The organism is Pseudomonas sp. RL_15y_Pfl2_60, from assembly GCF_963970595.1.
GTDB lineage: Bacteria > Pseudomonadota > Gammaproteobacteria > Pseudomonadales > Pseudomonadaceae > Aquipseudomonas.
Window position 1 is genome coordinate 573758 of the sequence record NZ_CAXAOE010000001.1, and the last position, 115343, is coordinate 689100.

Here is a 115343-nt window from a genome sequence, read left to right on the forward strand (position 1 = left end):
GCAGCTGGGAGCAACGTGCGCGCTTGCTCATGCAGTGGGGCGAACACCTGGAGCCGCTGAGCGACTCACAGCGCGTGGAGGAAAATCGTGTGCATGGCTGCGAAAGCCAAGTGTGGCTGGTGGCCGAGCAGATCAATCAGCGGTGGCAATTTCGCGCCGCTGGCGAGGCACGGTTGATTCGTGGCTTGCTCGCGTTGCTACTGGTGCGCGTCAACGGGCTTGATAGCCAAGCGCTGGCGCAGCTGGACTTGAGCGACTGGTTCAACCAACTGGGCCTGGCGCGGCAACTGTCGCCGTCTCGCAGCAATGGCTTGAATGCCGTGCTCAAGCGCATGCATGAACTGGCTAGCGCAGCCTGACCCGCTCAGACGGACGTCGCGCGCCCTCGACCAGTTTCTCGATAATCTTGCTCACCGCGACCATGGCGAAGGTCGAGGTGACCATCATTGCCGAACCAAAACCACCGGCGCAATCCAACGCCACGCCCTCGCCAACAAAACTCTTGCTCTGGCAAGTCGTGCCATCAGGCAGCGGATAGCGCAGTTGCTCGGTCGAGAACACACAAGGCACGCTGTAGTTACGCCCCATGGTGCGTGAAAAGCCATAGTCGCGGCGCAGTGTCGAGCGGACTTTCGAGGCCAGCGGGTCATTGAAGGTCTTGTTCAGGTCACCCACGCGAATTTGCGTCGGATCGATCTGGCCACCAGCGCCGCCCGTGGTAACGATCTGGATCTTGCGCCGCTTACACCAGGAAATCAGCGCCGCCTTGGCGTTGACACTGTCGATACAGTCAATCACCGCATCCATCTCTTCGGTGATGTACTCGGCCATGGTGTCGCGAGTCACAAAGTCGGCAACAGCGTGCACTGCGCAAGCGGGGTTGATCGCCCGTAGTCGCTCGGCCATCACCTCGACCTTTGGTTTGCCAACAGCCGTGTTCAACGCATGGATTTGTCGGTTGGTGTTGGTAATGCACACATCATCGAGGTCAAACAGTGAGATTTCGCCGACGCCCGAACGGACCAGCGCCTCGGCAGCCCATGAGCCAACACCGCCAATTCCGACCACTGCAACGTGCGCCGCGCACAGGCGCTGCGCACCTTCACGCCCATATAACCGGGCGATGCCTGAAAAGCGTTGTTCATCAATCTGCATGCCTAACCCCAACACCACAAAATCTGCAATCGAGCATTATATGAAGCTGGCGGGCAACGCCCAAGCCTTTGCTGATCAACACCGCCAAACTTAAAGCGCCCAAGGGCCACACGTTCCCTGAAAAACAATCCCACGGCGTGCAGGCCAGCTTGTAAATGCATTAAATGGCGAACTTCTATAACCATTTACTACTCTAAGTCGAATGACTTTCCTGCGCCTGGAAAAAGGATGTACCAGGCGCTATACAGCTTATCGACGGCGGAGTAGCATGCGCGCCATCCGGTGCTCACCGGCTCCTCCTCGTTCCACGCAGCGGAACCCGAAACAGATATGTCATCAAGAATTTTTGGAATCAACCTGGTCGTTGTGTTGGCGATAGCCGCCTTGTTCTCGGGTTTCTGGGCGCTCTACAACTTGCCTGTTGACGCGCCTGACTGGCCTGACCAGGTTGCAGGCTACTCGTTCTCGCCGTTCCGCCAGGGTCAAACCCCGCAGAACAACATTTACCCAAGCGATGAAGAGATTACCCAAGACCTGGAGTTGCTCTCCAAGCAAACCGACAACATCCGTACCTACTCGGTTGACGAAGCGCTGGCGCACATTCCGCGCCTGGCTGAGGAGTTCGGCCTGCGCGTGACATTAGGGGTCTGGATCAGTAACGATGAAGCGCGTAACGAGCGTGAAATCGCCAAAGCGATTGAACTGGCCAATACCTCACGCAGCGTAGTGCGAGTGCTGGTGGGTAACGAGGCCTTGTTCCGCCGTGAAATCACCACCAAGAAGCTGATCGAATACCTCGACCGCGTCCGCGCTGGGGTCAAAGTCCCGGTTTCGACCTCAGAACAGTGGCACATCTGGGAAGAGCACCCTGAACTGGCCGAGCACGTTGACCTGATCGCTGCTCACGTCTTGCCCTATTGGGAATTTATCCCGATGGAGGACTCGACCCAGTTCGTCCTCGACCGTGCGCGCGACCTGAAAAAGCTGTTTCCGAAAAAGCCGCTGCTGCTCTCCGAGGTTGGCTGGCCGAGCAATGGCCGTATGCGTGGCGGCGCCGATGCCTCCCAAGCAGACCAGGCGATCTACCTACGCACCCTGGTCAACACGCTCAACGCCAAGGGCTACAACTACTTCGTGATTGAAGCCTTCGACCAGACCTGGAAAATCAGTGATGAAGGTTCAGTAGGCGCCTATTGGGGGGTGTACAACCTTGATCGCCAGCCAAAATTCAACTTCACCGGTCCCATAGTCGCAATTCCGCAGTGGCGTTTGCTGGCTATCGGCTCGGTGGTCATGGCCCTGCTTGCACTGGCGTTGCTGTTGATTGATGGCAGCTCGCTGCGTCAACGCGGCCGCACCTTCCTGACTTTCGTCGCCTTCGCTGGCGGCTCGGCACTGGTGTGGATCGGCTACGACTACAGCCAGCAATACAGTACCTGGTTCAGCCTCACCGTTGGCATTTTGCTCGGCATTGGTGCCATCGGCGTGTTTATCGTCTTGCTCACCGAGGCTCACGAACTGGCTGAAGCCGCTTGGGTTCGTGCCCGGCGCAGACCTTTCCAGCCGATGATAGGTGACTCGGAGTATCGTCCCAAGGTGTCGATACACGTGCCGTGCTACAACGAGCCGCCGGAGATGGTAAAGCAGACACTCGATGCGCTGGCCAATCTGGACTATCCGGATTACGAAGTCATCATCATCGACAACAACACCAAGGACCCGGCGGTGTGGGAACCGGTGCAGGCCTATTGCGAGCAGCTCGGGCCACGTTTCCGCTTTTTCCACAAGGCACCAATTGCCGGTTTCAAGGGTGGCGCGCTCAATTACATCCTGCCTTTCACCGCGCCGGATGTTGAAGTCATCGCGGTGATTGACTCCGACTACTGCGTCGACCCCAACTGGCTCAAGCACATGGTGCCGCATTTTGCCGACCCGCAAATCGCGGTGGTGCAATCGCCACAGGACTATCGCGACGGCAACACCAGCACCTTCAAGAAACTGTGTTACGCCGAGTACAAAGGCTTCTTCCACATCGGCATGGTGACCCGTAACGACCGCAACGCGATTATCCAGCATGGCACCATGACCATGATCCGCCGTAGCGTGATGGATGAATTGAAGTGGGCCGACTGGACCATCTGCGAGGATGCAGAACTGGGCCTGCGCGTGTTCAAGAACGGTTACAGCGCAGCCTATGCCCACGACAGTTTCGGCAAAGGGCTGATGCCCGACACCTTTATCGATTACAAGAAGCAGCGCTTCCGCTGGGCTTATGGCGCCATCCAGATAATGAAGGGTCACGCGCGCAGCTTGTTCCTCGGTAAAGACTCGAGCCTCAAGCGCGGCCAGCGCTACCACTTTATTGCCGGTTGGTTGCCCTGGGTTGCAGACGGCTTGAATATCTTCTTCACCGTGGGCGCATTGTTGTGGTCGGCGGCGATGATTATCGTGCCGCAACGCGTCGACCCGCCGCTGCTGATATTTGCGATCCCGCCATTGGCCTTGTTCGTGTTCAAGCTGGGCAAGATCGTGTTCCTGTATCAGCGTGCAGTCGGGGTGAACCTCAAGGATGCATTCTGTGCGGCGGTTGCTGGCCTGGCCTTGTCACACACCATCGCCAAGGCAGTGCTGTACGGTTTGTTTACCACCACGATCCCGTTCTTCCGCACACCGAAAATGCGCAGCAGCCATGGTTTCCTGGTGGCGCTGGCCGAGGCGCGCGAAGAGGTGTTCATCATGCTGCTGTTGTGGGGCGCCGTGGTTGGTATCTCCATCGCCCAAGGCTTGCCGAGCGCCGATGTGAAGTTCTGGATTGCAACGCTGCTGGTGCAATCGCTGCCCTATTTGGCTGCAGTAATCATGGCCATGCTGTCGTCGCTGCCAAAGCCGGCCGAACCACAAGTCGAAATCGACGCTGAGACAGTGAGCTAGACTCACTCCACCGTTTCAGCAAGATTTACAGCCTGACGGCGGCCAATGGCCGTCGTTTTGCTTTAAGATGGCGGCCTTTCCGCTTTATGCCGCTCAGGAGCCGCAATGACTGCCCTCTCCCCGACTCTCGCACTCGCCTGCGATCTGATTAGTCGCCCCTCCGTCACCCCTGTTGACGAAGGCTGCCAGGAACTAATGACGCGCCGACTGAGCGATATTGGTTTCAAGATCGAGCCTATGCGGATCGAGGAAGTCGATAACTTCTGGGCATTGCGCGGTCACACCACCGGCCCCGTGCTGTGCTTCGCTGGCCACACTGACGTAGTGCCAACCGGCCCGTTGCAAGCCTGGCAGCACCAGCCATTCGATGCCTTGGTCGATGAGCAGGGCATGCTCTGCGGTCGCGGCGCGGCGGATATGAAGGGCAGCCTGGCCTCGATGATTATTGCAGTCGAGCGCTTTGTCGCTGACCATCCGCAGCACAAAGGCGCCATTGCCTTTTTGATCACCAGCGATGAAGAAGGTCCAGCCCATCACGGCACGAAGGCAGTGGTTGAGCGCCTGGCTAAACGTGGCGAGCGCATGGACTGGTGTATCGTCGGCGAGCCATCAAGCACCAGCCTGGTCGGCGACGTGGTTAAAAATGGTCGTCGCGGCTCACTCGGCTGCACCCTGACCGTGCGCGGCGTGCAGGGCCATGTTGCCTACCCGCACCTGGCCAAGAACCCGATCCATCTGGCGACGCCTGCATTGGCCGAACTGGCTGGCACCCATTGGGATGACGGCAACGACTTCTTCCCGCCGACCAGCTTTCAAATCTCCAACCTCAACTCAGGCACGGGCGCAACCAATGTGGTGCCGGGCGAGTTGACCAGCATTTTCAACTTCCGCTTCTCGACCGAATCGACAGTTGAACAACTGCAGCAGCGAGTCTGTGACATCCTCGACAAGCACGGCCTCGACTATCACTTGGAGTGGGCATTGTCCGGCTTGCCGTTCCTCACCGAGCCCGGCGTGTTGCTTGATGCCGTCGCCGATAGCATCCGCAGCGTCACCGGTCGCGAAACCAAGCCCAGCACCAGCGGCGGCACCTCTGACGGACGCTTTATTGCGACCATGGGCGCCCAAGTCGTTGAACTCGGCCCGGTCAATGCGACCATTCACCAAGTCAACGAGCGCGTACTGGCCAGCGACCTTGATGTGCTGACCGATATTTACTACCAGACCATGGTCAACCTGCTGACATGACCGAGCGCGCCGCCCCTCAGCCAAGCCCCGAGGCCAAAGACCAGGGGCTCATCTGTCCGATTTGCCAAGGCCCGCTCAGCCAGGTCGATAAAAGCGTGGCTTGCCCTGCAGGCCACCGCTTCGACCGGGCTCGCCAGGGTTACCTGAATCTGCTGGCGGTGCAGCACAAGAACAGCCGTGATCCCGGCGATAATCAGGCCATGGTCGAGGCACGACGTCGGTTTCTCGATGGCGGTCATTACGCACCACTGGCCCATCGTTTGGCCCAGCTTGCAGCAGGTTATGCCCCTGCCCGCTGGCTGGATATCGGTTGTGGCGAAGGTTATTACACCGAGCAAATCGCCAGCATGCTGCCCAAGGCCCAAGGCTACGCCCTGGACATCTCCCGTGAGGCGGTTAAACGCGCCTGCAAGCGTGCGCCACATGTCGAATGGGTCGTGGCCAGCATGGCCCGTCTACCCCTGGCCGATGCAAGTTGTGGGCTTTTGGCCAGTGTATTCAGCCCGCTGGACTGGCAAGAAGCCAAGCGCGTACTGGCGCCCGACGGTGGCTTGTTGCGCATGGGCCCAACCCGCGCCCACCTGATGGAGTTGCGCCAGAAGCTTTATGATGAAGTCCGTGATTACGACGACCAAAAGCACCTGGAACTGATCCCCGACGGCATGCAGCTGGGCCATAGCGAAACCCTGAGCTTTAGCCTCAAGGTCGAAACCGAACAAGCCCGCGCCGACCTGCTGGCCATGACGCCACACGGTTGGCGCGCCAGTGCCGAACGCCGGGCAGCCGTCATCGCACAACCATTAGAAGTGACGGTCGCCATTCGCTACGATTGGATAGTGCGAACATAAGCGTTTCGCAGGCCCGCACATTAACCATGCTCGACAAGGATCAATTGCCATGCGCCAACCGGATATCGAGATTTACCTCAAAGATGCCGACCACAATGCGATCGCCGAGTGGTTGAGCACAGCGCTCGGTCCTTGCACGCCCTGGCAACAAAAAGGCCAGACCTACAAATGCCGCGCAGGCGACGTGCCGGTGACCTGGCTGCCCAAAGCGGTCGGCAAGTGGAACAGCCTCTACCTCGAAAGCGATAGCACGCCCTGGCAGGACGACCTGAGTTGTGCCCAAGCTGCATTTGCCGCGCTCAAGGTCGAAGTACGCTGCGCGCCGGGTGGCTGGGAAGAGGAAGAAAGCGATGAACAAGCTGATCGCTGGATGCGTATCAGTGCAGATGGCGTCGAGGAGATTACCTGGCGCACCAACGGCTAGGTTTCAGGCACCGCTATAAAACAGCCCGCCACAGATGGACGGGCTGCTTCAGGTTCAGCGACTACAGGCCCGCGACATCCTCTGCCTGCAAGCCTTTCTGACCTTCAATTACCGCGTATTCGACCTTCTGGCCTTCTGCCAAAGAGCGGTGTCCCTCACCCCGGATAGCCCGGTAGTGAACAAACACATCGGCGCCGTCTTCGCGCTGAATAAAGCCATAACCCTTGGCGTCATTGAACCACTTGACGGTCCCTACTTCACGATCAGCCATTACCCACACTCTCCAACTACAGTTTTTTATTGTCCCGAAGGGAATTACGCGGCGCACTGATTAACATGCGGCTCTGGTCAGCAACGTCTGCAAAAATGGCAAGATCAATCGCTGGCCAAGGGCTCCTTTGCTGCAAATCCCACCCTGCAACCGCTTCTCGAGTATAGAACAAGGTTTGTGACTGAAAAGCACTTTTTCCGATGCATTCAAGGCCATACCCGACAAGCTCTGCAGCGTTACGTCACGGGCCCTGGCGGCATATTCAGAACTGAAATCCGTCCCCTTGCGTAACGTGACCGATCGCACAAAATCACAACTTGGCTGATAGTTGACTAACCGCCTGGCACCTTTTCATCTGGCTACACCTCGGAAAACGAGCTAAAAAACGACGAACGGTGGCAAAAACGGGATTTTTGCCGCCGTTGCTGCGAAGAATTTTGCCCAGCGGCGACTGATCCGGCACACTAGCGCCCCCGAGCAGATGCTCGTTTTTACAGCCTGCAGACTTCGTATGACCCGCTCCCCGTTTCGCCGCCTTGTGTTCGGCACTGTGCGCCGCCTGCTGTACCTCTGGGTACGCTCGGAAACCATCAATCAATCAGCCTTTACCCTGAAGCTCGATCGCAGCAAGCCTGTGCTGTTCGTCCTGCAAAAGCCCTCGATCAGCGACCTTGCCGTGCTTGACACCGAATGTCGCAAAGCCGGTTTACCGCGCCCGGTGCTGCCTGTTGCCGTCGGCGACCTGATGGAACCCGCCGCCTATTTCTACCTGAACCCGCCTGCAGGCTGGTTTGGACGCTCGGACAAACGCGGCATCTCGCCCACTCTTGACCGGGTTGTCAGTGCCCTCAGTGAAAACGCCGTTGATGACGCTCAAGTGATTCCGGTTAGCGTGTTCTGGGGCCAATCGCCTGACCGCGAGACCAGCCCCTGGAAACTGCTGTTCGCCGACAGCTGGGCCGTCACCGGACGTTTGCGCCGCCTGGTCAGCATTCTGATTCTGGGCCGTAAAACCCGCGTCCAGTTTTCACCGCCAATCCACCTGCGCGAACTGGTGGAACAAAACAAAGGCCACGAACGCACGCTGCGCATGGTGCACCGTATTTTGCGGGTGCATTTCCGCAACCAAAAAACCGCAGCTATCGGCCCCGATGTATCGCACCGGCGCAACCTGGTTAAAGGCTTGATTCACGGCCCGCAAGTACGCCAGGCAATTACCGAGGAAGCTCAGCGCGAAGGGATTTCAGTCGAGAAAGCCGAAGCCCAGGCATTACGCTACGGCAATGAAATCGCCTCTGATTACACCTACACGGTGATCCGTTTTCTGGAGCTGGTACTGAGCTGGTTCTGGAACAAGATCTACGATGGGATCAAGGTCAATCACATCGAAGGCGTGCAAGATGTCGCCCAAGGTCACGAGGTGATTTATGTACCTTGCCACCGCAGCCATATCGATTACCTGTTGCTGTCTTACTTGCTGTTTCGCAACGGCTTGACCCCACCGCACATTGCCGCTGGTATCAACCTCAATATGCCGGTGATTGGCGGCTTGCTGCGCCGTGGTGGTGCGTTTTTCATGCGCCGTACCTTCAAGGGCAACCCGCTTTACACCGCCGTATTCAATGAATACCTGCACACCTTGTTCAGCAAGGGGTTTCCGGTCGAGTACTTCGTCGAAGGCGGTCGCTCACGTACTGGCCGCATGCTCCAGCCGAAGACAGGCATGCTGGCGATTACCCTGCGCAGCTTCTTGCGTGACAACCGCATGCCCGTGGTTTTCGTACCGGTGTACATCGGCTACGAGCGGGTACTTGAAGGCCGCACTTATCTGGGTGAGCTGCGTGGGGCCAGCAAGAAGAAAGAGTCGATCTTCGACATTTTCAAAGTCATTGGCGCGCTCAAGCAACGCTTCGGACAGGTCTGGGTCAACTTTGGTGAACCCATCAAACTGGCCGAGTTTCTCGACAGCGAACAACCTAATTGGCGTGAACAAACCCATGCGCCTCAGTTCCGCCCGGACTGGCTGAGCGCAACTACCAACCGCCTCGGTGACCGGGTCGCGCAGCACCTCAACGAAGCCGCCGCCATCAACCCGGTAAACCTGGTGGCTCTGGCCTTGCTGTCCACCAGCAAACTGGCACTAGATGACCGCGCCCTGACCCGGGTCTTGGATTTATACCTAGAGCTGCTGCGCAGCGTGCCTTACTCGCCACACACAACCTTGCCCGAAGGTGATGGCCAGGCGCTGATTGAATACGTACAAGGCATGGACCTGCTGGCTGAGCAGAAAGATGCACTGGGCAAGATTCTTTACCTCAACGAGCACAATGCGGTGCTGATGACTTATTACCGCAATAACGTGCTGCATATCTTTGCCCTGCCGGCATTGCTCGCCAGTTTTTTCCAGAGCAGCGCACGTATCAGCCGTGAACAGATCCTGCGCTTTACCCGCGCGCTCTATCCGTACTTGCAGTCCGAGTTGTTTATTCGCTGGAGCCTCGACGAGCTCGACGCGGTAATTGACCAGTGGCTCAACGCCTTTGTCGAACAGGGCTTGCTCAAGGTCGAGAACGATGTTTATGTGCGCCCGGCACCAAGTTCACGTCAATTTGTGCTGCTGACCTTGTTGTCGCGAGCAATCGCACAAACCCTGCAACGCTTTTACATGGCCATTGCGCTGCTGCTCAATGCCGGGCAAAACACCATCAGTGCCGAGCAGTTGGAAGACCTGTGCACTGTCATGGCCCAGCGCTTGTCAATTCTTCACGGGCTTAACGCACCGGAGTTCTTCGACAAGAGCCTGTTCCGTCACTTCATCCAGACCCTGCTCGATCAAGGCGTGCTGCGCCAGGATGAAGCGGGTAAGCTGAGCCACCATCCATTGCTCAGTGAGCTGGCGGAAGGTGCGGCAAAGCGCGTGCTGCCTGCGGAGCTGCGCCTGTCGATTCGCCAGGTCACCATGGATCAGACTGAAGAAGCCAGCGACTTGCCTTAACACTTATTTGCAGCACGACACGGACATCAAAAAAGGTCGCCTCGCTGCGACCTTTTTTGTGCCCTGCAACTGCATATCAATTGCCGGTATTGGTTGATTAAATGCGCTATAAAGGTGTCTATCGATCCAGCATCAGAGACGCACTTACATGCTCGGCATACAGAATCTAGAGCTGTTTATCATCACCGGCCTGCTGCTCAATATGGCGCCAGGGCCGGACTCCTTATTGGTGATGTCACGCAGCGCAACCCAAGGCTGGAAAGCGGGCTCGGCTGCGGCGCTGGGTATTGGCAGCGGTACATTTATCCATGTATTCGCCGCTGCATTGGGTTTGTCGGCACTGATCGCCGCTTCAGCCACCGCATTTATGCTGATCAAATACCTGGGCGCCGCCTACTTGTTGTATATCGGCATCAGCATGCTGTTAAGCAAAAGCCAAACGAGCGCAACCCAATCGACTCCGGTGTTAACGCCGCGCAGTTATGGCCGCCTGTACATTCAGGGCTTTTTGACCAACGTACTCAACCCCAAGGTTGCGCTATTTTTTCTGGCCTTTGTGCCGCAGTTCATTGCGGCAGATGCCGAACATAAAGCCCTCGCCTTTGTCGTGCTGGGCTGTATTTTCAACTTCAACGGTATGCTCTGGTGTCACTTGCTGGTCGCCTCGACCGCATTTGCCAGTCGCCATATCAAAGCCAGCCAGCGCATTGCGCGCCTGCTCAACCGCACAATTGGCGCGGTGTTTGTCGCCTTGGGCGTCAAGCTGGCACTGTCCAAATAAAACTAGCCAGGCGGTTTGGCGCATAGGTCGAACTCGGGTTCAAGCCAGCCTCATAGCTCATTGCCATAGCAGACAGCTGAGCTGGGTCGCTCACGTCGATCCAGCTCCTGCTCCAGGAACTCAGCAAGCACACGGGCATTGTTGTGCCGGGTGTCTTTGGCGGCATAGAGCAAGGTCAGGGTTCCACGCTCGGCAATGTCGAGCAGCGCCATCCAGTGTTCAGGGTGATTGTTGAGCTGCTGCCAATACCCGAGCCTGAAGGCGCTAAAGCGCTCCGGATCATGGGCAAAGTCCTTGCGCAACTCGGAACTTGGCGCAAGCGCCTGCAGCCATTGCTCAAGGGCCAGCGCATCCTTGCGCAGGCCGCGCGGCCATAGTCGATCAACCAGAATCCGCTGACCGTCATTTGCCTCTATCTCGTCATACACGCGCTTACACTGAATCATCAAGCCACCCTTGTGGTCGATCGCTGGCATCGGTAACGTGTTGCGACTTGCCCGGAGACTAATGATGCGCCTACGCCGTACCCTATTGTTCACGCTGCTCCCTTTGTTCGCCAGTTGCCAGGTCTATACCGGCAAACCCGTCGATGAACAGGCAGCAATGACTCGCATGCAGGGCCAGCTGAATTTCAGCGCTGGGCAGCTGATCTTTACCCCATGCGGCGAGAAACGCCAGTTCGTCATCAGCAATGACGGTTCCAGCACGCTACTGAGCGACGCCAAGACCCTGAGCGCCGATGGCGCGCCCACCTTGCAGGTTGATATGCGTGGCTTGCTGGGTTCGGGCGACAGCAATGATGGCTCATTCAAGCCAGATACAGTCTATCGCCTGCAATCCGAGGGCAAGCTGTGCGATGACCTGGCCTATCGCTTGACCAAAGTCCGCGCCAGCGGCCATGAGCCTGACTGGAACATAGGCGTCAGCCCAGAGGGCATGATCCTTGAGCGCATGGGGCAAAAAGCCTTGGTCTTGCCCTATCTCGAGGAGCAACTGCCAGAAGGACGCATGAGCATCTCCAGCGAAGCCAATGGTGATCGCGTCGAACTCTGGGTCACGCCACAGCGCTGTGTAGACAGCATGAGCGGCGCAGTCAGCCACCTCAGTGCAGAGCTGCGCGTAAACGGCCAAGTCATGCGCGGCTGTGGTTATTTTGGTGGTGCTCAGCCCTGATAGCGCACCCGGCAACCATTAATCAGCGGTGCTGATCGCAGACCCGGCGTTAGGGCGTATAATCGCCCACCTAAACTAGCTGCCGGGTTACCTCCGGCCCTGATACCGGGTTGTCCGATGTTACGAATCACTGAACTTAAACTCGCGCTTGATCACCCTGATGAAGCGTTGCGCCCCGCGATTGTCGAGCGCTTGCAGATTGCGGATGACGAGCTGCTTGATTTCACCTTGTTCAAGCGCAGCTACGATGCGCGCAAGAAATCCAGCGAAATCCACTTCATCTACACAATCGATTGCACCCTGCGCGATGAAGCGGCTGTGCTGGCCAAGTTCAGTGACGACCGGCACATCGGCGTTGCACCCGACACCCGATACAAGCCCGTTGGCCGCACTGAACAAGCGCTGGAGCAGCGCCCGATAGTCGTCGGTTTCGGCCCCTGCGGGATTTTTGCGGCATTGATCCTAGCCCAAGCCGGCCTGCGTCCGATCGTGCTCGAACGTGGCAAGGAAGTACGCCAGCGCACCAAGGACACTTGGGGCCTGTGGCGCAAAAACGTGCTGAACCCCGAATCCAACGTGCAGTTTGGCGAGGGCGGCGCCGGGACCTTTTCCGACGGCAAGCTCTACAGCCAGATCAAGGATCCGAAGTTTATCGGCCGCAAGGTGCTTGAAGAGTTTGTCAAAGCCGGCGCCCCCGAAGAGATCATGTACGTCAGCAAGCCGCATATTGGTACTTTCCGCCTGACTGGCGTGGTGGCCACCATGCGCGAAGAGATCAAGGCGCTGGGCGGCGAAGTACGCTTTGAACAACGCGTAAGCGATGTGCTGATTGAGAACGGCCAGATGCAAGGCGTTGTACTCGAAAGCGGCGAGCAATTGCTCAGCCAGCATGTGATCCTGGCCCTCGGCCACAGCTCACGCGATACCTTTCGCATGCTGCACAGCCGCGAAGTGTTCATGGAAGCCAAGCCATTCTCCGTTGGTTTTCGCATCGAGCATCCGCAATCCTTGATCGACCGCTCGCGGCTGGGCAAATACGCCGGTCATGAAAAACTGGGCGCGGCTGACTACAAACTGGTGCATCACGCTAAGAATGGCCGTTCGGTGTACAGCTTCTGCATGTGCCCGGGCGGCACCGTTGTGGCGGCCACATCCGAGCCCAATCGAGTCGTCACCAATGGCATGAGCCAATACTCGCGTAACGAGCGTAATGCCAACGCGGGCATTGTCGTGGGCATTACTCCCGAGCAAGATTATCCGGGCGGCCCGTTGGCGGGCATTGAGCTGCAGGAGCGCCTGGAGTCGCACGCCTATGTCCTCGGCGGTAGCACCTACGAAGCGCCAGGCCAGTTGGTTGGCGACTTCATCGCCGGTAAAGCCTCCACCGCCTTGGGCACAGTCGAGCCTTCGTACAAACCAGGGGTCAAGCTGGGTGACCTGGCGCCATCGCTGCCTGACTTTGCCATTGAAGCAATTCGCGAAGCCTTGCCAGCATTTGAGAAGCAGATTCGCGGCTTCTCCATGCATGACGCCGTACTGACCGGAATTGAAACCCGCACGTCATCGCCACTGCGCATCACCCGTAACGCCGAGCTACAGAGCCTCAACGTCAAAGGCTTGTTCCCCGCTGGCGAGGGTGCAGGCTATGCGGGCGGCATTCTCTCTGCAGGTGTGGATGGCGTGCGTGTTGGCGAGGCAGTTGCCCGCGACCTGCTTGGCTTACCGGCCGAATAAAGCCGCCATGTTGCTTCACAAGCGCAGGCAGCAGACAGTGGTGCGCCCGGAACCCTCCGGGCGCCTGCTGTGATCGGCAAAACAATCAACCTCGACAAACCCGGCCTTGCGCATCATTCCCGCGCTGGCGGCATTCTCTTCGTGCCGCTCGATATAGATATCCTTGACCCCTTGCTCTGCAAGCGCCTCGACTGCCACCAACAATAACCGCGCCCCCAGGCCCTGCCCCGCAGCATGACGGGCTGTGACGGCCTCGCAGATATAGGCCTGCTGATTACTGCGCCGCCCGGATGGCTGATAGCGGGCAAAATCACTCGCCAGACGATAGCTGACAAACCCCAGCAACTCGGTTTCAGCATTGGCCAATACCGCATGCACCTCGCCACTGGCGATGGCTTGCAAGTGTGCTGTTACCTCATCGGCCGGCAAGTGATTCCAAGGGTTGGGTCCATGCTCGAAAATCAACGCGCAAAGGGCATCGATATCAGTCGCGTTTGCCTGCCGCAGCCTGATTTTCGGGTTCATAAGCCGATCACGGGCATAGATGGCAACGCCGCACCCTCTTCGGCGCAGGCGCGAATGACGTCTATCAAAGGTTCAAGCTCGTAACCTTGAGCCTTTAGCCAGGCGTCATCGTAATAAGTGGCGCTGTAGCGCTCACCACCATCACATAAAATGGCCACGATCGAACCGCTTTGCTGCTGGGCGAGCATGTTCTGGCCAACCAGCAAGGCGCCGACCAGATTGGTACCGCTGGAGCCGCCCACACGACGACCGAGTTTAGCTGCCAGGTAATGCATGGCAGCGAGCGACAGCGCATCCGGCACCTTGGCCATGGCATCAATCACCGAAGGCAAGAATGAATGCTCGACCCGCGGCCTGCCGATACCTTCGATGCGCGACCCGCAATGCCAGGTCTGGCTGGCGTCGCCATTGCAGTAGTAATCGTAGAATACCGAGCACTCGGTGTCGGCACAGAACACCTTGGTGCAATGCTGGCGATAGCGCACATAGCGGCCCAGCGTCGCCATAGTACCACCGGTACCGGCACTGGAAACCAACCAGCTCGGTTCTGGGTAGTGCTCGAAACGCAATTGCTGGAATATCGACTCGGCAATGTTGTTATTGGCACGCCAATCCGTTGCGCGCTCGGCATAGGTGAACTGGTCCATAAAGTGCCCACCGGTCTCGCGCGCCAGCCGTTCCGACTCAGCCGATATTTGCGCGGGATCATCAACCAAATGGCTCTGACCACCGTAGAAAGCAATCTGCGCAATCTTTTCCTTTGAGGTGCTAGCAGGCATGACCGCTATAAACGGAATGCCCAGCAATCGCGCAAAGTAGGCCTCGGAAACTGCCGTGGAGCCGCTCGACGCCTCGATTACCGGTGCTCCCGGCTTGAGCCAGCCATTACACAGTGCATACAGGAACAGCGAGCGCGCCAGACGATGCTTCAGGCTGCCCGTTGGATGACTCGACTCATCCTTGAAATACAGGTCGATTCCCGGCAGACCGGGCAAGTCGAGCGGGATCAAGTGTGTATCGGCGCTGCGTTGGAAGTCAGCTTCGATAATACGGATCGCTTCCCGACTCCAGTCTCTGATGTCACTCACATCGGCCTCCCAGGTTATTTTTAGGTTGTTGATCTTAGTCGAGCACCCCTGCCGGAAGCGCTGGTGTATTGCGGTACTGGCTCAACCCCACGCCGGCGAACACCAGCGCCGCTGCGCAGGCTTGCATAAGGTTGAGGCTTTCGCCCAAGACGATGATGGCCATGATCAGGGTGAACACCGGGATCAGGTTGATAAACCCTGAAGCTTGGCTCGCGGGCAAGCGGCTTACGCCGAAGTTGTATAGGCCGTAGCCGCCCACCGTCACCACGATCCCCAAATAGCAAAGGACAACAATGCCTTGCAGACTGATAGTTTCCGGGAGTGGCGCCTGCGCGGCGGCAACGGGCAAGAAGAACAACGCGCCAATAAAGGCCTGCATGGCCGTTAACATGAATGCCGAATAGCGCGATGACAGGTGCTTGAGCAGCAAGGTGTAGCCCGTGGCGCAAATCATCGCCAGAAATTCGTAGAAATTGCCCAACAGCGGATTAATTGCATGCTCGTCAGCACTGCCCGCCAAACTCAGCCAAACGGCGCCGACCACCGCGAGGGCAAACCCGGCAAGGGTCGTGCGGGTGGTGCGCTCACGCAGAAACACGAATGCGCCGACCGCCACCAACAATGGCAACAGGGCCGTAATCATTCCGGCTTGCGAAGCGCTGGTGTTCTGTAAGGCCAATGCCTCGAAGATGAAATACAGGCAAGGCTCGCAAGCGGCCAGCCCGACCAGGTACTTCCAATCGCCACGGCGATAGTCAAACCGACCACGCCAGCGCCAGGCCAGCATAAATACCAGGCTGCCCAGCAGCATGCGACCAAAGATCACCCACAAGGGCGGCAACTCGGCAAAAGCCAGTTTCAGGGCAATGAATGAACTGCCCCAGATCGCCATTGCACTTATAAGGCAGATGACTGCCAATCCTCTGCCCTGCTTAGCACTCATAGATAACCTCATCCGAAGAGTGCCACAGTGTAGAACCCACGGGCTTGGGACGATAGGTACAGTCAGTTGCGGAAAGTGTGTGGGTAGCGTTGCCCAGAACGCCCGGCAACGCTAAGCGAGAAGTGTTTACTGATCCCAGGGTTTGCCGCTGGTGTTCTCGTTGATCCGCAGCTTTTGCTGCATGGCCGCCTTGGCCAGCATGTGCGCACTGACAGGTGCAGTGATAAACAGGAACAAGGTGATCAGCAGCTCATGAAAGCTGATGCCCTCACCCTGCGCACCGAAGAAAATCAACGAGGCGATGACCATGCCACCAACACCCAGGGTGGTCGACTTGGTGGGGCCGTGCAGGCGCATAAAAAAATCCGGCAAGCGGTAAAGCCCTAATGCCCCCACAAAGGCGAACAGGCTGCCAGCGAGCAGAAAAAACGAAACCAGGCCTTCAATCCAGATATTCATGGGCTTTCCTATTCAATGATATCGCCACGCAGCAGGTACTTGGTCACTGCCACAGTGCCAATAAAGCCCATCACAGCAATGAGCAACGCCGCCTCGAAATACAGATCCGAACTCAGCCAGATACCGAACAGCACTAGCAAAGCAATCGCGTTGATATACAGGGTATCCAACGCCAGAATCCGATCGGGCATATCCGGGCCTTTGATCAGCCGGGCGACTGTGAGTGACAGCGCCATTCCCATAAACACCAGGCACACCGGAATCACGTAGTCGAGCATGTGAATACCTCCAACAGAGGGGCTTCGTAACGGGTCTTGATCTCAGCGATCAAGTGCGCTTCATCCTTCACATCCAGGGTATGGACCAAAAGCATCTTGCGGTCGTCACTGAGATCGGCTGACACAGTGCCCGGTGTCAGCGAGATGATGCTGGCGAGCATGGTCAGCGCCAAGTCATCCTCCAGTAGCATTGGGATCTCGACAAATGCCGGGCGCAGCTTGCTTTGCGGTCCGAGAATCAACTTAGCCACTTCTAGGTTAGCCAGGATGATGTCACCAATGATGCGCAGGAAAAACCAGCACAACTTGAAAGGTTTGTAGATGCGCGGCGGAGTGATCCAGAACACTTGTGTAAGCAGCGGGATCAGCCAGCCGAGTATGGCGCCCATCACCCAGTTGCCCAGGCTCATCTCATTGGCCAGAAGCACCCAGACCACCATCAAGCACAGGCTTAGCAGTGGATGCGGTAAAAAATGACGGGGCTTCATGCACCACCTCCGGCCTGGATAATCTGGTAATAAAGCGGCAAGTCATGCAACTGGCTAACGGTGGCGTGGATGTAATCGAGCAAAGGCGCAGCCAAGCCAACCAATGCCGGACTCAAGACCAACAAGCCAATGCAGGCCCATAGCCGCCCATAATCAAGCTCGGCACTGTCGAGCTGGCTGAGGCCAACACGCCAAAACAGCGTGCTGCCTGCACGGCTGAATGCAATCACGGTGATCAAGCCTCCGATCAGCACCACCGGCCACATAAAGGCCATTTGCAAGCCTGGCTCTACCGAGCGCAGCAGTAGCAACTTGCCGATAAAGCCTGACAGCGGCGGCAAACCCGCAATAGAGATTGCACCGATAAAGAATAACGAGCCGAGGATGTATGGGTTTTGCAACTCTGGGCCCTGTACCAACTCTGTAGTCTTGACTCCACGCTGGCGCGAGACCAAGTCCGCCAAGAGGAACAAGCCACCAGACACCCATGTGCTGTGCAGCAAGTAGTAAAGCGCTGCCGATACCGACTCAGGCGTGCCGATCGCCAAACCGGCGAGTAATGTGCCAACTGAAACCACGACCAGATAGGCAATCAATCCGTGCAGGCTTTTCGCAGCCAGCGCGCCAATTGCCCCTAAACCGATCGTCAGCAACGCCAACGGCCACAGCCAGTCATTGGCCATATTCGCCAACGTGCCTGCGTCATCACCGAAGATCAGTGTGTAGACCCGCAGAATCGAATACAGCCCGACCTTGGTCATGATCGCAAACAAGGCGGCGACTGGCGCAGTGGCTGAGGCATAGGCCCTTGGCAGCCAGAAGTACAGCGGCAAGAACGCAGCCTTGAGGCCAAACACCACCAGCAACAAGAAGCCAGCTGCGCCAATCAGCGGCGCTTGGTCTGCTGAAGTAGCAGCGACCCTTTGCGCCATGTCGGCCATGTTCAGGGTGCCGGTGATGCCATAAAGCACGCCCACGGCAATCAGGAAAAATGCCGAGCCAACCAGGTTCATCACCACATAGTGCAAGCCCGCCCGAACCCGGTCAGGGCCGCCACCGTGCAGCAACAGTGAATATGAGGCGATCAGCAGAATCTCGAAGAACACGAACAGGTTGAACAGGTCGGCGGTCAAGAATGCGCCGTAAATGCCCATCAACTGGAACTGGAAAAGCGCGTGAAAATTGCGCCCCCGCTCGTCGTCGCCACGGGTTGCGTAGAGCAATGCGAAGAAACTCAAGACGGCGGTCGCAACCAACATCAACGCGCTGAGACGATCGAGCATCAATATAATGCCGAACGGTGGCTGCCAGTTGCCCAAAGCATAGATTTGCAGGTCGCCCTGGCTGGCTTGCGCCATCAACCAGAAGCTGAGCGGCAACATGAACAGCACCACAGAAAACGACATGATGCGCTTAACCGGCATGCTCAGGCGCGCGCCAAACAGCAACAGGCTGCCGACAAACATGGGCAACACAATAGGCAGGATTAACGCGTGATTCATGGCTTGGTCTCCTGGCCATCAACGTGGTCAGTGTCGGTCTCGCCAACGCTGCGCAGAGCCAGTACCACAACGAATGCAGTCATTGCGAAGCCAATCACAATGGCGGTCAGTACCAGGGCCTGTGGCAGTGGATCACCATACTTGCCGTTCTCGCTGATCACCGAGGCCACGCCGGTTTGCAAGCGGCCCATGGCGAACAGGAACAGGTTCACCGCGTAGGAAATCAGGGTCAGCCCCATGACGACGGGAAAGGTACGGGCGCGCAGCAGCAGGTAAACCCCGCTTGCGGTAAGGATGCCCAATACCGTGGCGAATAAAGCTTCCATGTCAGAGAACCTCTTGTCCGGGCTTTTCCTGGGTCAATTTGCCCAGGTTAGCGAGAATCAGCAGCGTCGCACCCACTACAGTCAGGTACACACCCAGATCAAATATCATGGCCGTTGCCAGTTCGATTTCACCGATAAAGGGAATTTCAAAGTGGCCAAATGCCGATGTCAGGAAGGGGCGTTCAAACAACCAACTACCCAGCCCGGTGAGCCCTGCGATCAGGACTCCGGCACCAGCCATGCGGTGGTAGTTAAGCGGCAAGCGCGATTGCGTCCACTGCACTCCGCTGGCGACGTACTGCAGGATCAGCGCGACAGAAGTAACCAGACCAGCGATAAAGCCACCGCCGGGCAGGTTGTGGCCGCGCAGGAAGATGAACACCGAGATCAACAGGGCCATCGGTAATAAAACGCGCGACAGCGTTGCCAGGATCAGCGGATGGCGGTCACGGGCCCAGCTGCGCCCTTCGGCATCCGCGTGCGGTTGAATCAAACGCAGGCCATCAAGCATGGCGTAGATACCCACGCCGGCAATTGCCAACACGGTAATTTCGCCCATGGTGTCAAAACCACGGAAGTCCACCAGAATCACATTGACCACGTTATGACCACCGCCGCCACTGACACTATTGGCCAGGAAGAAGCCGGAAATGCTTTCGTATGGGCGAGTCAACACGGCAAATGCCAGCATGGCGATCATCACCCCGCAACCAATGGCCAGGATAAAGTCGCGCAAGGTCCGCATGCTGCTCGACTCCATGCGCGTCTGCGCTGGCAAGAAGAACAGCGCCAGCATCAACAGCACGATAGTCACCACTTCAACCGATAGCTGGGTCAGCGCAAGGTCCGGGGCGGAGTAACGGGCAAATGCCAGCGCGACCATCAATCCAACCACACTGAGCATCAGCAGTGAAACCAGACGCTGGCGGTGGAATATCACGGTAATAAGCCCAGCCAGCGCCATGATGCCAAGCCCCAGCGCGGTGATGCCATCGATCGGCGACAATGCCACCGAGCCACGCATTTGCGGCAACGGCCCAAGCGCCAGTGTGACCACGGCCAAGGCTGAAGCCAGCAACAGCGCCAGGTAGTGCTGCAACGAACCGGTTTCAAGGCGACGGGTAATCAGTCTGCAAAAATCAACCAGGCTCACCATGCACTGGTCAAACGCCAGTTTGGCATCCACCGCCGGTAAACCTGCATACCAGCGGAACAAGGGTTGGCGGAAGGTGTAGACCAAGACGCCTCCGGCAGTGGCGGCAAAGCTCATCAGCAACGGCAAGTTCAGACCATGCCAGATAGCCAGGCTGTACTGCGGCAGTTCGCCACCCAGGCTTGCAGATGCCGCGGCAGCCAATAAAGGTGCAACGGTATATGCAGGCACGATACCGACAAGCAGGCACAGGAAGACCAGGATTTCCACCGGCACCTTCATATAGCGCGGCGGCTCATGCGGTGGGTACTTTGGCAGGTTTATCGGTTCACCGTTAAAGAACACATCGTGGATAAAGCGCAGCGAGTATGCGACCGAAAACCCGCCCGCCAGGGTTGCGATGGCGGGAATCGCCCAATCGAAACTGCCGAGCATGTGCTGGTTCAGGGTCTCGCTGAAGAACATCTCTTTACTGAGGAAGCCGTTGAGCAGCGGTACACCCGCCATTGCCAAGGCAGCCACCATCGCCAGCATCGCAGTGTGCGGCATGTACTTCCACATACCGTTGATACGCCGCATATCGCGGCTACCGGTTTCGTGGTCGATAATCCCGGCGGCCATGAACAAGGATGCCTTGAACGTGGCGTGGTTGATGATATGGAAAATCGCGGCGACCGCGCCCAGCTCGGTATTCAAGCCAAACAACAAGGTGATCAAGCCCAAGTGGCTGATGGTCGAATAGGCCAGCAATCCTTTGAGGTCATGTTGGAACAGTGCCATGCAAGCACCGAGCAACATAGTCGCAAGGCCGGTCAGGCTAACAATGTAGAACCACAGGTCGGTACCGGCGAGCGCTGGATACAGGCGTGCGAGCAGAAATACCCCGGCCTTGACCATGGTTGCCGAATGCAGATATGCCGAAACAGGGGTCGGTGCCGCCATCGCATGGGGCAACCAGAAATGGAAGGGAAACTGCGCAGACTTGGTAAAGACCCCCAGCAGGATCAGGATCAGGACCACCGGATACAACGCATGGGCACGTATGGCATAACCTGCAGCCAACACCTGCGATAGTTCATAGCTGCCTGCTATATGCCCCAGTAGCAGCACACCCGCGAGCAACGCCAGACCGCCACCACCTGTGACCGCCAAGGCCATGCGCGAACCCTTGCGGGCATCAGTGCGTGAGTTCCAGAAACCGATCAACAGAAATGAAGAGAGGCTGGTGAGTTCCCAGAACATCACCATCAACAACAGGTTTTCCGACAGCACCACGCCGAGCATGGCGCCCATGAACAACAAGAGGAAGGCAAAGAAACGCCCCATGGGCTCTTGTTTTGCAAGGTAGTAACGCGCGTAGAGTATTACCAGCAGGCCAATACCAAGGATCAGCAAGGCGAACAGAAAGCCCAGGCCATCAAGGCGCAGGCTCAGGTTGAGGCCTATCTCAGGCAGCCATTGCACGCGTGCGCGAATCATATCGCCAGCGAACACTGTGCTTTGCTGCGACAACAGCAAGACCAGAGCCGCAAGTGGCGCAAGACCCGCCGCGACGGCACATGCCGAACGCCCCAGGCGTTCAGCCATCAGCGGTAAGATCACCCCGAAAAAAGGCAAGGCGATAATTAACGCAAGCACCATATACAAACCCCTTCTGCAAGCACGCGATTGAAATCACCGCGACTTGTTAGCATCCATTGGGTGACTCGATGGCAAACGCCGTCCAGCACACAGTTGCAACTGCCGACAATCTGCTTAGCGCAAATCATAAGTCCCTGTAGAACCACGACTATTTCCCGATTATCCATATCTATCGGGCCAGCGTCATGAATAGAATTATTACTAAAACTCTAGAACATGGTTAAGCGCCAGCCGCAGATCTTCGCAGCGCAGCATTTTATACACATGATCCGGCCCTACCGAGCAACAATACCTGTGCCAGAAACTGCGCACGCAAGCCCTACCGGCAAAAAGCTGTGTGCATTTGCAGGAGCAAGGCTGAATTGGGCTGGATCAAACTGTGCAAGGCGGCCGACAGCAAAACCAGGTTAGCTATCAATTGCCTGCTGTATCAGGTATGTGCCTTGGCGAGCGAACAGGCCAATATGCATAAAGCAGCGGTGCCAGCCATACCGACACCGCCTTGGGAACCACTAAACCAGCGAAATCCTATGCGCAGTCGAGCGTTCTCGAATGCTTAAGGTGAAACGCGGCTGGTGCCATTGACAGTCATGATACGAACACGCTGGCCAACACGGAACACCTGGTTTTCTTCAACTTCCTGGACATAGGCACGCATGCTGCCATCGTCTTCACGCACGGTGATTTCAACGCCTTGGGTACGGGTCAGGCCTTCTTCGGTCGCAGCCCCCAACAGGCCGCCAGCGACTGCACCAATCACTGCCGCAACCGCGCTACCACGACCGCCACCGACAGTGCTGCCTGCCACCCCGCCAACAACAGCGCCTGCGCCAGCACCGATTGGGGTTTTGGTGCCTTCAATTTTCACGGGACGCAGTGACTCAATGGTGCCCAAGCGAACGGTTTGCACTTGGCGGGCCTCATCGCGGCTGTAGGTGTCGCCGGTCAGGCTTGACTGGCAACCGCCCAGCATCAGGGCCAACGCAGCAAATGAAGCGATGAGCAGATTGGGTTTACGCATAAAAATTCCTCCAGTGAATATCACTGTATTAGACCGCGACTTGCCAAGCGCAGTCACGACCTTAATCAACAATAGCCTAGCTGCCTCGGTAAAAGGTAGTGCTCAGGGGCAATGTAATACATCAGGATATAAAAAATCCAAGCCAGTCTGATGTCGATGAATGCAGCAATGCCCCTGCACAGGATTTGCCCAACCCGGGCTAGCGTGCGGCCTGGGCAACCTGCCAGAGCCGGGCGATGTCGGTTGTCCTCGCTTGCAATTCGGCAGCCGCATCTGCGCACGCTTGCTCCAGGCTCATCGGGCCGGAGGTCAGGCTAAAGGCGGCATCAATTCCGCCAGAGTAGGTGCGTTGATAGCCCTCCCCCAAGCTGCCAGCCAAGACCACTACTGGCACCCCGGCTGCCTTGGCCACGCGGGCGACGCCGATTGGCGTCTTGCCGTGCAAGGTCTGTGCGTCCAGTCGCCCTTCGCCGGTAATTGCCAGATCAGCACCCTGTAATGCAGCAGCCAGGCCAGAAAGCTCTGCAACCAATTCCACCCCCGGACGAAACCTGGCCTTTAGAAATGCCTTGGCGGCAAACCCCAAACCGCCAGCAGCACCAACGCCTGGAATTTCACTGAAATCCTCACCCAGGGTTGAAGCCACCACGCGCGACATGCGCTGCAAGGCTGCATCAAGGGCTTGTACCTGCTCGGGACTGGCGCCTTTTTGCGGACCAAAGACTGCCGACGCGCCGCGTGGCCCCACCAAGGGATTATCGACATCGGCGGCAATGTCGAACTGCACCTCAAGCACCCGCGGGTCAAGATTGGACAAATCTATCTGCTTCAGATTGATCAAGGCAGCACCACCCGGCGCCAACTCACGATCATCTTCGTCGAGAAACCGTACGCCCAACGCCTGCATCAAGCCTGCACCGCAATCATTGGTGGCACTGCCGCCCAAGCCAAGAATAATACGCTCGGCTCCGGCATCCAGCGCGGCTCGAATCAACTCGCCAGTGCCAAAGCTGCTGGTGATGGTAGCGTCACGCTGCTCACGCGCCACCCAATGCAAGCCACTGGCGGCAGCCATTTCAATCACAGCGGTGCGGTCGCTCAGCATTCCCCAGTGAGCTGCTACCGGATGGCCCAGAGGCCCCTGGACCTGCAACTCGTGACGGTCGCCACCTGCTGCTGCAAGTACAGCGTCGACCGTACCTTCGCCGCCGTCTGCCATGGGTTTGAGGGATATTTCAGCCTGCGGATAAACTGCCGACCAGCCCCGCGCAATCGCCTCTGCTACTTCAGCCGCGGTGAGGCTTTCTTTAAAGGAATCCGGCGCAATCACGACTTTCATAAACAGCTCGCTAAAAGAGGAATCTCGCAAAACAGCGCAACAGCGTTGCGCTTATAAATGGCCGTCCCAGCACCTGTGTCTGTAAAGCCCAGGCACTGGATAGCGATTACAGCAGTACCAGGCTCAACAGCCAGACGGTAATCATGCCCACCACACCCTGGACCAGGGTTGCCATGGTCTGGGCGCGATAAGCCGTGGAGACTTTCATGCGGCTGAACTGACTAACCACCCAAAAGAAGCTGTCATTGGCATGGGAAACGGTCATAGCCCCTGCACCAATCGCCATTACGGTCAGCACCCGGCCCATTTCACTGTCCAGACCCAGACTGCTCAGCAGCGGAGCAACCATTGCAGAGGTCGTCACCAGTGCAACAGTAGACGAACCCTGTGCAGTCTTGAGTGCAGCTGCAACCAAGAATGGCATAAACAAGCCAACGCCTAATGCAGACAGGCTAGTGCCCAAATAATTGCCTAATTCAGTGACCTTGAGCATGGCACCAAATGCGCCACCCGCGCCGGTAATCAACAGGATAGGCGCAGCCGCAACCAGGCCTTCAGCCACCTGGTCATGGAACTGTTGGCGTTTGTTCTCGCCCTTGAGCAGGGTACAAGCCAGCGCCAGACCGACCAGCAATGCAGCAACTGGCTGACCAAGGAATGTCAACACGCTGAATACAGCACCTTCGCCCAGTGGTTTGCTTGGAAAGGCTGCAACCGAGCCCAGACAGATCAACGCGATAGGCAGGAAAATTGGCGCAAAGGCTTGCATGGCCGAAGGCAGCTTGCCGTAACGGGCTTTCAGCGCTTCAAAATCAATATTTTCAGCCAGTAATTCGCTTGGCGCTTCTTCCAGTAACTCGGCATCATCTTGCTTGATAAACCGGTTAGCCCAGAACATTCCCGCCAGCGCAGTCACCATCGCGACAAACAGGCCCACGACAATAACCAACCCCAATGACGACTCCAGCCCCAGATTTCCAGCAGCGGCAATCGGTCCCGGCGTTGGAGGCACAAAGGTGTGAGTGGCGTAGAGACCGGTTGCCAGCGCGACGCTCATCGCCACAACCGAGATTTTCATACGTGCAGCCAGGGCATTCTTCAACGAATTGAGAATGACGTAGCCCGAGTCGCAGAACACCGGGATAGAAACCAGGTAGCCAATGATCGACATGGTCAGCGTTGGAAAACGCTCGCCAAGCAGTTTGATAACGGACTCAGCCATGGTGATAGCCGCGCCGCTGCGCTCGAGGATCACACCAATGATGGTGCCGAGCACGATGACAATACCGATATAGCCCAGAATCCCACCGAAACCGGCGGTGATGGTTTTGATGATATCGCCGACCGGAACCTGATAGGCGAAACCGGCGATCAAGGCGGCTGCGAGCAGTGACAGGAATGGATGAAGCTTCAGACGCGTGGTGGACAGAACGATGAATGCAATTAGTGCGATGAGTATCAGGACTAAAACCATGTCACTCTCCAGTTTGTTTTTATAGGAATGCCCGGCAACCTGCCGATTGGCGGCGTATTGTCACCTAGCTGCAGGCTCCATTACCCTGTGCCAGCGCACCACAAACACACGCCATAAGCACAGCCTTACTGTGCACGCGCACAGCGCCAAATTGCGCTTGCACGGTTTATTCCGGCGCCAGTAATTCAAGACCCAGTGTCAACTGTAGACGCTGATCGAGCCGCGTCAGCTCAATACCACTTAATTGCGCAATGCGCTCAAGCCTATAACGCAGGGTATTGCGGTGAATACCTAGCGCATCCGCGCAGACTTGGGCCTGACCTTCGTGCTCGCACCATGCACGCAACGTCTCCAGCAGCGCCCCATTGGCATCCTGCTTGACCATCTGCCTGAGCGGCGCCAGCCAGCCCTGCAACAGCCAACTGTGTCGCTGGGCATAAAGCAGGGTCACCAGCCGATGTTGATCCAGGCGCAACAAGCGTTCCTGGGGATTACGAGCCCGCGCGTAAACCTGAAACTCACGTAAAGCCAGGCTGGCCTGGCGCAATTCATCCAAGGAATGGGCCGCATCGCTGACCAGCAAGCGACGCACCCCCCAATCACGCTCATCGGCAGCGGCCAGCCAAGCACCGTCACCACGCCCGGCACCGGCTGGACGACAATAAAACAGCTCGCGCGCACTGGATAAGGTACACAGGTGCTCACTCTTGCTATTGAGCGCGTCCAGTACACGGGCTTGCCTGAGCGAAGACTCGCTGCCCTCGTCCAGCTCCAGCAAGCAGGCTTGCAGCGGCCAATGCAACTGCAAATCCAGCCGTTGGGCTTCAGCGTCAAGACTGGCCAGCGATTGTTGAGGATCAAGCAGCAGGCGCAACCAGGATTCCAGTTGGTGGCGTTGCCAGTTGCGCTCAGCCTGCAACTGGCGCTGCTCAACCAGCATTTCTGCCGCCATCCGCACCAGCTCAGCGTAGGGCCGAACGATTTCTGGAGATCCGGTAATACCCAGCACGCCAATCAGTTGCTGGGCGTACATCAGTGGCAGGTTGACCCCGGGCCTGACGCCGCGCAAACAGGCCGCTGCCTGTTGATCGATTTCCACTACCCGACGGTTGGCCAGCACCAACTGCGCCCCTTCGTGGCGGGTGTGCATACGCTCAGGGTCACCGCTGCCAATGATCATGCCTTGGGCGTCCATGACATTGATATTGTGCGACAAGATCGCCATTGCGCGATCAACGATATGCTGTGCCAGCGCGGTGTCGAGTATCACTGTATGCGCCCTGTTCAAGCCGCTCTATGAGTCGGCAAAGACATTAAAATTCAAGCAGCTCACAACTGCGCATCAGGGCGCCAGACGCTCGCGTAGCCATTGACCCTCAACCAGACGGTAATTCAAACGATCATGCAAACGACTGGCGCGGCCCTGCCAGAACTCAATGCGTTCGGGCAGCAAGCGATAACCGCCCCAATGCGGCGGGCATTCAGGCGCCTGGTCGGAGAATCGCTGCTGAGCCTGTGCCAATAAGGCTTCTAGCTCGGTGCGATCAGCAATCACCCGACTTTGCGGCGATGCCCAGGCCCCCAAACGACTGCCCATGGGCCTTACTTGAAAATAAGCATCGGATTCTGCAGGTGTAACCCGCTCGACACGTCCTTCAATACGCACTTGGCGCTCAAGCGTAGGCCAAAAGAACGTCATGGCGGCAAAGGGCCGAGCGGCTAATTGCTCGCCTTTGGCACTGTCGTAATTACTGAAGAAAGTGAAGCCGCTGGCATCCAGACCCTTGAGCAGCAACACGCGACAATGGGGTCGACCATCGGCATCCACCGTTGCCAGTGTCATGGCGTTGGGTTCCACTGGAAGCTGCTCGGTGCTCAGTGCCTGCGCGAACCATTGCTCGAAGAGTGCAAAAGGCTCTTGCGGCGCCTGAGCCTCGGTCAAACCATCACGAATGTATTCACGGCGCATATCGGCCAGAGTCTGGGTCATTGGCTAAGCCCTCCTGAAGGATATTGCTTAGCTTACCCGAGCGCCGCGCTGCTGGCTTGATCTGCAACAACCGGCGATAAGCCCGCTGCGCTGCAGCGGGCTTTATGCAAAGGGGCTTACTTGGATTCGGTCTTGGCAACAACCGGCAACGGCTTCTCGTACTGAGCGAGCAGAGCGTTGAGGGTTTTCTGCGAAGTGAGGATCATTTCAACGCGACGATTGAGTTCACGGCCTGCGGCGCTGTCATTAGCGGCACGCGGTGCATCTGGCCCCATGCCTTTAACCAGCAGGCGATCACGCTTGAGACCACTGAGCTGGAAAATCGCGACAAATGCCCGTGCACGCTTCTGGCTCAACTCGCGATTCAATTCCAGGGTGCCCGAAGTATCGGTGTGGCCCAGAATCAAAATACCCATGTCCTTGTCTTTTTCCAGCAGCTTGGCAACCTTGGTGATAGGCGACAAGGTGATTGGCATCAACATGCTTGGACGATCGGGGTTGAAGTTGGATTTAACCGGCGCGGTTACCACCAATACATTTTCACGACGTTCAACCTCGAAATTGCTGCCCTTGACCGCTTCACGGATACGCGGTTCGTACTCATCCAGCCAGGCCTTGGTAACGGCTGGGCTAGGTAATTGCGGCGTGGCTTTGCTGGGGGCTGGCGATAAGAAACTGAGTTGTTCAGGGAGCTTGAAGCCTGAGCAGCCTGAGATCAGTACAGCCAAGCCAATTACTAAGTACTTATGTGAGCGCATTGATTATCCACACCTAATAGAACAGTCAAAATAAGTCCCAGGAATACTCTGAAAAACGACTACGCCAGACATTGCACCGATGCAAAAGGCTTGAAGGGGCTGATTCACCCACACCTTGTGTTTCGCCTTGCTCTGCCTTCGCTCGCTATTTTTCAGAGGCCCCCTAAAGCTTTGATTGCGACACAGTTTAGCTGAGCTTGCTACAAAGATTCAGCCAACTTCACTGCAAGTTTTTGCGCTCTGGGGTCCATTAAGACGAATGGCCCTAGATTATTGACCACAAAACCGAATGCAACCTCATGTTCAGGGTCAGCAAAGCCAATGGAACCGCCGGCCCCAGGGTGACCAAAGGCTCCCCGGTCCATGCCATAGGTTGCATTGGAAACATCTGGCTGATCCAACATGCAGCCTAGTCCAAAGCGGGTCTGAGTCAGCAAGGTTTTGTCTTCACCCTTGCTGTGTTCACGGGTTAACTCACCAAGCAACTCGCTTTCCAGCAAGCTGCCATCGAGTAAACCATTGTAAAATCCGGCAAGACTGCGAGCATTGCCGTGACCATTTGCAGCAGGCTGTTGCATACGCCGCCACTCGGGCTTGTTGGTACTGGTCATGATTGAGGGTGGATTGGTAAAGGAACGCGTGGACATCGCGCTGGCATCCGTCATCATGACTTTGAGCAAGCGCTGCGCCGCAGCATCACCCATATTGCCCTTACCTCGCGACACATGGGCGACGCGGTGGAACTCTGCATCAGCCAGCCCAACGTGGAAATCCAAGCCCAGCGGCTCACAGATCCGTGCGGCGATGGACTCTCCTGGGCCGCGCCCTTCGACTCGACGAATAACCTCACCCGCCAGCCAGCCATAGGTAATCGGGGCATAACCATGCCCTTCGCCAAGCTGCCACCAAGGCTGCTCGGCTGCAAGCGCCGTGGTCATTGCATGCCAATCATAGAGCGCTTCAGCCGGCAGCATTGCGTGCAGTGCTGGCAAACCCGCTTGATGACTCAGCAGGTGACGAAGCGTGATCGCACCCTTTCCTGCCGCCGCAAACTCCGGCCAATAACGCGCCACAGGCGCATCCAGATCCAGCTTGCCCTCACCGACGAGCTGCATGATCGTCACTGCCGCAAAGGGCTTGGTACAGGAAAACAAATTAACAATGGTGTCGCTATGCCAGGCTTGTTCACCTTCTTTATCTGCAGTGCCAGCCCAGATATCAATGACAGTCTCGCCTGCGACTTGAACGCACAGCGCAGCGCCACGCTCCTGGGGGTTCTCAAACAGCTCGGCAAAGGCATCCTTGACGCCTTCAAACTTGAGGTCGAAATACCCCTGAATCTGCATGTTTTGTCCTTATTGCCAGTCGATATCTTTGGTTATGGCTTGGTTTCGGGCTGCGCTTGAGGCGCGGCTGGCGACGCCTGAGCAGCCGGTACATCTTTAAGCGTTTCCAGCAAACGGCTACCCACCTTGAGGTTGGTCTTGCGCACTGCCTCGACAAAACCTGCGAATGGCCGGTCGGTTATTCCCAGAAGCCCCAAATGACCGTTTTCGCCATCGAGCAAGCGCCCTGTGACAGGCTGGTCAAGATACTGGAACCAGTGCGCCCCAACAATCGAAGGCTCAGCCAAGGCTCGCTCGATGAAATGGCTATACGCTGGGCCGCGGTCTTTCTCGGCATAGACCTCGGTCACGCCACCCCAGAACGGCCCACGATCACGCGAGCCAAAGTGAAACTCGGTGATCAAGATTGGCTTGTCGAGGGCGCGCAATGCCGCGAAGTCATAACCATGTTGCGGCTCAAGGGTGTAGAAATTGAAGCTCAGTACATCGCAATACTGCGCACAAGAGGCAACGGCTTCCGGGGTGCTGATCGCAAAACGACCGCCCAGCAGCATCTGATTCGGTGCATGCCATTGCAGCGCATCGTCAATGGTCTTGAAATAGGTGTCGGCAAACAAGCGCTGGAAGGCTTGATAATCCTGCTCGATCGCCGGGTATTTCTCGTTCGGCAGCGGCGCCTCGAAGCCCGGGTCTTCCATCAATTCCCAGGCGGGCAAGTCAATGCCCCAGGCTTTCGACAGGCCTTGCTGATTGCGGTACTTGTCACGCAGCATTTTCAGGAATGCACGCTTGGCTGGCACATCGGTAGTCGAGCGCAAGGTGCCGAAACTCAGTGCATAACGCCCGCGTGGCCCCGGATCGGGATGAGCCCAGGCCAGTTCGTTATCGGCATAGTAGCCAATCAGCCACGGATCATTGCGATGGTCACGCGCAGCAATGGCCACAGCGCGTTCAGTGGCCATGGCAAATCGCGGGTCAAATGGGTCGGGCATTCCACCCCACCAATCGAGCCCGGTGCTGATGGTTTGGTAATCGCCACTGATCGAAAGAGGCAATGTATAGGGCACTCGCTGCGCCTTGCCCAGCGAATCAGAACTCCAGTTGCCAATGGTATTGAAGCCCCAGGCCTGCAGACGGGTCAATGCAAGTTCGGTCCAACGCTTGGCATCGAACTGGGTCTTGCTGCAATCCACAGCCTTTGCCGGTTCAGTGACAGCAGGCGGGTCAGCAGGTTTCCCAGTCAGCGGCTCGACTCCAGCCTTAGGCACTGGCGCCGAAGCATTCGGGGCTTGGTCAACCTGGGAGGGAGTGCCAGGCTGCAAACAGGCTTCATCGGCGTAGGTGCGTTGCAGGTTGGCCTTGTAGAAGTCAAACCACTTGCCCTTGGCAAAACCCCGGCCTTTACCAGAGCCATTATTGCTTTGATTGTCGCCCTGACCGTAATGCGCGGCCAAAGGATCGGATGCATCGGGCAAGCCCTTGAACATCGACTCCCGGCCTTCAATATAGGTCTGGCTCTGGTCAGTATTGACCGCATTCACCCCGAGGGAGAAAAACGGATTTCCTTCCGGCGTGACCATAATCCAGCGGTCACCCAGTTTTTGCGTGCGAAAGAAGCCAGTGGCCTCGAGTTTTGGCCCACCCAGCAAGCCGCCATACTGATCGAACTTGGGTCGTTCGGTCAGCCATTTGGCCAACTGCTCTTGTTCCTTTTGCGCGGCACTTCTCAACTGTTCGTTGCTATTAACTTTTTCCGGCCACTGGCTGCGTGTGAACTGGCCAAACTGATCGACAATCGAATCATAGGCAGCCGCTTCTATGGACGCCCCCTTGTAGACGCCAAAACGCCCCAGCAATACGCTTTGTGCGGAATCCGGGTTACTCAGCGACAGGGTTACACGACTGATCTTGCTCGCATCCAGTTCGCCGGTGACATTCGCCGCCAGCAATACCGGCTGACCTTTAAACGTCCACGGCATCGGCGGTGGCGCACGCATGCCGTGGGCATTGGCCGAGGTGGCGTTTAGCGGCACAACCAGCGTTTGCCCCGGCCCGGCTGGCAGGGCAACGCTGGTGTGCAAGACCTTGCCGTCGGCGCTTTCAATCTGCACATTCAGGGTCAACGCCCAGTCCATGGCGTTTTGCAGGTAAAGGGTCATCTGCGAATCACCCGACCAATCCCACACGCCCTTGTTCGGGGTCAGCTCTAGACGGGGCTGCTGCGCTTGGTTGAACACAAAGCGACGTAGAATCTCACCAGTGGGGGTTTCCTCTGCGGTCACCTCTGGAAAATTCGAGTCTTTGGTTGCGACTTTGACGACATCGGTCGGGCTTACAAAGTTAAGCAATGTTGCTTGCCCTTCAAGCGCAGCAAAGGCTTTTGAGCAGGTGAATAAGGCAACGAGTAATAGCAATTGACAGTGCTTCATTTACAGCCTCTCTAGAACGTCCCACCAGTGGACAACCTGGCAGGCAAATATTCACCCTGTTTTTTTCAACTTAACTTATTTCGCGGCGAAACGGCGGCAACGCATTAAGAATGGCCTTGCCATAGCGCTGCGTGACAACCCGACGATCGAGCAAGGTGATAATGCCTCGATCCGCTTCAGTACGAAGCAAGCGCCCACAAGCCTGGACCAGCCTGAGCGAGGCATCAGGCACGGCGATCTCCATAAAGGGGTTGCCGCCCCGCGCCTCGATCCACTCGGCCAATGCAGCTTCTACAGGATCGTCCGGTACAGCAAAAGGTATTTTTGCGATCACCACATGCTCACAATAGGCGCCGGGCAGATCGACACCTTCTGCGAAGCTGGCCAAACCAAACAAGACACTTTCTTCACCGCTATCGACACGGGCCTTGTGCTTATTCAGGGTTTCCTGCTTGGACAGGTTGCCCTGAATAAATACCCGTTTACGCCAGTCACGCTCAAGCCCATCAAACACCGCCTGCATTTGCTTGCGCGACGAGAACAGTACCAGCGTTCCTTTTGAGCCTTCAACCAGCCCCGGCAGTTCACGGATAATCGCCGCCGTATGCACTGTCGCGTCCCGCGGATCGGCTTTCAGGTCCGGGACTTTGAGCACGCCGGCGTCGGCATGATGGAACGGGCTGGGCACCACCGCAGTCACCGCGACCTTGGGCAGCCCGGCGCGCATGCGATAACGATCGAAAGTACCCAGTGCGGTCAGGGTCGCCGATGTCACCAGCGCGCCATAGGCGACATTCCACAGGTTTCGTCGCAGCATCTCCGCCGCCAGGATTGGGCTGGCGTTGACTTCAATATCAAACATGGCGCCGCTTTCAGCCAGGGTCAGCCAGCGCGCCATTGGCGGGTTGTCTTCCGGGTCCTCGGCGGTAAAGGCCAACCATAATTCCCAATTACCTTGGGCACGGGCAAGCAGGCTGCCAAACAGCGGGTACCATTCCTCGGCCTGGTGACTGGCGATGCCAATAGTGGCTTCACCGTCCATCGCTTCTTTGAGGTGCTCGGTAACGCCCGTGAACAAATCAGTCAGTTTCGAGAAACCTTTTTTCAGCTCAACGCCCAACTCGGTCAGGTGCTCGGGCACCACACCGCCGATAAAACGGTGCCGCGGGCGCTCGCGGCCTTCCATGTCTTCGCCGGGTTTGAAGTCAGCCACCTGCTCGCAGGCATTGAACATGAACTGCTGCTGAGTCTTGATCTCACGGGCAAGCTCGGGCACCTGCTCGATCAAACGCCCAAGATCGCCTGGCAGCGGGTTCTGGGCGAGTAACTTGGTCAGGTTCTTGGCAACCTGCTCCAGCCAGTCGGCGGTTGAGCGCAAACGGGTGAAATGTGCGAAGTGGCCAATTGCTTTATCTGGCAAGTGGTGTCCTTCATCGAACACATACAAGGTTTCACGCGGATCAGGCAGTACAGCGCCACCACCGAGGGCCAAATCGGCCAGCACCATGTCGTGGTTGGTAACGATGACATCGACCTTGCCCATGCCTTCACGCGCTTTGTAGAAGGCGCACTGCTGGAAATTGGGGCAATGACGGCTGGTGCACTGGCTATGATCAGTGGTGAGTCGTGCCCAGTCAGCATCTTCAAGCTCTTGCGGCCAGCTGTCGCGGTCACCGTCCCACTTGTTACCAGCGAGCTTCTCGATCATCGAGGTGAAGAGTTTCTGGCTCTGTTCATCGACATCAATCTTGAAGCCTTCTTCCTCAAACAGCTGCGCGGTGGCAGTCTGCGCGTGCCCCTCTTGCAGCAGCAGGTCGAGCTTGGACAGGCACAGGTAGCGGCCACGGCCCTTGGCCAGCGCAAAGCTGAAGTTCAAGCCACTGTTGCGCATCAGGTCGGGCAGGTCTTTGTAGACAATCTGCTCCTGCAGGGCGACCGTTGCAGTGGCGATCACCAAACGTTTACCAGCAGCCTTGGCAGTCGGGATCGCCGCCAGGCAGTAAGCCACGGTTTTACCGGTACCGGTGCCCGCTTCTACCGCGACCACCGCAGCGTCGCTGCTACGTTTACCTTCGCCATCGGTTTGTATAACACCAAGGACTTTGGCGATCTCGGCGATCATCAAGCGCTGGCCATAACGTGGCTTGAGGCTTTTGGCTTCAAGGAAACGCGTGTAGGCGCCCTGGATTTGTGTCTTGAGTTCGTTACTAAGCATGAGAATAAGGGCGCAAAAGGCTGGATAAATTTTCAGTGTTTGCAAACGGCCGCTATCATAACGCGCTAATCAATCTTGCGCAGAAACCTCTGCATACCAATCAGCCGATTCTCGACCTACACGCTTCGGAGCCTCAGATGACACCTTACGCCCTGTCCTATGCCTTACACGTACTGGCTGCCCTGATTTGGGTGGGCGGCATGTTCTTCGCCTGGATGATCCTGCGCCCGGCAGCAGTCAAAACGCTTGAAGCCCCTATCCGCCTGCAACTCTGGGCCGAGGTCTTTCAGCGGTTCTTTCGCTGGGTGTGGCTGGCGGTGCTGGTCCTGCCGATTAGTGGCATGGGCATGCTGCACATGCGTTTCTCAGGCTTTGAGACTGCGCCCAAATATGTACACGTAATGATGGGGCTTTATATCGTCATGCTCGCGCTGTTCTTGCGCATTCAGGCGTTGCAATTGCCAGAGCTGCGCCGTGCGATTGAAGCGCAACAATGGCCTGCAGGCGGCGCGGTTCTGGGTAAGATTCGCCGCCTGGTCGGTATCAATCTGATCATCGGCCTGGTCGTCGTGGCCCTCGCAGCGCTACGCCCAACCTTTTAATTGCAAGCCGTTCGCAGATAAAACCAGCGGGATTATCTGCGCGACCAAGGCCTCAGAAAGTGATGATATCCGCCGACCCTGGCGTGCCCATGGCGCCAGCTTGGCCGGCCTGACCCGGACGGCCATTGCGCGCACTGTTGGTGTCGTAGATCCAACAATCTTTACTCGCGCCACCTGCACCACCGGCGCCAGCGCTACCCGCCATACCGCCTTCGCCACCCTCAACGCGAATAGTCAGGCGCTCGGTAGGAAACGCTTGCGGCACCTCGACACGCAAATGGCCGCCCGGTGCGCCCGCATGGCCATCACCGCCATCGTAGCCATCCCCTCCCTTGCTCGACTGGCCCCAAGTGCAACCGCCGGTCTTGCCATTGGCCCCCGCGAGCCCGGCATAACCTGGCGTGCCTTTGCCGCCGCGCAGATCAATGATCAACGACTCAGTGGTTACGGCTTCGAGGCGAATGGCCAATGTACGCCCGGCAACGGCTGGACGCTCAAAAGTCCCGGGGGCGCCGCGAGCAGTAATTTGCGCGCCACTGGCAATATCACCCGTTGCTGCTTCAAGACGGAATGAACGCTCGCTCGGCGCGATTGCAATTCGTGCCGCTGGACCAAGATGGATATGGGCTACACGGATTTCACTCAACCCGGCGGGCACCAGCAGCGTGCCGTGCTCCGCGACTTCAAGACGCTCAAGCAACAATACGCTGGTATTTGCAGGCAAGCGCATCATGCTGTTCGGCTCAACTTTAATCAGCGCTTGAGCCGCCAGCGTCAAGGGACTAATGAAGGCAATACCCATCGCTGCAGCTATAAGCACATTACGCATGTTCATGTTTGGTCTCCGCCATTGACTCAAATTGCATCTGTAGCTGTAGATGGCTGTCACCTTCGGGCTCAGCCTTGTCAGCGCTCTGCTCGGCACTCGTTGCGTCTAGGTGAGCGTGCACGGAAGTCAGGCTAACGCTGTTGTCGCGCTTAAGCGTGAATGTGTGGAATACCCCAAGAACCAATACCTTGGCCCGGCTCACCCAGGGACTTGGTGACTGTTGCAGTTGTGACCTGAAATACCACAGCTCGACGATATGTGCCGCGGCGACCAGGGCGCCGGCGATATTGAGCAACAGCGAGAAAGGTTGCGCATAGGGCTCAAGCAGATTGCCAACCACCGCAGCCCAAAACAGCAGTGTGAGCACCGCCCCCACAGCTAAAATCACTTTCATCACCGCCCCCAGCAGTTTTGTTTTGCCGCACATTAACGGCTTTCACCTTTTGATGAAATGCTCGGCGCAAATAAATCCGGGCACAGCACAGCAATTGGCAAACCACCAATGGCAGACAAGCTGGGTTTGATACAAAGGAGAACGCTTGGACGAACGTCCGCAGCGGCGAAACGGTTATAGCGCTTGTGTTACCGGAACATGCCGGTAACACAAGGAACTCTCGTCAAGCCTGCCCCCGGCAAGCCGTGCGGCCTGCCGGGGGAAACTTGAATACAGCGACAGCAGGTTAAGGCTGTGCTTCTACTGCAGCTTCTACGCGACGGTTAATCGCACGACCTTCTGCGGTGGCGTTGTCCGCAACTGGACGACTTTCACCATAACCGACCGAGTTAACACGACCACTTTCCACGCCGTATTGATCGACCAGAACGTTACGTACCGAATTAGCACGACGCTCAGACAGCGACTGGTTATAGGCGTCTGTACCCACGGAGTCAGTGTGACCTTCAACCACGGTGGTGGTTTGCGGGAACTGCTTCATGAAGTCAGCCAGGTTTTGGATGTCGGCGTAGCTGCTTTCTTTGACGTTGTCCTTGTCGAAGTCGAACTTGACGTCCAGTTCAACACGAACAGCTTCGGCAACAGGTTCAGGCTCTTCAACGACGACAACTTCCTCAACGACTGGCTCAGGCGATGCACCATGAACCCAGCAGTAAGCTGCTGCCAGACCAGCACCAATCGCTGCACCACCGCCAGCCCAGGCCGAGCTTTCAATTGCGCCCAAACCAGCACCGCCGATGCCGCCAACTACTGCACAAGTAGGCCAGTCACTTTTCTGAATGCCAGCACAGCCGGTCAGGAAGGTGGATGCCAAAACCAAGGGTACCGCTTTGCTAGTGATGCTCATATATACGTCTCCGGTTAATAATCGGCTCCAAACCGATACTTATGGATTAAAGACGGCACTTCTAAATTCCGCCAGAGTTGATTTACAACGATGTGAAGAACGAACAGTTATAGGCCATCATAGTCATGCAGGTTAGTCTTTATCCACCTGCATGAGGAATATTGATGAGTGAATGCATTTCTTCGCGTACGCCACAGCAAGCTGTAGCTGCGCTTCTAGAGCGCTTTGCGCCTAAACGACTGCTCCTGGTTGGCGCTAGTGAATTACCGGCTTTAGCCGCCTTTAAACTGGCGCATCCAGACTGCCAAGTTGACCATGCCGAGGCAGGATTACTGCCTAATACTTTAGCCGCACAGCGCTATGACCTGGCCTTGATTGTCGATTGCCTGGAACACATGCCTAAAAATGCCGGCCTGCAATTGCTCGGCGGCATTCGTAACCTCAATACCAGCCGGATTGCCGTGCTGGTGGACATGTCGGCCAGCCAGTGGCAAGAAACCGACATGTTTTCGCTGGCCTTGCAAGCCAGCGAACACTTTGTACGGGGTGAACAAAAGCTCAGCCTCTATACCTATGATTTGCTTGAATACAAGCAAGTCCCCGACTGGCTCAACGCCAAGTTCTGGGCCAACCCGGAAAACTTCGGCAAATACTGGTGGTAACTGGCGCAATGAACAGTGCATCAATTGACTCCAGCTGTCCGTGCGGCAGCGCTGACCTGCTGACTGAGTGCTGCGGTCGCTATCACTCAGCAACCCCGGCACCCAGCGCTGAAACGCTGATGCGCTCACGCTACAGCGCCTATGCCCTGGGTTTGGTTGATTACCTGGTGGAAACAACCTTGCCGGCCCAACAACCCTTGCTTGACCGTGAGGCGATCAGGGCCTGGAGCCTGCAAAGCACCTGGCTCGGCCTGGAGGTTGAAAGCGCCGAAGTGCTTGGCGGCAAGCCTGAGCATGCCTTTGTGACCTTCACTGCACGCTGGCATGACGCAAGCGGCGAACATAGCCACCGCGAGCGCTCGGCATTCGTGCAGAACAATGGCCGCTGGCACTTTATTGATCCCACGGTCCAGCTCAAGCTTGGACGCAACGATCCCTGTCCCTGCGCCAGCGGGCAGAAGTTCAAGAAGTGCTGCGCGGTCTTCTTCTAATCGACCTAGGCTAGAGGCTCAGGCTGCTGCACACCGCAACCTGAGCTGATCAGTCTTGCAATTTGAGATGTGATACATCTGGCGCGGGCCCAGCCTCAGCATCTTTGGCCTGCCCCATATCACTGCCGACAGGCGCAAGGGAGAACTGCGACAGATCAAGGCTCGGCGCTTGTGGCTCGGGCTTGCTGTCCTGCAGGTCGTCACCTAGCGGGGCAATGCCAAAGTCGGGCGCTTCAACCTCACTGAATGCAGCCATGTACTCATCACGCGGCAACAATTTTTTTGCTGAGTGCGCACTCACTGGTGCAGTAACGGCCTGAGCAGGGGCAGCGGGAACAGGTTGGGGTGGCGCAGGAGCAGGCGCCAGCTCAATTTCCTCGATTTCTTCAGGCATGGCGACGATTTCAACTAGCGCACCCGCACGTTCAAGTGTGCTCCGATATTTCTCAGCATTGGCCTCATCAAGATTATTCTTGATCACCAGGCGGCGCCCTGAAAACATCATGGCAATACGCTGCGGGTTCGCTTGAAACAAACGCCCGAGGTTAGCCTGGACCAATGCCATATCAGCTCCAGGAACTAATTGCCCTGAGAAAACAACTTCATAACGGCTCATGTTAGGTTCCTAATCCGTGCTCGCTCAATTCGATGGCAAGCGACTAGCTATTTATACTTCTGTGTCGATAGGCTGGGTTGCCTTGCGTGACTGCAAAAATGACTGCGTTTAAACGCAGCGGCAAAGATACTCACCCCATACCTGCCACCTTTATACTTGGCTGCAGCACCCTGAGCTGTCTCTGCTGGCCCATAGCTTTATCCTAGTTGCTTAAACTTGGGATAAATAGCAATGCTGCCGCGACTCATTGCAAATGCGCTGACAGGAGCTTCAAGCTGTGCGCTGTGTCGCGCAATTTGCCGATATCCCAGTATGTCAGTGTCGAACATCTGCGCTTATGCAATGTGCTGCGCACAGGTGCGCCCCTGATTATTGCGGACGTTCAATGTCAATTTATTCAAGGAAAAGAAAATGCCTCATGAAGGCAGCGCATTACAGGTCATCGTAGTCTTCCTGCTAGCAGCCGTACTGGTGGTACCACTGGCTAAGCGCTCGCAACTGGGGGCGGTGCTGGGTTACCTGGCAGCGGGTGTATTGATTGGCCCACCGGTATTGGGACTGATCACCAACCCGGAACAAGTCAGCCATATTTCAGAGCTCGGCGTCGTCCTGCTGCTGTTTATTATTGGCCTCGAGCTCTCTCCGCGCCGACTCTGGGTGATGCGCAAGGCCGTATTCGGCGCAGGTATGGCCCAAGTGGTGTTGACCGGCCTGATCATCGGCCTGGTCGCCTGGCAACTATTCGCTCAACCCCTCAATACCTCGGTGGTACTCGGCCTGGGCCTGGCCCTGTCATCCACGGCGTTTGGCCTGCAGATACTGGCCGAGCGCAAGGAGCTCACCAGTCCCCATGGACGCCTGGCCTTTGCTATTTTGCTGTTCCAGGATATCGCTGCAATCCCCTTGATCGCCATGGTCCCAATACTCAGCGGGGCCGATGCCGCCAGTGGTATCGACCTGATGCAGTTACTCAAGGTGGTCGCCAGTATTGGTTTGGTCGTTATAGGCGGTCGTTATCTGCTGCGACCGATTTTCCGCACCGTGGCCAAAACCGGTTTGCAGGAAGTATCGACTGCAACAGCGCTACTGGTGGTGTTTGGCACAGCTTGGTTGATGGAGCTTGTCGGCATTTCAATGGCACTGGGTGCCTTTCTGGCCGGCCTGCTGCTCGCGGACTCCGAATACCGCCATGAACTCGAATCGCAGATTGAGCCATTCAAGGGCTTGTTACTCGGTTTGTTCTTTATCAGCGTGGGCATGTCCGCAGACATCAGCCTGCTACTGACCCAGCCCATCACCGTTATCGGCCTGACCCTGCTTTTGATTGCGCTGAAAATGCCGATCTTGCTCTTGGTCGGCAAGCTGATTGGCGGGCTCAATAAACAAAGCGCGGTGCGCCTGGCCATCGTATTGGCGGCCGGCGGCGAGTTTGCCTTTGTGGTATTCAGAATGGCCCGTCAACAAGGACTGTTTGAACCGGCGCTGTATGACTTACTGATTTTAACCATCACCTTGTCGATGGCCCTCACGCCGCTGATGATCTTACTCGTGGCGCGCCTGCTGAGGGAAAAACCGGCTGTCAAGGAAGTCCCGGACGAATACAGCAACATGGACATCGACATCGATCAGCCGCGCGTCGTGATCGCCGGTTGCGGGCGCATGGGCCAGATCGTTGCGCGGATCCTGCGGGCGCAGCACATTCCCTTCATCGCCCTGGACACCTCGGTAGAAACCATCGAGCTATCACGCAGCCTGAGCGGGGATATGCCCATTTTCTATGGCGACCCATTGCGCCCCGAGATTTTGCGCGCGGCACAAACCGCGCATGCCGAATACTTCATCGCTGCGATGGATGATCCAGACATCAACTTCAAGGCAGTCGAACTGGTGCACCGGCTTTACCCCAAGGTCAAAGTAATTGCCAGGGCACGCAGCCGAAGTCATGTATACCGCTTGATCGACGCAGGAGCCAAACCGGTTCGTGAAACCTTCTACTCCAGTCTCGAAATGAGCCGCCTGACGCTGCTTGGCCTAGGCATTGAAGACGCACTGGCAGACAAACTCATCAGCCGCTTCCAGCAACATGACGAACAAGTGCTTGAAGCCCAATACCGTGTGCATGGCAACAAGGAAGCCGTGATGCAAACAGCACGCGAAGCCCGAGCGGAACTGGAAACATTGTTTAAAGCTGACAGCGTCGATGAAAAGCCCAAAACGGAATAGGCCTTAGGAGCACGACACTAAAAGCCTGTGGCGCGTCAGTTAAAGATGCTGGAAATTAAGCAGTAACATTTCTGACCTGATTTTGACTCACAATGGCGCAGGTTTTTAAGCTTACACAGCTTGCACCCAAGCGGTTGCTTGTTACACTGGGCGTCTTACGGAGTACAAAATGGCTTATCAGGCATTCATTATAAGAACGTTCAGCCTAGTTTTAATTTTTGGCCTCATCAGCAGTTTGAACGGTTGTTCTACATGGCTGACTGGCAACTTTAAAGACCCCGATGTTCGTCTGGTCAAGGTTGAAGTAATCAAGGCAAAATTGCTTGAGCAGCAATTCCGGCTACGTTTTCATATCAAAAACCCGAATGACGTGAGTTTGCCCGTTCGCGGCATTGATTACGTGGTATTCCTCAATGATATGAAACTCGCTCAAGGCGAATCTGATGTCTGGTTTACCGTTCCTGCCAACGGCCAGCATTATTTTGAAATTCTGGTGCGCACCAACCTGTGGCGACATGTTCGCCAGATCGTAAAAATGCTTGAACATCCCGACGAAGCCATCCGCTACCGGCTCGAAGGTGAAGTTAAAACCGGAATGTTGTTCGGTCGCAGCGTGCACATGATGCGAAATGGCGAGATAATCCCCGGAGATTTCATCCCGGAGTAGTTTTGCATGACCCAACAACCTCACGTCCATGGCCCTGATTGCAATCACGACCACGATCACGACCATCACCATGGCCATGTGCACGGCCCCCATTGCAATCATCAAGAGCCAGTGCGCAACCAGCTCAAAGATATCGGCCGCAATGATCCTTGCCCCTGCGGTAGCCAGAAAAAATTCAAAAAGTGCCACGGCGCGTGATTAATCCATGAATATGCTTTCAGTGGTTCTGATCTGCGTCGCTGTTGCCTTGGTTATTGGCCTTGGGTTTTACGCCTTGTCCCTGTGGCGCAAAGTCTGGTCGATACAATCTCAGCAACGCAGCGCGGCCGCCGAACAGCAACAGCGGCTTGGCGAGGATTTAAAAATTCTCGCCAGCAGCTTGCTTGACGGGCAACTGCCGCTGATTGAAGGGGCCATTCGAATTAAGGTACTACTCGACAACTTCGACATTAGTCTTAGTCAGGACTCGCATTGCCAAGTCTTTCATCAGCTTTATGAAGCCACAGCGCACGTCCCGACTCATGCCGACTGGAAAGCGCTGGATAAAACCAGCCGTCGCCAGCATGAAAAAAACTTCAGTGAGCTGGAACTGCAGCACAAGGCCCAGGCCCGCGAGTCTGCGCGCTGGCTGCTAGACGCAATTGCGTCCTGGCGCACCAGCGTTTGATACCCACAAAACACCCCAACAATCAGCCATCTGAAGATCGGCCGCAACGACCTGCGAACCCGCAGCTGGACTAGGCCAAACCCTGCACAGACCTAAGGTGCGCAAGGGGTTGGCATTTGCCATGTAGTTAGCGTAGAGTTATTTAACTGTGTTTGCATGGGTCGCAGTCGATCGTGGCCTGATGCAGTAGATCCTTACGATCCGCTACATCCCTCCCGAAAGCTAATTCTCCTTGCAACCAGTCTCAGTCCTTCTATTATGAGGAGGCTGTCATCAACTTTAAGTTTCAAGGAATAAAAAATGTCGAATCGTCAGAACGGTACCGTCAAGTGGTTTAACGACGAGAAAGGTTTTGGTTTTATCACTCCAGAAAGCGGTCCGGATCTGTTCGTACATTTCCGCGCTATCGAAGGTAACGGCTTCAAGAGCCTGAAAGAAGGCCAGAAAGTCAGCTTCGTAGCTGTACAAGGTCAAAAAGGCATGCAAGCTGACCAGGTTCAAGTCCAGGAATAATCTTGCCGCTTTGAAGAACCCCTGATGGCAACATCAGGGGTTTTTTTATGGCAGGAACCTCTGAAAAAGGTAGCGAGCGACGGGAGTAACAGCCAAAGGCTGGCCCGAAGGGCAAGCGCCAGCGAGTAAAATGTGCGAAAAAGCGACCGGGGTCGCGCTCGACTTTAGTTGTTCTAAATGAGCATTTGATTCGCTTTGCTCACCCCCTTCGGGGCCGCAGCAAGGGCTGCCCAACTGAAGTTCGTTCAGCCTTAGGGCTGTGAGCAGTTTTTAACACCGTGATACCTAACGCAGTAGTTTTTCTGAAGCTTCCTAAGGTGCTACATACTTGCGGGTTACCATGCAAAAACGTCAACTCAGCCCTCAGGGCGACTTTCCATCAGCAGGGCTGCCTCGCCGCTTTGCCGCCATGTTCTACGACTTTTTACTCTGTGTTGCGCTGCTCATCGTCGTGACATTCATCTACAAGTTGATTCTGATGGGCTTCTACGGAGCCGAACAACTCCAGCAGATGTCTGACTCGGGCGCCCTGGATGGTGATCCACTCCTTTCAACCCTGTTGTTTATCTGCCTGTTTGGTTTCTTCAGTAAGTTCTGGACCTACAATGGGCAGACCCTTGGCATGCAGGTCTGGGGCGTGCGCGCGCAGAACGCCGACGGTACGGCCATTAGCCTGTGGCAAGCACTGCTGCGCTTTATGGTCTCGATCGCATCCTGGCTGTGCCTGGGCCTTGGCTTCTTCTGGGTGCTGATTGATAAACAGCACCGGACCTGGCACGAGATCTACTCGGAAAGCCAAACCGTTCAGTTGCCGAAAAACATCCACAAGAAGTAATCAGGCAGAAAAAAGCCGGCGCTCAGTTCAGTGAGCGCCGGCTTTTTTTCATCTGCTAACCCGCTCGGCGCAACAGCCAGCCGCCAGCGATGGCGCAAATACCCGCGGGCACCAGTACCGCCAACAGCGGCGAGAAGCCAAACACCAGGCTCGAAGGCCCGAGCAGGTCTTGGGCGATCTGGAACACAAAACCGACCAACACGCCAGTAAACACCCGCTGTCCGAGGGTTACCGAGCGCAACGGACCGAAGATGAACGAAATAGCCATCAAGACCAGGGCCGCAGTGACAATAGGTTGTAAAACCTTGGTCCAGAACGCCAACCAGTACTGGCTGTTATTCAACCCCTGATCAGCCAGGTAACCGGCATATTGCCAAAGCCCGGTGATTGACAATGCGCCCGGCTCAAGCACGACAGTGCTGAGCAACTGCGGGTTAAGCTCGACATCCCAACGTTCAGTCGGCGCCTTGACCACCTCGGTGCTGCGCTCCTTGAAATGCGTGGTGGTGACACCTTCAAGCAGCCAATGGTCACCCTTGAACTGCGCCTTGCGAGAAAAACTCGAAGACACCAAGTGACGCTCTTTATCAAACTGATAACGCGTGATCCCGTACAGCAGGCCATTGGGTTGCACGGCGTTGATGTGCACATACTCTTCGCCTTGACGGTGCCACAGGCCTCGCTTGGAGCTTTGCGCATCACCTGCGCCCTGCGCCATGGCTCGGTCAGCCTGGGCCATGTTCTCGCTCCATGGCGCCAAGTACTCACCAATGAGAATGCCAGCGAACATCAGCACCAGCATCGGCTTCATCACCGCCCAGACGATACGCCGGATAGAAACCCCGGCCGCGCGCATGATGGTCAGTTCACTGTTGCTGGCCAGACTGCCAAGACCAATCAGGCAACCAATCAAGGCCGCCATCGGCAGCATTTCGTAGGTGCGCCGTGGCGCAGTCAAAAATACATACCAGGCCGCATCAGCCAGGCCGTACTTTTCATCGACATCACCCAACTCATCGATGAATGCGAACAGCAAGGCCAATGCGACAATAATCCCCAACACACTGAGAATGGCGAGAAATACCTGCTTGCCGATGTAGCGATCCAACTTAACCACGGGCGATCTCCTGCGAACTACGACGAGAGGCCCACTTCAGGCGTATGGGTTCCCAATAGAGCAATAACAAACCAATCGCGATAAACACCCCGTGCACCCACCACAAACCGAGGCCGTAAGGAATACGGCCCTTGTCCAACGCGCCGCGTGCGGCAATCAGGATCGACAGGTAACCCATGTACAGCAAAATGGCCGGAAGCAACTTGAGGAACCGGCCCTGGCGCGGATTCACTCGCGACAGCGGCACAGCCATCAAGGTCACCACAAACACCAGGATTGGCAGCGAAATACGCCATTGCAGCTCTGATTTGTAGCGCTGGTCATCACTGCCAATCAACTCTCGGGTCGGCACTGCTTCCCGCTCGCTCACATCAGCGCTGACCTCGGGTTTGGGTAGCAGTACGCCGTACTCATCATATTTGATCGCCCGGTAATCGGCCTGCCCAGGATTACCGTCGTAGCGGTAACCATTTTCCAGAATCAGGTAGCGACTGCCGTCTTCCTGGATTTCCTGACGGCCAGTTTCAGCGACCAGTACGGTAATACCGCGATCTTTCTCGCCATCGGATGACAGGCGCTTTTCAGAAATAAAGATACCGCCGAGCTCACTGCGGTCATTCGACAAAGTTTCGGTATAGGTAACCCGAGAGCCTTCACCCATCGACTGGAAGCGCCCGGGTACCAGCGTATCGAACTCTGTCAGGGCGTCTTGCTCATTGAGGATGCGCGCCACTTGGGAAACGCCCTGTGGCGCCAACCCCAGGCTCAACCATGCAACCAACAGCGCGACCAGCGTTGCCGGGGCCAACGAATACATCATCAGCCGTTGCTGGCTCATGCCGGTCGCCGAGAGCACCGTCATCTCACTGTCGAGGTACAAGCGCCCATACGCCAGCAGGAAGCCCAAAAACAAACCCAGCGGCAGAATCAGCTGGAGAAATCCGGGCAAGCGAAAGCCCATGATCAAAAACAAAACACTTGGATCCAGCGCACCTTGGGCAGCTTGGGCCAAGTATTTGATGAAGCGACCGCTCATGATGATCACCAAGAGCACAGCACTTACAGCGCTCAATGTAGTCAACACTTCACGGGCTAAATAACGGAAGACGATCAAACCAGACACTCCAGGGTTGTCAGGCTCAGGTAGCTACGCTCAAACTAGCCACACTGTTTGCCAATTCGCCCAACAGGCGAATCACTAAATTAATTGCCGCTATTATCCAGCAATACCGACCCGTTGTCTTGAGGACACCATTCCATGGAATTTATTGTCAAAAGCGCTCGTGCGGAAACACTCAAAACTGCCACATTGGTTATCGCTGTCGGCGAAGGCCGTAAACTCGGTGAAATCGCCAAATCCATTGATACCGCTAGCTCTGGCGCGATCAGCGCATTACTCAAGAGTGGCGATATTACCGGCAAAGTCGGTCAGACACTGCTGGCACGCAACCTTGCCAATATTAAAGCAGAACGCGTTTTGCTGGTCGGTTGCGGTAAAGAAGCCGAACTCTCTGACCGTCAATTGCGCAAATTGATCGGTTCTGCCCAGGCTGTTTTGAAAAATCTTGGCGGCAGCGATGCAGTCTTCGCCCTCGGCGAACTCAGCGTCAAGGGTCGCAACGCTTACGCCAAGGCACGTTTAGTGGTTGAAACCCTGGCTGATGGCGAGTACAGCTTTGACCAGTTCAAGAGCCAGAAAGCCCCGGCAAGCGCCCTGAAGAAAGTCACCCTGATCACTGAAAAGGCTGACCAGGCCGAAACCGAGCTCGCTTGCCTGCACGCCAAAGCCATCACGACAGGCATGGCATTCACCAAAGACCTCGGCAATATGCCGCCAAACATCTGCCACCCGACTTATCTGGCAGAACAAGCCAAGGAACTGGGCAAGGCTTACAAGGGTTTGAAGGTCGAGATCCTCGACGAGAAAAAGCTCAAAACCCTGGGCGCTGGTGCGTTTCTGGCTGTGGGCCAAGGCAGCGACCAACCGCCACGCATGATCGTGATGAATTACCAAGGCGGGAAAAAAACCGACAAGCCATTCGTACTGGTCGGCAAAGGCATCACCTTCGACACCGGCGGCATCAGCATCAAGCCAGCGGCTGGCATGGATGAGATGAAATACGACATGGGCGGCGCCGCCAGCGTATTCGGCACCCTCAAGGCAGTGCTTGAGCTGCAACTGCCGATCAACCTGGTCTGCCTGCTCGCCTGCGCCGAGAACATGCCAAGCGGTGGCGCCGCGCGTCCGGGCGACATAGTCACCACCATGAGCGGGCAAACGGTCGAGATCCTCAATACCGACGCTGAAGGCCGCTTGGTGCTGTGCGACACCCTGACCTATGCGGAACGCTTCAAGCCGCAAGCGGTTATCGATATCGCCACCCTGACCGGCGCCTGCATCGTTGCCTTGGGCGCACACACCTCGGGCCTGCTCGGCAATAACGACGAACTGGTGCAACAAATTCTCAGCGCGGGCCAGCAAGCCGATGACCGCGCATGGCAGCTGCCGCTGTTTGATGAATACCAGGAGCAACTGGACAGCCCATTTGCCGACATTGCCAACATTGGCGGTCCAAAAGCGGGCACCATCACCGCAGCCTGCTTCCTGTCGCGCTTCACCAAGAAATACCACTGGGCTCACTTGGACGTGGCTGGTACCGCTTGGATTAGCGGCGGCAAGGACAAAGGCGCTTCCGGCCGTCCTGTTCCGTTGCTGACCCAGTACCTGTTGGACCGCGCTAAAGCGTAAACTAGGCGCGCAAGGCCCGGGACGCGTCACGCGGCCCGGGCTTTAATCCACCGAACACTCTACTGATGGACCCATGAGCCGAATCGAATTCTACGTACTCGCAACCGACCGCCCCGCAGACCGCTTGCGCGCTGCGTGCCAGTTGGCGATGAAGGCATGGCGTCATGGTTTGCCGGTATTTGTACGCGCGGCAGACACTGCCCAGTGCGCCGAGCTGGATGAACAGATGTGGCTGTTCAAGAAAGACTGCTTCATCCCTCACAACCAACACAGTGACGATCCGCTTGCCCCCGTGGTAATTGGCGTCGATGAGGAACCAAGCGCCCAACAAGGCGTTCTGATCAACCTCAACACCACGATTTCCCCGCATGTTGAACGCTTCAGCCGGATCATCGAAATCGTCAACCAACAGCCTGACTTACTAACCGTTTGCCGGGAAAATTTCCGTAGCTACCGCCAGCGTGGCTATGATCCAAAACGAGTTGAACTGTAGCTAGATTAATGGACACACCTAAACCGCCGCACAAATCAGGACATCTGCTCGACGATCTGGAGTCGATCCGCGAGCTGCTGGGTGATGAAAACAGCGAAGCATCGACGCCTCTCGACCTGGATTCGCTAGACCCGGACTCCATTCCACTGCTCTCGGATATCGTCGAGCACGCACCGCAAGCCAACGCGGCGCCTGCCCAACCGACAAGCATGGCTGAGCAAGACCACACAACAGAGCACGCCCTGCGTGCGACCGTACGCCAGTCGATTGGCCGCGACAGCGAGATCAATCGCCTCGACACCGAGCTGCGCAATGCCGCGCAACTGATCCTGCAGGATGTGATCGACGATTTCGTGCCACAGATAGAAGCCGAGTTGAAATCGCGTCTTGAAGCGCGCTTGAGCCGTCTATTGCCGCCACGCTGCCCTTGATCACCCACCGCGGATAAAGCCGCGTATCTGCAAGCTTCAGCTTGGACTTACGCCACAGCCCCCTTCCCCGCTATACTTGTCGGCTTTTCCGATCAGCCGTCAAAAGGGTCCCGCCGCGCATGGACAAGACCTACCAGCCGCACGCCATTGAAACCAGCCTGTACCAGAACTGGGAAGCGAACAATTACTTCGCCCCGCAGGGTTCGGGCCAGCCGTACACCATCATGATTCCGCCGCCAAATGTCACCGGCAGCCTGCACATGGGCCATGGTTTCAACAACTCGATCATGGATGCGCTGATTCGTTTCCGCCGCATGCAAGGCCGCAACACCTTGTGGCAGCCGGGCACCGACCACGCGGGCATTGCCACGCAGATGGTGGTCGAGCGCCAACTGGCCGCCGACGGGGTAAGCCGTCACGACCTGGGTCGCGACAAGTTCCTGGAGAAAGTCTGGGAATGGAAAGAACAATCCGGCGGCACCATTACCCGCCAGATCCGTCGCCTCGGCTCATCGGTCGACTGGTCGCGTGAGCGCTTCACCATGGACCACGGCCTGTCTGATGCGGTTAAAGAAGCCTTCGTGCGCCTGCATGCAGATGGCTTGATCTATCGTGGCAAGCGCCTGGTCAACTGGGACACCAAGTTCCACACGGCGATTTCCGACCTTGAAGTGGAAAACCACGACGAGAAAGGTCATCTGTGGAATCTGCGTTATCCCCTGGCCGACGGCAAGACCACCGCTGAAGGCGATGCCTTCCTGATCGTCGCCACCACTCGCCCGGAAACCATGCTCGGCGACGCCGCCGTGGCAGTGCATCCCGAAGACGAACGCTACAAATCGCTGATCGGCAGTTTCGTTGAGCTGCCGCTGGTTGGCCGACGCATCCCGATTATCGCCGATGATTACTGCGACCCTGAATTCGGCACCGGTTGTGTGAAAATCACCCCGGCGCATGACTTCAACGACTATGAAGTCGGCAAACGTCACAACCTGACGCTGCTGAACATCTTCGACAAGAACGCAGCGGTGCTGGCCCAGGTCCAAGCGTTCAATGTTGATGGCAGCGTCAACGCGGATGTCGACACCAGTCTGCCCGCTGAATACGCCGGTCTTGATCGTTTCGAGGCGCGCAAGCAAATCGTTGCCGCCTTTGAAGCCGCTGGCTTGCTGGTCAGCATTGATGACCACGCCCTGAAAGTACCGAAAGGCGACCGCTCCGGCACCATCATCGAGCCGTGGCTGACAGACCAATGGTACGTGTCGACCAAATCCCTGGCTGAGCCTGCGATTGCCGCCGTTGAAGATGGCCGCATCCAGTTCGTACCCAAGCAATACGAGAACATGTACTTCAGCTGGATGCGTGACATCCAGGACTGGTGCATCAGCCGCCAGTTGTGGTGGGGCCACCGTATTCCGGCCTGGTATGACGATGCAGGCAATGTCTACGTTGGTCGTAACGAAGCCGAAGTGCGCAGTGAAAATAACCTGGGCGCTGATGTAGCCCTGCGCCAGGACGAAGACGTACTCGACACCTGGTTCAGCTCCGGCCTGTGGACCTTCTCGACGCTCGGCTGGCCGCAGCAGACTGAGTTCCTCAAGACCTTCCACCCGACCGACGTGCTGGTCACGGGTTTTGACATCATCTTCTTCTGGGTTGCCCGGATGATCATGCTCACCATGCATTTGGTGAAGAACGAAGACGGCACCCCGCAGGTTCCGTTCAAGACTGTCTATGTGCACGGTCTGGTGCGCGACGGTCAGGGCCAGAAGATGTCCAAGTCCAAGGGCAACGTCCTTGATCCGCTGGATATCGTTGACGGCATTGACCTCGAAAGCCTGCTGACCAAGCGTACCAGCGGCATGATGCAGCCCAAGCTGGCCGAGAAGATCGCCAAGCAGACCCGTGCTGAATTCCCTGAAGGCATCGCCGCCTATGGCACCGATGCACTGCGCTTCACCAACTTGTCACTGGCCTCCACTGGCCGTGATATCAAGTTCGACATGGGCCGGGTCGAGGGTTATCGCAACTTCTGCAACAAGATCTGGAACGCCGCCAACTTCGTCATCGAAAACACCGACGGCCATGACACCGGCATCAATGGTGAAGCGGTGGAGTTGTCCTCGGTTGACCGCTGGATCATCTCGCAGCTGCAACGCACCGAAGCCGATGTCACCCGTCACCTCGATGCCTTCCGCTTCGACCTCGCGGCATCTGCGCTGTACGAGTTCATCTGGGACGAATACTGCGCCTGGTACCTGGAGCTGGTTAAACCTGTGCTCTGGGACGAGAACGCGCCGATCGAACGTCAGCGCGGCACCCGTCGCACCCTGATTCGCGTACTTGAAGTGGCGCTGCGCCTGGCTCATCCGTTTATGCCCTTTATCACCGAAGAAATCTGGCAGCGGATCAAGGCCCAAGCCGGAGCGACGGGCGACACCATCATGCTGCAAGCCTGGCCTGTGGCCAATGAAGAGCGCATCGACGCGGCGGCTGAAGGTGATATCGAGTGGGTTAAGGCCCTGATGCTTGGCCTGCGCCAGATCCGTGGCGAGATGAACATCTCCATGGCCAAGCGCATCGACATCATCCTCAAGAACGCCAGCAGTGAAGACCAGCGCCGCCTGAAAGACAACGCGCCGCTGCTCAACAAACTGGCCAAGCTGGAATCAGTAAGCATTCTGGCCGCCGGTGACGAGCCGCCACTGTCTGCCACCGCACTGGTGGGCGACATGGAAGTGCTGGTACCAATGGCCGGTCTAATCGACAAAGCCGCTGAGCTGGGCCGCTTGGACAAGGAAATCCAGCGCCTCGAAGGTGAAGTAAAACGTGTCGGCGGTAAGCTCGGCAACGCGGGCTTCGTCGACAAGGCACCGGCCGAGGTAATCGACAAGGAGCGCGCCAAACTGGCCGAAGCCGAACAGGCACTCGGCAAGCTGGCTGAACAACGCACGCGTATCGCCTCGCTATAATCCAACTGCAACAGCCAATGAGGCCCGCGACCGATAAGGCGCGGGCCTCATTGTTTTTAACCGGTACCCAAATGTCTAACACTCGCTCCCCTTCCCTACTCGATGCACTGCTCCCCATCAGTGTGTTGATTGTCTTGCTTGGCCTGTCGGTTTACCTGTTCGGTGACAGCTCCTCCAGCGGCCCCAACCAGATCGCCCTGATGAGCGCGGCCTTTGTCGCAGGTCTGGTCGGCATGAAAAATGGTTTCCGCTGGGCGGATATTGAAGAAGGCATACTCGCCGGTATCCACCTGGCCATGAAAGCCAACCTGATCCTGCTCGCCGTTGGCGCACTGATTGGCACCTGGATTCTCGCAGGCACCGTGCCGACCATGATCTGGCTGGGCCTGAAGCTGATCTCGGCTGAATACTTTTACGTGACCAGTTGCATCATCTGCGCCCTCACCGCCCTGTCGATTGGCAGCTCATGGACGGTTGCGGGCACTCTTGGCATTGGCTTGATGGGCGTGGCTTCGGGGCTGGGGCTTGATCCGGCGATTACCGCCGGGGCGATTATTTCTGGCGCCTATTTTGGCGACAAGCTTTCGCCGCTGTCTGACACCACCAACCTGGCGCCCGCCGCTGCGGGCTCCGACCTGTTCGCCCATATTCGCCTGATGCTGCGCACCACAGTGCCAGCGCTGATCATCGCCCTGGTGATTTTCTTTGTACTGGGCCAGCAAGCTTCGGCAAGCCATGACACCGGGCGCATCGCTCAGGTACTCGATGCACTTGAAAGCCAATTCAGCCTTGGCTGGCATTTGCTGTTACCGGTCGCCTTCCTGTTGTTCCTGGCCGTGCGCCAATGGGCAGCCTTCCCGGCGATCTTTCTCGGCGCCTTGCTGGGCGCAGTGTTTGCGCTGATCTTCCAGCCCGAGGTCATGAGCCGCCTGGCAGACCCAAGCGCAGGCAACCTGGCCAGCCTGAAGACAGTTTGGACAGCGTTGTTTGCCGGTTATGAATCACACAGCGGCAATGAGGCGCTCGACGGCCTGCTCTCCAAAGGCGGCATGGGCAGCATGCTGACCACGGTCTGGTTGATTATCTGTGCCATGTGCTTTGGCGGCGTGCTGGAAAAGCTCGGCCTGTTGCAGCGCCTGCTGGAAAGCACCATTCATCTGGCCAAGAGCACCAGCAGCCTGATCGCCAGCACAGTTGTCACCACCATTGGCACCAACATCATTACCGCCGACCAATACATTGCGCTGGTCTTGCCCGGCCGCATGTACCGCGCCGAGTATGAAAAGCGCGGCATCAAGCCGGTGTATTTGTCCCGCGCGCTGGAAGATGGCGGCACGCTCACCTCGGTTCTGGTGCCGTGGAACACCTGCGGTGCTTACATGGCCGCGACCCTTGGTGTCTCGACGCTGACCTATCTACCCTACTGTTTTTTCAATTTATTGATGCCCTTGCTCGCCATCAGCCTGGCCTTTATCGCCCCTCCGCAAGCGGATACCTCGACCGCACAAGCTCAAGTCGACTGACAGATCAGCGCCCGGCGCAGGCTCCGCACGATGCGAGCCCGCGCCGTTAACTGCAAACACAGGCAAATTTTACCGATAAAACCCTTCCCATACGGGTTGTAAATCAGGCATCTTCTCCCCCGCATCAAGAGCCCTTGGCGTTTTAACGCTGGTAAAAAGCCCAGGTCCAGTACGCGCGTACCCCATGAAGATCAGGCCACAGCGCCCAGCCAACAAGCCTCTGTGTTTGGTGTGCCGTGTCGCGGTAACCGCCTTGATCCATCATAGCCAGCCGCTTGATTGTCAGCTGTCGAGGGTCGCCATACCGGACCGAACTCTGGAATTCTGATCATGTATGTGTTGATGGCGTGTGTTTTTGTACTTGGCTATCTGTGTATTGCTTTCGAGCATCCACTGAAAATCGATAAAGCCGCATCGGCGCTGTTGACCGCTGTGATCTGCTGGACAGTACTGGTACTGGGCGCAGATGCAATTCTGCCAGCCATCACCAACATCAACGTGACCCATGGCGACAACTCGGGCTATGTCGTTCATCAACTGCGTGAGCACCTCGGCGAGATTTCCGAGATATTGTTCTTCTTGCTCGGCGCCATGGTCATAGTCGAGCTTATCGACGCCCACGAAGGCTTTAAAGCCGTGACTGACCGGATCAAGACCAACAGGCGGGTCAACCTGCTATGGCTGGTTGGCTTGCTGACTTTCTTCCTTTCGGCAGCACTGGATAACCTGACCACTACCATTGTCATGGTTTCACTGCTACGCAAATTGATCGATGACCAGAAAGACCGCTGGTTCTTCGCCGGTATCGTGGTCATTGCCGCAAACGCCGGTGGCGCCTGGTCGCCAATTGGTGACGTGACCACCACCATGCTCTGGATTGGCGGCCAGATAAGTGCCAGCAGCATCATCGTCAACCTGTTTATCCCAAGCCTGGTGTGCTTGATGGTGCCGCTGATCTACCTGAGTTTCCGCCTCAAAGGTGAAGTCGAGCGCCCGCCTGAATACGAATCGCTGGAAAGCCATCGCGACCCAACCACTCCTTTCGAACGAAACCTGGTACTGGGTATCGGCCTTGGCTCACTGCTGTTCGTGCCGGTCTTTAAATCCGTGACCCACTTGCCGCCCTACATGGGCATCATGTTCGGTCTGGGCGTCATGTGGGTGGTGACCGAAATCATTCATCGCGGCAAAAACTCGGAAGATAAACATCCCTTGTCAGTGATTGGCGTATTGCGCTGCATCGACACCACCAGCGTATTGTTCTTCCTCGGGATCTTGCTGGCTGTCTCAAGCCTGGCCACTGCCGGCCACCTGGCTCAGGTTGCTGTTGCCTTGAAAGAAAGCCTGGGCAATATCTACGCGATCAACATTGCCATCGGCCTGCTTTCATCTGTAGTCGACAACGTGCCACTGGTTGCCGGCGCAATGAAAATGTATCCGCTGGTAAGCCCTGTAGCGATCGCCAGTGCAGGCGACGACATGAGCTGGCTGCAGAGCTTTGTCATCAATGGCGACTTCTGGGAGTTGCTGGCCTACTGCGCGGGTACTGGCGGCAGCTGCTTGATCATCGGCTCGGCCGCGGGTGTTGCGGCGATGGGCATGGAGCGCATCAACTTTATCTGGTACCTGAAAACCATCAGCGTGCTGGCATTTCTGGGCTACATTGCCGGTGCTGCGACTTATATCGCCATTGCTGCGCTAAGCTGACACCGACGAACTTGAAGGAACCGTGCATGCCCCAGGCGATCAGCAAAACCAAAAGCAGTTTTTACCGGCGCCTGTATGTCGCCTGGCTGATCGACACTGGCAGCGCGGCGAGTATTCCTGCGCTGATGGACGCCACCGGTATGCCCCGGCGCACGGCGCAAGACACGGTTAATGCCCTGGCCGAGCTTGATATCAGCTGTGAATTTGAGCAGCAGCCCGGCACCCGCAACAATGCCGGGCATTACGTGATCCGCGATTGGGGCGCCATCGACAAACGCTGGATCGGCGCTAACCTCAAGGCCATCAAGCAGGCCCTGAACTACCCCTAGTCGGCTTTTAGTAAACGCGGGAACCGCTGAAAAATGAACGGACGCAAACGCATACTCTTGGTTGTGCTGGTTTTAATCGCACTGTTTGCATTGTGCGAAGCCTTGGGCATTCGCCAGCAGTTCAGCCTTGAAGGACTCAAGTCGGTCATTGCGATGCATCAGTTTGCCGGGCTGTTGCTCTTCTCCCTTCTATTCGCCCTGGGTAACTTGATCCAGATTCCTGGCTGGATATTTCTGGCTGCCGCAGTGTTGACACTTGGTCGGCTGTGGGGCGGCGTGGCGACTTATGTAGCGGCGTGCCTCTCCTGCATGCTGACTTACCTGAGCGTTCGCTTTATTGGTGGCGATGCCCTGCGCGAAATCGACAACCGCCTGGCCAAGCGCCTGCTGGCAGGTTTGGATAAGCATCCGCTAACAAGCATCATTGCCTTGCGCATGTTGATGCAAACACTGCCAGCGCTGAACTACACATTGGCACTTTCCGGCGTACGCATGCGCCACTACGTACTCGGCACCCTTCTTGGCTTACCGCTGCCGATTGCGCTCTACTGCATTTTTTTCGACTATCTGGCCAAGGTGCTGCACATCAGTTAAACCGCAAGACTGCTGGCCATTAGCAGCTCAATGTGAATAATGCCCCGCTCGCCACCTTGTTTACGGATTACCATGCCTCGCCCACCTGCACGCCCCGCTGCTAAAAAGCCGGCCACTAAAAAACCAGCCGCCGAAAAAGCTGATCAAGCCAAGGGGCAACTGCATCCGCGTAACCGTCATCAAGGGCGCTATGATTTTCCGGCCCTGATCCAGGCCAGCCCGGAGCTTGCCGCCTTCGTGATCATTAACCCGTACGGCAAGGAAAGTATCGACTTCGCCAATCCCGAGGCGGTGAAGGTGTTTAACCGTGCCTTGCTCAAGCAGTTCTATGGCGTCCAGCACTGGGATATTCCAGCCGATTATCTGTGCCCGCCTATTCCGGGGCGCGCTGATTACCTGCATTACCTGGCTGACTTGCTGGGCAAAAACAACGCCGGAGAAATACCGCGTGGCGCGCACGTCAAAGCGCTGGATATCGGTGTAGGCGCCAACTGTATTTATCCGTTGCTCGGCCACTGCGAATACAACTGGCAATTTGTCGGTTCAGACATCGCCAGCAATGCAATCGACTCGGCACGCGCCATCATCAACGCAAATCCCGGCCTCGACGCGGCCATTGAGTTGCGCCTGCAAACAGACAGCAGCCATATTCTGGACGGTCTGATCAGCAGCGATGATCGCTTCGATCTCACCCTGTGCAATCCACCCTTCCACGCCTCGGCGGACGAAGCAACACGCGGCAGCACCCGCAAATGGCGCAACCTGGGCAAACTCGATCCCAAGCGCAAATTACCGGTACTGAATTTTGGTGGCCAAGCTGCAGAGTTGTGGTGCAAAGGGGGCGAGGCTGCATTTGTCGCGCGCCTGATCAACGAAAGCGTCAACCATGGGCAACAGGTGCTGTGGTTTAGCACGCTGATCTCCAAGGCAGGCAATCTTGGCGGGGTTTACAGCGCACTCAACAAGATTGGCGCGCAAGAAGTCCGTACAGTGGAAATGGCTCAAGGCCAGAAACAAAGCCGGTTTGTTGCCTGGACATTTTTGAGCAAGGAACAGCAAGCCCATTGGGTCAAAAGCCGCTGGCACTGAAATAAGCGCCGAGGCGACGTTTTAACAGCGGCTACAGCTCTCGTGACATCAGCCATTGCTCTTTGCCCCAGCCTTCGAAACGCTCCAGCACATTCCAGCCGCGTTTGGCGTAGTAATCGCTTTTGTCGTGGGTATGCAAATACAGGGTTGTGATTCCTGAGTCTCGCGCATGGTTGCAGATACCCTCAATCAAGCGCCCAGCCAGGCCTTGACCCCGAGCCTCGGGCGCAACCAATACACAAGCAAGCCAGGGGCCAAGGTCAGGACGGCTGGATAAATCATCCTGGGCGAGCGCCGCACCACCAAGCAATTGATCGCCATCGGTGACAATCAGGGACTTCCAACTGCCATCGGCCTGCCCCGCCGCAAACTCCTGCTGCCACTGAGCGAGACTTTGCCCAACGTACTCATAGCTGAACTGTTGATACAGACGCTCGGCCAAGGTGTCGCAGTGATGCATCTGATTTTCCAGCCAATCCATTCGCAGCATAAAAACCCTGTTGTGTGTACGGAGCATGTAGTCCCGACTGACAACCAGCCGAGTTTGGCGCTGCAATGTTAAATGCGTGCTTTAGCGAAGTTGCATCAAACTACAGGTCACCAGTCATGGTGACCACCTCATAAATACCGGCAATCAGCAACTGGATGCCTATCACCGCCAGTATCAACCCCATTAATTGAGTAATGATCTTTAAGCCGTTGCCGCCGATGATCGCCACCACACGCGCACTAAAAATAAAGCAAAAAAACGTGATCAGCCCGAGCAGTGCATACATTGAGATCGCCATGATCGCCCCCATGGAACCTTCGGAGGCCGAATAATTCATCGCGGTTGCAATAGTACCCGGCCCCACCAGAATAGGAACGGCAATGGGGCTTACTGCAATATCCGTATCTCCGTCATCTTCGGAATGAGAGGTCGAGTTATACCCCTGCAGCATTTGATAACCGATGATAAAAACCAAGATGCCGCCAGTAATACGCAAGGCTGGCAACGTAATACCTAGCAGGTGAAACAGCGTTTTACCCAGCAATGAAAAAAACACCACGACACCAAAAGCAATCAGCGTGGATTTAACCGCAATCCGGTAACGCTCAGCGTTGTCTACTTTACGGGTTAAGCCAGCAAACACCGCCGTATTGGGGATCGGGTTAGTGATCGCAAAAAAACCGAGAAAAATCGTAATAAGCCGACCGTACATATCCATTTCCATGCCCATAGCATTGCTCCTTTAAGGCGGTTGCGAAGTCGCCATGTCTCTTTGGCGGACTCCAGTCCCTGCTGATGTTGAAAGCGACAAACCGGTCAAATCCCCCGCTTGCTTCCTTGTTTCTAGCCGCTACGAGAATGGCTATCGCCCATATTACAATCGCACTTCTTACGCAGTTGTCAGCAAATACCGGCACACCATCCAAAAGTTAGGGCTGGCGAGCAACTCATCTGGGTGACGAGCTCTTCGCCAGAGCACTAAACCTGTCTTCGTATCAACGAATCGGAATTGGGGAATCATCCTCGACCCAAAATCTATTTTTCGGGTCTTTTTGCTATTGCCCGCCTATTGGGTATCAGTGAAGTTCGCCTGTTTGGCTGCCTAGCTTGCAGCTTGAGCTTATTAAATTAATCAGCCACTCGGCGAGCAGCTTACTGACCGGTAAACTGTCCGAGTTGATCAATTAGTTAAACAGTCGTCGACAGTAGGACTAGCGTTAAGATAGCCAGATGACGCAGCACAATACCGCTGCACAACCCTCCTGCCGCCAGTGGAGCCCGCATGATCGAAGTAACCGAAGCATCCATTGCCGAGTTGCGAGCCGCGCTCGAATCCGGCCAAACCACCGCTGTTGAGCTTGTACAAGCCTACCTTGAGCGCATTGAAGCCTACGACGGCACAAACACACCAACTGCGCTCAATGCGGTGGTGGTGCGCAACCCTGATGCGCTGAAAGAAGCCCAGGCTTCGGATGAGCGCCGCGCCCGTGGCGAAACCCTCGGCCCGCTCGACGGCATCCCTTATACCGCCAAGGACAGCTACCTGGTTAAAGGCCTCACTGCCGCCTCTGGCAGCCCGGCGTTCAAGGACCTGGTTGCCTATCGCGACGCCTTCACCGTGGAGCGCCTGCGCGCTGCCGGGGCTATTTGCCTGGGCAAGACCAATATGCCGCCCATGGCCAACGGCGGCATGCAGCGCGGTGTCTATGGTCGTGCGGAAAGCCCCTATAATGGTGAATACCTAACCGCACCCTTCGCCTCTGGCTCATCCAATGGCGCGGGCACGGCCACGGCCGCCAGCTTCGCAGCCTTTGGTCTTGCCGAGGAAACCTGGTCCAGCGGTCGCGGCCCTGCATCCAATAATGGTTTATGCGCCTATACGCCGTCGCGTGGGGTCATCTCGGTACGTGGCAACTGGCCGCTAACGCCCACCATGGATGTGGTCGTGCCCTACGCGCGAACCATGGCCGACCTGCTTGAAGTGCTGGATATCATCGTCGCCGATGACCCCGAAACACGCGGTGATCTGTGGCGGATGCAACCTTGGGTACCAATCCCTGCCGCCTCCTCGGTGCGGCCTGTCGCCTACCCCAGCCTCGCTTCCAATCCCGCTGCGCTAGCCGGTAAGCGTTTCGGTGTGCCGCGCATGTATATCAACGCCGACCCCGACGCCGGCACCTCGGAGAAACCGGGAATTGGCGGGCCTACCGGCCAGAAAATCATCACCCGCGACTCGATGATCGCGCTCTGGGAGCAAGCCCGACAAACCCTTGAAGCCGCTGGCGCTGAAGTGATCGAAGTCGATTTCCCGATGATCTCCAACTGCGAAGGTGATCGCCCGGGCACGCCCACGGTATTCACCCGCGCCTTGATACCCAAGAACTACATGCATCATGAATTGTGGGAGCTCTCGGCCTGGGCTTTCGATGACTTTCTGCAAGCCAACGGCGATCCCAAGCTGAACCGCTTGGCCGATGTCGATGGCCCGCAAATCTTCCCGCACGACCCTGGCACCCTGCCAAACCGGGAAGACGACCTGGCCGCGGGCATGGATGAATACGTGCGCATGGCCAAGAACGGCATTATCCCCTGGGATCAGATCACCACCCTGCCAGACGGCTTGCGTGCGCTTGAGCAGATTCGCAGCACCGATCTTGAGCAATGGATGGATCAACTCGGCCTTGATGCGGTGATTTTCCCAACAGTGGCCGATATTGGCCCGGCGGATGCGGATGTGAATATCAAGTCTGCGGACATCGCCTGGAGCAACGGTGTCTGGGTCGCCAACGGTAACCTCGCCATTCGCCACCTGGGCGTGCCGACAGTTACGGTACCAATGGGCGTGCTGGCCGACATCGGCATGCCTGCAGGACTAACCTTTGCCGGTCGCGCTTATGATGATTCTGCGCTGCTGAGCTTGGCTTCTGCATACGAAGCCACCGGCTCGAAACGCTTGATCCCACCGCGCACGCCACCGCTGAAACAGCGCTGATACGCCACAGCCATCAAGGGTCGAAACAGGCCCTTGATGTGCCATCGGCCCTTAGCTACTTGTGCTAATGCAAAGATGCAGAACCCGCTAGAGCGCGCAGCATTACCCATATAAGATCAAGGCAATAGCTATTGATGCGTCAAGGGTATTGCCATGCGGATTGATCTACGCCATCTACGCGCCTTCGAGGCAGTTGCCGAAGAGCTTCACTTTCGCCGGGCGGCCGAGCGCCTGAGTTTGGCGCAGCCCGCACTGAGCAGGACTATCCAGCAACTGGAGGAAAGCGTAGGTGAAGTGCTGTTGTTACGGAGCAACCGACGGGTTGAGCTGACCGAGGCCGGACGGGTGTTTCTCGCGGGCAGCCGGACGATATTCGAACAGCTGGAAAACGCCGTACAGCAAGCGCGCAAGGCCGGCGCAGGACAAATTGGCCAGCTGCGCATCGGTTACACCGACTTTGCGGTATCGGGCCAACTGCCCTCCATACTCGAAGGCTTTCATCGTTGCTACCCCGAGATCAGGGCTGAGTTGATATTTGGCTCGACTCAGCAGCAACTGGAAATGCTTAACGAAGGTTCAATCGAATTTGCTTTTGTGACCGGTCCACTGCTGGAGCCGAACATGGACTGCATTGAGATCCAGCGTGACCGCTTTGTCGCCGCCTTATCCCATCTTCACCCACTCGCCAGCCGCTCAGAACTCACACTTGCCGAGTTGGCCAAGGAACCATTTGTATTAGGCAGCATGAGCCACTGGGCCTACTTCCGCCGTCACCTTGACGCACTGTGCCTGAGCGCAAACTTTTTGCCTGAAGTGGCTCAAGAGGCATTCAACAGCGAGGGCATCTTTGGTTTTGTCGCAGCCAATATCGGCGTAACCATTCACCTTGAGAGCTCAGCCAATTACAGCCGCAAAGGTGTGGTGGTGGTGCCGCTCAAGGACGTTGATACCCGCCTATGTACACTGGCCGCTTGGTTAAAGACCGGCATAACGCCGGTTCAACAGAAGTTTATCGAGTTTCTCAGGCAATACCCTTCCCCAAGCAATTGAGTTGCACCAGTTGCGCTAGATTGCACAGGCCACAGGCGCATCAGTGGCTGACGCGGATTCAAGCTGCGCCAACGCACAGGCCAAGGCATCAAAGCGTTGGCCCTTGATGCCGATGCACACCAATTGATTGGCAGCCGGGTCACGCCGCGCGGGGAGCCAGCGGGGCACGCCACCACTCAACTGAAAAACTTGGGGTTGCCGCAGGTCTTTCCGCGCCAATATGCCTTTGGCGCGCAGCACGACATCGCCGTAATCGCGCAATAACTGTTCCAGTCGCTGAGCATCAATTGCCGAACGATAGCTCAGGCTTACCGAGCCCCAGGCTGATCCCGTGTGCCTAAGTACAGGCGTAAGTGCAGGCGCTTGTCGCAGGCTGCCAGCCTCACAAGAATTGCCAGTAGCATTGAGCATGGCGGCGGGGTTGATCGATTTGAGTATCTCTAGCGCCTGGGCAGGCGCTGGCGGCAAGCGATTGACCAATACCTGGCTGGCCCCAGCAATTTGCGAACGCCATACATCTGCGGTATAGCGATCGGCCGCATGCTTGTTGATCTGGCTGCCATCCACCAGGCAAATCACCGAAGCCAGTTGCAGCTGGCGTGAGGTACGGGCGATATCAGCAATGCGTGCCGGTTCGGCCACCCCGCTGGCCTCAATATAGATGGCTGCAGGTCGCGGTTCCATGCGCATGGCCTGGGCCAGTTGCTCAGCCAGGGTTCCGCCAAGCGTGCAGCAGATGCAGCCGTTGCCCAGGCTCAGGATCTGCTCGTCACGGTATTCAATAAGCTCGGCGTCAATATTGATATCACCAAAGTCATTCACCACGATCAGGCTGTCGCGGGGCAAACCATTGCGAATCAATTGATTCAGGTAGGTAGTCTTGCCCGCGCCCAGAAAACCGGTGATCAGGGTAAAGGGAACCGGCTCAGGTGTCGGCATTGACCTGTCCTCCAAGAATCGTCGCCAGCACAGCGATATGACGCAGTTGCGCAGGCTCGACGCTGAGCGGGTCCTGATCAAGTACCACCATGTCGGCGAACTTACCCACTTCAAGGCTGCCAACCTGATGATCGAGCTTCAGTGTATAGGCCGCGCCGAGGGTGATCATTTCAAGCGCCTCGCCAACGGTAACGCGCTCGTGCTCGCCGAGCACCTCACCGGACGCGCTTTCACGCATGACTGCGCACCAGGCGGTAAACAGTGGTCCCAAAGGTGTCACCGGGGCATCGCTGTGCACCGCCGTTGGAATCCCCAAGCGCCGCGCTGACGCCAACGGTTCAAGCCTGCGACTGCGCTCAAAACCCAGTGTTCGACGACGGTGTATATCCCCCCAATAATAGAGGTGATTTGCAAACATATTCAGGCACAGACCGAGCTTGGCGGTACGTCGCAACTGAGCGTGATCGATAACCTGGCAGTGTTGCAATGTATGCCGGTGATCCGCGCGAGGCCACATATCCAGCGCGTCCTCAACCGCATCCAGCATCAACTCAACCGCTTCATCGCCGTTGGTGTGGATGTGCAATTGCAGGCCAGCTTGGTGGTAAACCTGAACCATGTTGCGCAGTGCTTCGGGCGGCGCATTCCAAATGCCATTGGGATGACCATCGTGGTAATAGGGCCACTTCATTCGCGCCGTATAGCCCTGGATCGAGCCATCGGTCATCATCTTGACCAGGCCAAAATGCAACTTGTCGCTGTTCAACTCCATGCAGCGCTGTAATCGCTCAACCCCTTGCTCCGGGGTCCAGGCCAGTGCGCTCATTGCCGGCACCAGGCGAACCGGAAAATCCTCTGCGGCGGTCACTTGCTGCAAGGCAGCAATACCGTCATCAGTCAGCGGGTTGTAAAGATCGGTGATGGTGGTGACCCCGGCATTGCGCGCGACTTTGCCATAGCGCTGCAAGGTGCTGGGAGCAGATACCGCCTCAAACAGGTTGAGCCCGAGGGTTTCAAAAACGGCATGCATGGCCGCCATTTCCTGCAACTCGCCGTTGGGCCGGCCAGCAGCGTCAAGCATGATGCCTTCAATGCCCGGGTGTTGATCAAGGTTGGACAGCTCAAGCATCTGGGTGTTGACCGTCATCACATGCAAGCTCGCATGCATGACGATTACCGGACGATCGCTCACCGCCGCATCCAGAGCCAATCGATCAAGTCGCTCGCCCTCGAAATAAACCGGATCAAAACCCCAGGCAACCAGTGGCTCGCCAGCAGAAAGCTGCGCGGCGCCCTCACGCAGGCGTTGCTGCATGACTGCAATGCTGTTGGCGCCAGGCCAGTTCACCGCATCCGGATCAACCCGGTCAAAATAGCCGAGATACAGGTAACGCCACATCGCCCCTTCCAGGGCGTGGCTGTGCCCCTCAACAAAGCCCGGCAAGATGATATTGTCCGCAAAGCGTTGATCAAGCCTGTATTCGCCCAGCTCAGCCATGATTGCCAATGGGCCAACACTCAATACGCGACCATCGCGCACCGCGATATGAGTGGCCTCGGGCTGCGATGGATTCATCGTCAAAATACGCTTGGCGGCATAGACGGTAATGCTCATGAGCAGGACTCCTTGGCCTGTAGATTGGGGATGGTTGAGGGGCGCATCATCAGCAACGGAATCGCCGCGAGGAAGATAAGCGCGGTGCCGCCAAAGACCAGAAAGTAGGTCCAGCCGCCCAGCGAAGGCACCAGCGGTGCAAAGAAGAACAGGATGTGAAAGTTGGTGACGATAATGGCCAGGTTGAAAAAGGCCAGTTCCTTGGGCACCGAAGTGCTGAAGTCAGCATCCATCATCCTCAGGAGCAACAAGCCAGTACCGGTCGAACCACAACAGCAGCCAAACGCGGTGAGCGCACGCTCCCTGCCCAAGGTTCCACTCAACCGACCGAGCAGCAGGCAGCCAATCAAGGTAGCGATAGTCACCGCCAGGGTCACCAGCATGATTGGCGTCAGCAGGTCGTACAGCACCGTGAACTGGATGCTCATCAAGGTGCCAACCACCATGAAATCTACCGATGAGCCGGTGATGCGCTTGAGGCTTTCGTCATCTACCCGATGAGACAAGCCAAGGCGATCAATGCAAAAACGCATCAGCACGCAAACCGCCAAGCCATGGACAAAGAACATATTGAAACTGAACAACACCGATAGATTGATACCGCCCAGCGTCAGCCCGGCCACTTGCGCCTGGATAAAGTTCAGCCACAGATATGTAATCAGGTAGGCGATGCCAAGCAAGCCGAGGTGATAGCCCAAGGAGTCGAGATTGGCCGGGTGCGAAACCATGGTTCCGCTACTCGGCGCACCTTCAGTGCGATAGAAGCCCGACTTGAAATCCTCGCCAATATTCGAGGCTTTATTGGCATTAAGGCCACCGCGAATAAACCTCTTCGCCACTGGCACCCCAATGACAAAGGCCACCAAAAAACCCAGCGATGCGTAGATCATGCCGACTTGGGCGGCATTCTCAACGCCATACTGGCTTTCCCAGATACCGCCATAAGTCAGGGCCTGGCCCGGGCCTTGGGTAAAGCCGTGGGTCACAATCGCCCCCAACCATGCACTGATATCAGAACCGGTTGCGGCGTCGTAGGCGACTATCACCAAATAACCGATCACCCCTTGCAGGCCGAGGCTGATGGTCCAGATAAAGGTCAGCCAAAGCCCGCCGCGGACCACGCTGCCCCCGGAGAGCGAGGCATTCTTGCTCTTGCCGGTCAGGCACAGGGACATAAAGCTGAGGGTGAAAAAGTGAAAGGTCAGCGCTTGGAAATCACCGGCCTCAAATCCGGGAATCAATCCCAAAGACAGCAAGATGAAGCCAAGCATGCCACCAATGATGCTTGCTGGCGCCAATGAGCTGCGAAACAAGCCGATCCGATTACGCAAGACACTGCCCAGCAACAACATGCTGGCGAGCAAGGCGAAAGCCATTACGCCGTGGAATGTACTTTCCATTATCAGTCCTCTACTACATATGCTTATTTTTGGAATGGCAGATAGACGTTGTTGCGATGTTTTTGTGAGGTTTGCCCCACTTGTTGTTCTGGTGCAGCGGTTGGCCACGGCTTCTTACCGAGCGTTGCGCCACGACAGCTACCCAAACTTAGAACGCAGGTGATGATTTGTATAATATCAATTAGGTATTCATTGATACCTTTCAAGCATCAAAAAGCGATGCACCCTGCGCTGCAGAATCCGTATCCAAAGGCGTGTGCAGCCAGCAGTCGCTTATAACGAGCCATCTGCTTTACTTCACAGGTGAACGACTCGCCACCTGCCGTTGGCATGCCCTTGGTTCAATGCTTTACAGGAGAGAGACATGAAGTGGAGCAAATACATCCTCGCATTCAGCTTGGCATTGGTTTGCAGCACAGGATTTGCTGAGCAAAAAGCATCCGCCGTGGTCGTCACCGGTAATGACTGGCTAAGTTCTTCAAGCAGTGAACGCCACGCCTTTATGATCGGTGTAACCAACATGCTCATCGCTGAAGCGGCTTACGCCAAAAAACATGGCCTTGAGGCGCCGCCCATGGGGGCCCAGATCGCCAACGGCGTCACTGGCCTGAAGCTGCCAGATATCGAGGCGCGCATCACCAACTGGTACCAAGCCAATCCAACTCAGCAGAGCGTGCCGGTAATGGGTGTGCTTTGGCAGGCAGTGGTCAAGGCTAAACACTGAGCCAATCAAGGAGCGAAGCAGATGAAGCGAATTTATTCGGTAACCGCAGCGCTGATATGCGCGACCTTCATTCTATCGGCATGCGCCACCGTGGCTGGCGGCATGATAGGCGGCGGTGTCGGCCGCATGGCGGGCGATGAAGATGCTGGACGCATGATCGGTGCAGGGATCGGCATGATGATCGACATCTCGGACTGACAGGTCGAACCGCTGTAGCACTTGGCGCTACAGCGGTATTTAGCTAGACAGCAAAGCACTTGTCCAAGGTGCTGTAGCCCATGCCGACGCCCTTATGCACTTTCAACTGCACCGGAATGCGCTCCTTGAGCGCCTCGACGTGGCTGATAACACCAATCATCTTGCCGCTGGCATTGAGGCTGTCCAACGCATCAAGCGCGACTTCCAGGGTTTCGCCGTCAAGGGTGCCAAAGCCTTCATCGAGAAACAACGAGTCAATGCTGGTCTTGTGACTGACCAGATCCGACAGCGCCAAGGCCAGCGCCAGGCTGACCAGAAAGCTCTCGCCGCCGGATAAGGTCTTGGTGTCACGCGCGACATCGGCCTGCCAGGTATCAATCACCTCAAGCTCCAACTCGCCCTGGCTTTTACGCCCCAGCTGGTAACGCCCGTGCAAGCGTTCAAGCTGCTGGTTGGCCAAATAGACCAGGTGATCAAGCGTCAGGCCCTGGGCAAACTTGCGGAACTTGGCGCCGTCTGCCGAGCCAATCAGGCTGTTGAGTTGCTGCCACAAGTCAAAATCGGCTTGCTGCGCACTGATCTGTGCAAACAGCTCTTGCTGGCTTTCACAGCGAGCATCGTCGCCTTGGAGCTGGGCACGAATCTCGCCCCGACGCTCGGTCAAGGTCTTGAGCTCGCCGTTGACTGCTTGCAGATCAAGCAACAACTGCTCATCACCCAGTTCGTTATACACGGCTGCTTGCTCAGCGCTCTGCAGTGCGCTTAGACGCTGCTCACAATCCTGCTCAAGCGCTTGCGCTGCAGTAATGTCGTGGGTCAGGCGCTGTAATAACTCGCGCAACCCTTGACGCTGTTCATCATCAAGCACAGCAGCTAGAAATTCAGTTTCGTCAGCAAAGGGGCTGGCCGCCAGCGCCGCCTGCCAGGCCTTCGCCTGCTGCCGTTGCTCGTGCTGCTCGTCCTCGATTCGCTTGAGCACGGTTTGCAGCTGGCCCCGTAGCTGATCACGCTGTTGCTGGGCGGGTTGCCAAGCATTGTGCAAGCTGTGCAACTGTTCTTGCGGTTGAGCAACAGGAGACAATTCTGCACGATCATCCTCGCCTTGCTCGGCCCAGCGTTGTTGCCAGGTCTGCGCCTGCTCCAACGCCTGCTGCACCAGATGCTGCTGCTCATTGATCTGGCCAATAAGCTGCTGGCTCAGCTCTTGATCAGCACGCCAATCCTGCCAGGCCTGTTGTTGTTCTTGCAGCCAGCGCTGTGGATCATCAGGCAAGCTGAAACCTAATGCTTGCAGGCTACTGCGCAGACCGGACAGACGCTTTGTCTGGTCGGATTCGAGCTTTTGCAGTGCGCTAACGCTGTCTTGCTGACGTTGCTGCAGATGGCTTTGCTGGGTCAGCAACGCCTGAACCTGTGCGCTGCATTGATTGACCTCACGCTCCGCCTGCATATGTCGCTGAGCACTTTGCTGCGCAGCTTGCTTGAGTTGGTCGAGCTGGACCAAGCGCTGCTGTTGCTGCATCACTTGCTGATTATTTAGCTGCTGCGCGGCAATCACTTCACTGGCGCCACCAAATGTCTGGCCGAGCAGTTCGCAGCCTTGCTGCCAACGCAAATCGGCATCGGCAATGGCTATTTCAGCCGCGCTGATTTGCGTTTGATTTTGCTCGATTTGCGCCTTGGTCACTTCCAGCCTGGCACTCAAGGCCTCACCTTGGCTGCGCACGGCATCTTGCTCAAGTTGCTTGGTCTGCAGCGCTTGCTCGGTTTCTGACAGATTCAGCGTCTGATACTCAGCGATCGCCGGATGGCTGAGCGAGCCGCATAACGGGCAAGCCTCGTCGGGCTGCAAGGCCGCTCGATAGTGTTCCAGCTGCTGGATACGCTGCTCTTGCTCAAGCAGCTTTTGCTTATCACTGATCTGTTGTTTGAGATCGACAAATTGGCTGCGCAGCGCATCACGCTGCCGGCTCAGTTCCGCCAGCTCTGCTTGCTGAGCAACGATCTGGTCTTGTGTCTGGCGGCGCTGCTCAACATGTTGCTGGCGCAGCGTGGCCAATGCTTCAAGCTGCTCAAGTTGTCGAGCTTGGTCGGCCAGTTGTTGCGATTGCTCGCGCAAGGCACCGTCTGTCTGCCCGGCCAAAAGGGTATCAAGTTGTTGTTGCGCCAGCCTGGCACCTTGCTCAGCCTCAGCCAGCGATGTTTGAGCAGTGCCTAGCGCTGCCTGATGCTGCGCCAGCTCGCCGCTTAGCTGGCTCAACTGCTGGCTAATCTGCAGTTGCTTGGATTGCTCTGCGCCCTGTTCTTGCTGGCCTTGATGCAGTGCGGCAAACTGCTGCTGCCAGGCATTGAGGTATTCACCTAACTGCGCACGCTGGGGCTGCGAGGCCAAACGCTGGGCAACTTGATCAGCACGCTGCTGCAAGCTGCTTAGTGACTGTTGTTGAATACCCAACAGTTGCTGACTCAATCCTTGCCCTTGCCAAGCCTGCTGACAGATCGAGTGCCGCACAGCAGTGTGCTCTTGGTCTAATTGCCGTGCCAGTTGCTGGCTGGCCTGCAGTCGCTGGCTGATCTGTTGCTGCGCCTGGTAAAGCGGCTGTAACTGGCTCGCAGGCTCGCTGGCGATGAGTCGCTGCAGCTGTGGCTGGGCATCGACCAGTGCCTGTTGCGCAACGCCAGCTTGCTGATTGGCACGCTGCAATTGCGCCTGCGCATTGTGCTTGGCTTCACGCCATTGCTGCTGCGCCTGTAACCCCTGTTGCTCAGCCATAAAGCGTTGCTCATCCAGGGTCAAGCGTGCAACCTCTTCGGCTAACGCTGCGCGCTGTTCCGAGCTGAGTAACTCAACCCCTTCAGCCCTGGCCCGCAGCTGATCCAACGCCACCTTAACTTCACGGGTTTGCTCGAACACGCGCTGTGAAATCTGCCCGTAGATATCGGTGCCCGTAAGTTCTTCAAGCAACTCCGCGCGCTGGTTGGCGTTGGCTTCAAGAAAAGCTGCAAAGCCGCCTTGGGCCAGCAACATGGATTTGGTAAACCGCTCAAAGTCGAGACCGGTCAGGCGCTCGGTCTCGCGCAGTTTTTCGTTGATCTTGTCGGTGACGATTTGCCCGCTGGCCATTTGCGCCAGCTCGACCTTCGGCGCCTGCAAGGCACCATCGGCTTTATCGCGGGCCCGGCGCTGGCTCCAGAATGCCCGGTAACCAACGCCCTTCACCTCAAACTCAACTTCAGCCAAGCACTCGGTGGCATGCCGGGTCATCAACTCATTACTGCTGGCAGACACCGTATTCATCCGCGGCGTGCGGTGATACAACGCCAAGCAGATAGCATCAAGCAAGGTGGTTTTACCCGCGCCAGTCGGCCCGGTAATCGCAAAAAGACCATTGTCCTTGAAAGGCTCAGCAGTGAAATCAACCTTCCACTCGCCCTTGAGTGAATTAAGATTCTTGAGGCGCAGGCTGAGGATTTTCATGCGAGGGTCACTGGCGGTGATGAACGGCTATTCTGGCATTTCCGCCGGATGTTTGCAGGGATTGGCCCCGGCTATTTGCTCATCGATAAGGCTGCGCCTTGGCACATGGTTGTGTAAGCCATGGTGGACACGCTTCGCGTTGTCGCACCCTACGAGCGACAAGCGATACCTTTCTAATCCCCTTGCAACTCTTCAAGCGTCTGTCGATATAGCGCAGACAATCTCACTTGCTCGGTCTTATCCAGTGTTTCGCTACTCAGGCGTTGGGCAAAGACTTGTTCCGGGCTGAGTTCATCGAGGGTTTCCTTGGACTCACTGAATAAGCTGGCAGTGGCCGCTCCGCGCTCACGACGGATGCGCAACACCTCAACCGGCAAGCCATCACAGAGTGCGGCAATTCGCGTTTGCAGGTCGCTCAGGTAATCATCGGTGCTGACCTGGATCTCCAGCCACACAGGGCGCTCGCTGGAGCCTTGCTTTGCCGCATCGATAATGGCTGCTTGCAGCTCCTTGAGCGATCCTCGCAGCGACAACAATGGCTGCACGCGAGGCACCGCCAGCGCCGTGACCTGCTGTAGGCCGTTGCCAGCAAGCTCGACCAGCAGGACTTCCTTTTGTTGCCTGGCTTCATCGAAGCTCAAGGCAATCGGTGAGCCGCAATAGCGAATATGCTCAAGCCCGGCGACCTTCTGTGGGCGGTGGATGTGCCCAAGGGCGATGTAGTCTGCCGCTGGAAACGCATTGGTTGGAAATGCCTCAAGCGCGCCCACGTAGATCTCACGCACCGACTCGCTGGCGCTGGCGCCGACCGTAGTCAAGTGGCCCGTGGCAATAATCGGTAAGTGACCGCCAAGCTCAGCCTGCCTGGCTTGAGCCAGATCAAACAACGCTTGGTAATGCGCGGCAATTGCCTGTTGCAGCGACAACTGCTTTTCAGCAGCGCTTTGCCCCGCCTGACTTTGCAGCACATCACGCGGGCGGATAAACGGAATGCCGCATAACAGTGCGCCGGGCGTGCCGTCGCGCTGGTTGAGCACCAGCAGTTGATCGGCGATATTTGTGCACACACCGGGAATGACCCGCGTATCGAGTTGCTCAAGCAGGGTTTTGCTTTCACCCAGCATCGCTACAGAGTCATGGTTACCACCCAGCACCACCAATTGGCAGCGGGCGCTGCGCAGCTCGACGATGAAGCGGTTGTATTGCTCGCGGGCGTAACTCGGCGGCGCACCGGTATCGAAGATGTCACCGGCGATGATTAGCGCATCGACCTGATGCTCCTGCACCTGCTCAATCAACCAGGAACAAAACTGCTGATGCTCAAACTGGCGGGTCTTGCCCATGAAGTGCTGGCCAAGGTGCCAGTCGGATGTGTGCAAAATACGCATGTTTAGCTCATCACCCAGTCTTTGACTATTACGTGGGTTTTAACTTTTTGCATACCTGGGTAGTTTTCGATTTCGCCGCGTATTTCGCTGAATCGCTGCATGCTCGGCGCTTCAATATAGACCAGCATGTCGGTTTCCCCGCTGATACCACTGCATCGGCGCACTTCACTGAAGGCGCGCATGCGCTCAGCGTAGTTCTCGCAACGCCCGCCGCTATAGAACAGCTCAAGATAGGCTTTGACCGCCACAGCCTCTGGTTCGGCCAAGTGCGCGTGATAACCGAGAATCGTGCCGTTGTTTTCAAGTTGGCGGATACGTTCGCTCACCGCTGAGCGCGAAAGGTTTATCTCACGCGCTATCTGGCTGACGGATAAACGCGCCTCTGCGCGCAACAACGAAATGATCTGTTGATCAAATTTGTCCACTTCAAACATCCCAGGCATACAAGTTGACGACTATTTCCGCCATTTTGACGGCAACTACCGCCATTTCGAGCGGAGCCTAACACTGCCCGCCGATTTATTATTAAGGCGCCTCCAAGCAGCTCTAGACAGCACCTGTTAGCGTGCTGCGCCAGCGCCCAATGATTCGCCACCAGAGCATACCCCATGAGCCGTCTAAACCAAGAATTAAGCCTGCTGCAAGGTATAGGTTTACTCAGTACCTCGCTGCTTGGAACCGGAATATTCATTATTCCAGCACTGGCCGCCACCAGCGCCGGGCAGGCATCACTTTGGGCGTGGCTGATACTGATTGTGCTGGTGTTGCCGGTGGCCTTCACCTTCGCCCAGCTCGGACGCCATTACCCCCATGCTGGCGGTGCGCCGCACCTGATTGGCCGGGCATTTGGCGCGCGCATGGAACGCGTCAGTGCCTTGCTGTTCCTCGCGGTTTTGCCTGTAGGTTTGCCGGCCGCACTGAATATTGCCAGCGGCTTCTGGCAAGCGCTGTTCGACCTTGATAGCAGCCAGTTGTTGATGGTCCAGCTCGGCACGCTTGGCCTGATCCTGCTGCTCGGCCAGCGCCCGGCCAAAGCCTCGGGCATGATCCAAAGCCTGATCGCCATGGCCATTATCCTGACCATTGGCTACATCTGGTGGGCCGGTGACTTGCCACGCAACAGCCAGCCACTGTTGCCGCAAAACAGCGACTGGAGCTTGATACCCGTCGCGCTTGGCGTGATGTTCTGGTGCTTTGTCGGCATCGAGGCTTTCACTCATATGGGTGAAGAGTTCAAGAATCCGCAGCGCGATTTCCCCATCGCCCTGCTGCTCGGGGTCTTGCTCGCGGGATTGGTTTATTGGGCCTGCTCGGTCGCGGTGCTGAGTTTCAATGTGTATGGCAACGTCAATACCGATGCCAGCTCGCTGCCTCGCATGCTGGATCTGTTGGCCGGTGACAAGGCCCGCTGGATTAGCGCCATCATCGGTTACCTGGCCTGCTTTGCCTCCATGAATGTCTATATCCAAGGCTTTTCACGGCTGATCTGGAGCCTGGCTGACGAGCAAAAACTGCCAGCGAGTCTGGCTCAGCGCAATAGCCACGGCGTCCCCAGCCGCGCCTTGCTTTTGGTGGTTCTGATCTGCGCCATTTGCGCAACGCTGGCATGGAGCTTGTCAATTTCCATAGACCAACTCATCCGCTACGCCAACGGCAACTTTATCCTTATCTACCTGTTGAGCATGGCCGCAGGTTGGTTGTTGCTGAACGGCATCTGGCGATGGCTTGCGGGCTTTAGCGCCGTGCTTTGCGCAATAGTGCTGGCGTTTCTCGGCACCGATGCAGGCTACGCGGTCGGCCTGCTGGCCGTGCTGCTGGTGATCGACAAGCTAAACAGCTGGCGGCTTGGCCTGGCCGCAAAACAGCGCATGCTTCAGCCATAACCGATGCAGGCCCAACCGCCAGGGCCGTCGTCATAACGGCCTTGGCGCGAGGGCTCTGAACGGCTTACTTGTGGGCGATTGTCTTAGTGGTGAACAGGTAATCCTTGAGTTCATCATTGAGCACGGGATCGCGGCGGCGGATCCACTCAAGCACCATGGCCGCATGTTCCTTCTCTTCGTCACGGTTGTGAATCAGGATAGCCCTGAGTTCATCATCCTTGCAGGCATCGACTCGCTGGTTGTACCAGTCAACCGCTTCAAGTTCCTCCATCAGTGACGTAATCGCACGGTGCATATCGCGGGTTTCATCGGACAGCTCGCCGATGGGCTCGTGATAACCTTCATTCGACATATTCATCTCCAGATCAGGCACCGAATCCACGGTGTTCATAGGGCGCGTTGTGGCTGTGCATGCAATAAGCGCAGCGTCACGCGCTTTTACCTTATAGCAGTTTCCAGCTTTATGCTCGGTATCAACTACAGCAACCGCAGCCATTGAGAGCTGCGCATTTGCTAAATTCAACAACGCATATTTAGCCCTGAGGGCCGCAAGGCTCTATCCTGATAAAGAATCTTTTACAAGGAAGCACCATGCCCCGCTTTTTGAATGACCTGAAAATAATGATCTTGGCCAATTTCTGGGTGGTGCCGGTATTGGGATTATTGGTCGGGGCGGTGTTCTACTTTGTTTCCCCGCCGCCGCCGTTAAGCGCGACCATGGCCACCGGCGCCGAAGGCGGTGCTTACCGGATATTTGCCGAGCGTCTAAAAGATGAGCTGGCAAAAGATGGCTTTGAATTGAAGCTGATGCCCAGCAATGGCTCGCGCGACAACATCGAAAAACTACTGGATGAAGACTCAGGCGTGCAGATCGCACTGGTGCAAAGTGGTCTTGAGCGCCAGCTTGCACCTGAACAACGCGAGCAATTGCAAACGCTCGGCGCGGTCTATCACGAGCCGCTGTGGTTGTTTTATCGCAGTGATATCAATCTTGATCGTATCGCTGACCTGTTGCCTCTGCGCCTTGCTCTTGGCAGCCAGGGCAGCGGCACGCAAGCGGCCACCGAGGCCATCCTTAGCGCCAACGCCATCTTGCCAGAGCAATACCCCCAAACCTGGCAAAAGATCAGTGGCAGCAAAGCGGCTGAAGCACTGCTTAACGATGAACTTGATGCTGTGTTCCTGGTTGGCCCTGCAGAAAACGATAATGTGCAAAAGCTCGCCGCAGAGCCTGATATCGCCCTTGCCAACTTTCGCCGCGCGGATGCTTATGAAGCGCGCCTACCCTTCTTTAACCGCCTGACCGTGGGTGAAGGCCTGCTCAACCTGGCCAATAACGCGCCGTCGCGTGAAGTGGTGACCCTGTCACCGGTTGCGACCTTGGTGGTCAATGACGACTTCAACCCTGGCTTGGTTGCCTTGTTTCTCGAAGCCAGCCGAGAGGTGATGAAAACCGGAACCCTGCTCGACAAGGCCGGTCAATTCCCGAGTGCCGAACCGCAGACATTCAAACTCTCCAGCGATGCCGACCATTACTACAAAAACGGCTTACCCCTGCTGCAACGCTACCTACCTTTCCGGGTGGCCTCGCTGGCTGATCGCTATATTATCCTGCTGATTCCGTTGCTGGTCGTGCTCTTCCCATTGTTCAAAGCTGTGGGTCCGCTGTACCGCTGGCGGATCAGGGCGCGGATTTACCGCTGGTACAAATACCTGCGCGAGATTGATCGACAGCTGGATAAAGGCAGTTTGCCAGAACATCTGGACGCAGAGATTGAGCGCCTCGATCAACTGCAGGATGAACTGGCCAGCGTTGATGTGCCTCTGTCTTACTCCAACGAACTCTATGACCTGCACGTACACCTGCGCTATGTAATCGAACGCCTGCAAACCCTGCAAAAGCGTCGTCAGCAGAGCGAGGAGTCAGCCAGTTAATCAGGTAAACTAACGCCATTCGCGTGGGATTGGCAGCAACCGCCAGTCCTGCGCTACCTGTTTTGATTTTCAAGAGAATCCCCATGCCGATCCGCCACAGTATCGTTCACCTGATCGACAAAAAACCCGACGGCACGCCCGCCATTCTCCATGCCCGTGAAACCGAGCTGGGCGCCTCGCAAGCCATTGAGAATATGCTGGCCGACCTCAACGACAGCTATAACGCCAAGCAGGGCAAAGCCTGGGGCTTCTTTCATGCAGAGTCCGGCGCATTTCCCTTTAGCGGCTGGCTCAAGGAATACCTCGACGACAGCCAGGATTTCACCGGCTTTACCCGCAAGGCGGTCGAGCACCTGCAAAAGCTGATGGAAGAGTCGAACCTGTCGGTTGGCGGTCACGTGTTGTTCGCTCATTACCAACAAGGCATGACCGATTACCTAGCCATCGCCCTGCTCCACCACAGTGAAGGCGTCGCGGTGAATGATGAGCTGGACGTAACACCAGCCAAGCACCTGGACTTGGGTCAATTGCATTTGGCCGCACGGATCAACATCTCCGAATGGCGCAACAACGCCAACTCCAAGCAATACATTTCGTTTATCAAAGGCAAGAACGGCAAGAAGGTTTCTGAGTACTTCCGCGACTTTATTGGTTGCCAGGAAGGGGTCGATTCACCCAGCGAAACACGTACGCTACTCAAGGCTTTCAGCGACTTTGTGGAAAGCGAAGACCTGCCAGAAGATCAGGCGCGCTCAAAGACCGACACCTTGGTCGATTACGCCACCAGCCAGGCCAAGATCGGCGAACCCATGACCCTTGAAGCGCTGTCGGGCCTGATTGATGAAGAACGGCCCAAGGCCTTCTACGACCATATCCGCAATAAAGACTACGGCCTGTCGCCAGAGATTCCGGCAGACAAACGCACCCTCAGCCAATTCCGTCGCTTTACCGGGCGCGCTGAAGGTTTGTCGATCAGCTTTGAAGCGCACCTGCTGGGCTCGAAAGTTGAATATAACGAGGAGCAGGACACCCTGATCATCCGCAACCTGCCAACCCAGTTAACCGATCAGCTCAAGCGCCGGTAGGGTGTGACAACGCGAAGCTTGTCCACCACGATAAATACAAAAATCCCCAAACGGCTCGCCCTGTTTGCGAGCGCAAAAATGGTGGATAAAAAGCGTTATCCACCCTACGCGCGGTAGGGTGTGACAACGCCAGGTTTGTCCACCAAGGGTTATGCAGCGTTGATCTTGAAACCCAGGCGCGGAAAGTGAACGTGAACAGTGCCCGCACGCGGGTCTTCGCGGCGCAGGATCAGTTCTTCACGGCCGCAGAACAGTAGCTCACCTTCCACAGGATCAACCCCGTAATCAACGGCGCAGATACTGACGTGCTGGCCCGGCTTGAAGCCGTTTGGATCAACAAAGTCTTCATCCGGCAGCGCAGCCGGAGTCGCATCGCGAGCGACGCTAATCGCATCTTCACCCTTCATTTCGCTCAACGAGCCATGGCCCATGCCAAGTACACGGCCCAGCCATGCGGCTACGTCCGGGTAATCATCCACCAGGGGCGACGTCACGGGCGTACCACGCAAGAACCACAGTGGATGAGCCATCGAGAAGTCAGCAATAGAGGCTTCACCAAACAGGAAATCGCCCTTACCATTCGCCAACTGCTGCTGCAAGCGCTGCATCAGTGCAGGCCACTGGTGAGCAGCCTGCGAGGCTGGCAAGCGCGTAGCCAGGCCACCATCAAACAGGGTCGAGCGGTCGGCCACAAACGCCTTGAGAAACTCTGGCGGCAGCTTGCCGAAGCGCGCGGCGATTGACTCGGGCTGGAACACCAAGCTCACAGCATGCAGGAACACCACGGAATCAGCCCACTGGGCAAAACTGGTGACGGTGAACTCGGACCCTTGCGGGAATAACGCAGGCGTGGCCTTTTCAGCCTCAAGACGACGCGCGATAAGCGCCGTGTCGCAATAAATATCAGCACCAACCTGCAGCACCGGCGTCTTGCGATAACCGCCAGTCAGTGCGGTCAAATCAGGTTTTGGCATAATCGGCGGGATCATCACCGAGCGCCAGGAGAGCTGCTTGAAGCCCAGCATCAAGCGCGCTTTCTCGGCGAATGGCGATGTAGGGTAATGGTGCAGAATCAACTCGTACATGGCGGTCTCCGCTAAGGAATCTCTGAAAAACTACTGCGCTAGATATTACTTCGTTAAAAAGCTGCTCAAAATGCTCATTTACAACACGTAAACTCCGCTTTTTCGCATTTTTTTGCCTCGTACTATCGTCGCTCGCTACCTTTTTCAGCGGATTCCTGATTATTGATAGACCACTAGCTTACGCGCCGAACGTCCAGGCACCTAATACCTGGGACACAACTCGGTTAAGTTGATAGCGCAGTATCAGGCACGGCGATAAAGGCCTCGCGGCCTTGCACCAGACTTTCCTTTGCTGCCTTGCTGAGTTTTTTGATCGCCCGTTCGCGGCGCAACGCATCGCCCTTGTCGGCACAGGCCTCGGTGTAGACCAGTGCTTGCGCCGGGCTGGAGAAGAAAAAACGCGCGCCTTTGCCACTTTGGTGTTTGGCGAAGCGTCGCTGGGGATCATCACTGATGCCGCAATACAGGGCGCCGTTCTGCGCCCTGACCAGATACACCGACCAGGTTTTATCAGCTACTTCAGTCATCTATCAGCGCAGCCACTCACGCAAGGTGCGCCACACGCAAACCGCTACGAAATACACCGAAGACACCGCCCATAACGCCATCAACCATGCTGGAGCCTTCGGATACTGCAGTATCAGCAGCAAGCAGCAAAGCATCCAGACCAGGGTCATGGTGATGTTGACTGGCATGAATTCCTTGACCCGGAACGGATGCAGGAACTTCATGGTGCTCAAAGTCAGCGCTGATAGCACAAGGATGCAGGCAACACTCATCCAGGGCGTGACATCGAGCAGATACAAATAGACGATGACCACATTCCACGCCGCCGGGAAGCCCACAAAGTAGTTGTCCTGGCTTTTCATGTTGACGTTGCAGAAACAGAACAATGACGACAACAGGATCAAGCCGACAGCCAGCAACGGGGTGTACTCAGGCAGCGGCACGAACCGATAGATAAAAATCGCGGGGATAAACACGTAGGTCAGGTAATCGACGACCAGGTCGAGGGTTGTACCATCAAACTGCGGCAGCACGGTTTTAACGTCGTACTTGCGCGCCAATGTGCCATCAAGGCCATCAACCAGCAGCGCCAGCCCAAGCCAGAGCAATGATGCTCGGGGATTACCATCAAGCACCGCCAGCAGGGCCAGTAATGCCAGGATCACACCGCTGGCGGTCATAGCATGAACACCCCAAGCCTTAGCCTGAGCCAATCGCAACAGCAATCCTTGCATAGTCGGTTCTCTCAGTGGCGCGGTCTTATTCATGGCGATAAATTTCTCACAACGTGGTGGCCTGTCAGACCAGGTCAATGCATATCTGACCGAAAACCAGTCCATTATGTTCCACTTTACCTCCTGGCCGCATGAAACTTCAGGATACTCCCTTACACCCGCGCGGCCTGAAACTGCGCCAGACCTTTGGCCGCCTGGCCACGAATGGCATTCTGCACCAATGGCGTCCAGCCCAGTATACGGCCCTTGAAGCCTAATGCCTGCGCCGCCCAGCGCCAAAGGTCAAACTGGTCACGATGTTCAACTATCTTGCCATCAGCGAACTTGAAATAGGCATTGATACGGTTGACCACGGTGTTACCCGTCGGGCTGAAGACATAGGTTGCCACCCACTGCGCACTACCCTGCTGTTCGTCGGCCTGAATATTATCGAAGCTCAAGTTAAAGTCTTTGGCACGCTGGGTGAGCATGCGCCACATATCGACGGCATCTTCGCCGCGCAAATCGGGAAATACCGGGTCACTAAAGCGCACATCGTCGGCGTAGCAACTCGCCATGGCTTCAGCATCGAGCTGCTGGAAAGCAGTGTAAAAATCTTGAATTAGTCGGCCGTTAGCAGAGTTCATCTTACCCAGTTCTCTCCATATGTCTTATTAGACTAGCGTGAAGTCCGCATGAATGCCTATGAGCAAATTGGCCAACAGCGATCTAAAAACCGTTATGTCGACTGGCGATACGGCCCACAAAAAAGGGAGCCATAAGGCTCCCTTGTCAAGGCACTTACGATCAGTGCAGGATCTGACTGAGGAACAGTTGGGTCCGCTCGTTCTCTGGATTGGTGAAGAACTTGTTAGGCTCAGCTTCTTCGACAATTTCCCCCTTGTCCATGAAGATCACGCGGTTGGCCACCGTACGTGCGAAACCCATTTCGTGAGTCACGCAGAGCATGGTCATGCCGTCTTCAGCGAGGCCGATCATGGTGTCGAGCACCTCCTTGACCATTTCCGGGTCAAGGGCTGAGGTTGGCTCGTCGAACAGCATGATTTTTGGCTTCATGCACAAGGCACGGGCAATGGCCACACGTTGCTGCTGGCCACCTGACAACTGCCCGGGAAACTTATTCGCCTGCTCTGGAATACGCACACGCTCCAAGTAGTGCATGGCGATTTCCTCGGCCTGACGCTTGGGCATCTTGCGCACCCACATCGGCGCCAGGGTGCAGTTCTGCAACACGGTCAGGTGCGGAAACAGGTTGAAGTGCTGGAACACCATACCCACTTCGCGGCGGACCGCTTCAATCTGCTTGAGGTCATGGGTCAACTCGGTGCCATCAACGACGATGCGACCTTGCTGGTGTTCTTCCAGGCGGTTCAGGCAACGAATGGTCGTCGACTTGCCCGAGCCAGAAGGCCCACACAGGACGATACGCTCGCCCGACTTAACATCAAGGTTGATGTCTTTGAGCACATGGAACTGGCCGTACCATTTATGTACGCCCTGCATCTGGATCATGCTTTCCACAGCTTCAGGCTTTTTAATTGCTTCACTCATCTGACTAGCTCCTAACGCTTGTGGCCAGTGTCCAATTTGCGCTCCAGATGCATGGAGTAGCGGGACATACCAAAACAGAAAATCCAGTAAACCAGGGCTGCAAACACGTAGCCCTCAGTCGACATACCGAGCCACGCCGGGTCTGTGGTTGCTTGCTTGATGCTGTTGAGCAGGTCAAACAAACCAATGATGATGACCAGACTGGTATCCTTGAACAGGGCAATAAAGGTGTTGACGATGCCCGGAATAACCATCTTCAGCGCTTGCGGAAGAATCACCAGGCCCATCATGCGCCAATATCCCAGCCCCATCGCCGCAGCCGCTTCATATTGGCCCTTTGGAATGGCCTGCAGGCCGCCCCGCACCACTTCGGCGATGTAGGCCGACTGGAACAGGATCACCCCGATCAAAGCGCGCATCAATTTGTCGAAGCTCATGCCTTCGGGCAAGAACAGCGGCAACATCACCGAGGACATGAACAGCACGGTGATCAAGGGCACACCACGCCAGAACTCGATAAAGGTCACGCAGATAACCCGGATGGCCGGCATATCCGAACGACGCCCAAGCGCCAGCAAGATCCCCAGCGGCAAAGCACCAGCAATGCCCACGGATGCGATCACCAGGGTCAGCATCAAACCGCCCCAGCGGCTGGTTGGCACGGTTTCCAAACCGAAGTGACCGCCATGCAGCAGCACGTAGGACAGGATTGGATAGACGACCAGGAAGCTCAAGCCATACAAGGCCTTGCGCGGCATTTGCGGCACGAACAAGGGTGCAGCGCCGATAATCGCCGCCCACAATGCCAAGTCAACACGCCAGCGCATTTCAGTCGGGTAGAAGCCGTACATGAACTGGCCAAAACGCTGCTGGATAAACACCCAGCAAGCGCCATCGCTGGTGCAATCGGCGCGGGTTGTACCGACCCAGTCAGCACTGAAGAACGCCCAATCAAGCAGTGGCGGGATCATCAGCCAGATCAAGTACACCGCAACAATGGTCAACAAGGTATTGGGTACGCTGGAGAACAGGTTGCTGCGCAGCCAGCCAACCGCGCCAACGCTCAGGCGCGGAGGTGGCAAATCAGGTTTAAACGTATGAGTTTGCATGGGCTGCTCCTTACCGCTCGATCAGCGCAATGCGCTTGTTGTACCAGTTCATGAACAGCGAAATGCTAATGCTGATCGCCAAGTACACGCTCATGGTGATGGCGATGACTTCAATCGCCTGCCCTGTCTGATTCAGTACCGTACCGGCAAACAGCGAAACCATGTCCGGATAGCCGATACCGGCAGCCAGGGACGAGTTCTTCGCAAGGTTGAGGTACTGACTGGTCAGCGGTGGAATGATCACCCGTAGCGACTGTGGAATAACCACCAGGCGCAGGATCTTCCCAGCAGGCAATCCCAGCGAACGAGCCGCTTCGGTCTGCCCATGGTTTACCGCCTGGATGCCCGAACGGACGATCTCGGCGATAAAGGCTGCGGTGTAGATCGTCAACGCCAGGGTCAAGGCAATCAGCTCGGGAATCATTACCCAGCCGCCACGGAAGTTGAAACCTTTGAGCTCCGGGATCTGCCACGTCAGCGGATTACCTGACAACAAGATGGTCAAGCCCGGAACCACCAGCAGCATCGCCAGCGAGGTCAACAACAGCGGAAACGGCTGACCGGTTTTCTCAAACCGTGCACGCCCCCAGCGAACCATGAAGATGATTGCCACAATGGTCAGGACCAAGGCAATCAGGAAGGGGGTAAATGCATCCGTTGCCGAAGGCGAAGGCAAGTACAAGCCCCGGTTGTTGATAAAGAACATGCTGCCAAATTCAAGGCTCTGCTTCGGGCTCGGCATGGCCAGCATGACCGCGAAGTACCAGAAGAAAATTTGCAGCAGTGGTGGGATATTACGGAATGTCTCTATATAGATGGTCGCCAACTTGTTGACCAGCCAGTTAGGCGACAGCCGCGCGATACCCAGGATAAAGCCAAGCAAGGTTGCACCGACGATACCGATACCAGACACCAGCAAGGTATTGAGCAAGCCAATGACGAAGACCCGGCCGTAGGAATCGCTTTCCGTATATTCGATCAGGTGTTGGGCGATACCAAAGCCGGCGCTGTTATTAAGAAACGAGAAGCCGGAGGTGATACCACGTTTTTCCAGATTGGTCTGGGTGTTGTCAAACAAGAACCAGCCGAGCGCCACGACAGCGATAACGGCAAGAATTTGGAATATCCACGCACGCACCTTAGGGTCAGTCCAGACGGAGCCCTTGGGGTGAGAGGCATTTGCACTAGTTTGCATATAAGCCCTCTTGGAACACCCACACCCGCATCAGCGGGCATGGGGTTCACATCATCAGAACTATGCTCACATCCAGAACAGAGGTGAGCACTGACGGTCAGCGCACTGGTGGTGCGTACTGGAGACCACCTTTGTTCCACAGGGCGTTGAGGCCGCGCTCGATCTTCAGATCGCTACCGGCACCGACGTTACGGTCAAAGCTTTCACCGTAGTTACCCACTTGCTTGACGATCTTCACTGCCCAATCTTTCGGCAGTTTCAGGTCTTTACCAAACTCACCCTCTGCACCCAGCAGACGAGCGATATCTGGGTTCTTGGTGGATTTAGCCATTTCTTCTACGTTTTTCGAAGTGATGCCCAGCTCTTCGGCGTTAACCATGGCAAACAGGGACCAACGCACTATGTCGAACCACTCCTCGTCACCTTGGCGAACCACAGGGCCCAAAGGCTCTTTGGAGATGACTTCTGGAAGCACTACATACTCATCCGGAGCGGCCAGCTTGATACGCTGTGCATACAGTTGCGACTGGTCAGAAGTCAGCACGTCGCAACGGCCAGCTTCAACCGACTTGGCGCTTTCGTCAGAAGTATCGTAAGTGATCGGGGTGTACTTCATGCCGTTGGCACGGAAGTAGTCGGACAGGTTCAGCTCAGTGGTGGTACCGGCTTGGATACAAACGGTTGCACCATCGAGTTCTTTAGCGCTGGAAACACCCAGTTTCTTGTTAACCAAGAAACCCTGGCCGTCATAGTAGTTGACGCCAGCGAAGTTCAGGCCCAGGCCTGCATCACGGGAGCTGGTCCAGGTGGTGTTACGCGACAGCACATCAACCTCACCGGATTGCAGCGCAGTGAAGCGCTCTTTTGCAGTCAGTGGGCTGTATTTGACTTTGGTTGCGTCACCGAAAACGGCTGCAGCAACTGCGCGGCAGACATCAACGTCGAGGCCCAGGTAGTTACCCTTGGCATCTGCGTACGAGAAACCAGGCAAACCGTCACTGATACCGCACTGTACAAACCCCTTTTTCTGTACAGCATCCAGTGTTGCGCCCGCTTGAGCAAAGCCACTGACACCGAGAACAGTCGCGGTAGTCAGAATAGCCAGAGTGGATTTCACCATCTTCATTAAAAACCTCCAGTTGCTTTTGTTGTGTTGGAGTCTCAGCCCTACCACCGTACCCTTGTGGGGTGAGTCAATTACGTTGGCAGCGACGCAATTAACCACGGATTGAGCATTAGCGCGAGTTATGTTGCCGTTTTTTCAATCGGCTTTGAACTTGCGCACGTTGATCGATAGATCGAACGTGAGACGGATAGCAATTTGCTCATCACCAAAAAAACTGCTTCTGGCGAACCTTTTGGAAACCCGGATCAAATTGGCTTCCCGTCTGTTCTGCATCCGGCAACAATAAATAAAAGTGTTACTGCTACCAGACAACATCCCCAGTCCGGATAGATGTAGCAAACCCCGTACCAGCACCGTGCCACTAGCTCGATAAAGGCGGGTCAATAGCAAAACTTGCAACCTTGCGACATCTAATTCAGAGAATAGCCACTATCTAAAGTTTAGCGCGCACCAATTTAGAGCCTAAGCACCACCTTGGAGCCAAACATGAGCGAACCATTGATTCTTCAGCCCACACACGCACCGGATTCGTGCGTAATCTGGTTGCACGGTTTGGGCGCAGACCGCTACGACTTCCTGCCTGTCGCCGAAGCATTGCAACAGGTTCTACCCGCGACCCGCTTCGTACTTCCCCAGGCGCCGACCCGAGCGGTGACCATTAACGGCGGCTTCGAAATGCCCAGCTGGTATGACATTCTGGCGATGAGTCCGGCCCGCGCGATCAACCGCGAGCAACTGGAAGCCTCGGCGCAACAAGTCATAACCCTCATAGAAGCGGCACGCGACAGTGGAATTGATCCCAAGCGGATATTCCTGGCCGGTTTTTCACAAGGCGGCGCAGTGGTTTACCACGCCGCATTTATGCGCTGGGCTGGTCCTCTCGGTGGTGTACTGGCACTGTCGACCTACGCCCCAGGCTTTACTGAAAACCTCAGCCTTGAGCCCGACAAACAGCAACTGCCGGTTTATTGCCAGCACGGCAGTCATGATGATGTGGTGCTGCCGAGCATGGGGCGTGCAGCCTATGACTGGCTGAAAAGCAGAGGATGTGACCCAAAATGGCAGGAATACCCGATGGCGCACGAAGTGCTGCCACAACAAATCCATGACATAGGCAACTGGCTGATTGAGCAATTGGGCCACTAAGCAAGGGCTGGTCCGCAGCGCAGCTTTGACCGCGCAAATGCCCGGGCCATCGCGCCTGGGCATGACCCGAACCGCTCAAGCATCAGCAATTGCCAGCCGGGCCGGATACGGACTCATTGTATGCTGGCCCAGCCCTTTGCTGGCGCGGCATGCCGCTGGTCGCCTGGCAAGGTGCAACGGGCGTTCTTGGCTAATCTGTCCATAGGAATGACAAGATCGACTCATCACGCGGGGAGCGCTAGGGATGTGTTGGGTTATATGGGCCTGCGCCTACAGGTGGCCCCAGTGAAACCAGCTCACTGGCAAGCCGAGACGCAGCATCTGGATAAACTGCGCCTGTTCGATAAGGTGGCGCTAAGCAACATTGAGCAGTTGCTTAGAGAGTTTTTGGCTTACGACATCGATGCCGGAGAAATCCTGCTGTCGCCGACGACGCGCAACCAATATTTATATGTTTTAGTCAGCGGCCAGCTCATGGTTTACCTAGGCTCACTCGAAAACCAACCCATCAGCACCTTATATGTCGGCGATTGTGCGGGGGAAATCAGCTTCATTGACAACGACCACCCTTGCGCATTCGTGGTTGCCAGCGAACCCAGCCGAGTACTGCGATTGCACCGCGCTTCGCTGGTCAATTTATTCCAACACTCCCCCCAGCTCATGCAGAACCTGCTGGAACTGCTCTGCCAGCGGGTCCGCCAGGGTAACCGCACCATCCTCAGCAGCGAACAACACGCCAATATCGACACCCTTACCGGCACCTTCAATCGTCGCTGGCTGGAGCATGTGTTTGAACGTGAAGCCACGCGCTGCGCCTTCAACGAACAACCTTTTAGCTTGTTGATGCTCGATGTCGATCACTTCAAGGATTACAACGACCAACATGGTCACTTGGCGGGTGACTACGCGCTACGCATGGTCGCGCAAACACTCACCGACCAACTGCGCAACAAGGACAGCCTGGTTCGTTATGGTGGCGAAGAGTTCGTCATTTTATTGCCGGAAATGGGTATCGAGGAGGCGTTGCTCATCGCTGAGCGCTTGCGCATGAGCCTGCAGTCGGTCTCGACCTTTTATTCCCCCACTGGCCCGTTGCCCGGCGTTACCGTATCAATTGGCCTGTCATCGATGCGTTGCAAAGACAGCTTGCAAAGCATGCTTGCTCGAGCCGATCACGCGCTCTATAAGGCCAAGCAGCAAGGTCGCAACTGCCTGCGCCACTAAGGAATCGCTTAAAAAACTACTGCGCTTGATATTACTGGAGCAGCCCTTGCTGGGGCAGCCCATGTTGCGGCCCTGAAGGGTTGAGAAAAGCGACTAAAATGCTTATTTAGGCCAACTAAAGTCGAGCGCGACCCCGGTCGCTTTTTCGCATTTCTCGCCTTGCCCTATCTTCGCTCGCTGCCTTTTTAAGAGAATCCCTAAGCCAATCCGCCCATGAATAGGCGGCTTGCCAACAGCAAACGGCTGTGGCACTTCGCCGCGCCGTGTTCTTGCTTTACACTGGCGCAGTTCACTCCTTAACCAATTGACGAGATGACCGTGCTCAAAGCACTAAAGAAAATGTTCGGCAAAGCCGACGGCGAGCAGCCAGGCCCAGTAAACCAGCCAGCTGCGCCACTTGATACTGCACCAGCCAACACCGGCCGCAACAGCAAAGCACGCGATAACAACCGTGACTCAAGCAAAGCAAAGGCTGAAGCAACTGGCACCAAGCCAGCCCGCAATGACGCCCCTAAAGCGGCAAGACCACGCCGCGAGCGTGCCCCCAAACCGGTTGATAACTGGAAACTCAGCGATTTCGTGGTTGAGCCTGCTGAAGGCAAAACACGCTTTCACGATTTCAACCTCACCCCAGGCCTGATGCATGCCATTCACGACCTTGGGTTTCCGTACTGCACACCTATTCAGGCAGGCGTTCTGGGCTACACCCTGAACGGCCAGGATGCTATTGGCCGCGCCCAGACGGGTACCGGCAAAACCGCGGCATTCCTGATCTCGATCATCACCCAGTTGCAGCAAACCCCGGCGCCGAAAGAGCGTTATATGGGCGAACCACGCGCACTGATCATCGCGCCAACCCGCGAACTGGTGGTGCAGATCGCCAAGGATGCCCAAGACCTGACGAAATACTGTGACCTTAATGTCATGAGTTTTGTCGGCGGCATGGATTTCGATAAACAGCTGAAACTGCTGGAGTCGCGCTACTGCGACATTCTCGTAGCAACGCCTGGTCGCCTGCTTGATTTCAACCAGCGTGGCGAAGTCCACCTTGACATGGTTGAAGTCATGGTGCTCGATGAAGCCGACCGCATGCTCGACATGGGCTTTATCCCGCAGGTTCGGCAAATCATTCGCCAGACCCCGATGAAAGGTGAGCGGCAAACCCTGCTGTTCTCGGCAACCTTCACCGAAGATGTAATGAATCTGGCCAAGCAATGGACCACCGACCCGGCGATTGTCGAAATCGAGCCCGAGAACGTGGCCAGTGACACTGTCGAGCAACACGTATATGCCGTTGCCGGTAGCGACAAGTACAAGTTGCTGTACAACCTGATTGCGCAGAACGACTGGATCCGGGTGATGGTCTTTGCAAACCGCAAGGACGAAGTACGACGTATTGAAGAGCGCCTGACCCGCGATGGAATCAGTGCTGCGCAGATGTCGGGGGACGTGCCGCAACACAAGCGGATCAAGGTGCTTGAAGGCTTCCGTGAAGGCAAAATCCGCGTTCTGGTGGCAACTGACGTTGCAGGCCGTGGTATTCACGTTGACGCCATCAGCCACGTGATCAACTTCACCCTGCCCGAAGACCCGGACGATTACGTTCACCGTATCGGCCGAACGGGCCGTGCTGGCACCAATGGCACCTCGATCAGCTTTGCTGGCGAAGATGACGCTTATGCGCTGCCGCCAATCGAGCAACTACTGGGTCGCAAGATTTCATGTGAAATGCCACCAGATGAACTGCTCAAGCCGGTGCCCCGCAAAGGTTAAACCCGCACCGTTGAAACAGGCGAAGCCCAACAGCTTCGCCTTTTTTGTGCCCGCAACAAACCCAGCGTTGTCATACAAACTGTAGGGTGGGTGAGGCTTTTACCGCCCACCATTAAACGACCATCAAAATCGCGGGCGCATGCCGGTCATTGCGCTTATGGTCGCTTGAGTCATGATGGGCAAGCTGCGCGTTGACCACTCTACGCGCTAGTCTTGAAGCAATTAAATTGCGGAAATGGAGTCCCAAATGCGCTTGACCCTAGAACCTGCCGACCTGCGCAAAGCCGTCGCCGCTGGAGTACTTGCTCCCGGCCAGGACGCGGCATTGCTGAGTTTTTTGCAGCAGCAAAATCCTGAACGGGCGAGCTTTCAACTGGCACAGGTTGCCTACTACTTTGGTGCCATGCTGATCATCGGCGCCATGGGCTGGCTGCTGACCGAGGCCTGGATGAACATTGGCGAAGGCGCGCTGCTGATAGTCAGTGCGGCCTATATGCTGTTCTTTACCCTGTGTGGCCGCAGCATGTGGCAACGCGGCCAGCAGGTTCCAGGTGGTTTGCTCGGAGCCGTGGCCGTAAGCATGACGCCGTTGCTGATATTTGCCGCGCAACGCCTGATGGGCTGGTGGCCGCTGGATGATGGCTTGGGCAGCTACAACGACTACTACAAATACGTGCAAAGTGGCTGGCTGGCGATGGAGCTTGGCACTGTACTTGTTGGCCTGTTGATGCTGCGCCTGCTGCCCTTCCCTTTTATCGTCATGCCAATTGCGCTTGCGCTGTGGTTTATGTCGATGGACTTGACCGAACTGCTGTTTGGCAGCTCTTTCGACTGGGCACAACGCCGCTGGATCTCGCTCTGGTTCGGCTTGCTGGTGTTGCTCTGTAGCTTGTGGGTCGATGGCCGCAGCCAACGCGACTACGCATTCTGGGGATACTTGGCCGGTTTGTTGGCGTTCTGGGGCGGGCTGAGCCTGATGGACAGTAACAGCGAACTGGGCAAAGCCTTGTATTGCCTGATCAACCTGGGTTTGATGGCCGTTGCCGTGCTGCTTCGGCGCAGTCTGTTCATGATCTTTGGGGGGCTTGGTGTCGCCGCCTATCTCGGCCATTTATCCTACGAAGTCTTTGCTGACTCGCTGCTGTTCCCGATCATCGTCAGCCTGATTGGCCTTGCGGTTATTGGCTTGGGATTGATGTATCAGAAGCGCCGGGATGCCTTTAGTGCGCAACTTCGCAGCAAAATACCCGCAAGTTGGCAGAACTTCCTTCCCGCACTGCGCCGTTGAAGCACGCAAGGGAGATTGCCTGGTTGTGCAAAAACTGAGCTAAATACTTGAGCCAACGGATATTTTTCATCCAAGGGGTTTCGCTTAGCCCTGCGTCGTTGTAGAAAAGGCTATGCCTTGCACACCATTAGCCGCCTGTTCTGCCTTGAGCGCTGTGCAAGCGTTCGGCAAGTTGCGGCGTGTGCATTCAATTTTAAGACGCCTGTGGCAGTTGTGAGTCCGCGGGGTCGTACTAAAGGAGCCAAGAATGGCCCAACGAAACGTAATAAATGCCTCCGTAAGCCCGAAGGGCAGCCTCGAAACCCTCTCTCAGCGAGAAGTTCAGCAACTCAGCGAAGCCGGCTCAGCTAGCATCTACAAACTGTTCCGCCAGTGTGCACTGGCCATCCTCAACACCGGTGCGCAGATCGACAATGCGAAAACCATTCTCGATGCCTATAAAGATTTCGAAGTTCGCATTCACCAGCAAGATCGCGGTGTTCGCCTGGAACTGCTCAACGCCCCTGCCGATGCATTCGTAGATGGCGAGATGATCGCCAGCACCCGGGAAATGTTATTCAGCGCCCTGCGCGACATCGTCTACACCGAGAATGAACTCGACAGCCAGCGCATCGACCTGAGCAGCTCAGAGGGCATCACCGACTATGTGTTTCACCTGCTACGCAACGCCCGCACCCTGCGCCCGGGTCTAGAACCGAAAATGGTCGTCTGCTGGGGCGGTCACTCAATCAACACAGACGAATACAAGTACACCAAGAAAGTCGGTCACGAACTGGGCCTGCGCAGCCTTGATATCTGCACCGGCTGCGGCCCCGGCGTGATGAAGGGCCCGATGAAGGGCGCAACTATCGCCCATGCCAAGCAACGCATCAATAACAGCCGTTACCTGGGTTTGACCGAACCAGGCATCATCGCCGCTGAAGCCCCGAACCCAATCGTTAACGAACTGGTGATCATGCCGGATATCGAAAAACGTCTGGAAGCGTTCGTTCGCGTGGGTCACGGCATCATCATCTTCCCGGGTGGCGCAGGCACGGCGGAAGAGTTTCTGTATTTGCTGGGTATCCTGATGCACCCAGACAACAGCGAACTGCCCTTCCCGGTTATTCTCACCGGGCCCAAGAGCGCCGCAGCCTTTATCCAGCAACTGCATACCTTTGTTGGCGCAACCTTGGGCGAGCAAGCGCAGCGCCACTACACAATCATCATCGACAACCCGGCACAAGTTGCCCGCGAAATGACCGAGGGCCTCAAAGCGGTAAAACAGTTCCGCCGCGAGCGCAATGATGCGTTCCACTTCAACTGGCTGCTGAAAATCGACGAAAGCCTGCAACGTCCTTTCGATCCGACGCACGAGAACATGGCCAGCCTGCAATTGAACCGCGAGCTGCCCGCCCACGAACTGGCCGCCAACCTGCGCCGGGCATTCTCTGGGGTTGTTGCTGGCAACGTTAAGGACAAGGGCATTCGCTTGATTGAGGAGAAAGGCCCGTACCAGATTCATGGCGACAAAGCCGTCATGCAACCGCTGGACGAGTTGCTACAGGCATTTGTCGATCAGCACCGCATGAAATTGCCAGGCGGCGCCGACTACGTACCCTGTTACCGCGTCGTCAAGTAAGGCAGCACACAGTCTGTCGAGCGATTAAGGCTCGGCAGCCTGTTTAGACAGCCCAGGCGATATGCAGGGCGCGCAATGCGGCCTCGATATCGGCCTCAGCCACAGCAGCAAAACCAAGCACCAAACCTGCACGCTGGTCTGGCGCTTGGTCGCTATCGGGCAACCAGTAACTGCTTAGCGCATTGATTTCAACACCGACCACCGCAGCTGCTGCGATCAGCTCCTGCTCGCGCGCAACTGTCTCAACCCTGACGCACAGGTGCAGCCCGGCATCCACCGCCGGCATGGCTGCGCAGCCGGCAATAGTCCTGGGCCAGCCGGCCAACAGCGCGTCGCGGCGACTGCGCGCAGCACTGCGCATCCGGCGGATATGCCGCTGAAAGTGCCCGGCGGCGATAAACTCGGCCATCACCGCCTGGGTGCCGACCTCGGAATGACGCATATCCAAGGCCCGGCGCCGCGAGAAGGATTCGGCCAGGCTCGCCGGCAATATCAAATAACCAAGACGCAAAGCCGGAAAGGTAATCTTGCAGAATGTGCCGACATACAGCACCCGCCCCTGTCGGTCGAGCGCAGCCAAAGGCGCCAGTGGCGTACCGCGATAACGGTACTCACCATCGTAATCGTCCTCGACAATCCAACTGTCGTGCCGCTCGGCCCACTCAAGCAACTCCAGCCGACGCTGCAACGACAAGGTCACCCCCGTTGGGTATTGATGTGAGGGCGTCACATAGGCCAGACGACAATGCCCCAGCCGCTCAAGCGCGGCCGTATCAATGCCCTCGTCATCGACCGCCACACCCTGCAGACGGGCGCCAGCGACGGCAAATGCGTGCCCGGCCGCGCGGTAACCCGGATTTTCAACCGCTACTCGATCGCCCGGCTGCAACAACAACTGTGCGCACAGGCTGATAGCTTGTTGCGCACCGCTGGTGATCACCACCTGCGCTGGATCACATTGCAAACCACGGCTGTTACGCAGGTACGCCACGATCAACTCGCGTAACTGCCGGTCACCGGCGGGATCACCGTAGCCCAGCCGGGCTGGCGATGGCTTGCGCCAGAACCGTGCTGACAACCTTGCCCAGGTTTCAAAGGGAAACAGATCAAATGCCGGAACGCCCACTCGAAAGGCCCGTGGCGCGCCTTCTGGCGGCCTGGGTAGGTGATGCTTATCAAGCATGCGCAGGGCATCACTCGGCACAGGACTGGCAGGTTGCACCGTTGCGACAGGCGCAACGCTCGCAAGCTGGGCAATGTAGGTACCGTCGCCAACCCTGCCTTCTATGTAGCCCTCGGCATATAGCTGATCAAACGCCCGTGTCACCGTATTGCGCGACACATTGAACAAGCCGGCAAGATCACGACTGGCCGGCAAGCGCGCGCCACCCGGCAAGCGCCCGTCGAGGATACGCTCGCGCAATCGCTGATACAGCTGGCGGGCCAAGCCAGGCCCGGGTTCAAGCCGCACACCGGACAGATCAACTGGTAACGGCGCATTCACCGCCATAATTGGCACCTTCAAGTTGGCAATAAATGGATCTTACAACAGACCAATATTCTGCCTAGCATGCAGCCATCAATCCACAACTCTGAATCAGAAGAGCCGGTATGTATCTACCTTCAGCGTTTCGTCAGGATGATCTTAGTGTGCTGCATGACGAGATCGACAACGCCCGCTTGGCAACAGTGGTTAGCCACGGTGCAAGCGGCTTGCAAGCCACTCACCTGCCCTTGTTGCTGATCCGTGAGGAAGGCCGGTACGGCACCCTTTACGGTCACCTGGCGCGGGCCAATCCTCATTGGCGCGACTGGCAAGAGGGCAGCCAGGCCTTGGTGATGTTTAATCTCGCAGATGGCTATATCAGCCCTGCCTGGTACCCAGCCAAAGCCGAGCACGGCAAAGTGGTGCCGACCTGGAACTACATCAGTGTCCACGCGCGCGGCCCGATTGAACTGTTCGATGATCCGCAGCGCCTGCTGCAACTGGTCAGCCGCCTGAGCGACAAACACGAAGCGCCTCGCTCGCAGCCTTGGTCTGTGGATGATGCGCCCGCTGACTATATCGACAAGATGCTGCGCGCCATTGTCGGTTTCGCCCTGCCCATCGAGCACCTTGAAGGCAAATACAAACTCAGCCAGAACCGCGACTCAGCCGATCAACAGGGTGTCCGCGCGGGCTTGCAAAGCAGTACAGACCCAAGCGACCAGTTGCTTGCCGGGCGTATGCCCTGCGCCGATTAGACCAGAGGATTGAACCATGTCTCTTGAAATTCTCCCCGTAAAGGCTGCCGATCAAAGCGTCTGGTTGTCACTTTGGCAGGGCTACCAGCAGTTCTATAAAACCGAAATCAGTGCTGCGACCAGCGCTGTAACCTGGCAACGCTTTCTCGACCCAGCCGAGCCGATGCATGCAGCTATCGCCTGGCAAGACGGCGAGCCGGTGGGTGTTGTGCATTGGATTTTTCATCGCTCGTGCTGGACGGTCGGCGACTATTGCTACCTGCAGGACTTATTCGTTGAGCAACAACAACGCGGCTCAGGTATTGGCCGCAAGTTGATTGAGCACGTCTATGCCCAGGCGGCAACAGCGGGCGCCTCCCGCGTGCATTGGTTGACCCATGAAACCAACAGCGATGCGATGCAACTCTATGACCGTATTGCCGACCGCCCAGGCTTTATCCAGTACCGAAAACTATTTTGACCGAGGCTTCCAGATGACTTACCAACTCAACGATCGCCCACTCGACTGGCAAGCTGTGGCCCAGCCAGAGCATTCCGTATTGCAGGGAAAGTTTGTGCGGTTGGAGCCACTGGATGCCAGTCGCCACGGCGCTGACCTGTGGCACGCCCTGCAAGGCCCGGATTCAGACCCCAAGCTGTGGGACTATCTGCCAGCGGGGCCATTCCCAGAGCGTGCCGACTTCGATGCCTGGCTCCACGCCAATCAGGCCAGCAGCGACCCGCTGTTTTTTAGCGTGGTCGATAACGTCAGTCAGAAAGCAGTCGGCTTGCTCAGCTATCTGCGAATCAACCCCAAAGATGGCAGTATCGAAATTGGCCATATCGCTTTTGGCCGGGTTATGCAGCGCTCGCCAGGTTCAACTGAAACCCTTTGGCTGCTGGCCAATTACGCGATGAGCGACCTGGGCTACCGGCGCCTGGAGTGGAAATGCAATGCGCAAAATGCCCGTTCAATGCGCGCCGCCGAACGCCTCGGATTTGTCCGCGAAGGTATATTCCGCCAGCAGATGGTGGTCAAAGGCTGCAACCGGGACACCGCCTGGTTTTCGATAATAGACAGTGAATGGCCGCGCTGCCGTGATGCTTTCAGGCGCTGGCTGGACGATGCCAACTTCGATAGCCAAGGCCAGCAGATCAACAGCCTTGAGGCGCTCCGCAAACAATGATCCGTAGATAAACATCACCCCGTAGGGTGTGACAACGCGAAGCTTGTCCACCAGAAATGCTCATGCCAGCAAGTTCTGTGTCGCGAATGGCGGATAGAACAATGTTGTCAGTCGGGAGCTTAACCCTGCTTCCAGCGTTGCGCCGCTTGTTGGTCGCTGCATCGCCCCTCGACCCAGCGCGGCCCCTCTGCGGTGTCTTCCTTTTTCCAGAACGGCGCACGGGTCTTCAGGTAATCCATGATAAACGCACAGGCCTCAAACGCCGCTTCACGGTGAGCACTGCTGGTACCGACAAACACAATCGGTTCACCGGGTTCTAGGCGGCCGATGCGGTGGATCAACTCAACCTTGAGCAACGGCCAGCGCTGCGCGGCTTCATCGACAATCTTGCCCAGCGCTTTCTCGGTCATGCCGGGAAAATGCTCAAGGAACATGCCGCCGACATCACGTCCATCATTGAAGTCGCGCACATAGCCGACAAATGTCACTACGGCGCCTACGCCAAGGTTTTGCGCGTGCAGTGCGTTGAGTTCGGCGCCAGGGTCGAACGCATCCAACTGGACCCGAATGCTCATCACTAGCCTCCGGTAACCGTTGGGAAAAACGCCACTTCATCACCTTCGGCCACGGCTTCATCGAGGCTGCACAACTCCTGATTGCGCGCACACATCAGGTTCTGTTCAGCCAGCACCTGCCAGACACCGCCACGCGCTACTAAAAACTCACGCACATCGTTAAGCGTGGTGAAGCTGTCACTGTTGCCCAACTGCTCGCCATCAAGGCCCAAGGCTTCACGGTAACGGGCAAAGTACTGCACACGAATCATTGTTCACCTTCCACTTGAGCCGCGTCGTGCTTGAAGTGCCCACTCTTGCCGCCGAGTTTTTCCAGTAAGCGTACGCTCTCAATGGTCATGCCACGATCAACCGCTTTGCACATGTCATAAATAGTCAGGGCGGCGACGCTGGCGGCAGTCAATGCTTCCATCTCAACCCCCGTTTGCCCGGTCAGTTTGCAGCGTGCCTGTATGCGCACGGCATCAGAGCCTTCGGCGCTCAGTTCGACCTTGACACTGGTCAGCATCAAGGGATGACACAGCGGGATCAGGTCCGAGGTTTTTTTCGCCGCCTGAATCCCGGCAATACGGGCGACTGCAAAGACGTCACCCTTGGGGTGATCACCTTCGACAATCATCTGCAGTGTTTGCGGGCGCATGCGCACCAATGCCTCGGCCACGGCCTCGCGTACGGTTGATGACTTGTCGCTGACATCGACCATATTGGCCCGGCCTTGTGAATCAAGATGAGTGAGCACAGCGTAACTCCAAACTAGGATGGCCCGATTGTAAACCTCAGAGTCAGGTTTCGGCACCTGCGAATATCAATAAGTGTCCATCCGCGGCACATAAAAAAGCCCTGCGAGCGGTTGCCGGCAGGGCTCTGGTTTCAAGGTCTATTACATGTGGGTTTCTGCGTACTCGGCCAGGATCGAGCGCGGTACGCCTTGCAGCGTGATATGCACACCATGGGAAAAGTCTTTGAATCGCTCCGTCAGGTAGGTCAGGCCAGAGCTTGGCGCTGACAAATAGGGCGTATCGATTTGCGCCAGGTTGCCCAGGCAAATCACCTTGGAACCTGTGCCCGCACGAGTGATGATGGTTTTCATCTGGTGCGGTGTCAGGTTCTGGCACTCGTCAATCAGGATCAGGCTCTGCTGGAAGCTGCGCCCGCGAATGTAGTTAAGGGATTTAAACTGCAGCGGTACCTTCTGCAAGATGTAGTCGACGCTGCCATGGGTGTTTTCATCGTCCATGTGCAAGGCTTCGAGGTTGTCGGTAATTGCGCCCAGCCAAGGCTCCATTTTTTCGGCCTCGGTTCCCGGCAAGAAGCCAATTTCCTGATCCAGCCCCTGCACGCTGCGCGTGGCGATAATGCGCCGGTAACGCTTGCTGACCATGGTTTGCTCGATGGCAGCAGCCAGGGCCAGAATGGTTTTGCCCGAGCCTGCCGCACCCGATAGGTTGACCAGGTGAATATCGGGGTCCAGCAAGGCGTATAGCGCCAAGGCCTGATAGATGTCGCGCGGCTTTAGCCCCCACGCTTCCTGGTGCATCAGCGGCTCCTGATGCAGATCAAGTATCAGTATCTCGCCCTCATCGATCTCCTTGATCCAGCCGACAAAGCCTTGCTCATCAATGATGAACTCGTTGACATGAACAGAAGGCAGGTTGTCGGTGAGCTGGACACGGTGCCAGGTGCGACCGTGGTCCTGGCGGGTTTCTACTTTACTTACGCGGTCCCAGAAACCGCCTGACATGTTGTGATAACCCTGCGACAGCAGCGAGACATCATCCACCAACTGGTCGGTGTGATAATCCTCGGAGTCGATGCCGCAGGCGCGCGCTTTCAGGCGCATGTTGATGTCTTTGGTGACCAGCACCACGGACAAGCCCGGACGTCGCGACTTTAACTCGACCAACTGGTTGATGATTTTGTTGTCGTTGAGGTCTTCGGGTAACCAGGTGACCGGGGCTGCGCTTTTGCTCATCAGAATCGATAAAAAGCCACATGCGCCGCTCTTTTCACGCTGTATCGGTACGCCGTGTTCCACTTCTTCAGGTAATGCGCTCCCCAGAATCTTGTCGATCAATCTGATCGCCTGACGGCATTCAGCAGCTACACCTTGTTTACCTGTTTTGAGCTTGTCCAACTCCTCCAATACTGTCATCGGGATGGCAACGTGATGCTCCTCGAAATTGAGCAACGCATTAGGATCGTGGATCAACACATTGGTATCGAGGGCGTAGAGGGTTGGAGCGGTGGGCTTACAGCGTCCGTGGTCATCCATACTCGTTTACCTTCTAGTAGAAGCCAAGCAACGGAATGCCAGAGTCAGCGCTCCGCTGCAGAGGACCGCCGACTTCTCAGGGGCGGCTGAGAAGCTGCAAACAAGGTGAAGAGCAATATCGCCACCTGACTGCAGGGTTCGGCGTCTGTCTTCTTTGATACTCCAAAAAACATGACAGTTAAACGAAGATTTCAGTTTTTTTATGTTTATTTGTCGGATAGACGAATAGCGCTTGGCGAGCTGGCAATGTGCCGTTAAAGTCGGAAGTCCAATCGACGGTTTTGCCAGTAAAAATTTCGCTTTCCAGGCATTTCCCTGCAATGCGTCACAGCCTTCAACATCAGCCTGAACGCTGTTCAGTATCCACTGAAGCCGCGCACCTATTGACCTCCACGGTCACATGCACCAATTCCCTGATCTGCCCCAACTGCTGCTTGTAATAATCAGCCGTGCTCTGCTGGTGCGTCACCAGGCTGACAATGCAAGCAAACTGGCTGCGCCCCACGCGCCAGGCATGCAGGTCGGTTACATGGGTATCGGCATGCTGCTCCAGGGTGGAGCGAATGCGCGCTACAACCGGATGATCCATTTCCCGATCAAGCAGCGCCTTGCCCGTCTCGAACAGCAAGCCCTTGGCCCAGATCGCGATGATTACCGAACCGATAACGCCCATCAACGGGTCCAGCCAATCCCAACCCAGCAACATCCCGCCAAGCAATGCCGCAATTGCCGCTACCGACGTCAGGGCATCGGCCATTACATGGATAAAGGCCGCATGACGATTGAGGTCCCGCCCTGCATGCGACTCAGCATGTTCGTGGCCATGCCCATGAGCATGGCCGTGCTCATGCTGATCGCGCAACAGCCATGCCGACAGCAGATTAACCAGCAAGCCAATGACCGCGACAACCAGGGCCATATCAAAGGCAATCACCTGTGGATTGAACAACCGCAGCAACGATTCAAATGCCAGCATGACCACTACTATGGTTAGCATCACCGCGCTGGCAAACCCCGCCAACACTTCAACCTTCCAGGTGCCAAAGGCAAAGCGTTGGTCATTGGCGTAGCGCCGTGCCATGAAGTAGGCCAAGGCGCTAAGGCCCAAGGCGACCATGTGCGAGGCCATGTGCCAACCATCTGCGAGCAGCGCCATTGAGTTGAACAGGTAGCCGGCAATGATCTCGACCAGCATGGTTGCACCAGTCAACGCAGTGACCCGCCAAGCCTGTCGCTCTGCACGGGTTTCAAGTGGGCGGTAGTCGTGTGATTGCTGCCACCGCGAGTGATCACAGTCGTTCATGCTGACGTCCTTACTGATAATGAGCTGCCAAAGGCGCATCCTGACGCTTGCCGGGCGTCTGAAAAGGTTCATTAGCTTAGCGCATTGGCGTAATAGCTAGAGTCCGCAGGCCAGCTAGGCATAAAATCGCTCCAGACTTTAAGGAGCAGACTTTATGCTGATGGTGATTTCTCCGGCGAAAACCCTCGATTACGAGACACCGCCTAAAACCGAACGCTTTACCTTGCCACAACACCTTGATCATGCCGGCGCATTGATCAGCCAGTTGCGCGACTACTCACCGCAGCAAATCGCCGAGTTGATGCACCTCTCGGACAAGCTCGCAGGCCTCAATGCTGCTCGCTTTGGCAGTTGGTCGACCACCTTCACCCCAGAGAACGCGAAGCAAGCACTGCTGGCATTTAAAGGTGATGTCTACACCGGTTTGGCGGCAGAAGACTTCAGCGATGCGGACTTTGACTTTGCTCAGCAGCACTTGCGCATGCTTTCTGGACTCTACGGCCTGCTGCGCCCGCTAGACCTGATGCAGCCTTACCGTCTGGAAATGGGCACCAAGCTGCAAAACCCGAGGGGCAAGGATCTCTATGCCTTCTGGGGCGAACGCATCAGCGGCTGGCTAAATGAGGCATTGGCCGAACAAGGTGATGACATTCTGCTCAACCTGGCCTCCAACGAGTACTTTTCTGCAGTCAAACGAAGTGCCTTGAATGCCCGCGTAATCAATACCGAATTTCGCGATGAAAAAAATGGTGAGTATAAAATCATCAGCTTTTATGCAAAAAAAGCACGAGGGCTGATGGCGAGATACGTCATCAAGGAAAAAATTTCCGACGTACGCGCCTTGATGGATTTTAACGACCAAGGGTATCGCTACGCCCCCGACCGCTCGAAACCTGACAACCTGGTATTCCTGCGCGAGCAACAAAATAACTGACACTCCCTCCTCTTCCAACGGGTTGAATATTCAACCCGTTGCGCCGCTTCGCCCAGCAATACTTGATATATCACTTAACTAACGAATAGTTCAGTGGAATTTTCAATAGACTGCACACCACACTTAATCGACCCTGCTTCAGCGACACAATAATTACAAACTGCCACTACATATTGCTATCAAAGTGCAATTACTTAATATTTCCGCCACTGACTTATCTTGAAAAAAAGTTGACGAACGGTCTGAACTTACAGAATTTTCCTACACTCATACTTCGCGTAACACACTTCTTCGCGCAACTTTTGACGCGAACCAAACTGCCCTAATTCTCGATAAGACAGTCGAGGTAACTGTTCACCTGGATAATTTGACATACACGATAAAAAACTAGGTAGCTGATGGCAGTTTGCACCTAACCCTCTCATTCTCATAGAAATTTTGAGCGGAACGCTCACGCCTTTGAAATGAGGAACAAACAGTAATTGCCTGGTCACGCCCCTAACTAAGCGGGCGGGTATTAACGCGACTGTAATAAGTAAGCGAGATAACAATATAGGTAGTAAACAGCACTCCGAAATCCGCGAAACATCATTAATTCTGTAATAACTGAATGAGGTTGAGACCATGCGCATTAGTATTTTTGGTTTAGGTTATGTCGGCGCTGTATGCGCCGGTTGCTTGTCTGCTCGGGGCCACGAAGTTATCGGCGTGGATATTTCCGCCACTAAAATCGACCTGATCAACAATGGCAAATCGCCTATCGTCGAACCCGGCCTCGAAGCACTACTGCAACAGGGTTTGGCCGCTGGCAAACTACGCGGAACTACGGATGTAGCCAGTGCAGTTGCGGACAGCGAAGTGTCGTTTATCTGTGTCGGAACTCCGAGTAAAAAGAACGGCGACCTTGAACTCAATTACATTGAAGGCGTGTGCCGTGAAATCGGTATGGCCATGCGCGACAAGAGCGCCCGGCACACCGTAGTTGTACGAAGCACCGTGTTGCCGGGCACCGTGCGTAACGTCGTGATTCCGATCCTTGAAGACTGCTCCGGCAAGAAAGCCGGTGTCGATTTCGGTGTTGCAGTGAACCCGGAGTTCCTGCGTGAAAGCACCGCGATCAAGGATTACGACTTCCCGCCAATGACAGTGATTGGCGAGTCGGACACCACCTCCGGCGACCTGCTGGAAAGCATCTACAGCGAGCTGGATGCACCGATCATTCGCAAGACCATCGATACCGCTGAAATGATCAAGTACACCTGCAATGTCTGGCACGCCGCCAAAGTGACCTTCGCCAACGAGATCGGCAACATTGCCAAGGCGGTCGGCGTCGACGGCCGCGAAGTCATGGATGTGATCTGCCAGGACAACAAGCTCAACCTGTCCAAATACTACATGCGTCCAGGTTTTGCGTTCGGCGGTTCTTGCTTGCCAAAAGACGTACGCGCCCTCTCCTACCGCGCCACATCCCTGGACGTCGAGGCCCCGCTAATCAGCTCACTGATGCGCAGCAACGTGGTTCAGGTGCAAAAAGCCTTCGACATCATCTCACGCTGCAACAAGCGCAAGGTTGCGTTACTCGGCCTGAGCTTCAAGGCCGGCACCGATGACTTGCGTGAAAGCCCGTTGGTTGAACTGGCGGAAATGCTCATCGGCAAGGGCTACGACCTCAGCATCTTCGACCGTAACGTCGAGTACGCCCGAGTTTACGGTGCGAACAAAGACTACATCGAGTCGAAAATCCCCCACGTTTCCTCACTGCTCAACAGTGATTTCGAGCAAGTCGTCGCTGATGCCGAGGTGATTGTTCTGGGCAATGGCGACAAGGACTTTGCGCCATTGGCTGACGAGAAATTCGAAGGCAAGCAAGTCATCGACCTGGTTGGTTTCATGACCACAGCAACTCGCAGCGGCGCCGAAGGCATCTGCTGGTAAATGAACCCGCCCCGGGTATGCGCTGCTGCGCGAATCCCCGGGGCGCGTCCAGTGAATTCGATGGAAACGCATATGGATAAGCTCAAGACAGGCCTCCTAGAGGCTGCTGGCTGGCTGTTTTACCTGTCATTACTGATGTTGCTCGCCTTGGCATTGCCGACCAGTACCTTCGACCCTGAATCGAAGCACTATCTGCTGCTGATTGGCGCCGTCGGTATCTGGCGTTATTCCATGGGTGCCATACATTTCGTGCGTGGCTGCCTGTTCCTTTACCTGGTTTACCCCTATTACAAGCGCAAGGTCCGCAAGCTCGGGACTGCTGCCGATCCATCCCATGTATTTCTGATGGTCACCAGCTTTCGTATCGATGCGCTTACCACTGCAATGGTCTATCGCTCGGTCATACGCGAGGCCATTGAGTGCGGTTATCCAACAACCATGGTGTGCTCGATTGTCGAGCTGTCCGATGAACTGTTGGTGAAAAGCATGTGGGAGAAAATGAACCCTCCCGCTCACGTCAAGCTCGACTTCGTGCGCATTCCCGGTACGGGTAAACGTGATGGCCTGGCCTACGGCTTCCGCGCCATTTCGCGGCAAATGCCGGACAACAACGCAGTGGTTGCAGTCATCGATGGCGACACCGTGCTGGATGTTGGCGTGGTGCGTAAAACCGTGCCTTGGTTTCAGCTGTTCCCCAATGTCGGCGGCCTGACCACCAATGAGTTTTGCGAGGTACGCGGCAGCTACATCATGAGCGAATGGCACAAGCTGCGCTTCGCTCAGCGCCACCTCAACATGTGTTCCATGGCCTTGTCCAAGCGGGTATTGACCATGACCGGGCGCATGTCGGTATTTCGCGCCCAAGTGGTAACCAACCCGGAATTTATTGCCGATGTTGAAAGTGATCACCTTGAGCACTGGCGCCTGGGTCGTTTCCAGTTTTTGACCGGTGACGACAAATCCAGCTGGTTCAGCCTGATGCGCCTTGGTTATGACACCTTCTATGTGCCAGACGCAGCAATCAATACCGTTGAGCATCCGCCCGAAAAGAGCTTTATCAAAGCCAGCCGCAAGCTGATGTTCCGCTGGTACGGCAACAATCTACGGCAGAACTCACGGGCCCTGCGCCTGGGTATCAAACGCCTGGGCGGCTTCACCAGCGTGGTCTTGTTCGACCAGCGGGTATCAATGTGGACGAGTTTGCTGGGCCTGGCAGTAGCGGTGATTGCCAGCATCAAGTACAGCCCGTCTTTCATCATCATTTACCTGCTGTGGATCGGTCTTACACGCTTGATATTGACACTGCTGCTCAGCCTCAGCGGCCACCGCATCGGCCCTGCCTACCCAGCGATTCTTTATTACAACCAGATTGTCGGCGCCATGGTGAAGATCTACGTGTTCTTCCGCCTTGACCAGCAATCCTGGACCCGTCAGCCCACCAAACTCAACCGAGACCTGGCCAGCTTTTCGCGGCTGTTCAACAGCTGGTCTTCGCGAGCCATGACTTTTACTGCCACCAGCGTATTCATCGCCGCGCTTCTTGCGTTGGTGTGACCAGAACTGAATAGGAAATCAAACCCATGAACACAGCCGTCAACGTCAACGTGGTCCACGAATCGGAAGCTCAGCGTCAACACGCCCGGGTCAGAATCCCAGCGACTTTGCGCTACATCGCCAAAAACCGCGAACAGGTTGAAGTCCGTGTGCTCGACCTGTCGGCGGGAGGTTTCAGCTTCAACAACGAAAAAGCCCCGGCCAATGTCGGCGACTATCACAAGGCACGCATGCAATTCCAACTCGACAGCCTCAACCTGAGCCTGGATATCGAGTTTCAAGTGTGCTCGACCGACCCGGTCAACAAGCGTGTGGGCTGCCAGTTCCACAACCTCAAACCCCGCGAAATTGCCACCTTGCGCTACCTGATCAGCGCGCATTTGAGCGGTGAGATTGTCTCCACCGGCGACCTGCTCAACACCTTGCAACGGGAAAACTTCACCAAGCCACGCAAGCAAGGCAACAGCGGTGGCATGAGTGTTCTCGGCCGGATCAAGGCCGTGACCTTCAGTATTGCCATCTTTGCAGTCGGAGTGGCCGCCTTTGGCTACATTTTCAAATCCATCTACGGCTTGTATTTCGTCACCCACGCCTCATCCGGAATGGTCGATGTACCCAGCCTGAATATCACCATGCCTCGTGAAGGCACAGTGCAAAGTCTGGTCGGCGCCGACGGCATTATCAACAAGGGCGCACCGGTTGCGACATTCTCCGCCAGCATGCTGGAAATGCTCAAAGGCCAGCTCAGCGATGAACAGCTGACACCCGCCAACATCGAGCAACTGTTCAGCAAGCAGATGAAAGGCACCTTGACCAGCCCGTGCAATTGCAAGATCGCGCGTCAACTGGTCGCTGATGGTCAGTTCGCCAGCAAAGGCGATGTGATCTTTGAAATGGTCCCGCAAGACACCAAGGCCACGGTCCTGGCCAGCTTCCCTTACCGCAAGTTTGCCGAGGCGCGTCCTGGCACGCGAATCAAGTTCTGGGTGGCGGGTGATGACCAGCCACGCAGCGGCAAGATCATCAGCACCAATCTACACAACGGCGGCTTGTCGTCTGATATCCGCACCACTATCGAACCGGACCAGACCCTGCCAAGCACCTTGGCTGGCCAGCCTGTTGAAGTCGAAATTGATCGCGGCCCCTCGCTTGACTGGCTGATCGATAAAGCAACTGCAGCTGGCTACTAAGGAGAACCGACCCGTGGCTACTGCTCACCCTCAACTACTCATGCTCGCAGCCGCCGTCACCCTGGCTGGCTGCGCAGGCTTGCCCGACCAGCGTCTGGCAAGCGAAGCGCTTAAGCGGGGCGATACCGTCACCGCTGAACGCAACTTCCAACAGCTGGCTGAGCTGGGTTATGTCAAAGCACAAGTGGGCCTGGCCGACATGAAAGTCGCCAGCGGCACTGAAGAAGACCTCAAGGAAGCAGAACGGACTTACCGCCAGGCAATGGACCAGTCGCCTCGCGCCAAGGGACGCCTGGGTCGCTTGCTGGCGCGCAAGCCAGGCAGCACCCATGCCGAACGTACCGAAGCGGCGACATTGCTCAAGGAAGCATTCAGTGCTGGCGAACCCAATAGCTTGCTCCCCTTGACCATGCTCTACCTGCAATATCCACAGGACTTTCCCGCTATGAACGTGCAAGAGCAAATTTCTAGCTGGCGCCAACAAGGCTTCGCACAGGCAGATCTGGCGCAAATCCTCCTTTATCGCACTCAAGGCACCTACGACCAGCACCTGACTGAGATCGAAGACATCTGCCAGAAACTGATCAACGAGTCCGACGCCTGCTACGTCGAGCTGGCGACCGTGTATCAAATGCAAGGCAACAGCGAGCGACAAGAAGCGCTGATCGCCAACATGATGAACCAATACCACAGCCGTGCCTTGCCACCGCGCCGGGTTGAAGCCGTCGCCCAGGTATTGGCCGACGCGGAGCTGGGCAAGCCTGATGAAAGCCAGGCAAAAGAGTTGCTTGAAGCCATCGCACCGACTTACCCGGCTGCCTGGGTCAGCCTGGCTCGGCTGCTTTACGACTACCCGGCGCTGGGTGACAGCGAAACCATGATGACCTACCTCGACAACGGTCGGGAGGCTTCGCTGCCGCGCGCCGAGCTGCTGCTGGGACGCCTGTATTACGAAGGCAAGATGGTCCCGCAAGACCCGAAAAAAGCTGAAGAGCACCTGCGCAAAGCGGCTCCCAGCGAGCCGACGGCCAATTACCTGCTGGGACAAATCTACCTGCGCGGCTACTTGGGCGATATCTACCCGCAGCAGGCACTTGATCACCTGTTGAGCGCTGCACGCAGTGGCCAGATCAATGCCGACTACGCCCTGGCGCAAATGTACTCGCAAGGCAAAGGCATAGTGCCAAACCTGAGCAACGCCTATGTCTTCAGCCAGTTGGCGCTCCCCAAAAACACGCAAGCAAGCACCGACCTGGCCAACGAGGTTGCGCAAAAGCTGACGCCAGCCCAACGCAGTGAAGCCGAGCAGAAACTCCGTGAAGAACGCGAGCTGCGTGGCACCGCTTTGCAAAACCAAACTCAGTTACAGGCACAGCTGCAATGAATAAGAACCCGACGACAAAACTCAACAGCATCGCAGCGAGCCTGGGTCTGGGCCTGAGCCTTTTATCCAGCGCCAGCGCATTTGCAGCGAACAGCCCGGATCAGAACTTCGGTCTCACCGCCAAGATTACCGCGCAATCGGAAGACGACCGCGACCTCGGCACCCGTAGCGGCGGCGACGTCAACGGTATCGGCCTGGACCTGCGCCCCTGGTTATACGGCGAACGCGGCAACTGGAGTGCGTTTGCCATGGGCCAGGCGGTGACCGCCACCGACATCATTGAAACCGACACCCTGCAAAGCAATGCAGACGACAGCGACAGCAGCAGCGCCAACAGCAATGACGGACGCGAGCCAGACAAGAGCTACCTGGCCATGCGCGAGTTCTGGGTCGACTACGCCGGCTTGACCGCTTATCCCGGCGAGCATCTGCGCCTTGGTCGTCAGCGCGTGCGCAGCGACGAAGGCACCTGGTGGGACACCAATATCGAAGCGCTGAACTGGGAATTCGACACCACCCTGCTGCGCGCCAACCTGGGCGTGGCCGAGCGTTTCTCCGACTACCGGACCGACCTGGATGACCTGGCCCCGGAAGATGAAGATCGCCAGCATTACTATGGTGGCATCTCCACTCAATGGAAGCCCGGCCATTGGGTTGGCCTCAAGGCACACCACAGTCGCGACAACGGCAGCCTGCCCAATACCGGTGAAGAAGTCGATGAATTGAGCAAACGCTACACCGGTGACCTGACATGGCTGGGCATCAGCGCCGACGGTGATTTCTACAACCGTCGCTCGACCCAACCGCTCAACTACTGGGCACAGGCTACCTGGCTGACCGGTGACATCAACGAACTGGAACTCGCCAATGCCGGCGACCAAAAACTCGCGAACGGCTCGCGCAATGTGGATGTCGATGCCTGGGCCATGGACCTTGGCCTGCGCTGGAACATCGACCAGAACTGGAAAGTCGGTGGCGCATACGCCCGTGGCAGTGGCGGCGGCGATGACGACAGCTCGGAACAGTTCCGCCAGACCGGCATGGAAAGCAATCGCTCCAACTTCACCGGGACCAATGCTCGCCTGCACCGCTTTGGTGAGGCCTTCCGCGGTGAGCTGAGCAACCTGCAAGCGGCAACCCTGTTTGGCTCCTGGCAGTTGCAAGACGAGTACGACGCCAGCCTGGTTTACCACAAGTTCTGGCGGGTCGATGACAAGCAGGACATTGGTGACAGCGGGATTATCGCCAACCTTGAAAGCGGTGAAAAAGACGTAGGCCAAGAGGTCGACCTGGTCGTCACGCGCTATTTCAAGCAGGGCTTGTTGCCCGCTGCATTGGCTGAACAGGTCGATGAAGGTGCCGCGTTGGTGCGCTTCCGCGGAGGTGTCTTCCTGCCGGGCGATGCCTACGCAAAAGGGACCGACTCGGTCATGCACCGTGCATTTGTCGACGTCATCTGGCGCTTCTGAGGACTGCTCATGTATCCACAACCTGACAAACTCAGGACTACCACGGGGATCAGCATGCTGCTCCTGAGCACCTTGTTGCTCAGCGCGCCACTGGCCTTGGCGGTGGACGACAGCCAAGGCACTCCGGACAGCGCTGTGACGCACGCGTCTGATTCGACAAAAGTGCTTAATGAAACCAACAACTACACCGTCAGCAGTGCGCCGATTGAGCCCTTGCAGATGGACAAGCCCAAGCTGCCTGATCTCTCCGGGTACAGCGCTGAGGCGGTCGCGGCCAAGATTAAGCACACTCCCGGCGGCAAGGTTGTGGTGCGGCGCATGCTTCAGCAAGTTGAGCTGCAAGACTTCATCGGCGGCAACGAGCGACTGCGCGAATGGGTAAAACGCCAGAAAGGCATGCCCCACGCCATCTTTATCGAAGGGGGTTATGTAACCCCGGCAGATATTGCCAAGGCATTGCCCGATAGCCAGTTTGCCGAGACCTCACCCGGCGTCTATCTGGCCCGCTTGCCCATCGTGGTGTCGCAAGGTGCGACCTTGCAAGTTGGCAAAGAAACCAAGGACCTGCGCCTGTCACAAGAGCGCGGCTCGTTCATGGTCAATGACGGCATGCTGTTTATCACCGACTCCAAGCTCACCGCCTGGCGTGAGGCTGATAACGGGCCGGCGACCTTCCGTACGCCAAATGAATTCCGTCCGTTTCTGGTGTCCTGGGGCGGCAGTGAGTTGTACATCTCCAATAGCGAGATAACCAGCCTGGGTTACAACCAGAGTAAGTCCTACGGCGTCAGTATCACCCAGTATTCACCCGGCGTTGACAAGCGCCTCAAGCGCGCTCGCCCAACGGGCTGGCTCATTAATTCAACCTTTGTCGACCACTGGTACGGCTTCTATTGCTACGAAGCTGATGACGTGGTGCTCAAGGGCAATACCTACCGCGACAACATCGTCTACGGGATTGACCCGCACGACCGCTCGCGGCGCTTGATCATTGCCGAGAACACTGTCCACGGCACCAAGAAAAAGCACGGCATCATCATCTCCCGTGAAGTTGATGACAGTTGGATCATCAACAACAAGAGCTATGACAACAAGCTCTCCGGCATCGTGATCGACCGTAACAGCATCAACAATCTGATTGCCTACAACGAGGTCTACCAGAACCATTCAGACGGCATCACCCTGTATGAAAGCAGCCACAACCTGCTGTGGGGCAACAAGGTTCTGAACAACACCCGCCACGGTATTCGGGTGCGTAACAGCGTCAACATCCGCCTCTACGAAAACCTTTCAGCCGGCAACAAGCTGACCGGTCTCTACGGCCACATCAAAGACCTGTCCGACACCGACCGCGACATTGACCTCGACCCCTTCGACACCAAGGTGTCGATGATCGTGGTTGGCGGCACGCTGGCGGCCAACGGCTCCGGACCGCTGTCCATCGACTCACCGCTGAGCCTTGAGCTGTATCGCGTAGACATGATTGCACCCACCAAAAGCACCGGCATCAGTTTCTCGGGTGTGCTCGGCAAGCGCCAGGAAGAGATTCTCGATCTCTTGGTGCGCCGCAAGTTGGCGGTACTCATCGACCCAGTCGAAAGCCAGGCAGAACTGCAGAATTGAGGGCAAATAACGTGAGTAAGAAGATGTTTAAACTGCGCCAACTTGCTGTAGCCGGTGTCTTGCTCGGCACTGCCAGCGCAGCCATGGCTGAACCCAGCTATAGCGTGCAGCGTGTCGGCCCATTGTGCCCGGCGGCGCAAAACCCGGCGAACTACAACACCAAGTACCTGAGCTTTTTTACCGCACTGGTACAGGGCAAAGGCGACTGGCTATTTCGTAGCCGCAATGACTTGCGCACTGACTTTGGCACGACGCCACACGGTTACCAGCAATTCAAGCGCCTACGCGATGCGCTGAAGCGCAAGGGCATCGAGCTGATGATCGTCTATCAACCCACCCGGGGCCTGGTGAATCGCGAACAACTGACGGACGCCGAGAAATCACGCTTCAACTACGCACTGGCGAAAAAAAACTACCTGCAAGCGGTCGCGGATTTGCGCAAGACCGGGATTTGGGTAACCGATCTTTCGCCCTTGTTTGATGAGAAAGACGTCAAGACACCTTATTACTTCGAAGCCGACCATCACTGGACGCCAGCGGGTGCCTCACGCACGGCCAAACTGGTCGCCCAGACGCTCAAGCAAATACCCGGCTTTGATGACATTCCAAAGAAGGAATTTGAAAGCAACGTTGTCGGTCTGCTGCCCAAAGCGGGCACCTTGCACAAAACCGCAGCCGAATTCTGCGGCGTCAGCTACGCAACCCAATATGTGCCTCGCTATGAAACCGAGCCGGTTGGCGCTGCCGACGCCGACAGTTTGTTTGGCGATGAATCGGTTCCGCAAATCACCATTGTCGGCACCAGTAACAGCGGCCCGGCGTACAACTTCCCTGGTTTCCTGCAGCAGTACAGCGGTGCCGAAGTGCTGAACATGGCCGTCAGTGGCGGTGGTTTCGACAGTGCGCTGCTGCAATACATGGCCAGCGAGGAATTTCACACCAATCCGCCAAAGATCCTGATCTGGGAGTTCGCCACCCACTACGATCTGGCGCAAGACAGCTTCTACCGCCAGGCCCTGCCGATAGTCGACAACGGCTGCGAAGGTCGCCCGTCGGTGATGCATAACAAAATCAAGATGAAACCCGGCAACAACCAGCTCTTGGTCAACGGTGAAAACACCGCACTTCGCGATATTCGCGGCGGCGACTATCAAATTGACCTGACATTCAGTGACCCCAGCGTGCACGAGTCGAAAGCCACCTTGTGGTACCTCAATGGCCGCCGGGAAAAATTCAAAATTGAGCAAAGCGATCGCGTCGATACCGGCGGGCGCTATGTCTTTGAACTGAGAAACGACCCTGACTGGCGTGATCTCAACCTGCTCGCCCTTGAAATCCAAAGCCCGGAACAAATGCCCGCAGGCCTCAGTGTCGAAGCGACTCTGTGCAAGCGACCATCGACTTCCGGCAAAAACCTCACGGCGAAAGCTGACTGAGGATGGAGTCAACTATGCAAGCGAAAAAATGGCTACTAACCCCTTGTTTACTGGCCAGTGCGATATTTGCCCAAGCCAGCTTTGCGAATGACTTGGTGCCTCCGGCGGGCTACTACGCACCGGTGAACAGCACCGCGAAGAAACCGCAGTCCTGTGAACCAGCGCCAAAGCCCTATACCGGCAGTTTGGTGTTTCGCAGTAAATACGAAGGTTCGGACAAGGCCCGCTCGACACTCAATAAAACCGCCGAGAAAGCCTTTCGCGACAGCACAGCCGACATCACCACCATGGAACGTGGCAGCAACCGTTACGTGATGCGCTACATGCAGAACGGCGATCCCAAGCAACTTGAGTGCGCACTGCAGTGGATGGACAGCTGGGCGCAAGCGGGTGCCTTGCTCAGCACGGATTACAACCACACCGGTAAATCAATGCGCAAGTGGGCCCTGGGCAGCATGTCCTCAGCCTACTTGCGTTTGAAATTCTCCGAGAGCCAGCCTCTGAAGGCTTACCCACAACAGGCGCAGGAAATCGAGGAGTGGTTCGTCAAGCTCGCCGAGTTGACCGTCCACGACTGGAGCGACCTGCCACAACGCAAGATCAACAACCACAGTTATTGGGCGGCTTGGTCCGTGATGGCCACGGCGGTCGCAACCAATAGGCGCGACTTGTTCGACTGGTCGATCAAGCAGTTCCAGGTAGCCGCCAACCAAGTCGACGACGAGGGTTATCTGCCTAACGAGCTAAGACGCAAGCAACGCGCGCTGGCGTACCACAACTACAGCCTGCCGCCTTTGACCATGATTGCTGCATTTGCCCAAGCCAATGGCGTGGATGTTCGCCCGGAAAACCAGCAAGCGCTCAAACGCCTTGCCGAGCGGGTCATGGAAGGTGTTTCCGACCCGGATGAGTTCAAGGACAAAACCGGCGACAAGCAGGACATGACCGACCTCAAGAAACGCGCCAAGTTTTCCTGGCTTGCGCCCTATTGCACGCTTTACAGCTGCTCGGCGGACTTCGAGAAAGGGATTGAAAAGTTTGGCCCGTTCAAGACATTCCGCCTCGGCGGTGATGTCAGCAGCGTATTCAACCCAAAGCATCAGGGCGGCTAAACCACGTTTTACCCCATCCCCGCCAAGTTGTTTGGCGGGGCGACGAGCTCAAGAGCTCTGTTATTGACCTGTTAATGGAGAAGCACGGATGGTCTTTTCATCCAACGTGTTCCTGTTTTTGTTCTTGCCGATCTTCCTCGGCTTGTACTACCTCAGTGGCGCACGCTACCGCAACCTGTTGATCTTGATTGGCAGCTACACCTTCTATGCCTGGTGGCGGGTCGACTTCCTGCTGTTATTCGTGGTTGTCACCTTGTGGAACTACGGTTTTGGTCTGCGCATCTACCGTGCAGGCGTCCGGACCAAGGCCGCACAACGCTGGGTGTTGTGGGGCGTGGTCGGTAACCTGGCGACCCTGGGTTACTTCAAGTACGCCAACTTCGGTGTTGCCAATATCAACAAGATGATGGATGCAGCAGGCTTTGAGCCCTTTGTCCTGACTCATGTGATCTTGCCTATTGGTATTTCCTTCTACATTTTCCAGTCACTGAGCTACCTGATAGACGTTTACCGGGGCGATACCGAGCCCACGGAAAACCTGATCAATTTCGCGGCCTTTATTGCCCTGTTCCCGCAACTGATTGCAGGCCCGGTGCTGCGCTACAAAGACCTGGCAGACCAGTTCACCGATCGCACCCACAGCATTGACAAGTTTTCCGAAGGCGCCACGCGCTTTATGCAGGGCTTCGTCAAAAAAGTGTTTATCGCCGACACCCTGGCGCCGCTGGTTGATCACTGTTTTGCCCTGAGCAACCCAAGCACCGGGGATGCCTGGCTGGGTATGCTGGCCTATACCGCGCAACTGTATTTCGACTTCTCCGGCTACAGCGACATGGCCATTGGCCTTGGCTTGATGATGGGTTTCCGCTTTATGGAAAACTTCAATCAACCCTACATCAGCCAGTCGATCACCGAGTTCTGGCGGCGCTGGCACATCAGCCTGTCCACTTGGTTGCGCGATTACTTGTATGTCCCCCTGGGCGGCAACCGCAACGGCACATTCAACACCTACCGCAACCTGTTCCTGACCATGCTGCTCGGTGGTTTCTGGCATGGCGCCAACTGGACATTCCTGATCTGGGGCGCGTGGCACGGCACCTGGCTTGCCATCGAGCGCGCACTGGGCGTCAACGCGGCACCGAAAGTACTCAATCCGCTCAAGTGGGCCTTTACCTTCTTGCTGGTCATGCTCGGCTGGGTAATTTTCCGCGCTGAAAATCTCGACATCGCCTGGCGCATGTACAGCGCAATGTTCAGCTTCAACGGCTGGCAGCTCAGCGAACTGAACAGCGCCAATATCAATGATCTGCAAATCGCAACGTTGGTCATCGCCTACATAGTGCTGGCGGTCTGTGGCGTGCGCGAGTTCAACCGTCACCGCTCCAGCAAGCGCCCTGAAAAAGACACCACGCTGGGCAGCGAGCCGGTTATCCGCTCCGCCAATACCGCAACCGCCAGTGTGATGGCGCAACAGAATCCGGCCATGGCGCAAACCCTGGTGCGCACTGCGCTGTTCCTGCTGTTTTGCGCCTCGCTGTTGAAGCTCTCGGCGCAGAGCTATTCGCCCTTCCTTTACTTCCAGTTCTGAGTGAGGCCGACCATGAGAAGAACCACAGAAAAAATCTATATCGCCTCGTTTATTACTGTGTTGTCGCTGGGCTTCATTTCATCAATGAGTGGTGTGCTCGATTACAAGCACCCCAAGACCTACAGCGTGCTTGATGGCAACCTGGCGCAAAGCTTCGAACATCATTACGACAAGGAACTGCCACTCAAGGACATTGGCACCAATGTCTGGGCAGCCCTTGATTACGTGCTGTTTAACGAAGGCCGCCAAGGCGTGAAGATCGGTGTCGACGGCTGGCTCTACTCGGATGAAGAGTTCAAGCCCGACGCCAAAGGCCCGCAAAACCTGCGTGACAACCTCAACACGGTTGAAGGCGTACGCAACCTGCTGGCCGAGCATGACGTCAAGCTGGTGATGGCGGTTGTGCCAGCCAAGGCGCGTTTGTATCCCGAATACACGGGCAACAACCACGCCAGTGCCATTCATGCAGATCTGTACCAACGCTTCCACACAGCGCTGCACCGTGCCGGAATCACTGCGCCAGATCTGCTGGCCGCACTTAAACCCGAAAAAAGCCAAGGCCAGCTGTTCTTGCGGACCGATACGCACTGGACGCCACTGGGCGCCGATATTGCCGCCAAGCGTTTAAGCGCGAGCGTGCACAACAACTTTGCGCTGCCGGGCGAGCCGCAGGAATACGTCACATCGGCAGGTGAAACCAAGCCCTACCATGGCGACCTGACCCGGTTTATCCCGGTTGATCCGCTATTCAAAACCCTTATGCCCCGCCCTGATGAGCTGCAAAAGCGCAGCACTGAAGCGGTTTCTAAAACCGAGGGAGCCGATGCCCTGTTTGCTGACAACGAGATACCGGTTGCGTTGGTGGGCACCAGCTACAGCGCCAATCCCAACTGGAATTTCGAGGGCGCGCTGCGTCAGCACTTGCAACATGACCTGAGCAACTACGCCGAGGACGGCCGTGGCCCGATTCTGCCGATGCTCAAGTACCTCCAGAGTGATGACTTCAAGAACTCGCCACCGAAAGTGGTGATCTGGGAGTTCCCCGAGCGTTACCTGCCCATGCCCAACGACCTTAGTGAGTTCGACCCGAAATGGATCGCAAAGCTCAAAGCGCTCGGCAATGAGCAAAACCTGGCGCTTACCGGCAACCGCTGAAGCGCCAATCCACCCGCCGGCATATTGCCAGCGCGGAACAGTAATAGAGAGGTATGACACCTCGCTTAATTAACGGCTGCAATGCCGTTGTGTGAAACGAAGATGGAGAAATACTGATGACCTTACTGACAAATCGCAACTTGACCACTTTCGCCTGCGCAGTCGCGCTGAGCCTTGGCAGCTTCCATGCGAGTGCCGGAGAAGGTGGTTTGTATGCACCTATCGCCCCCAAAGGCTCAACCTTCGTACGCGCCTATAACGCTGGCAATACCGAGCTGAATGTCAGTGTCGGTAACACCTCGCTGGATGGCATTTCGCCGCTTGGTTCAAGTGATTTCAGCTTTATGCCAGCCGGCAGCTACAGCGCCCAAGTAGGCAGCACGACGATCCCGGTAAAACTCGATGCTGGCCACTACTACACCCTGGTCAGCCAGCCGGGCGTTGAGCCAAAACTGGTTGAAGACCCTGCGTTCAAGAACAAGCAAAAGGCCTTGCTGCGAGTTCAGAACCTTTCTGACAGCAACGTTACCCTGAAGACTGCCGACGGCAAGACCAAAGTGGTCGACAGCGTTGCCCCGGCCGGCCACGGCGAGCGTGAGGTCAACCCGGTCAAGATCAAACTGGCGCTGTTCAAAGGCGACAACAAGATCAGCGACCTCAAGCCGGTCGCCCTCGCCCGCGGCGAAGTGGTCAGCCTGTATGTCACGGGCAGCGGTTCACAGATCTCACCAAACTGGGTCAAGCGCCCAGCCAAAACCGATTGATAAAACCCACAATTCAAAGGCCGAAAATCAGGTCGCTAAAAAGATAGCGCCGCCAAGGCAGGCGCTACGGAGAAGTCCTCTACGGCTCATATGAGCTTGCTAACGGGTGTTCTCGCAATAACGCGTGATACCAGCCAAAATCTATGAACGTTTCAGGAGTTGAACACATGATCCCAGTAATTCTTTCCGGTGGTAGCGGCTCGCGACTGTGGCCTCTTTCGCGCAAACAGTATCCAAAACAATTTCTGGCGCTGACAGGCAGCGATAGCATGTTTCAACAGACCATCAAGCGTCTGTCATTTGCAGGTATGGAAGCACCCGTATTGGTGTGTAATAAAGAGCATCGCTTTATCATTCAAGAACAACTGAGCACACAGAACCTCAGTGCGCAGTCGATCCTGCTCGAGCCATTTGGCCGTAACACCGCACCAGCGGTTGCAATTGCAGCCATGAAGCTGGTTGCTGAAGGGCGCGATGAGCTGTTGCTGGTATTGCCAGCTGATCACGTCCTGGACGATCAGCCATCATTTGAAGCCGCCTTGATGATTGCCCAATCGGCGGCCGAAAAAGGTGAAATGGTGCTGTTTGGCGTACCCGCAAAAACGCCGGAAACCGGTTACGGCTACATCCGTTCGACAGCTGATGAGAGCCTGCCGCAAGGTGTGGTACGAGTGGAGAGCTTCGTCGAAAAGCCGGATGCCGCGCGCGCCGTTGAGTTTGTGGCTTCCGGCGATTACTTCTGGAACAGCGGCATGTTTATGTTCCGCGCCAGCCGTTACCTTGAAGAGCTCAAGCGCCATGACGCCGACATTTATGACACCTGCTTGCTGGCCCTTGAACGCAGCAGCGAGACCGATCATGTGGTCAATATCGACGAAGCCACCTTCGCTTGCTGTCCGGACAACTCGATCGACTACACCGTCATGGAAAAAACCGATCGTGCCTGCGTAGTGCCACTCGACGCGGGCTGGAATGACGTCGGCAGCTGGTCGTCGATCTGGGATGTGCACGACAAAGATGTGCACGGCAATGTCATCAAGGGCGACGTCATGGTTCATGACAGCCGCAACTGCCTGGTCCAGGGTAACGGCAAGCTGGTGTCGATTATTGGTCTGGACGACATTGTTGTGGTCGAGACCAAGGATGCGACCATGATTT

The 115343-nt window shown here is 56.5% G+C and carries 104 protein-coding genes and 1 pseudogene (2 of these 105 running past the window's edge); 55 read left to right on the forward strand and 50 right to left on the reverse strand.

From position 1 onward, the window contains the following. A protein-coding gene (locus AACY26_RS02735; RefSeq protein ID WP_339510733.1) for a SufE family protein crosses the window boundary here: on the forward strand, positions 1-359 show its 3' portion. Its footprint begins 64 nt before the window's first position; 359 of the gene's 423 nt are visible here — the last part of the coding sequence; its start codon lies off the left edge, out of view; it ends in the stop codon at positions 357-359. Here AACY26_RS02735 and tcdA read toward each other — a convergent pair. Continuing rightward, a complete protein-coding gene (gene tcdA, locus AACY26_RS02740; RefSeq protein ID WP_339510735.1) occupies positions 346-1155 on the reverse strand; it encodes a tRNA cyclic N6-threonylcarbamoyladenosine(37) synthase TcdA in 810 nt (269 codons plus the stop codon). The genes AACY26_RS02735 and tcdA overlap by 14 nt on opposite strands. A 330-nt stretch (positions 1156-1485) precedes the next feature. Here tcdA and AACY26_RS02745 point away from each other — a divergent pair, with 330 nt between their 5' ends. The 4 genes from AACY26_RS02745 (at position 1486) to AACY26_RS02760 (ending at position 6606) form a co-directional block, all read left to right on the forward strand. Then, complete coding sequence (locus tag AACY26_RS02745) at positions 1486-4086, forward strand: glycosyltransferase (RefSeq protein WP_339510737.1); 2601 nt, start codon at positions 1486-1488, stop codon at positions 4084-4086. Between the two features lie 105 nt (positions 4087-4191). Then, entirely contained in the window at positions 4192-5334 is a 1143-nt protein-coding gene (dapE, locus tag AACY26_RS02750; protein ID WP_339510739.1) for a succinyl-diaminopimelate desuccinylase, read from the forward strand. Further along, on the forward strand, positions 5331-6182 hold the full coding sequence (locus AACY26_RS02755; protein ID WP_339510741.1) for a putative RNA methyltransferase: 852 nt from the start codon (positions 5331-5333) through the stop codon (positions 6180-6182). The genes dapE and AACY26_RS02755 overlap by 4 nt, the downstream gene beginning before the upstream one ends. A gap of 49 nt (positions 6183-6231) precedes the next feature. Next, the gene (locus AACY26_RS02760) at positions 6232-6606 is read left to right on the forward strand and encodes a hypothetical protein (RefSeq protein WP_339510743.1); all 375 of its coding nucleotides are present in this window, start codon (positions 6232-6234) and stop codon (positions 6604-6606) included. A 61-nt stretch (positions 6607-6667) separates the two neighbouring features. On the opposite strand, the gene AACY26_RS02765 is transcribed toward AACY26_RS02760, so the two are convergent. Then, positions 6668-6877, reverse strand: coding sequence for a cold-shock protein (locus AACY26_RS02765; RefSeq protein WP_010486741.1), 210 nt, complete (start codon positions 6875-6877; stop codon positions 6668-6670). A 511-nt stretch (positions 6878-7388) separates the two neighbouring features. Here AACY26_RS02765 and plsB point away from each other — a divergent pair. Continuing rightward, complete coding sequence (plsB, locus tag AACY26_RS02770) at positions 7389-9872, forward strand: glycerol-3-phosphate 1-O-acyltransferase PlsB (RefSeq protein ID WP_339510745.1); 2484 nt, start codon at positions 7389-7391, stop codon at positions 9870-9872. Positions 9873-10020: 148 nt separating this feature from the next. Then, positions 10021-10653, forward strand: coding sequence for a LysE family translocator (locus tag AACY26_RS02775; RefSeq protein WP_339510747.1), 633 nt, complete (start codon positions 10021-10023; stop codon positions 10651-10653). A 50-nt stretch (positions 10654-10703) separates the two neighbouring features. On the opposite strand, the gene AACY26_RS02780 is transcribed toward AACY26_RS02775, so the two are convergent. After that, positions 10704-11099, reverse strand: coding sequence for a DUF488 domain-containing protein (locus tag AACY26_RS02780; protein WP_339510749.1), 396 nt, complete (start codon positions 11097-11099; stop codon positions 10704-10706). A gap of 64 nt (positions 11100-11163) precedes the next feature. Between AACY26_RS02780 and AACY26_RS02785 the strand changes: the two genes are divergently transcribed. Further along, positions 11164-11826, forward strand: a complete 663-nt coding sequence (locus AACY26_RS02785) for a COG3650 family protein (RefSeq protein ID WP_339510751.1) — start codon at positions 11164-11166, stop codon at positions 11824-11826. 117 nt (positions 11827-11943) lie between these two features. Then, positions 11944-13560: an NAD(P)/FAD-dependent oxidoreductase gene (locus AACY26_RS02790; protein WP_339510753.1), complete on the forward strand. Its 1617-nt coding sequence runs from the start codon at positions 11944-11946 to the stop codon at positions 13558-13560. 15 nt (positions 13561-13575) lie between these two features. On the opposite strand, the gene AACY26_RS02795 is transcribed toward AACY26_RS02790, so the two are convergent. The 18 genes from AACY26_RS02795 to dinG all read right to left on the reverse strand — a co-directional run bounded on the left by AACY26_RS02795 (position 13576) and on the right by dinG (position 34535). Continuing rightward, positions 13576-14085: a GNAT family N-acetyltransferase gene (locus tag AACY26_RS02795; RefSeq protein WP_339510755.1), complete on the reverse strand. Its 510-nt coding sequence runs from the start codon at positions 14083-14085 to the stop codon at positions 13576-13578. Further along, a complete protein-coding gene (locus AACY26_RS02800; RefSeq protein WP_339510756.1) occupies positions 14082-15173 on the reverse strand; it encodes a PLP-dependent cysteine synthase family protein in 1092 nt (363 codons plus the stop codon). The genes AACY26_RS02795 and AACY26_RS02800 overlap by 4 nt, the downstream gene beginning before the upstream one ends. A 34-nt stretch (positions 15174-15207) precedes the next feature. Further along, the gene (locus AACY26_RS02805) at positions 15208-16116 is read right to left on the reverse strand and encodes a DMT family transporter (protein WP_339510757.1); all 909 of its coding nucleotides are present in this window, start codon (positions 16114-16116) and stop codon (positions 15208-15210) included. Positions 16117-16242: 126 nt separating this feature from the next. Next, positions 16243-16575 (reverse strand): Na+/H+ antiporter subunit G, encoded by a 333-nt coding sequence (locus AACY26_RS02810; RefSeq protein WP_339510759.1) that lies wholly within the window; start codon positions 16573-16575, stop codon positions 16243-16245. An 8-nt stretch (positions 16576-16583) separates the two neighbouring features. After that, positions 16584-16853: a K+/H+ antiporter subunit F gene (locus tag AACY26_RS02815; protein WP_010486721.1), complete on the reverse strand. Its 270-nt coding sequence runs from the start codon at positions 16851-16853 to the stop codon at positions 16584-16586. Continuing rightward, entirely contained in the window at positions 16838-17341 is a 504-nt protein-coding gene (locus AACY26_RS02820) for a Na+/H+ antiporter subunit E (RefSeq protein WP_339510761.1), read from the reverse strand. The genes AACY26_RS02815 and AACY26_RS02820 overlap by 16 nt, the downstream gene beginning before the upstream one ends. Further along, complete coding sequence (locus AACY26_RS02825) at positions 17338-18843, reverse strand: monovalent cation/H+ antiporter subunit D (RefSeq protein ID WP_339510763.1); 1506 nt, start codon at positions 18841-18843, stop codon at positions 17338-17340. The genes AACY26_RS02820 and AACY26_RS02825 overlap by 4 nt, the downstream gene beginning before the upstream one ends. After that, the gene (locus tag AACY26_RS02830; protein ID WP_339510765.1) at positions 18840-19169 is read right to left on the reverse strand and encodes a Na+/H+ antiporter subunit C; all 330 of its coding nucleotides are present in this window, start codon (positions 19167-19169) and stop codon (positions 18840-18842) included. The genes AACY26_RS02825 and AACY26_RS02830 overlap by 4 nt, the downstream gene beginning before the upstream one ends. Before the next feature lies 1 nt (position 19170). Then, positions 19171-21963, reverse strand: a complete 2793-nt coding sequence (locus AACY26_RS02835) for a monovalent cation/H+ antiporter subunit A (RefSeq protein WP_339510767.1) — start codon at positions 21961-21963, stop codon at positions 19171-19173. Between the two features lie 556 nt (positions 21964-22519). Then, positions 22520-22984, reverse strand: coding sequence for an outer membrane lipoprotein (locus AACY26_RS02840; protein ID WP_339510769.1), 465 nt, complete (start codon positions 22982-22984; stop codon positions 22520-22522). 199 nt (positions 22985-23183) lie between these two features. After that, the gene (locus AACY26_RS02845; protein ID WP_339510771.1) at positions 23184-24323 is read right to left on the reverse strand and encodes a glycerate kinase; all 1140 of its coding nucleotides are present in this window, start codon (positions 24321-24323) and stop codon (positions 23184-23186) included. 106 nt (positions 24324-24429) lie between these two features. Continuing rightward, positions 24430-25797 (reverse strand): GntP family permease, encoded by a 1368-nt coding sequence (locus tag AACY26_RS02850; protein WP_339510773.1) that lies wholly within the window; start codon positions 25795-25797, stop codon positions 24430-24432. A 166-nt stretch (positions 25798-25963) separates the two neighbouring features. Beyond that, the gene (locus AACY26_RS02855; RefSeq protein ID WP_445261276.1) at positions 25964-27022 is read right to left on the reverse strand and encodes a CdaR family transcriptional regulator; all 1059 of its coding nucleotides are present in this window, start codon (positions 27020-27022) and stop codon (positions 25964-25966) included. A gap of 117 nt (positions 27023-27139) precedes the next feature. Continuing rightward, positions 27140-27787: a pyridoxamine 5'-phosphate oxidase gene (pdxH, locus tag AACY26_RS02860; protein ID WP_339510777.1), complete on the reverse strand. Its 648-nt coding sequence runs from the start codon at positions 27785-27787 to the stop codon at positions 27140-27142. Positions 27788-27903: 116 nt separating this feature from the next. Next, the gene (locus AACY26_RS02865) at positions 27904-28545 is read right to left on the reverse strand and encodes an OmpA family protein (RefSeq protein ID WP_339510779.1); all 642 of its coding nucleotides are present in this window, start codon (positions 28543-28545) and stop codon (positions 27904-27906) included. 200 nt (positions 28546-28745) lie between these two features. After that, positions 28746-29891 carry a serine hydrolase domain-containing protein gene (locus tag AACY26_RS02870; RefSeq protein ID WP_339510781.1) on the reverse strand — a complete coding sequence of 382 codons (1146 nt, stop codon included), beginning with the start codon at positions 29889-29891 and terminating at the stop codon, positions 28746-28748. Positions 29892-29923: 32 nt separating this feature from the next. Then, positions 29924-32320, reverse strand: a complete 2397-nt coding sequence (locus tag AACY26_RS02875) for a beta-galactosidase (RefSeq protein WP_339510783.1) — start codon at positions 32318-32320, stop codon at positions 29924-29926. A 70-nt stretch (positions 32321-32390) separates the two neighbouring features. After that, entirely contained in the window at positions 32391-34535 is a 2145-nt protein-coding gene (gene dinG, locus AACY26_RS02880) for an ATP-dependent DNA helicase DinG (RefSeq protein ID WP_339510785.1), read from the reverse strand. A 137-nt stretch (positions 34536-34672) separates the two neighbouring features. Between dinG and AACY26_RS02885 the strand changes: the two genes are divergently transcribed. Beyond that, positions 34673-35137 (forward strand): CopD family protein, encoded by a 465-nt coding sequence (locus AACY26_RS02885; RefSeq protein WP_339510787.1) that lies wholly within the window; start codon positions 34673-34675, stop codon positions 35135-35137. A gap of 52 nt (positions 35138-35189) precedes the next feature. On the opposite strand, the gene AACY26_RS02890 is transcribed toward AACY26_RS02885, so the two are convergent. From AACY26_RS02890 to AACY26_RS02900, 3 genes and pseudogenes are all read right to left on the reverse strand, one after another. Then, the gene (locus tag AACY26_RS02890; RefSeq protein WP_339511696.1) at positions 35190-35966 is read right to left on the reverse strand and encodes a collagen-like protein; all 777 of its coding nucleotides are present in this window, start codon (positions 35964-35966) and stop codon (positions 35190-35192) included. Next, on the reverse strand, positions 35959-36360 hold the full coding sequence (locus tag AACY26_RS02895) for a DUF1145 domain-containing protein (RefSeq protein ID WP_339510789.1): 402 nt from the start codon (positions 36358-36360) through the stop codon (positions 35959-35961). Before AACY26_RS02895 ends, AACY26_RS02890 begins: the two co-directional genes overlap by 8 nt. Before the next feature lie 286 nt (positions 36361-36646). Then, positions 36647-37003: pseudogene (locus AACY26_RS02900) on the reverse strand (OmpA family protein); the annotation flags it as partial. A gap of 428 nt (positions 37004-37431) precedes the next feature. Between AACY26_RS02900 and AACY26_RS02905 the strand changes: the two are divergent. Together AACY26_RS02905 and AACY26_RS02910 are read left to right on the forward strand one after the other, a co-directional pair. Continuing rightward, positions 37432-37929 (forward strand): DUF6231 family protein, encoded by a 498-nt coding sequence (locus tag AACY26_RS02905; RefSeq protein ID WP_339510791.1) that lies wholly within the window; start codon positions 37432-37434, stop codon positions 37927-37929. A gap of 8 nt (positions 37930-37937) precedes the next feature. After that, positions 37938-38420 carry a YchJ family protein gene (locus AACY26_RS02910; protein ID WP_339510793.1) on the forward strand — a complete coding sequence of 161 codons (483 nt, stop codon included), beginning with the start codon at positions 37938-37940 and terminating at the stop codon, positions 38418-38420. Between the two features lie 49 nt (positions 38421-38469). Here AACY26_RS02910 and AACY26_RS02915 read toward each other — a convergent pair whose 3' ends face one another. Then, complete coding sequence (locus AACY26_RS02915) at positions 38470-39036, reverse strand: hypothetical protein (protein WP_339510795.1); 567 nt, start codon at positions 39034-39036, stop codon at positions 38470-38472. A gap of 411 nt (positions 39037-39447) precedes the next feature. On the opposite strand from AACY26_RS02915, the gene AACY26_RS02920 reads away from it, so the two are divergent. The 6 genes from AACY26_RS02920 (at position 39448) to AACY26_RS02945 (ending at position 43941) form a co-directional block, all read left to right on the forward strand. Next, complete coding sequence (locus AACY26_RS02920) at positions 39448-41259, forward strand: monovalent cation:proton antiporter-2 (CPA2) family protein (protein ID WP_339510797.1); 1812 nt, start codon at positions 39448-39450, stop codon at positions 41257-41259. Positions 41260-41428: 169 nt separating this feature from the next. After that, positions 41429-41926 (forward strand): LEA type 2 family protein, encoded by a 498-nt coding sequence (locus AACY26_RS02925; protein WP_339510799.1) that lies wholly within the window; start codon positions 41429-41431, stop codon positions 41924-41926. A gap of 6 nt (positions 41927-41932) precedes the next feature. Next, positions 41933-42124 carry an SEC-C metal-binding domain-containing protein gene (locus AACY26_RS02930; RefSeq protein WP_010486680.1) on the forward strand — a complete coding sequence of 64 codons (192 nt, stop codon included), beginning with the start codon at positions 41933-41935 and terminating at the stop codon, positions 42122-42124. A 7-nt stretch (positions 42125-42131) separates the two neighbouring features. Next, positions 42132-42593 (forward strand): DUF2489 domain-containing protein, encoded by a 462-nt coding sequence (locus AACY26_RS02935; protein ID WP_445261258.1) that lies wholly within the window; start codon positions 42132-42134, stop codon positions 42591-42593. A 300-nt stretch (positions 42594-42893) separates the two neighbouring features. Beyond that, entirely contained in the window at positions 42894-43106 is a 213-nt protein-coding gene (locus tag AACY26_RS02940) for a cold-shock protein (protein WP_010486675.1), read from the forward strand. Between the two features lie 340 nt (positions 43107-43446). Then, a complete protein-coding gene (locus AACY26_RS02945; protein ID WP_339510801.1) occupies positions 43447-43941 on the forward strand; it encodes an RDD family protein in 495 nt (164 codons plus the stop codon). Between the two features lie 55 nt (positions 43942-43996). Here the strand turns inward: AACY26_RS02945 and lptG are convergent, their stop codons facing one another. Next, positions 43997-45058 carry an LPS export ABC transporter permease LptG gene (gene lptG, locus AACY26_RS02950; RefSeq protein ID WP_339510803.1) on the reverse strand — a complete coding sequence of 354 codons (1062 nt, stop codon included), beginning with the start codon at positions 45056-45058 and terminating at the stop codon, positions 43997-43999. After that, positions 45051-46172, reverse strand: coding sequence for an LPS export ABC transporter permease LptF (gene lptF, locus AACY26_RS02955; RefSeq protein ID WP_339510805.1), 1122 nt, complete (start codon positions 46170-46172; stop codon positions 45051-45053). Before lptF ends, lptG begins: the two co-directional genes overlap by 8 nt. Before the next feature lie 144 nt (positions 46173-46316). On the opposite strand from lptF, the gene AACY26_RS02960 reads away from it, so the two are divergent. From AACY26_RS02960 to rlmF, 9 genes are all read left to right on the forward strand, one after another. Next, positions 46317-47807 carry a leucyl aminopeptidase gene (locus AACY26_RS02960; protein WP_339510807.1) on the forward strand — a complete coding sequence of 497 codons (1491 nt, stop codon included), beginning with the start codon at positions 46317-46319 and terminating at the stop codon, positions 47805-47807. A 73-nt stretch (positions 47808-47880) separates the two neighbouring features. Then, a complete protein-coding gene (locus tag AACY26_RS02965) occupies positions 47881-48300 on the forward strand; it encodes a DNA polymerase III subunit chi (RefSeq protein WP_339510809.1) in 420 nt (139 codons plus the stop codon). 8 nt (positions 48301-48308) lie between these two features. After that, complete coding sequence (locus AACY26_RS02970; protein WP_339510811.1) at positions 48309-48731, forward strand: DNA polymerase III subunit chi; 423 nt, start codon at positions 48309-48311, stop codon at positions 48729-48731. Between the two features lie 119 nt (positions 48732-48850). Then, positions 48851-51703 carry a valine--tRNA ligase gene (locus AACY26_RS02975; protein WP_339510813.1) on the forward strand — a complete coding sequence of 951 codons (2853 nt, stop codon included), beginning with the start codon at positions 48851-48853 and terminating at the stop codon, positions 51701-51703. A gap of 71 nt (positions 51704-51774) precedes the next feature. Beyond that, entirely contained in the window at positions 51775-53226 is a 1452-nt protein-coding gene (gene nhaC, locus AACY26_RS02980; RefSeq protein ID WP_339510815.1) for a Na+/H+ antiporter NhaC, read from the forward strand. A 330-nt stretch (positions 53227-53556) separates the two neighbouring features. After that, entirely contained in the window at positions 53557-54933 is a 1377-nt protein-coding gene (nhaD, locus tag AACY26_RS02985) for a sodium:proton antiporter NhaD (protein ID WP_339510817.1), read from the forward strand. 26 nt (positions 54934-54959) lie between these two features. After that, entirely contained in the window at positions 54960-55262 is a 303-nt protein-coding gene (locus AACY26_RS02990; protein ID WP_339510819.1) for a winged helix-turn-helix domain-containing protein, read from the forward strand. A 33-nt stretch (positions 55263-55295) separates the two neighbouring features. Further along, on the forward strand, positions 55296-55856 hold the full coding sequence (locus AACY26_RS02995; RefSeq protein WP_339510821.1) for a VTT domain-containing protein: 561 nt from the start codon (positions 55296-55298) through the stop codon (positions 55854-55856). A 72-nt stretch (positions 55857-55928) separates the two neighbouring features. Further along, positions 55929-56945 (forward strand): 23S rRNA (adenine(1618)-N(6))-methyltransferase RlmF, encoded by a 1017-nt coding sequence (gene rlmF, locus AACY26_RS03000; protein ID WP_445261261.1) that lies wholly within the window; start codon positions 55929-55931, stop codon positions 56943-56945. A gap of 31 nt (positions 56946-56976) precedes the next feature. Here rlmF and AACY26_RS03005 read toward each other — a convergent pair whose 3' ends face one another. Together AACY26_RS03005 and AACY26_RS03010 are read right to left on the reverse strand one after the other, a co-directional pair. Then, positions 56977-57435: a GNAT family N-acetyltransferase gene (locus AACY26_RS03005; RefSeq protein WP_339510823.1), complete on the reverse strand. Its 459-nt coding sequence runs from the start codon at positions 57433-57435 to the stop codon at positions 56977-56979. A gap of 100 nt (positions 57436-57535) precedes the next feature. Further along, positions 57536-58165, reverse strand: a complete 630-nt coding sequence (locus AACY26_RS03010; RefSeq protein WP_339510825.1) for a MarC family protein — start codon at positions 58163-58165, stop codon at positions 57536-57538. A gap of 552 nt (positions 58166-58717) precedes the next feature. Here AACY26_RS03010 and AACY26_RS03015 point away from each other — a divergent pair. Together AACY26_RS03015 and AACY26_RS03020 are read left to right on the forward strand one after the other, a co-directional pair. Beyond that, positions 58718-60427 (forward strand): amidase, encoded by a 1710-nt coding sequence (locus tag AACY26_RS03015; protein WP_339510827.1) that lies wholly within the window; start codon positions 58718-58720, stop codon positions 60425-60427. 153 nt (positions 60428-60580) lie between these two features. Beyond that, positions 60581-61477, forward strand: a complete 897-nt coding sequence (locus AACY26_RS03020; RefSeq protein ID WP_339510829.1) for a LysR family transcriptional regulator — start codon at positions 60581-60583, stop codon at positions 61475-61477. 15 nt (positions 61478-61492) lie between these two features. Here the strand turns inward: AACY26_RS03020 and AACY26_RS03025 are convergent, their stop codons facing one another. The 3 genes from AACY26_RS03025 to AACY26_RS03035 are packed head-to-tail and all read right to left on the reverse strand — an operon-like array spanning position 61493 to position 65431. Further along, positions 61493-62416, reverse strand: a complete 924-nt coding sequence (locus tag AACY26_RS03025; RefSeq protein ID WP_339510831.1) for a CobW family GTP-binding protein — start codon at positions 62414-62416, stop codon at positions 61493-61495. Further along, positions 62403-64031: an amidohydrolase gene (locus AACY26_RS03030; RefSeq protein WP_339510833.1), complete on the reverse strand. Its 1629-nt coding sequence runs from the start codon at positions 64029-64031 to the stop codon at positions 62403-62405. The genes AACY26_RS03025 and AACY26_RS03030 overlap by 14 nt, the downstream gene beginning before the upstream one ends. After that, a complete protein-coding gene (locus tag AACY26_RS03035) occupies positions 64028-65431 on the reverse strand; it encodes a sodium/glutamate symporter (protein ID WP_339510835.1) in 1404 nt (467 codons plus the stop codon). Before AACY26_RS03035 ends, AACY26_RS03030 begins: the two co-directional genes overlap by 4 nt. Before the next feature lie 364 nt (positions 65432-65795). Here AACY26_RS03035 and AACY26_RS03040 point away from each other — a divergent pair, with 364 nt between their 5' ends. Continuing rightward, positions 65796-66155: a hypothetical protein gene (locus AACY26_RS03040; RefSeq protein WP_339510837.1), complete on the forward strand. Its 360-nt coding sequence runs from the start codon at positions 65796-65798 to the stop codon at positions 66153-66155. Positions 66156-66176: 21 nt separating this feature from the next. After that, the gene (locus AACY26_RS03045; RefSeq protein ID WP_157998235.1) at positions 66177-66353 is read left to right on the forward strand and encodes a hypothetical protein; all 177 of its coding nucleotides are present in this window, start codon (positions 66177-66179) and stop codon (positions 66351-66353) included. Positions 66354-66396: 43 nt separating this feature from the next. On the opposite strand, the gene AACY26_RS03050 is transcribed toward AACY26_RS03045, so the two are convergent. The 3 genes from AACY26_RS03050 to AACY26_RS03060 all read right to left on the reverse strand — a co-directional run bounded on the left by AACY26_RS03050 (position 66397) and on the right by AACY26_RS03060 (position 71644). Then, the gene (locus AACY26_RS03050) at positions 66397-69831 is read right to left on the reverse strand and encodes an SbcC/MukB-like Walker B domain-containing protein (protein WP_339510840.1); all 3435 of its coding nucleotides are present in this window, start codon (positions 69829-69831) and stop codon (positions 66397-66399) included. A 173-nt stretch (positions 69832-70004) separates the two neighbouring features. Further along, complete coding sequence (sbcD, locus tag AACY26_RS03055; protein ID WP_339510842.1) at positions 70005-71219, reverse strand: exonuclease subunit SbcD; 1215 nt, start codon at positions 71217-71219, stop codon at positions 70005-70007. A gap of 2 nt (positions 71220-71221) precedes the next feature. Then, the gene (locus tag AACY26_RS03060) at positions 71222-71644 is read right to left on the reverse strand and encodes an Lrp/AsnC family transcriptional regulator (RefSeq protein ID WP_339510844.1); all 423 of its coding nucleotides are present in this window, start codon (positions 71642-71644) and stop codon (positions 71222-71224) included. Positions 71645-71827: 183 nt separating this feature from the next. Between AACY26_RS03060 and yjeH the strand changes: the two genes are divergently transcribed. After that, the gene (gene yjeH / locus AACY26_RS03065; RefSeq protein WP_339510846.1) at positions 71828-73102 is read left to right on the forward strand and encodes an L-methionine/branched-chain amino acid transporter; all 1275 of its coding nucleotides are present in this window, start codon (positions 71828-71830) and stop codon (positions 73100-73102) included. A 64-nt stretch (positions 73103-73166) separates the two neighbouring features. Here the strand turns inward: yjeH and AACY26_RS03070 are convergent, their stop codons facing one another. Further along, the gene (locus tag AACY26_RS03070; RefSeq protein WP_010486623.1) at positions 73167-73454 is read right to left on the reverse strand and encodes an encapsulin-associated ferritin-like protein; all 288 of its coding nucleotides are present in this window, start codon (positions 73452-73454) and stop codon (positions 73167-73169) included. Positions 73455-73693: 239 nt separating this feature from the next. Here AACY26_RS03070 and AACY26_RS03075 point away from each other — a divergent pair, with 239 nt between their 5' ends. Continuing rightward, the gene (locus AACY26_RS03075; RefSeq protein WP_339510857.1) at positions 73694-75037 is read left to right on the forward strand and encodes a TAXI family TRAP transporter solute-binding subunit; all 1344 of its coding nucleotides are present in this window, start codon (positions 73694-73696) and stop codon (positions 75035-75037) included. An 83-nt stretch (positions 75038-75120) separates the two neighbouring features. Further along, entirely contained in the window at positions 75121-76122 is a 1002-nt protein-coding gene (gene yejK, locus AACY26_RS03080) for a nucleoid-associated protein YejK (RefSeq protein ID WP_339510859.1), read from the forward strand. A 149-nt stretch (positions 76123-76271) separates the two neighbouring features. Here the strand turns inward: yejK and AACY26_RS03085 are convergent, their stop codons facing one another. The 8 genes from AACY26_RS03085 to AACY26_RS03120 all read right to left on the reverse strand — a co-directional run bounded on the left by AACY26_RS03085 (position 76272) and on the right by AACY26_RS03120 (position 83429). Continuing rightward, complete coding sequence (locus AACY26_RS03085; protein ID WP_339510861.1) at positions 76272-77207, reverse strand: glutathione S-transferase family protein; 936 nt, start codon at positions 77205-77207, stop codon at positions 76272-76274. A gap of 224 nt (positions 77208-77431) precedes the next feature. Then, complete coding sequence (locus AACY26_RS03090) at positions 77432-77734, reverse strand: GIY-YIG nuclease family protein (protein WP_339510863.1); 303 nt, start codon at positions 77732-77734, stop codon at positions 77432-77434. Between the two features lie 3 nt (positions 77735-77737). Then, the gene (gene pcsA, locus AACY26_RS03095) at positions 77738-78448 is read right to left on the reverse strand and encodes a phosphatidylcholine synthase (protein ID WP_339510865.1); all 711 of its coding nucleotides are present in this window, start codon (positions 78446-78448) and stop codon (positions 77738-77740) included. A 152-nt stretch (positions 78449-78600) separates the two neighbouring features. Then, positions 78601-79074 (reverse strand): nuclear transport factor 2 family protein, encoded by a 474-nt coding sequence (locus tag AACY26_RS03100; protein WP_339510867.1) that lies wholly within the window; start codon positions 79072-79074, stop codon positions 78601-78603. Positions 79075-79234: 160 nt separating this feature from the next. Further along, the gene (locus AACY26_RS03105; RefSeq protein ID WP_339510869.1) at positions 79235-79999 is read right to left on the reverse strand and encodes an amino acid ABC transporter ATP-binding protein; all 765 of its coding nucleotides are present in this window, start codon (positions 79997-79999) and stop codon (positions 79235-79237) included. 11 nt (positions 80000-80010) lie between these two features. Next, positions 80011-81108 carry an amino acid ABC transporter permease gene (locus AACY26_RS03110; RefSeq protein WP_339510871.1) on the reverse strand — a complete coding sequence of 366 codons (1098 nt, stop codon included), beginning with the start codon at positions 81106-81108 and terminating at the stop codon, positions 80011-80013. Positions 81109-81118: 10 nt separating this feature from the next. Next, positions 81119-82303: an amino acid ABC transporter permease gene (locus tag AACY26_RS03115; protein WP_339510873.1), complete on the reverse strand. Its 1185-nt coding sequence runs from the start codon at positions 82301-82303 to the stop codon at positions 81119-81121. Between the two features lie 97 nt (positions 82304-82400). After that, entirely contained in the window at positions 82401-83429 is a 1029-nt protein-coding gene (locus tag AACY26_RS03120) for an amino acid ABC transporter substrate-binding protein (protein ID WP_339510875.1), read from the reverse strand. A 486-nt stretch (positions 83430-83915) separates the two neighbouring features. On the opposite strand from AACY26_RS03120, the gene AACY26_RS03125 reads away from it, so the two are divergent. The 5 genes from AACY26_RS03125 to ppnN all read left to right on the forward strand — a co-directional run bounded on the left by AACY26_RS03125 (position 83916) and on the right by ppnN (position 90481). Next, positions 83916-84575 carry an alpha/beta hydrolase gene (locus tag AACY26_RS03125; protein WP_339510877.1) on the forward strand — a complete coding sequence of 220 codons (660 nt, stop codon included), beginning with the start codon at positions 83916-83918 and terminating at the stop codon, positions 84573-84575. A 285-nt stretch (positions 84576-84860) separates the two neighbouring features. Beyond that, positions 84861-85799 (forward strand): GGDEF domain-containing protein, encoded by a 939-nt coding sequence (locus AACY26_RS03130; RefSeq protein WP_339510879.1) that lies wholly within the window; start codon positions 84861-84863, stop codon positions 85797-85799. A gap of 318 nt (positions 85800-86117) precedes the next feature. Further along, positions 86118-87572: an ATP-dependent RNA helicase RhlB gene (gene rhlB, locus AACY26_RS03135; RefSeq protein WP_339510881.1), complete on the forward strand. Its 1455-nt coding sequence runs from the start codon at positions 86118-86120 to the stop codon at positions 87570-87572. Positions 87573-87819: 247 nt separating this feature from the next. Further along, complete coding sequence (locus tag AACY26_RS03140) at positions 87820-88860, forward strand: DUF2157 domain-containing protein (protein ID WP_339510883.1); 1041 nt, start codon at positions 87820-87822, stop codon at positions 88858-88860. Between the two features lie 247 nt (positions 88861-89107). Then, positions 89108-90481, forward strand: coding sequence for a nucleotide 5'-monophosphate nucleosidase PpnN (gene ppnN, locus AACY26_RS03145; protein WP_339510885.1), 1374 nt, complete (start codon positions 89108-89110; stop codon positions 90479-90481). A gap of 43 nt (positions 90482-90524) precedes the next feature. Here the strand turns inward: ppnN and pdxR are convergent, their stop codons facing one another. Continuing rightward, positions 90525-91991: a MocR-like pyridoxine biosynthesis transcription factor PdxR gene (gene pdxR / locus AACY26_RS03150; protein ID WP_339510887.1), complete on the reverse strand. Its 1467-nt coding sequence runs from the start codon at positions 91989-91991 to the stop codon at positions 90525-90527. Positions 91992-92092: 101 nt separating this feature from the next. On the opposite strand from pdxR, the gene AACY26_RS03155 reads away from it, so the two are divergent. Genes AACY26_RS03155 through AACY26_RS03165 form a run of 3 tightly spaced genes read left to right on the forward strand, consistent with a single transcriptional unit; the run spans position 92093 to position 93891 of the window. Then, entirely contained in the window at positions 92093-92725 is a 633-nt protein-coding gene (locus AACY26_RS03155) for an FMN-binding negative transcriptional regulator (RefSeq protein WP_339510889.1), read from the forward strand. A gap of 16 nt (positions 92726-92741) precedes the next feature. Then, positions 92742-93185 (forward strand): GNAT family N-acetyltransferase, encoded by a 444-nt coding sequence (locus AACY26_RS03160; protein ID WP_339510891.1) that lies wholly within the window; start codon positions 92742-92744, stop codon positions 93183-93185. 13 nt (positions 93186-93198) lie between these two features. Then, entirely contained in the window at positions 93199-93891 is a 693-nt protein-coding gene (locus tag AACY26_RS03165; protein WP_339510893.1) for a GNAT family N-acetyltransferase, read from the forward strand. A gap of 119 nt (positions 93892-94010) precedes the next feature. On the opposite strand, the gene moaE is transcribed toward AACY26_RS03165, so the two are convergent. The 5 genes from moaE to dmeF form a co-directional block, all read right to left on the reverse strand. Then, on the reverse strand, positions 94011-94466 hold the full coding sequence (moaE, locus tag AACY26_RS03170) for a molybdopterin synthase catalytic subunit MoaE (RefSeq protein ID WP_339510895.1): 456 nt from the start codon (positions 94464-94466) through the stop codon (positions 94011-94013). Between the two features lie 2 nt (positions 94467-94468). Next, positions 94469-94717, reverse strand: a complete 249-nt coding sequence (locus AACY26_RS03175; RefSeq protein ID WP_339510897.1) for a MoaD/ThiS family protein — start codon at positions 94715-94717, stop codon at positions 94469-94471. Continuing rightward, positions 94714-95205: a cyclic pyranopterin monophosphate synthase MoaC gene (moaC, locus tag AACY26_RS03180; RefSeq protein ID WP_339510899.1), complete on the reverse strand. Its 492-nt coding sequence runs from the start codon at positions 95203-95205 to the stop codon at positions 94714-94716. Before moaC ends, AACY26_RS03175 begins: the two co-directional genes overlap by 4 nt. A 141-nt stretch (positions 95206-95346) precedes the next feature. Continuing rightward, the gene (locus AACY26_RS03185; RefSeq protein WP_339510901.1) at positions 95347-96738 is read right to left on the reverse strand and encodes a PhoH family protein; all 1392 of its coding nucleotides are present in this window, start codon (positions 96736-96738) and stop codon (positions 95347-95349) included. Positions 96739-97078: 340 nt separating this feature from the next. Continuing rightward, positions 97079-98041, reverse strand: coding sequence for a CDF family Co(II)/Ni(II) efflux transporter DmeF (dmeF, locus tag AACY26_RS03190; protein ID WP_339510903.1), 963 nt, complete (start codon positions 98039-98041; stop codon positions 97079-97081). A gap of 154 nt (positions 98042-98195) precedes the next feature. Here dmeF and yaaA point away from each other — a divergent pair, with 154 nt between their 5' ends. The 13 genes from yaaA to AACY26_RS03255 form a co-directional block, all read left to right on the forward strand. Beyond that, the gene (yaaA, locus tag AACY26_RS03195; RefSeq protein ID WP_339510905.1) at positions 98196-98975 is read left to right on the forward strand and encodes a peroxide stress protein YaaA; all 780 of its coding nucleotides are present in this window, start codon (positions 98196-98198) and stop codon (positions 98973-98975) included. 624 nt (positions 98976-99599) lie between these two features. After that, complete coding sequence (algD, locus tag AACY26_RS03200; protein ID WP_339510907.1) at positions 99600-100910, forward strand: GDP-mannose 6-dehydrogenase; 1311 nt, start codon at positions 99600-99602, stop codon at positions 100908-100910. A 72-nt stretch (positions 100911-100982) separates the two neighbouring features. Continuing rightward, positions 100983-102464 (forward strand): mannuronan synthase, encoded by a 1482-nt coding sequence (gene alg8, locus AACY26_RS03205; RefSeq protein ID WP_339510908.1) that lies wholly within the window; start codon positions 100983-100985, stop codon positions 102462-102464. A gap of 26 nt (positions 102465-102490) precedes the next feature. Then, a complete protein-coding gene (locus AACY26_RS03210) occupies positions 102491-103654 on the forward strand; it encodes a PilZ domain-containing protein (RefSeq protein WP_339510909.1) in 1164 nt (387 codons plus the stop codon). 40 nt (positions 103655-103694) lie between these two features. After that, positions 103695-105038, forward strand: a complete 1344-nt coding sequence (algK, locus tag AACY26_RS03215) for an alginate biosynthesis TPR repeat lipoprotein AlgK (RefSeq protein WP_339511702.1) — start codon at positions 103695-103697, stop codon at positions 105036-105038. Further along, a complete protein-coding gene (locus AACY26_RS03220; RefSeq protein WP_339510911.1) occupies positions 105035-106507 on the forward strand; it encodes an alginate export family protein in 1473 nt (490 codons plus the stop codon). Before algK ends, AACY26_RS03220 begins: the two co-directional genes overlap by 4 nt. A 9-nt stretch (positions 106508-106516) precedes the next feature. After that, positions 106517-108130 (forward strand): mannuronan 5-epimerase AlgG, encoded by a 1614-nt coding sequence (algG, locus tag AACY26_RS03225; protein ID WP_339510913.1) that lies wholly within the window; start codon positions 106517-106519, stop codon positions 108128-108130. A 23-nt stretch (positions 108131-108153) separates the two neighbouring features. Next, complete coding sequence (locus AACY26_RS03230) at positions 108154-109566, forward strand: alginate O-acetyltransferase (RefSeq protein ID WP_339510915.1); 1413 nt, start codon at positions 108154-108156, stop codon at positions 109564-109566. Positions 109567-109580: 14 nt separating this feature from the next. Beyond that, the gene (locus AACY26_RS03235; protein ID WP_339510917.1) at positions 109581-110678 is read left to right on the forward strand and encodes a mannuronate-specific alginate lyase; all 1098 of its coding nucleotides are present in this window, start codon (positions 109581-109583) and stop codon (positions 110676-110678) included. A gap of 88 nt (positions 110679-110766) precedes the next feature. After that, entirely contained in the window at positions 110767-112266 is a 1500-nt protein-coding gene (locus AACY26_RS03240) for an MBOAT family O-acyltransferase (protein ID WP_339510919.1), read from the forward strand. Positions 112267-112278: 12 nt separating this feature from the next. After that, entirely contained in the window at positions 112279-113421 is a 1143-nt protein-coding gene (locus tag AACY26_RS03245) for an alginate O-acetyltransferase (protein ID WP_339510921.1), read from the forward strand. 116 nt (positions 113422-113537) lie between these two features. Then, positions 113538-114185, forward strand: a complete 648-nt coding sequence (locus tag AACY26_RS03250) for an alginate O-acetyltransferase AlgF (protein ID WP_339510923.1) — start codon at positions 113538-113540, stop codon at positions 114183-114185. A 167-nt stretch (positions 114186-114352) separates the two neighbouring features. Continuing rightward, on the forward strand, positions 114353-115343 hold the 5' portion of the coding sequence (locus AACY26_RS03255; RefSeq protein WP_339510925.1) for a mannose-1-phosphate guanylyltransferase/mannose-6-phosphate isomerase. It continues 449 nt past the right edge of the window; the window shows 991 of its 1440 coding nt (coding positions 1-991); it begins with the start codon at positions 114353-114355; its stop codon lies beyond the right edge, outside the window.

Bases quoted from the DNA above. Each gene is read 5' to 3' on its own strand.
- tcdA (WP_339510735.1), bottom strand. From the start codon at position 1,155: ATGCAGATTGATGAACAACGCTTTTCAGGCATCGCCCGGTTATATGGG.
- AACY26_RS02745 (WP_339510737.1), top strand. From the start codon at position 1,486: ATGTCATCAAGAATTTTTGGAATCAACCTGGTCGTTGTGTTGGCGATA.
- dapE (WP_339510739.1), top strand. From the start codon at position 4,192: ATGACTGCCCTCTCCCCGACTCTCGCACTCGCCTGCGATCTGATTAGT.
- AACY26_RS02755 (WP_339510741.1), top strand. From the start codon at position 5,331: ATGACCGAGCGCGCCGCCCCTCAGCCAAGCCCCGAGGCCAAAGACCAG.
- AACY26_RS02760 (WP_339510743.1), top strand. From the start codon at position 6,232: ATGCGCCAACCGGATATCGAGATTTACCTCAAAGATGCCGACCACAAT.
- AACY26_RS02765 (WP_010486741.1), bottom strand. From the start codon at position 6,877: ATGGCTGATCGTGAAGTAGGGACCGTCAAGTGGTTCAATGACGCCAAG.
- plsB (WP_339510745.1), top strand. From the start codon at position 7,389: ATGACCCGCTCCCCGTTTCGCCGCCTTGTGTTCGGCACTGTGCGCCGC.
- AACY26_RS02775 (WP_339510747.1), top strand. From the start codon at position 10,021: ATGCTCGGCATACAGAATCTAGAGCTGTTTATCATCACCGGCCTGCTG.
- AACY26_RS02780 (WP_339510749.1), bottom strand. From the start codon at position 11,099: ATGATTCAGTGTAAGCGCGTGTATGACGAGATAGAGGCAAATGACGGT.
- AACY26_RS02785 (WP_339510751.1), top strand. From the start codon at position 11,164: ATGCGCCTACGCCGTACCCTATTGTTCACGCTGCTCCCTTTGTTCGCC.
- AACY26_RS02790 (WP_339510753.1), top strand. From the start codon at position 11,944: ATGTTACGAATCACTGAACTTAAACTCGCGCTTGATCACCCTGATGAA.
- AACY26_RS02795 (WP_339510755.1), bottom strand. From the start codon at position 14,085: ATGAACCCGAAAATCAGGCTGCGGCAGGCAAACGCGACTGATATCGAT.
- AACY26_RS02805 (WP_339510757.1), bottom strand. From the start codon at position 16,116: ATGAGTGCTAAGCAGGGCAGAGGATTGGCAGTCATCTGCCTTATAAGT.
- AACY26_RS02810 (WP_339510759.1), bottom strand. From the start codon at position 16,575: ATGAATATCTGGATTGAAGGCCTGGTTTCGTTTTTTCTGCTCGCTGGC.
- AACY26_RS02815 (WP_010486721.1), bottom strand. From the start codon at position 16,853: ATGCTCGACTACGTGATTCCGGTGTGCCTGGTGTTTATGGGAATGGCG.
- AACY26_RS02820 (WP_339510761.1), bottom strand. From the start codon at position 17,341: ATGAAGCCCCGTCATTTTTTACCGCATCCACTGCTAAGCCTGTGCTTG.
- AACY26_RS02825 (WP_339510763.1), bottom strand. From the start codon at position 18,843: ATGAATCACGCGTTAATCCTGCCTATTGTGTTGCCCATGTTTGTCGGC.
- AACY26_RS02830 (WP_339510765.1), bottom strand. From the start codon at position 19,169: ATGGAAGCTTTATTCGCCACGGTATTGGGCATCCTTACCGCAAGCGGG.
- AACY26_RS02835 (WP_339510767.1), bottom strand. From the start codon at position 21,963: ATGGTGCTTGCGTTAATTATCGCCTTGCCTTTTTTCGGGGTGATCTTA.
- AACY26_RS02840 (WP_339510769.1), bottom strand. From the start codon at position 22,984: ATGCGTAAACCCAATCTGCTCATCGCTTCATTTGCTGCGTTGGCCCTG.
- AACY26_RS02845 (WP_339510771.1), bottom strand. From the start codon at position 24,323: ATGAAAGTCGTGATTGCGCCGGATTCCTTTAAAGAAAGCCTCACCGCG.
- AACY26_RS02850 (WP_339510773.1), bottom strand. From the start codon at position 25,797: ATGGTTTTAGTCCTGATACTCATCGCACTAATTGCATTCATCGTTCTG.
- AACY26_RS02855 (WP_445261276.1), bottom strand. From the start codon at position 27,022: ATGGCGATCTTGTCGCACAATATCAATGTCATGGACGCCCAAGGCATG.
- pdxH (WP_339510777.1), bottom strand. From the start codon at position 27,787: ATGACCCAGACTCTGGCCGATATGCGCCGTGAATACATTCGTGATGGT.
- AACY26_RS02865 (WP_339510779.1), bottom strand. From the start codon at position 28,545: ATGCGCTCACATAAGTACTTAGTAATTGGCTTGGCTGTACTGATCTCA.
- AACY26_RS02870 (WP_339510781.1), bottom strand. From the start codon at position 29,891: ATGCAGATTCAGGGGTATTTCGACCTCAAGTTTGAAGGCGTCAAGGAT.
- AACY26_RS02875 (WP_339510783.1), bottom strand. From the start codon at position 32,320: ATGAAGCACTGTCAATTGCTATTACTCGTTGCCTTATTCACCTGCTCA.
- dinG (WP_339510785.1), bottom strand. From the start codon at position 34,535: ATGCTTAGTAACGAACTCAAGACACAAATCCAGGGCGCCTACACGCGT.
- AACY26_RS02885 (WP_339510787.1), top strand. From the start codon at position 34,673: ATGACACCTTACGCCCTGTCCTATGCCTTACACGTACTGGCTGCCCTG.
- AACY26_RS02890 (WP_339511696.1), bottom strand. From the start codon at position 35,966: ATGCGTAATGTGCTTATAGCTGCAGCGATGGGTATTGCCTTCATTAGT.
- AACY26_RS02895 (WP_339510789.1), bottom strand. From the start codon at position 36,360: ATGAAAGTGATTTTAGCTGTGGGGGCGGTGCTCACACTGCTGTTTTGG.
- AACY26_RS02905 (WP_339510791.1), top strand. From the start codon at position 37,432: ATGAGTGAATGCATTTCTTCGCGTACGCCACAGCAAGCTGTAGCTGCG.
- AACY26_RS02910 (WP_339510793.1), top strand. From the start codon at position 37,938: ATGAACAGTGCATCAATTGACTCCAGCTGTCCGTGCGGCAGCGCTGAC.
- AACY26_RS02915 (WP_339510795.1), bottom strand. From the start codon at position 39,036: ATGAGCCGTTATGAAGTTGTTTTCTCAGGGCAATTAGTTCCTGGAGCT.
- AACY26_RS02920 (WP_339510797.1), top strand. From the start codon at position 39,448: ATGCCTCATGAAGGCAGCGCATTACAGGTCATCGTAGTCTTCCTGCTA.
- AACY26_RS02925 (WP_339510799.1), top strand. From the start codon at position 41,429: ATGGCTTATCAGGCATTCATTATAAGAACGTTCAGCCTAGTTTTAATT.
- AACY26_RS02930 (WP_010486680.1), top strand. From the start codon at position 41,933: ATGACCCAACAACCTCACGTCCATGGCCCTGATTGCAATCACGACCAC.
- AACY26_RS02935 (WP_445261258.1), top strand. From the start codon at position 42,132: ATGAATATGCTTTCAGTGGTTCTGATCTGCGTCGCTGTTGCCTTGGTT.
- AACY26_RS02940 (WP_010486675.1), top strand. From the start codon at position 42,894: ATGTCGAATCGTCAGAACGGTACCGTCAAGTGGTTTAACGACGAGAAA.
- AACY26_RS02945 (WP_339510801.1), top strand. From the start codon at position 43,447: ATGCAAAAACGTCAACTCAGCCCTCAGGGCGACTTTCCATCAGCAGGG.
- AACY26_RS02960 (WP_339510807.1), top strand. From the start codon at position 46,317: ATGGAATTTATTGTCAAAAGCGCTCGTGCGGAAACACTCAAAACTGCC.
- AACY26_RS02965 (WP_339510809.1), top strand. From the start codon at position 47,881: ATGAGCCGAATCGAATTCTACGTACTCGCAACCGACCGCCCCGCAGAC.
- AACY26_RS02970 (WP_339510811.1), top strand. From the start codon at position 48,309: ATGGACACACCTAAACCGCCGCACAAATCAGGACATCTGCTCGACGAT.
- AACY26_RS02975 (WP_339510813.1), top strand. From the start codon at position 48,851: ATGGACAAGACCTACCAGCCGCACGCCATTGAAACCAGCCTGTACCAG.
- nhaC (WP_339510815.1), top strand. From the start codon at position 51,775: ATGTCTAACACTCGCTCCCCTTCCCTACTCGATGCACTGCTCCCCATC.
- nhaD (WP_339510817.1), top strand. From the start codon at position 53,557: ATGTATGTGTTGATGGCGTGTGTTTTTGTACTTGGCTATCTGTGTATT.
- AACY26_RS02990 (WP_339510819.1), top strand. From the start codon at position 54,960: ATGCCCCAGGCGATCAGCAAAACCAAAAGCAGTTTTTACCGGCGCCTG.
- AACY26_RS02995 (WP_339510821.1), top strand. From the start codon at position 55,296: ATGAACGGACGCAAACGCATACTCTTGGTTGTGCTGGTTTTAATCGCA.
- rlmF (WP_445261261.1), top strand. From the start codon at position 55,929: ATGCCTCGCCCACCTGCACGCCCCGCTGCTAAAAAGCCGGCCACTAAA.
- AACY26_RS03005 (WP_339510823.1), bottom strand. From the start codon at position 57,435: ATGCTGCGAATGGATTGGCTGGAAAATCAGATGCATCACTGCGACACC.
- AACY26_RS03010 (WP_339510825.1), bottom strand. From the start codon at position 58,165: ATGGGCATGGAAATGGATATGTACGGTCGGCTTATTACGATTTTTCTC.
- AACY26_RS03015 (WP_339510827.1), top strand. From the start codon at position 58,718: ATGATCGAAGTAACCGAAGCATCCATTGCCGAGTTGCGAGCCGCGCTC.
- AACY26_RS03020 (WP_339510829.1), top strand. From the start codon at position 60,581: ATGCGGATTGATCTACGCCATCTACGCGCCTTCGAGGCAGTTGCCGAA.
- AACY26_RS03025 (WP_339510831.1), bottom strand. From the start codon at position 62,416: ATGCCGACACCTGAGCCGGTTCCCTTTACCCTGATCACCGGTTTTCTG.
- AACY26_RS03030 (WP_339510833.1), bottom strand. From the start codon at position 64,031: ATGAGCATTACCGTCTATGCCGCCAAGCGTATTTTGACGATGAATCCA.
- AACY26_RS03035 (WP_339510835.1), bottom strand. From the start codon at position 65,431: ATGGAAAGTACATTCCACGGCGTAATGGCTTTCGCCTTGCTCGCCAGC.
- AACY26_RS03040 (WP_339510837.1), top strand. From the start codon at position 65,796: ATGAAGTGGAGCAAATACATCCTCGCATTCAGCTTGGCATTGGTTTGC.
- AACY26_RS03045 (WP_157998235.1), top strand. From the start codon at position 66,177: ATGAAGCGAATTTATTCGGTAACCGCAGCGCTGATATGCGCGACCTTC.
- AACY26_RS03050 (WP_339510840.1), bottom strand. From the start codon at position 69,831: ATGAAAATCCTCAGCCTGCGCCTCAAGAATCTTAATTCACTCAAGGGC.
- sbcD (WP_339510842.1), bottom strand. From the start codon at position 71,219: ATGCGTATTTTGCACACATCCGACTGGCACCTTGGCCAGCACTTCATG.
- yjeH (WP_339510846.1), top strand. From the start codon at position 71,828: ATGAGCCGTCTAAACCAAGAATTAAGCCTGCTGCAAGGTATAGGTTTA.
- AACY26_RS03070 (WP_010486623.1), bottom strand. From the start codon at position 73,454: ATGTCGAATGAAGGTTATCACGAGCCCATCGGCGAGCTGTCCGATGAA.
- AACY26_RS03075 (WP_339510857.1), top strand. From the start codon at position 73,694: ATGCCCCGCTTTTTGAATGACCTGAAAATAATGATCTTGGCCAATTTC.
- yejK (WP_339510859.1), top strand. From the start codon at position 75,121: ATGCCGATCCGCCACAGTATCGTTCACCTGATCGACAAAAAACCCGAC.
- AACY26_RS03085 (WP_339510861.1), bottom strand. From the start codon at position 77,207: ATGTACGAGTTGATTCTGCACCATTACCCTACATCGCCATTCGCCGAG.
- AACY26_RS03090 (WP_339510863.1), bottom strand. From the start codon at position 77,734: ATGACTGAAGTAGCTGATAAAACCTGGTCGGTGTATCTGGTCAGGGCG.
- pcsA (WP_339510865.1), bottom strand. From the start codon at position 78,448: ATGCAAGGATTGCTGTTGCGATTGGCTCAGGCTAAGGCTTGGGGTGTT.
- AACY26_RS03100 (WP_339510867.1), bottom strand. From the start codon at position 79,074: ATGAACTCTGCTAACGGCCGACTAATTCAAGATTTTTACACTGCTTTC.
- AACY26_RS03105 (WP_339510869.1), bottom strand. From the start codon at position 79,999: ATGAGTGAAGCAATTAAAAAGCCTGAAGCTGTGGAAAGCATGATCCAG.
- AACY26_RS03110 (WP_339510871.1), bottom strand. From the start codon at position 81,108: ATGCAAACTCATACGTTTAAACCTGATTTGCCACCTCCGCGCCTGAGC.
- AACY26_RS03115 (WP_339510873.1), bottom strand. From the start codon at position 82,303: ATGCAAACTAGTGCAAATGCCTCTCACCCCAAGGGCTCCGTCTGGACT.
- AACY26_RS03120 (WP_339510875.1), bottom strand. From the start codon at position 83,429: ATGAAGATGGTGAAATCCACTCTGGCTATTCTGACTACCGCGACTGTT.
- AACY26_RS03125 (WP_339510877.1), top strand. From the start codon at position 83,916: ATGAGCGAACCATTGATTCTTCAGCCCACACACGCACCGGATTCGTGC.
- AACY26_RS03140 (WP_339510883.1), top strand. From the start codon at position 87,820: ATGCGCTTGACCCTAGAACCTGCCGACCTGCGCAAAGCCGTCGCCGCT.
- ppnN (WP_339510885.1), top strand. From the start codon at position 89,108: ATGGCCCAACGAAACGTAATAAATGCCTCCGTAAGCCCGAAGGGCAGC.
- pdxR (WP_339510887.1), bottom strand. From the start codon at position 91,991: ATGGCGGTGAATGCGCCGTTACCAGTTGATCTGTCCGGTGTGCGGCTT.
- AACY26_RS03155 (WP_339510889.1), top strand. From the start codon at position 92,093: ATGTATCTACCTTCAGCGTTTCGTCAGGATGATCTTAGTGTGCTGCAT.
- AACY26_RS03160 (WP_339510891.1), top strand. From the start codon at position 92,742: ATGTCTCTTGAAATTCTCCCCGTAAAGGCTGCCGATCAAAGCGTCTGG.
- AACY26_RS03165 (WP_339510893.1), top strand. From the start codon at position 93,199: ATGACTTACCAACTCAACGATCGCCCACTCGACTGGCAAGCTGTGGCC.
- moaE (WP_339510895.1), bottom strand. From the start codon at position 94,466: ATGAGCATTCGGGTCCAGTTGGATGCGTTCGACCCTGGCGCCGAACTC.
- AACY26_RS03175 (WP_339510897.1), bottom strand. From the start codon at position 94,717: ATGATTCGTGTGCAGTACTTTGCCCGTTACCGTGAAGCCTTGGGCCTT.
- AACY26_RS03185 (WP_339510901.1), bottom strand. From the start codon at position 96,738: ATGGATGACCACGGACGCTGTAAGCCCACCGCTCCAACCCTCTACGCC.
- dmeF (WP_339510903.1), bottom strand. From the start codon at position 98,041: ATGAACGACTGTGATCACTCGCGGTGGCAGCAATCACACGACTACCGC.
- yaaA (WP_339510905.1), top strand. From the start codon at position 98,196: ATGCTGATGGTGATTTCTCCGGCGAAAACCCTCGATTACGAGACACCG.
- algD (WP_339510907.1), top strand. From the start codon at position 99,600: ATGCGCATTAGTATTTTTGGTTTAGGTTATGTCGGCGCTGTATGCGCC.
- alg8 (WP_339510908.1), top strand. From the start codon at position 100,983: ATGGATAAGCTCAAGACAGGCCTCCTAGAGGCTGCTGGCTGGCTGTTT.
- AACY26_RS03210 (WP_339510909.1), top strand. From the start codon at position 102,491: ATGAACACAGCCGTCAACGTCAACGTGGTCCACGAATCGGAAGCTCAG.
- algK (WP_339511702.1), top strand. From the start codon at position 103,695: ATGCTCGCAGCCGCCGTCACCCTGGCTGGCTGCGCAGGCTTGCCCGAC.
- AACY26_RS03220 (WP_339510911.1), top strand. From the start codon at position 105,035: ATGAATAAGAACCCGACGACAAAACTCAACAGCATCGCAGCGAGCCTG.
- algG (WP_339510913.1), top strand. From the start codon at position 106,517: ATGTATCCACAACCTGACAAACTCAGGACTACCACGGGGATCAGCATG.
- AACY26_RS03230 (WP_339510915.1), top strand. From the start codon at position 108,154: ATGTTTAAACTGCGCCAACTTGCTGTAGCCGGTGTCTTGCTCGGCACT.
- AACY26_RS03235 (WP_339510917.1), top strand. From the start codon at position 109,581: ATGCAAGCGAAAAAATGGCTACTAACCCCTTGTTTACTGGCCAGTGCG.
- AACY26_RS03240 (WP_339510919.1), top strand. From the start codon at position 110,767: ATGGTCTTTTCATCCAACGTGTTCCTGTTTTTGTTCTTGCCGATCTTC.
- AACY26_RS03245 (WP_339510921.1), top strand. From the start codon at position 112,279: ATGAGAAGAACCACAGAAAAAATCTATATCGCCTCGTTTATTACTGTG.
- AACY26_RS03250 (WP_339510923.1), top strand. From the start codon at position 113,538: ATGACCTTACTGACAAATCGCAACTTGACCACTTTCGCCTGCGCAGTC.